This window comes from Candidatus Dormiibacterota bacterium, from assembly GCA_035544955.1.
In the GTDB taxonomy this organism is placed as follows: domain Bacteria; phylum Chloroflexota; class Dormibacteria; order CF-121; family CF-121; genus CF-13.
In genome coordinates this window covers 1-115,343 of record DASZZN010000051.1, presented here as the reverse complement: position 1 = coordinate 115,343, position 115,343 = coordinate 1, and the positions used below count along the sequence as shown (strand labels likewise).

General features: G+C 65.8%; 112 protein-coding genes and 1 tRNA gene (1 of these 113 running past the window's edge). 81 read left to right on the top strand and 32 right to left on the bottom strand.

The window, feature by feature from the left end; genetic code table 11:
• The 11 genes from VHK65_18660 to VHK65_18610 form a co-directional block, all read left to right on the top strand.
• Window positions 1-286, top strand: partial view of a threonine/serine dehydratase gene (locus VHK65_18660; GenBank protein HVS08174.1) — the end only. It extends 665 nt beyond the left edge of the window; only the last 286 of its 951 coding nucleotides appear in the window; its start codon lies off the left edge, out of view; the stop codon is at window positions 284-286.
• Window positions 287-400: 114 nt separating this feature from the next.
• Complete coding sequence (locus VHK65_18655; protein ID HVS08173.1) at window positions 401-832, top strand: hypothetical protein; 432 nt, start codon at window positions 401-403, stop codon at window positions 830-832.
• Between the two features lie 265 nt (window positions 833-1,097).
• Complete coding sequence (locus VHK65_18650; protein HVS08172.1) at window positions 1,098-1,376, top strand: hypothetical protein; 279 nt, start codon at window positions 1,098-1,100, stop codon at window positions 1,374-1,376.
• A gap of 60 nt (window positions 1,377-1,436) precedes the next feature.
• On the top strand, window positions 1,437-3,173 hold the full coding sequence (gene thrS, locus VHK65_18645; GenBank protein ID HVS08171.1) for a threonine--tRNA ligase: 1,737 nt from the start codon (window positions 1,437-1,439) through the stop codon (window positions 3,171-3,173).
• A gap of 142 nt (window positions 3,174-3,315) precedes the next feature.
• Window positions 3,316-3,861 carry a translation initiation factor IF-3 gene (infC, locus tag VHK65_18640; GenBank protein HVS08170.1) on the top strand — a complete coding sequence of 182 codons (546 nt, stop codon included), beginning with the start codon at window positions 3,316-3,318 and terminating at the stop codon, window positions 3,859-3,861.
• An 11-nt stretch (window positions 3,862-3,872) separates the two neighbouring features.
• Complete coding sequence (gene rpmI, locus VHK65_18635; GenBank protein ID HVS08169.1) at window positions 3,873-4,082, top strand: 50S ribosomal protein L35; 210 nt, start codon at window positions 3,873-3,875, stop codon at window positions 4,080-4,082.
• A 1-nt stretch (window position 4,083) separates the two neighbouring features.
• Window positions 4,084-4,443, top strand: coding sequence for a 50S ribosomal protein L20 (rplT, locus tag VHK65_18630; GenBank protein HVS08168.1), 360 nt, complete (start codon window positions 4,084-4,086; stop codon window positions 4,441-4,443).
• Between the two features lie 42 nt (window positions 4,444-4,485).
• A complete protein-coding gene (gene pheS, locus VHK65_18625) occupies window positions 4,486-5,517 on the top strand; it encodes a phenylalanine--tRNA ligase subunit alpha (GenBank protein ID HVS08167.1) in 1,032 nt (343 codons plus the stop codon).
• Window positions 5,517-7,904 carry a phenylalanine--tRNA ligase subunit beta gene (gene pheT / locus VHK65_18620; protein ID HVS08166.1) on the top strand — a complete coding sequence of 796 codons (2,388 nt, stop codon included), beginning with the start codon at window positions 5,517-5,519 and terminating at the stop codon, window positions 7,902-7,904. Before pheS ends, pheT begins: the two co-directional genes overlap by 1 nt.
• Entirely contained in the window at window positions 7,904-8,464 is a 561-nt protein-coding gene (locus VHK65_18615; GenBank protein HVS08165.1) for a CvpA family protein, read from the top strand. The genes pheT and VHK65_18615 overlap by 1 nt, the downstream gene beginning before the upstream one ends.
• Before the next feature lie 45 nt (window positions 8,465-8,509).
• A complete protein-coding gene (locus tag VHK65_18610) occupies window positions 8,510-9,115 on the top strand; it encodes a DNA-3-methyladenine glycosylase (GenBank protein ID HVS08164.1) in 606 nt (201 codons plus the stop codon).
• Here the strand turns inward: VHK65_18610 and VHK65_18605 are convergent.
• Window positions 9,096-11,588, bottom strand: a complete 2,493-nt coding sequence (locus tag VHK65_18605; protein ID HVS08163.1) for a transglycosylase domain-containing protein — start codon at window positions 11,586-11,588, stop codon at window positions 9,096-9,098. The two genes, VHK65_18610 and VHK65_18605, sit on opposite strands and share 20 nt — an antisense overlap.
• A gap of 89 nt (window positions 11,589-11,677) precedes the next feature.
• Here VHK65_18605 and tyrS point away from each other — a divergent pair, with 89 nt between their 5' ends.
• The 26 genes from tyrS to VHK65_18475 all read left to right on the top strand — a co-directional run bounded on the left by tyrS (window position 11,678) and on the right by VHK65_18475 (window position 36,638).
• Entirely contained in the window at window positions 11,678-12,868 is a 1,191-nt protein-coding gene (gene tyrS, locus VHK65_18600; protein ID HVS08162.1) for a tyrosine--tRNA ligase, read from the top strand.
• 18 nt (window positions 12,869-12,886) lie between these two features.
• Window positions 12,887-13,642, top strand: a complete 756-nt coding sequence (locus VHK65_18595; GenBank protein HVS08161.1) for a YebC/PmpR family DNA-binding transcriptional regulator — start codon at window positions 12,887-12,889, stop codon at window positions 13,640-13,642.
• Complete coding sequence (gene ruvC / locus VHK65_18590; protein ID HVS08160.1) at window positions 13,643-14,176, top strand: crossover junction endodeoxyribonuclease RuvC; 534 nt, start codon at window positions 13,643-13,645, stop codon at window positions 14,174-14,176. It begins immediately after the preceding gene.
• Complete coding sequence (gene ruvA, locus VHK65_18585) at window positions 14,173-14,775, top strand: Holliday junction branch migration protein RuvA (GenBank protein ID HVS08159.1); 603 nt, start codon at window positions 14,173-14,175, stop codon at window positions 14,773-14,775. The genes ruvC and ruvA overlap by 4 nt, the downstream gene beginning before the upstream one ends.
• A complete protein-coding gene (gene ruvB, locus VHK65_18580) occupies window positions 14,772-15,794 on the top strand; it encodes a Holliday junction branch migration DNA helicase RuvB (protein ID HVS08158.1) in 1,023 nt (340 codons plus the stop codon). Before ruvA ends, ruvB begins: the two co-directional genes overlap by 4 nt.
• Before the next feature lie 13 nt (window positions 15,795-15,807).
• Complete coding sequence (queA, locus tag VHK65_18575; protein HVS08157.1) at window positions 15,808-16,830, top strand: tRNA preQ1(34) S-adenosylmethionine ribosyltransferase-isomerase QueA; 1,023 nt, start codon at window positions 15,808-15,810, stop codon at window positions 16,828-16,830.
• Window positions 16,827-17,936, top strand: a complete 1,110-nt coding sequence (tgt, locus tag VHK65_18570; protein HVS08156.1) for a tRNA guanosine(34) transglycosylase Tgt — start codon at window positions 16,827-16,829, stop codon at window positions 17,934-17,936. Before queA ends, tgt begins: the two co-directional genes overlap by 4 nt.
• Before the next feature lie 79 nt (window positions 17,937-18,015).
• Window positions 18,016-19,419, top strand: coding sequence for a protein translocase subunit SecD (gene secD / locus VHK65_18565; GenBank protein ID HVS08155.1), 1,404 nt, complete (start codon window positions 18,016-18,018; stop codon window positions 19,417-19,419).
• A gap of 14 nt (window positions 19,420-19,433) precedes the next feature.
• Complete coding sequence (secF, locus tag VHK65_18560; GenBank protein HVS08154.1) at window positions 19,434-20,303, top strand: protein translocase subunit SecF; 870 nt, start codon at window positions 19,434-19,436, stop codon at window positions 20,301-20,303.
• 73 nt (window positions 20,304-20,376) lie between these two features.
• Window positions 20,377-20,862: a ribosome maturation factor RimP gene (rimP, locus tag VHK65_18555; GenBank protein ID HVS08153.1), complete on the top strand. Its 486-nt coding sequence runs from the start codon at window positions 20,377-20,379 to the stop codon at window positions 20,860-20,862.
• The gene (nusA, locus tag VHK65_18550) at window positions 20,862-21,989 is read left to right on the top strand and encodes a transcription termination factor NusA (GenBank protein ID HVS08152.1); all 1,128 of its coding nucleotides are present in this window, start codon (window positions 20,862-20,864) and stop codon (window positions 21,987-21,989) included. Before rimP ends, nusA begins: the two co-directional genes overlap by 1 nt.
• Complete coding sequence (locus VHK65_18545) at window positions 21,949-22,230, top strand: YlxR family protein (GenBank protein HVS08151.1); 282 nt, start codon at window positions 21,949-21,951, stop codon at window positions 22,228-22,230. Before nusA ends, VHK65_18545 begins: the two co-directional genes overlap by 41 nt.
• A 179-nt stretch (window positions 22,231-22,409) precedes the next feature.
• On the top strand, window positions 22,410-24,293 hold the full coding sequence (gene infB, locus VHK65_18540) for a translation initiation factor IF-2 (protein HVS08150.1): 1,884 nt from the start codon (window positions 22,410-22,412) through the stop codon (window positions 24,291-24,293).
• A gap of 40 nt (window positions 24,294-24,333) precedes the next feature.
• Entirely contained in the window at window positions 24,334-25,212 is an 879-nt protein-coding gene (locus VHK65_18535) for an LLM class flavin-dependent oxidoreductase (protein HVS08149.1), read from the top strand.
• Window positions 25,213-25,336: 124 nt separating this feature from the next.
• The gene (locus tag VHK65_18530; GenBank protein HVS08148.1) at window positions 25,337-25,882 is read left to right on the top strand and encodes a class I SAM-dependent methyltransferase; all 546 of its coding nucleotides are present in this window, start codon (window positions 25,337-25,339) and stop codon (window positions 25,880-25,882) included.
• A 58-nt stretch (window positions 25,883-25,940) separates the two neighbouring features.
• Window positions 25,941-26,306 carry a 30S ribosome-binding factor RbfA gene (gene rbfA / locus VHK65_18525; GenBank protein HVS08147.1) on the top strand — a complete coding sequence of 122 codons (366 nt, stop codon included), beginning with the start codon at window positions 25,941-25,943 and terminating at the stop codon, window positions 26,304-26,306.
• A complete protein-coding gene (locus tag VHK65_18520; GenBank protein HVS08146.1) occupies window positions 26,269-27,297 on the top strand; it encodes a DHH family phosphoesterase in 1,029 nt (342 codons plus the stop codon). Before rbfA ends, VHK65_18520 begins: the two co-directional genes overlap by 38 nt.
• Window positions 27,294-28,172, top strand: coding sequence for a tRNA pseudouridine(55) synthase TruB (truB, locus tag VHK65_18515; GenBank protein ID HVS08145.1), 879 nt, complete (start codon window positions 27,294-27,296; stop codon window positions 28,170-28,172). Before VHK65_18520 ends, truB begins: the two co-directional genes overlap by 4 nt.
• Window positions 28,169-29,113, top strand: a complete 945-nt coding sequence (locus VHK65_18510) for a bifunctional riboflavin kinase/FAD synthetase (GenBank protein HVS08144.1) — start codon at window positions 28,169-28,171, stop codon at window positions 29,111-29,113. The genes truB and VHK65_18510 overlap by 4 nt, the downstream gene beginning before the upstream one ends.
• Before the next feature lie 20 nt (window positions 29,114-29,133).
• Window positions 29,134-30,051 (top strand): diacylglycerol kinase family protein, encoded by a 918-nt coding sequence (locus VHK65_18505; protein HVS08143.1) that lies wholly within the window; start codon window positions 29,134-29,136, stop codon window positions 30,049-30,051.
• A gap of 39 nt (window positions 30,052-30,090) precedes the next feature.
• Complete coding sequence (rpsO, locus tag VHK65_18500) at window positions 30,091-30,354, top strand: 30S ribosomal protein S15 (protein HVS08142.1); 264 nt, start codon at window positions 30,091-30,093, stop codon at window positions 30,352-30,354.
• Between the two features lie 180 nt (window positions 30,355-30,534).
• Window positions 30,535-32,772 carry a polyribonucleotide nucleotidyltransferase gene (locus tag VHK65_18495; protein HVS08141.1) on the top strand — a complete coding sequence of 746 codons (2,238 nt, stop codon included), beginning with the start codon at window positions 30,535-30,537 and terminating at the stop codon, window positions 32,770-32,772.
• 147 nt (window positions 32,773-32,919) lie between these two features.
• Entirely contained in the window at window positions 32,920-33,468 is a 549-nt protein-coding gene (locus VHK65_18490; GenBank protein ID HVS08140.1) for a uracil-DNA glycosylase, read from the top strand.
• Entirely contained in the window at window positions 33,461-35,122 is a 1,662-nt protein-coding gene (locus VHK65_18485; GenBank protein HVS08139.1) for a ribonuclease J, read from the top strand. Before VHK65_18490 ends, VHK65_18485 begins: the two co-directional genes overlap by 8 nt.
• A 140-nt stretch (window positions 35,123-35,262) precedes the next feature.
• A complete protein-coding gene (locus VHK65_18480) occupies window positions 35,263-35,463 on the top strand; it encodes a hypothetical protein (protein HVS08138.1) in 201 nt (66 codons plus the stop codon).
• A 65-nt stretch (window positions 35,464-35,528) separates the two neighbouring features.
• The gene (locus VHK65_18475; GenBank protein HVS08137.1) at window positions 35,529-36,638 is read left to right on the top strand and encodes a methyltransferase domain-containing protein; all 1,110 of its coding nucleotides are present in this window, start codon (window positions 35,529-35,531) and stop codon (window positions 36,636-36,638) included.
• Window positions 36,639-36,909: 271 nt separating this feature from the next.
• Here VHK65_18475 and VHK65_18470 read toward each other — a convergent pair whose 3' ends face one another.
• Together VHK65_18470 and VHK65_18465 are read right to left on the bottom strand one after the other, a co-directional pair.
• A complete protein-coding gene (locus VHK65_18470) occupies window positions 36,910-37,485 on the bottom strand; it encodes a trypsin-like peptidase domain-containing protein (protein HVS08136.1) in 576 nt (191 codons plus the stop codon).
• Between the two features lie 267 nt (window positions 37,486-37,752).
• On the bottom strand, window positions 37,753-38,463 hold the full coding sequence (locus VHK65_18465; GenBank protein HVS08135.1) for a hypothetical protein: 711 nt from the start codon (window positions 38,461-38,463) through the stop codon (window positions 37,753-37,755).
• A 144-nt stretch (window positions 38,464-38,607) separates the two neighbouring features.
• Here VHK65_18465 and VHK65_18460 point away from each other — a divergent pair, with 144 nt between their 5' ends.
• Together VHK65_18460 and VHK65_18455 are read left to right on the top strand one after the other, a co-directional pair.
• Window positions 38,608-41,460, top strand: a complete 2,853-nt coding sequence (locus VHK65_18460) for an AAA family ATPase (protein HVS08134.1) — start codon at window positions 38,608-38,610, stop codon at window positions 41,458-41,460.
• A 24-nt stretch (window positions 41,461-41,484) separates the two neighbouring features.
• Complete coding sequence (locus VHK65_18455) at window positions 41,485-42,564, top strand: hypothetical protein (protein HVS08133.1); 1,080 nt, start codon at window positions 41,485-41,487, stop codon at window positions 42,562-42,564.
• Between the two features lie 4 nt (window positions 42,565-42,568).
• On the opposite strand, the gene VHK65_18450 is transcribed toward VHK65_18455, so the two are convergent.
• Window positions 42,569-43,057 (bottom strand): hypothetical protein, encoded by a 489-nt coding sequence (locus tag VHK65_18450; GenBank protein HVS08132.1) that lies wholly within the window; start codon window positions 43,055-43,057, stop codon window positions 42,569-42,571.
• 86 nt (window positions 43,058-43,143) lie between these two features.
• Between VHK65_18450 and VHK65_18445 the strand changes: the two genes are divergently transcribed.
• The 7 genes from VHK65_18445 to rny all read left to right on the top strand — a co-directional run bounded on the left by VHK65_18445 (window position 43,144) and on the right by rny (window position 50,207).
• Window positions 43,144-43,446: a hypothetical protein gene (locus VHK65_18445; protein ID HVS08131.1), complete on the top strand. Its 303-nt coding sequence runs from the start codon at window positions 43,144-43,146 to the stop codon at window positions 43,444-43,446.
• A 136-nt stretch (window positions 43,447-43,582) separates the two neighbouring features.
• The gene (locus tag VHK65_18440) at window positions 43,583-45,889 is read left to right on the top strand and encodes a DNA translocase FtsK (GenBank protein HVS08130.1); all 2,307 of its coding nucleotides are present in this window, start codon (window positions 43,583-43,585) and stop codon (window positions 45,887-45,889) included.
• A 95-nt stretch (window positions 45,890-45,984) separates the two neighbouring features.
• A complete protein-coding gene (locus tag VHK65_18435) occupies window positions 45,985-46,476 on the top strand; it encodes a YajQ family cyclic di-GMP-binding protein (protein ID HVS08129.1) in 492 nt (163 codons plus the stop codon).
• A 3-nt stretch (window positions 46,477-46,479) separates the two neighbouring features.
• On the top strand, window positions 46,480-46,965 hold the full coding sequence (locus tag VHK65_18430; GenBank protein ID HVS08128.1) for a nicotinamide-nucleotide amidohydrolase family protein: 486 nt from the start codon (window positions 46,480-46,482) through the stop codon (window positions 46,963-46,965).
• A gap of 74 nt (window positions 46,966-47,039) precedes the next feature.
• On the top strand, window positions 47,040-48,044 hold the full coding sequence (gene recA, locus VHK65_18425; protein ID HVS08127.1) for a recombinase RecA: 1,005 nt from the start codon (window positions 47,040-47,042) through the stop codon (window positions 48,042-48,044).
• Window positions 48,041-48,580 carry a regulatory protein RecX gene (locus tag VHK65_18420; GenBank protein HVS08126.1) on the top strand — a complete coding sequence of 180 codons (540 nt, stop codon included), beginning with the start codon at window positions 48,041-48,043 and terminating at the stop codon, window positions 48,578-48,580. Before recA ends, VHK65_18420 begins: the two co-directional genes overlap by 4 nt.
• Window positions 48,581-48,674: 94 nt before the next feature.
• Entirely contained in the window at window positions 48,675-50,207 is a 1,533-nt protein-coding gene (gene rny / locus VHK65_18415; GenBank protein ID HVS08125.1) for a ribonuclease Y, read from the top strand.
• A gap of 47 nt (window positions 50,208-50,254) precedes the next feature.
• On the opposite strand, the gene VHK65_18410 is transcribed toward rny, so the two are convergent.
• On the bottom strand, window positions 50,255-51,247 hold the full coding sequence (locus tag VHK65_18410; GenBank protein ID HVS08124.1) for an alpha/beta hydrolase-fold protein: 993 nt from the start codon (window positions 51,245-51,247) through the stop codon (window positions 50,255-50,257).
• A gap of 132 nt (window positions 51,248-51,379) precedes the next feature.
• On the opposite strand from VHK65_18410, the gene VHK65_18405 reads away from it, so the two are divergent.
• Entirely contained in the window at window positions 51,380-51,895 is a 516-nt protein-coding gene (locus tag VHK65_18405) for a hypothetical protein (protein ID HVS08123.1), read from the top strand.
• Here the strand turns inward: VHK65_18405 and VHK65_18400 are convergent.
• Window positions 51,861-52,532 (bottom strand): uracil-DNA glycosylase, encoded by a 672-nt coding sequence (locus VHK65_18400; protein HVS08122.1) that lies wholly within the window; start codon window positions 52,530-52,532, stop codon window positions 51,861-51,863. The two genes, VHK65_18405 and VHK65_18400, sit on opposite strands and share 35 nt — an antisense overlap.
• Between VHK65_18400 and VHK65_18395 the strand changes: the two genes are divergently transcribed.
• From VHK65_18395 to hflX, 7 genes are all read left to right on the top strand, one after another.
• A complete protein-coding gene (locus VHK65_18395) occupies window positions 52,532-53,323 on the top strand; it encodes a TIGR00282 family metallophosphoesterase (GenBank protein HVS08121.1) in 792 nt (263 codons plus the stop codon). The genes VHK65_18400 and VHK65_18395 overlap by 1 nt on opposite strands.
• 187 nt (window positions 53,324-53,510) lie before the next feature.
• Complete coding sequence (locus tag VHK65_18390; GenBank protein ID HVS08120.1) at window positions 53,511-53,771, top strand: stage V sporulation protein S; 261 nt, start codon at window positions 53,511-53,513, stop codon at window positions 53,769-53,771.
• 9 nt (window positions 53,772-53,780) lie between these two features.
• A complete protein-coding gene (gene miaB, locus VHK65_18385; GenBank protein ID HVS08119.1) occupies window positions 53,781-55,160 on the top strand; it encodes a tRNA (N6-isopentenyl adenosine(37)-C2)-methylthiotransferase MiaB in 1,380 nt (459 codons plus the stop codon).
• Window positions 55,161-55,169: 9 nt separating this feature from the next.
• Entirely contained in the window at window positions 55,170-57,719 is a 2,550-nt protein-coding gene (gene mutS, locus VHK65_18380) for a DNA mismatch repair protein MutS (GenBank protein ID HVS08118.1), read from the top strand.
• Window positions 57,706-59,409 carry a DNA mismatch repair endonuclease MutL gene (gene mutL / locus VHK65_18375; GenBank protein ID HVS08117.1) on the top strand — a complete coding sequence of 568 codons (1,704 nt, stop codon included), beginning with the start codon at window positions 57,706-57,708 and terminating at the stop codon, window positions 59,407-59,409. The genes mutS and mutL overlap by 14 nt, the downstream gene beginning before the upstream one ends.
• 14 nt (window positions 59,410-59,423) lie before the next feature.
• The gene (miaA, locus tag VHK65_18370; protein HVS08116.1) at window positions 59,424-60,323 is read left to right on the top strand and encodes a tRNA (adenosine(37)-N6)-dimethylallyltransferase MiaA; all 900 of its coding nucleotides are present in this window, start codon (window positions 59,424-59,426) and stop codon (window positions 60,321-60,323) included.
• Between the two features lie 38 nt (window positions 60,324-60,361).
• On the top strand, window positions 60,362-61,612 hold the full coding sequence (hflX, locus tag VHK65_18365; protein HVS08115.1) for a GTPase HflX: 1,251 nt from the start codon (window positions 60,362-60,364) through the stop codon (window positions 61,610-61,612).
• A 10-nt stretch (window positions 61,613-61,622) separates the two neighbouring features.
• On the opposite strand, the gene lexA is transcribed toward hflX, so the two are convergent.
• On the bottom strand, window positions 61,623-62,258 hold the full coding sequence (gene lexA / locus VHK65_18360; GenBank protein ID HVS08114.1) for a transcriptional repressor LexA: 636 nt from the start codon (window positions 62,256-62,258) through the stop codon (window positions 61,623-61,625).
• 261 nt (window positions 62,259-62,519) lie between these two features.
• Here lexA and VHK65_18355 point away from each other — a divergent pair, with 261 nt between their 5' ends.
• Together VHK65_18355 and VHK65_18350 are read left to right on the top strand one after the other, a co-directional pair.
• A complete protein-coding gene (locus tag VHK65_18355; GenBank protein ID HVS08113.1) occupies window positions 62,520-62,858 on the top strand; it encodes a LysM peptidoglycan-binding domain-containing protein in 339 nt (112 codons plus the stop codon).
• 21 nt (window positions 62,859-62,879) lie between these two features.
• On the top strand, window positions 62,880-63,437 hold the full coding sequence (locus VHK65_18350; protein HVS08112.1) for an NUDIX domain-containing protein: 558 nt from the start codon (window positions 62,880-62,882) through the stop codon (window positions 63,435-63,437).
• Between the two features lie 114 nt (window positions 63,438-63,551).
• Here VHK65_18350 and VHK65_18345 read toward each other — a convergent pair whose 3' ends face one another.
• Both VHK65_18345 and VHK65_18340 read right to left on the bottom strand, forming a co-directional pair.
• On the bottom strand, window positions 63,552-63,791 hold the full coding sequence (locus tag VHK65_18345; GenBank protein HVS08111.1) for a hypothetical protein: 240 nt from the start codon (window positions 63,789-63,791) through the stop codon (window positions 63,552-63,554).
• Entirely contained in the window at window positions 63,788-65,407 is a 1,620-nt protein-coding gene (locus tag VHK65_18340; GenBank protein ID HVS08110.1) for a hypothetical protein, read from the bottom strand. Before VHK65_18340 ends, VHK65_18345 begins: the two co-directional genes overlap by 4 nt.
• A gap of 147 nt (window positions 65,408-65,554) precedes the next feature.
• Here VHK65_18340 and VHK65_18335 point away from each other — a divergent pair, with 147 nt between their 5' ends.
• Together VHK65_18335 and VHK65_18330 are read left to right on the top strand one after the other, a co-directional pair.
• A complete protein-coding gene (locus tag VHK65_18335; protein HVS08109.1) occupies window positions 65,555-66,079 on the top strand; it encodes a hypothetical protein in 525 nt (174 codons plus the stop codon).
• Window positions 66,080-66,087: 8 nt separating this feature from the next.
• Entirely contained in the window at window positions 66,088-66,375 is a 288-nt protein-coding gene (locus VHK65_18330; protein HVS08108.1) for a hypothetical protein, read from the top strand.
• A gap of 222 nt (window positions 66,376-66,597) precedes the next feature.
• On the opposite strand, the gene VHK65_18325 is transcribed toward VHK65_18330, so the two are convergent.
• Window positions 66,598-68,103, bottom strand: a complete 1,506-nt coding sequence (locus VHK65_18325) for a Clp protease N-terminal domain-containing protein (protein ID HVS08107.1) — start codon at window positions 68,101-68,103, stop codon at window positions 66,598-66,600.
• 92 nt (window positions 68,104-68,195) lie between these two features.
• On the opposite strand from VHK65_18325, the gene VHK65_18320 reads away from it, so the two are divergent.
• Window positions 68,196-69,380, top strand: a complete 1,185-nt coding sequence (locus tag VHK65_18320) for an ATP-binding protein (protein ID HVS08106.1) — start codon at window positions 68,196-68,198, stop codon at window positions 69,378-69,380.
• Window positions 69,381-69,465: 85 nt separating this feature from the next.
• Here VHK65_18320 and VHK65_18315 read toward each other — a convergent pair whose 3' ends face one another.
• Entirely contained in the window at window positions 69,466-69,999 is a 534-nt protein-coding gene (locus VHK65_18315) for a PadR family transcriptional regulator (GenBank protein HVS08105.1), read from the bottom strand.
• Window positions 70,000-70,124: 125 nt separating this feature from the next.
• Between VHK65_18315 and VHK65_18310 the strand changes: the two genes are divergently transcribed.
• Window positions 70,125-71,108 carry a tyrosine-type recombinase/integrase gene (locus tag VHK65_18310; protein HVS08104.1) on the top strand — a complete coding sequence of 328 codons (984 nt, stop codon included), beginning with the start codon at window positions 70,125-70,127 and terminating at the stop codon, window positions 71,106-71,108.
• Window positions 71,109-71,129: 21 nt separating this feature from the next.
• Entirely contained in the window at window positions 71,130-73,847 is a 2,718-nt protein-coding gene (gene acnA, locus VHK65_18305) for an aconitate hydratase AcnA (GenBank protein HVS08103.1), read from the top strand.
• 5 nt (window positions 73,848-73,852) lie between these two features.
• Here acnA and VHK65_18300 read toward each other — a convergent pair whose 3' ends face one another.
• Complete coding sequence (locus tag VHK65_18300) at window positions 73,853-74,989, bottom strand: hypothetical protein (protein ID HVS08102.1); 1,137 nt, start codon at window positions 74,987-74,989, stop codon at window positions 73,853-73,855.
• 180 nt (window positions 74,990-75,169) lie between these two features.
• Here VHK65_18300 and VHK65_18295 point away from each other — a divergent pair, with 180 nt between their 5' ends.
• The 4 genes from VHK65_18295 (at window position 75,170) to VHK65_18280 (ending at window position 78,627) form a co-directional block, all read left to right on the top strand.
• On the top strand, window positions 75,170-75,652 hold the full coding sequence (locus VHK65_18295; GenBank protein HVS08101.1) for a TadE/TadG family type IV pilus assembly protein: 483 nt from the start codon (window positions 75,170-75,172) through the stop codon (window positions 75,650-75,652).
• 1 nt (window position 75,653) lies between these two features.
• Entirely contained in the window at window positions 75,654-76,202 is a 549-nt protein-coding gene (locus tag VHK65_18290; protein HVS08100.1) for a TadE/TadG family type IV pilus assembly protein, read from the top strand.
• Complete coding sequence (locus VHK65_18285; protein ID HVS08099.1) at window positions 76,199-78,067, top strand: hypothetical protein; 1,869 nt, start codon at window positions 76,199-76,201, stop codon at window positions 78,065-78,067. Before VHK65_18290 ends, VHK65_18285 begins: the two co-directional genes overlap by 4 nt.
• Window positions 78,068-78,234: 167 nt before the next feature.
• The gene (locus tag VHK65_18280) at window positions 78,235-78,627 is read left to right on the top strand and encodes a VOC family protein (protein HVS08098.1); all 393 of its coding nucleotides are present in this window, start codon (window positions 78,235-78,237) and stop codon (window positions 78,625-78,627) included.
• A 25-nt stretch (window positions 78,628-78,652) separates the two neighbouring features.
• Here the strand turns inward: VHK65_18280 and VHK65_18275 are convergent, their stop codons facing one another.
• From VHK65_18275 to pyrF, 7 genes are all read right to left on the bottom strand, one after another.
• Window positions 78,653-79,078 carry a hypothetical protein gene (locus VHK65_18275; protein ID HVS08097.1) on the bottom strand — a complete coding sequence of 142 codons (426 nt, stop codon included), beginning with the start codon at window positions 79,076-79,078 and terminating at the stop codon, window positions 78,653-78,655.
• A gap of 115 nt (window positions 79,079-79,193) precedes the next feature.
• Window positions 79,194-79,940: a hypothetical protein gene (locus tag VHK65_18270; GenBank protein HVS08096.1), complete on the bottom strand. Its 747-nt coding sequence runs from the start codon at window positions 79,938-79,940 to the stop codon at window positions 79,194-79,196.
• 9 nt (window positions 79,941-79,949) lie between these two features.
• On the bottom strand, window positions 79,950-81,827 hold the full coding sequence (locus VHK65_18265; GenBank protein HVS08095.1) for a SpoIID/LytB domain-containing protein: 1,878 nt from the start codon (window positions 81,825-81,827) through the stop codon (window positions 79,950-79,952).
• Between the two features lie 38 nt (window positions 81,828-81,865).
• Window positions 81,866-82,018 carry a hypothetical protein gene (locus tag VHK65_18260; GenBank protein HVS08094.1) on the bottom strand — a complete coding sequence of 51 codons (153 nt, stop codon included), beginning with the start codon at window positions 82,016-82,018 and terminating at the stop codon, window positions 81,866-81,868.
• A gap of 19 nt (window positions 82,019-82,037) precedes the next feature.
• Window positions 82,038-83,018, bottom strand: coding sequence for a histone deacetylase (locus tag VHK65_18255; GenBank protein HVS08093.1), 981 nt, complete (start codon window positions 83,016-83,018; stop codon window positions 82,038-82,040).
• Entirely contained in the window at window positions 83,015-84,379 is a 1,365-nt protein-coding gene (gene amrA, locus VHK65_18250) for an AmmeMemoRadiSam system protein A (protein HVS08092.1), read from the bottom strand. Before amrA ends, VHK65_18255 begins: the two co-directional genes overlap by 4 nt.
• On the bottom strand, window positions 84,330-85,160 hold the full coding sequence (gene pyrF, locus VHK65_18245) for an orotidine-5'-phosphate decarboxylase (protein ID HVS08091.1): 831 nt from the start codon (window positions 85,158-85,160) through the stop codon (window positions 84,330-84,332). The genes amrA and pyrF overlap by 50 nt, the downstream gene beginning before the upstream one ends.
• A 34-nt stretch (window positions 85,161-85,194) precedes the next feature.
• Between pyrF and VHK65_18240 the strand changes: the two genes are divergently transcribed.
• From VHK65_18240 to VHK65_18225, 4 genes are all read left to right on the top strand, one after another.
• A complete protein-coding gene (locus VHK65_18240) occupies window positions 85,195-89,295 on the top strand; it encodes a multifunctional oxoglutarate decarboxylase/oxoglutarate dehydrogenase thiamine pyrophosphate-binding subunit/dihydrolipoyllysine-residue succinyltransferase subunit (protein ID HVS08090.1) in 4,101 nt (1,366 codons plus the stop codon).
• A gap of 11 nt (window positions 89,296-89,306) precedes the next feature.
• On the top strand, window positions 89,307-89,705 hold the full coding sequence (locus VHK65_18235; protein HVS08089.1) for a hypothetical protein: 399 nt from the start codon (window positions 89,307-89,309) through the stop codon (window positions 89,703-89,705).
• A gap of 134 nt (window positions 89,706-89,839) precedes the next feature.
• Window positions 89,840-90,004, top strand: a complete 165-nt coding sequence (locus VHK65_18230; GenBank protein HVS08088.1) for a hypothetical protein — start codon at window positions 89,840-89,842, stop codon at window positions 90,002-90,004.
• A gap of 10 nt (window positions 90,005-90,014) precedes the next feature.
• The gene (locus tag VHK65_18225) at window positions 90,015-90,410 is read left to right on the top strand and encodes a nuclear transport factor 2 family protein (GenBank protein HVS08087.1); all 396 of its coding nucleotides are present in this window, start codon (window positions 90,015-90,017) and stop codon (window positions 90,408-90,410) included.
• A 298-nt stretch (window positions 90,411-90,708) separates the two neighbouring features.
• On the opposite strand, the gene VHK65_18220 is transcribed toward VHK65_18225, so the two are convergent.
• The 3 genes from VHK65_18220 to der form a co-directional block, all read right to left on the bottom strand.
• A complete protein-coding gene (locus VHK65_18220; protein HVS08086.1) occupies window positions 90,709-90,858 on the bottom strand; it encodes a hypothetical protein in 150 nt (49 codons plus the stop codon).
• 132 nt (window positions 90,859-90,990) lie between these two features.
• A tRNA-Pro gene (locus tag VHK65_18215) sits at window positions 90,991-91,064 on the bottom strand.
• A 14-nt stretch (window positions 91,065-91,078) separates the two neighbouring features.
• Window positions 91,079-92,422 carry a ribosome biogenesis GTPase Der gene (gene der / locus VHK65_18210; GenBank protein HVS08085.1) on the bottom strand — a complete coding sequence of 448 codons (1,344 nt, stop codon included), beginning with the start codon at window positions 92,420-92,422 and terminating at the stop codon, window positions 91,079-91,081.
• A 79-nt stretch (window positions 92,423-92,501) separates the two neighbouring features.
• Here der and VHK65_18205 point away from each other — a divergent pair, with 79 nt between their 5' ends.
• The 5 genes from VHK65_18205 to VHK65_18185 are packed head-to-tail and all read left to right on the top strand — an operon-like array spanning window position 92,502 to window position 99,270.
• The gene (locus VHK65_18205) at window positions 92,502-94,634 is read left to right on the top strand and encodes a glycogen debranching N-terminal domain-containing protein (protein ID HVS08084.1); all 2,133 of its coding nucleotides are present in this window, start codon (window positions 92,502-92,504) and stop codon (window positions 94,632-94,634) included.
• An 8-nt stretch (window positions 94,635-94,642) separates the two neighbouring features.
• Window positions 94,643-95,893: a glycosyltransferase family 4 protein gene (locus VHK65_18200; GenBank protein ID HVS08083.1), complete on the top strand. Its 1,251-nt coding sequence runs from the start codon at window positions 94,643-94,645 to the stop codon at window positions 95,891-95,893.
• Window positions 95,890-97,740, top strand: coding sequence for a glucosyl-3-phosphoglycerate synthase (locus tag VHK65_18195; GenBank protein ID HVS08082.1), 1,851 nt, complete (start codon window positions 95,890-95,892; stop codon window positions 97,738-97,740). Before VHK65_18200 ends, VHK65_18195 begins: the two co-directional genes overlap by 4 nt.
• A gap of 32 nt (window positions 97,741-97,772) precedes the next feature.
• Window positions 97,773-98,678, top strand: coding sequence for a DMT family transporter (locus VHK65_18190; protein ID HVS08081.1), 906 nt, complete (start codon window positions 97,773-97,775; stop codon window positions 98,676-98,678).
• 34 nt (window positions 98,679-98,712) lie between these two features.
• Complete coding sequence (locus VHK65_18185) at window positions 98,713-99,270, top strand: hypothetical protein (GenBank protein ID HVS08080.1); 558 nt, start codon at window positions 98,713-98,715, stop codon at window positions 99,268-99,270.
• On the opposite strand, the gene VHK65_18180 is transcribed toward VHK65_18185, so the two are convergent.
• Genes VHK65_18180 through VHK65_18150 form a run of 7 tightly spaced genes read right to left on the bottom strand, consistent with a single transcriptional unit; the run spans window position 99,267 to window position 107,023 of the window.
• Window positions 99,267-99,704 (bottom strand): M67 family metallopeptidase, encoded by a 438-nt coding sequence (locus tag VHK65_18180; protein HVS08079.1) that lies wholly within the window; start codon window positions 99,702-99,704, stop codon window positions 99,267-99,269. The genes VHK65_18185 and VHK65_18180 overlap by 4 nt on opposite strands.
• The gene (locus tag VHK65_18175) at window positions 99,701-100,642 is read right to left on the bottom strand and encodes a cysteine synthase family protein (protein ID HVS08078.1); all 942 of its coding nucleotides are present in this window, start codon (window positions 100,640-100,642) and stop codon (window positions 99,701-99,703) included. Before VHK65_18175 ends, VHK65_18180 begins: the two co-directional genes overlap by 4 nt.
• Before the next feature lie 45 nt (window positions 100,643-100,687).
• Window positions 100,688-101,116, bottom strand: coding sequence for a nitroreductase/quinone reductase family protein (locus tag VHK65_18170; GenBank protein ID HVS08077.1), 429 nt, complete (start codon window positions 101,114-101,116; stop codon window positions 100,688-100,690).
• Window positions 101,113-102,288 carry an aminotransferase class I/II-fold pyridoxal phosphate-dependent enzyme gene (locus VHK65_18165; GenBank protein HVS08076.1) on the bottom strand — a complete coding sequence of 392 codons (1,176 nt, stop codon included), beginning with the start codon at window positions 102,286-102,288 and terminating at the stop codon, window positions 101,113-101,115. Before VHK65_18165 ends, VHK65_18170 begins: the two co-directional genes overlap by 4 nt.
• A 4-nt stretch (window positions 102,289-102,292) precedes the next feature.
• Window positions 102,293-105,505: an adenylate/guanylate cyclase domain-containing protein gene (locus VHK65_18160; GenBank protein ID HVS08075.1), complete on the bottom strand. Its 3,213-nt coding sequence runs from the start codon at window positions 105,503-105,505 to the stop codon at window positions 102,293-102,295.
• 6 nt (window positions 105,506-105,511) lie between these two features.
• Window positions 105,512-106,042 carry a YetF domain-containing protein gene (locus tag VHK65_18155; protein HVS08074.1) on the bottom strand — a complete coding sequence of 177 codons (531 nt, stop codon included), beginning with the start codon at window positions 106,040-106,042 and terminating at the stop codon, window positions 105,512-105,514.
• 12 nt (window positions 106,043-106,054) lie between these two features.
• On the bottom strand, window positions 106,055-107,023 hold the full coding sequence (locus VHK65_18150; protein HVS08073.1) for a serine hydrolase: 969 nt from the start codon (window positions 107,021-107,023) through the stop codon (window positions 106,055-106,057).
• A 238-nt stretch (window positions 107,024-107,261) separates the two neighbouring features.
• Between VHK65_18150 and VHK65_18145 the strand changes: the two genes are divergently transcribed.
• The gene (locus VHK65_18145) at window positions 107,262-107,597 is read left to right on the top strand and encodes a plasmid stabilization protein (GenBank protein ID HVS08072.1); all 336 of its coding nucleotides are present in this window, start codon (window positions 107,262-107,264) and stop codon (window positions 107,595-107,597) included.
• A 59-nt stretch (window positions 107,598-107,656) separates the two neighbouring features.
• On the opposite strand, the gene VHK65_18140 is transcribed toward VHK65_18145, so the two are convergent.
• The 3 genes from VHK65_18140 to VHK65_18130 all read right to left on the bottom strand — a co-directional run bounded on the left by VHK65_18140 (window position 107,657) and on the right by VHK65_18130 (window position 109,165).
• Window positions 107,657-108,118, bottom strand: coding sequence for a hypothetical protein (locus VHK65_18140; protein HVS08071.1), 462 nt, complete (start codon window positions 108,116-108,118; stop codon window positions 107,657-107,659).
• A 79-nt stretch (window positions 108,119-108,197) separates the two neighbouring features.
• Window positions 108,198-108,512: an AzlD domain-containing protein gene (locus VHK65_18135; GenBank protein ID HVS08070.1), complete on the bottom strand. Its 315-nt coding sequence runs from the start codon at window positions 108,510-108,512 to the stop codon at window positions 108,198-108,200.
• A complete protein-coding gene (locus VHK65_18130; protein ID HVS08069.1) occupies window positions 108,497-109,165 on the bottom strand; it encodes an AzlC family ABC transporter permease in 669 nt (222 codons plus the stop codon). Before VHK65_18130 ends, VHK65_18135 begins: the two co-directional genes overlap by 16 nt.
• Window positions 109,166-109,415: 250 nt before the next feature.
• On the opposite strand from VHK65_18130, the gene VHK65_18125 reads away from it, so the two are divergent.
• From VHK65_18125 to VHK65_18100, 6 genes are all read left to right on the top strand, one after another.
• Window positions 109,416-111,506, top strand: a complete 2,091-nt coding sequence (locus tag VHK65_18125; protein HVS08068.1) for an ATP-binding protein — start codon at window positions 109,416-109,418, stop codon at window positions 111,504-111,506.
• Window positions 111,507-111,555: 49 nt separating this feature from the next.
• Window positions 111,556-111,882 (top strand): hypothetical protein, encoded by a 327-nt coding sequence (locus VHK65_18120; protein HVS08067.1) that lies wholly within the window; start codon window positions 111,556-111,558, stop codon window positions 111,880-111,882.
• Window positions 111,883-111,925: 43 nt separating this feature from the next.
• Window positions 111,926-113,485, top strand: coding sequence for a hypothetical protein (locus VHK65_18115; GenBank protein HVS08066.1), 1,560 nt, complete (start codon window positions 111,926-111,928; stop codon window positions 113,483-113,485).
• A gap of 298 nt (window positions 113,486-113,783) precedes the next feature.
• On the top strand, window positions 113,784-114,278 hold the full coding sequence (locus VHK65_18110) for a hypothetical protein (protein ID HVS08065.1): 495 nt from the start codon (window positions 113,784-113,786) through the stop codon (window positions 114,276-114,278).
• A gap of 41 nt (window positions 114,279-114,319) precedes the next feature.
• Entirely contained in the window at window positions 114,320-115,012 is a 693-nt protein-coding gene (locus VHK65_18105; GenBank protein ID HVS08064.1) for a 1-acyl-sn-glycerol-3-phosphate acyltransferase, read from the top strand.
• Between the two features lie 150 nt (window positions 115,013-115,162).
• Window positions 115,163-115,343 (top strand): hypothetical protein (locus VHK65_18100; protein ID HVS08063.1); only part of this gene is annotated, 181 nt, incomplete at its 3' end.

The following is a 115,343-nucleotide window of genomic DNA, read 5'->3' as shown; positions in this document are numbered from 1 at the left end:
ATCGCGGCTGGACACCGTCGCCGATGGCCTGGCGGCGCCCTACACTCGACCATTTACCCTGGCGCTGATTCAGCGCTACGTCGACGAGGTGCGCACCGTTAGCGACGCGGCGATCATCGAGGCGCTCAAGCTCATCGCCCTCGGCGCCAAGCTGGTCGTGGAGCCCGCCGGGGCAGCCGCGATGGCGGCGTTGCTAGCCGACCGCCCGATCCAGCGGCCGGTTGTCATCATCCTGAGCGGTGGCAACCTCGACGGCCCGCGACTCAGCGCCTGGCTCGCGACATGAAAAAATCCCCGGGCGCTGTACCCGGGGATTTTGAGCGAAGGGCGGTTTGACTGTCTTAACGCAACCGGGACCAATCTCTTACGGGCATGGCGCATGCAATAATTTCGGTCGACGATGAGCATCGCCCCGGACTCGAGCACGGCCGGCCTCCTCATCTTCGAGAACGATCCGCGCCAGGCGATCGCCTATCAAGAGTTGTTTGCCGATAGCGGCTTCCAGGCCCAGGCCGCGCTGCCCGACCAGGACGTGCAGCAGTTGTGCGAACGCGTCAAGCCCGTGACCGTCCTGGTAGACATGGCCATCTGGGAAGCCGACACGGCGTACGTATTCGGCGTGCTCACTGGAGCACAGGGTTTCGAGCGCCCGCTGATCATCGCGCTCTGCATTCTTCCTCACCAGGTGCGGCGTGCCAAGAAGTTCGGTGCCGACGGCATCTGGGTCCGCGGCGTCGACGATGCGGCGTCGCTCCCCCGGCTCGCGGGTGACCTGCTCCAGCAGCGCCGCGAGGGAAAGCTCAAGCCGCGAGCGCCCTCAACGCCGTTGTAATCACCCGCACTAGCCAGCGCCAAAGAGAGCCAAACGTTTTCTTTACACCTCTTCGTCGTCCGTTGACCCGCCGCCGACCTTATCCCCAGCTATTCCTCTGCCCGGTGTTGCGATGTGGATAATCGCGGCCGACACTTGACACACAAGAACGGGCGCGCATAATCAATAACGCGTCAGGGGAGACCGGTCTCGGCAGGGACCGCAAGAAGGGTGGTCTCGGCGGGGAACGCAAGAAGTTGGAGGGAAACGTTTGATCGCTCACGGTTTGAAGCAAACCGCTTCGCTCAAGATCTGCGCTCGTCCGGGATGCGAGGCCTCCGTCAAGAAGGCAACAGCCAAGTACTGCAGCATTCGGTGCTGTGCCATGGACCCGAGCCGGCAAGAGCGCCTTCGACGCCAGGCCCGTCGCGCGCCGATCATTCCCCTGGCGCATCAGCTCCCTCTCATGTTCCAGGTCCATCGGGACATCGAGGCGTCGCTCGATGACCGGACCTTCGGCCGGGAAGACATCCCGGCCGGTCTGCAGCGACTCCGCGCCGTTTAAGCCGGACCGGTCCGTTCCGACTCGCTCCGTATAATCGGCTGCACCTGTGAGGGGTGAGCCATGAGTCAAGATCTGGAAACCCTGCGCCATTCGACCGCGCACGTGATGGCGGCCGCCGTCCTGGACCTCTTTCCCGGCACCGAAATCGGTATCGGTCCGGCCACCGACGAGGGTTTCTACTACGACTTCGCCTTCAAGGATCGGCTCCTCCCCGAGGCTCTGCCACGGATCGAGGCAAGGATGCGCGAGATCATCAAGCAGGCTCCGCCCTTCGTGAAGGAGGAGATCCCGCGAGCGGAGGCGGTCGCGCTCTTCCAGCGGCTGCACCAGCCGCTCAAGGTCGAGCTGATCGCCGACAAGGTCACCGAGGCGACGGCGCGCGTCTATCGGACCGGCGACTTCGTCGACCTCTGTCTGGGTCCGCACGTCGCGAACGCCGGCCAGTTGGGCGCCTTCCGTCTGCTCTCCATCGCCGGCGCGTACTGGAAGGGGAGTGAGAAGAACCAACAGCTCACCCGCATCTACGGCACCGCGTTGCCGACCGAGGCGGAGCTCGAGAAGCACCTGAAGATGCTCGAGGAAGCCGCCAAGCGCGACCACCGCAAGCTGGGCAAGGACCTCGACCTGTTCCTGGTCGACGAAATGGTCGGTCGTGGGCTGCCCCTGTTGACCCCCAGGGGCACGGCCGTCCGCCGCCAGATGGAGGAATTCATTCTGCGGCTGGAACGACGCCAGGGTTACCAGCACGTCAAGACACCGGACATCGCCCGTCTCGAGATCTACAAGATCAGCGGGCACTTCGAACGCTACCGGGAGTCGATGTACGCCCCGTCCGAGATGGAGGACGAGGAGTGGCAGCTCCGGCCGATGAACTGTCCCCATCACATCCGCGTGTTCCAGCGGAAGGCCTACAGCTTCCGGGACCTGCCGGTGCGCCTTGCCGAGCTGGGGACGGTGTACCGCTATGAGAAGTCTGGTGAGGTCTCCGGCCTGATCCGGGTCCGCGCCTTCACCATCAACGACGCCCACATCTTCTGCCGTCCCGATCAGCTCAACGAGGAGTTCGAGCGGGTGATCGAGCTGATCCTGCAGGTGTACCGGGCGTTCGGCATCAAGGACTTTCATTTCCGGCTCTCCCTTCGCGATGACGTCAGCAACAAGTGGATGGGGGACCCCGCCGTATGGGAGCGCGCCCAGGACGCCGCCCGCGAGGCCCTGCGCGCCTCCGGCCATCCGTTCGTCGAAGCGCCAGGGGAGGCCGCCTTCTACGGACCGAAGCTGGACGTCCAGATCAAGGACGCGATAGGTCGCGAATTCTCGCTCTCGACCAATCAGATCGACTTCCTGATGCCGGAGCGCTTCGGCCTGGAGTATGTGACCTCCGAGCAATCCATGGCGCGACCGGTGATGATCCACCGAGCCCCGATCGGCTCGATGGAGCGCTTCATGGCCTACCTGATCGAGACGTACGCCGGCGCCTTCCCCGTCTGGCTGGCTCCGGTGCAGCTCGTCTTCATCCCGATCGCCGACCGGCACCTGGAGGCCGTCGGCAAGCTCGCCGATCGGTTTCGGCAGCGCGACCTGCGAGTCGAGGTGGACGGGCGGAGCGAACGCATGCAAGCAAAGATCCGCGACGCGCAGCTGCAGAAGACTCCTTACATGGCCGTCGTCGGCGACAAGGAGCTGGAAGCGGGCGCCCTCAACATCCGGCGGCGTGAGGGCGGCGAGCAGGAGTCGGTCGGGACCGACGACTTCCTGGCGCGGCTCGAGCGGGAAGCGCAGCTTCCGCTGGAGTGATATACTCGCGCCTGCCAAGAGAGGCTGTCCGAACTCTCACCTCCAGGCCGGTGCCGAAGAGGTCAAGCGGACGAAGATAGCCTCAGGGCTATCTTTTTTGTTTTCGAAGGAGGCTTGATCCACGGCATTTAGGGAACTTCGGATCAACGACCAGATCCGCGCCGCCGAAGTCCGCGTCATCGACGATCGGAACGAACAATTGGGTGTCCTGCCGATCGACCGCGCCAAAGCGCTGGCCATCGAGCGGGAGATGGACCTGGTGGAGGTCGCTCCGCAGGCACAGCCACCGGTGGCTCGGATCATGGATTACGGCAAATTCAAATTCGAGAGCATCAAGAAAGAGAAAGATGGGCGCCGCAAGCACAACGTCATCAAGGTCAAAGAAATGAAACTCCGTCCCAAGATCGGCGAGCATGACTTTCAGACGAAGTTCCATGCTGTCAAGTCCTTCCTCGAAGAGGGGGACAAGGTCAAGTTGACGATCATGTTCCGCGGCCGCGAGATGGTGCACCAGGACATCGGCAAGAAGCTGCTCGACCGGATGGCGCTCGAACTGAAGACCATCAGCACGGTCGAGCGGATGCCGTTGCTCGAAGGGCGAAACATGATCATGATCCTGGCTCCGGCTGGCGCAGCGGCGGCCGCTCAAGCGCCGCCCCCGCCTCAAGCCCAGGCACGGACGAATTAAAGGAGCGATCGATGCCTAAACTTCGCACTCATCGCGCGTCGGCCAAGCGGTTTCGCATGACCAAGACCGGCAAGATCGTGCGGCCGCATGCCCAAAAGAGCCACCTGCTCGGTCACAAGAGCCCGCGCCGGAAGCGGCAGTACAGCAAGCTGCTGGTGTTGACCGGCAAGGATGCTCGGCGCCTGCGCCGCGCGGCCCCCTACATGAAGGACCAGACCTGAGATGCCTCGCGTAAAGCGAAGCGTTCCCGCCCGCCGGCGTCACAAGAAGATCCTCAGCCTCGCCAAGGGCTTCCGCATGACGCACCGCACGCTCTTCCGGCCGGCCAACGAGGCGGTGCTCCATGCGCTCGAGTACGCCTATCGCGACCGCCGCGCGCGGAAGCGCGACATGCGCAAGCTCTGGATTGCCAGGATCAACGCGGCGTCGCGCAGCCAGGGGATGCCATACAACCAGTTCATGCACGGCCTAAAACTCGCCGGCGTCAACATCAATCGCAAGATGCTGGCGGATCTGGCGGTTCGCGATACGGCGTCCTTTAGCGAACTGGTTTCCGTCGCCCGTGGCGGCCCGAAGGCGTGAACTAGCGCCCATTCAGGTGAACGCCCCCAGCGCTCGGTTGAATTGACGCAGGGTGTTGCGGGCGAACTCCAGCAGCTCAGGGCGAGCGCGCGCGACCGCATCGAGGCCGCGACCGACTACAGGGCGCTCGAAGACCTTCGCGTCGGCTTGCTCGGGAAGAAGGGTGAGCTGACCGCGATCCTCAGGCGGCTCGGAAGCCTACCGGCTGCCGACCGGGCCGCCGCCGGGTCGGAGGCGAATCAGCTCAAGGCAGACATCTTTCAGTGGATCAACCAGCGGATGGGCGGGCTCGAGGCGAAACGCCACACCGCTCTGGGCGATACCGAGTGGGTCGACCTGTCGTTTGTGCCGAACCCGGTGCGCCGCGGTCACCTGCATCCCCTGACGCTGATCCTGCGCGAGGTGAAGGCGATCTTTTCCCGGCTCGGCTACGAGGTCGCGCTGGGCCCCCAGGTGGAGGATGAGTTTCACAACTTCGAGGCACTCAACATTCCCGAGGAACATCCCGCGCGCGACACGATGGATAGCTTCTACGTCGAGGCCGACAAGCTGCTGCTCCGTACGCACACGTCACCGGTGCAGATCCGCTACATGCAGAGCCACAAGCCGCCGATCCGGATCATCGCCCCCGGCGCCGTCTACCGCCGTGACGCGACGGATCCCTCGCACGGCGCGCAGTTCTATCAATTCGAGGGTCTCGTCGTGGATCACGATATCCGGCTCTCCGACCTGAAGGGGACGATCGAGTATTTCGCACGCTCGCTCTTCGGTCCCGACCGGCGCATTCGAATCGTGGGTGATCACTTCCCCTTCACCGAGCCGAGCATCGGAGCGGCCGTTTCCTGCGGAATCTGCGGTGGCACGGGCTGTCGCAGCTGTAAGGGCGGCTGGCTGGAGATCCTGGGCGCCGGGATGGTACATCCCCAGGTGCTTCGCAACGGTGGCATCGACCCGGAGCATTACTCCGGCTTCGCCTTTGGCGCCGGGTTGGACCGGCTGGCGATGCTCAAGTACAACGTGACCGACCTTCGCCTGTTCCTCGAGAACGACGTGCGTTTTCTGCGGCAATTCTGATGCTGATTTCACTCAACTGGCTCAAGGAATTCGTGGACATCTCGGTCGATGTCGAGACGTTAGCCGAGCGACTGACCCTCGCCGGAAATGAGGTCGCGGGGATCGCTCAGCAAGAGGTCGACTTCGATGGCGTCATCGTCGCCGAGGTCAAGCGCCTGCGGCCGCTTCCTGGATCGACGAAGAACCAGATCGTAGGCGTGACCACTGGCGCCGCGGTGGTGGAGGTGGTCTCCGGCGCGTGGAATATCGCCGTCGGCGACCGGGTGCCGTATGCGACGCTTGGGTCGCGCCTTGGCGACCGCCGCATCGAAACCAAGACCTTTCTCGGCTTCCCGTCGGCCGGCATGCTCTGCTCCGCGATCGAGCTCGGCCTGGGTGAGGACGCCGCGGGGATCATGGTCCTCGACCCCGGGGCTGTGCCCGGCCAAGATCTCCACGAGCTCTACCCGCGCGACACCATTCTCGAGCTCGAGATCAAGTCGAACCGCCCCGACCTGCTCTGCCATCTGGGCATCGCGAGAGAGGTTGGTGCCATCTTCAATCTCCCGGTGCGCGAGCCGAAGATCGTAAAGGCGCGCACCAACGGGGCGCCAGAGCTGGTCCGCATCGACGCCGCCGACGGTTGCCGCCGGTTCGTCGGCCGACTGATCACCGGAGTGACGGTCGCGCCCTCGCCCCCCTGGATGCAGGCGCGGCTCCGGGCCGCCGGCGTCCGGCCGATCAGCAACGTCGTCGACATCACGAATTACGTGATGCTCGAAACCGGCCAGCCGATGCATGCCTTCGATTACCGGCGTCTCAAGGATGGGCGGATCGTGGTCCGGCGGGCTCGCGACGGTGAGGAACTGGCCGGCCTCGATGGGAAGACGCGGCGGCTGACGTCCGGCGACATGGTCGTGGCCGATACCGAGCGGGCGCAGGGGATCGCCGGCATCATCGGTGGCGCCCCCAGCGCCGTCCAGCCGGGGACGACCGACATCTTCCTCGAGGCCGCCAACTGGGAGCCGCGGTCGATTCGGCGGACGGCACGCGTGCTAGGCCTGCGCACCGAAGCCTCGTCGCGCTTCGAAAAGGGGTTGAGCCCGGCGCTCAGCCTCCCCGCGGTCGAGCGGGCGGCGACCCTGGTCACGGAACTGGCGGGTGGAACGCCGACGACATCGACCGACGTCTATCCCCACCCGCTCAAGCCGATCACGATCGAGGTGGGCGCCGAGCGCATCGAGCGTGTCCTCGGCGTGAGTGTCGAACTCGGGGAGGCTGCCAGTATCCTGCAGCGCCTTCGCTTCAAGGTGGAGAACACCAACCGCGTGTTGCGCGCACAGCCGCCAGAGTTCCGCCTCGACTGCGCGATTCCCGAGGACCTGGTCGAAGAGATTGGCCGCATTTACGGCTACGACCGGGTCCCGAGCACCCTACCCGGAGCTCGCATCCCCGTCCGCGACCTGTACGGGCGAGGGGACGCCGACGAGACCGCGCGCGAGGTGCTTGCCGGTCGCGAGCTCGATGAGGCCGTGACCAGCAGCATGGTCAGCGCGGAGGGGACGCTCGAGATCGCGATGCCCGTGGCAGCTCCAGCCCTGGTGAAGGTCAAGAACCCGATGGCCGAGAACCGCGACGCGCTGCGTCGCAGCCTGCTGCCCGGCCTCCTCGAGGCGCTGGCCTTCAACGCTCGCCAGGACCAGGGAGGCGCACGCCTCTTCGAGCTCGGCTCCGTCTTCTGGAAAAACACGTCGACTGCAGTCGACGAGTCGATGGTGTTGGCCCTCGCGGCCCATGTTCCGGCCGGGGGCGCCGACGCCGCGGTCGCCGAACTACGCGCCATGCAGGCGACGCTCGCGACCCTGCGAGACCGTTTCGCAATGCCATCGACCGACTTCAAACAAGCCGAGTTCGCCGACTCGGATCGGGGGAGGTTTGCCGGTTTCCACCAGGGACGCACCGGTGAGGTCGTCGAGGACAGCGAGCCCATCGGGGTCGTGGGGGAGGTCCACCCGCAGGTCCTGGCCCGGCTTGGCCTTCCCGGCCGGGTGGTGGTGGCGGAGGTTCTCTTCGACCGCTTTTCGGCGGGTGGGCGACAGACGCCGCAAGCCCGGCCGTTGCCGCGTTTTCCGGGGGTCCGGCGGGACCTTACGGTCGTGATTCGGGGCAAGATCGCGGCCAGCGCGGTGCTGCAAGTTATCCGGGAGCTGGGCGGTTACACGTTGCGGGACATCTCTATGGTGAGCGAATACCAGGGGCCCCAGCTGGAGGCTGGTGCCCGCAGCCTGTCATTCCGCCTGCATTACCAGGCCGACGACCGGACCCTCTTAAACGAGGAGGTCGCCGCGGTTCAGCAGCGCATCATCGACGGCCTCAGATCGCGCTTGGGGGCCGAGGTGCGGTCCTGATGGACTTCCTGGACCTGATCATCGTCTGCATCCTGTTTCTGAACATCTCGCTCGGCTGGGCGTTCGGGCTGGTGCGGCGGATCGTCGCCTTTGCCGGACTCTTCGCCGGCGTGGGCGCAGCCACCCTGACGAGCGCGAACACGTCCACCTACATCGCCACCACGTTCGGCATCACCTCGGCCCTCTGGGCCCACGTCATCACCTACACCGTGATCGTGACCCTCGCGATCGTCCTCTTCGAGGTGCTCGGCGCGGTCTATCAGCGCTACCTCGATGCCATGATCGCACCGGCATTCGACCGGGTCACCGGGCTGCTGGCGGGCGCGGTCGTGGGCGCGTTCGAGGTGACCGTCATGCTGATCGTCGGGATTGGCCTGGTCAACGCGAAGCTGCCGGGCGGCTACGCTTACCCGCCGGCGTTCCTGACGGCCCAGGACTGGTTCAACGGTTCACTGCTGGCTCCGCACTTCTACGCCTTCGAGCCACTGACGCGGACGATCTTCTCGCTCGTGCTGCCCAGCAGCATCAGCAGCTACTTCACCCAGCTTCTGAGCCACTAGCGCCGACGCAACCGGCGGCCTGGCCAATCTGCTAATTAAGCCAACGTGGCCCTGACGACCCCGCGCCTGCCGCGCCGGTTCTTTGCCCGCGACCCGGTGGTGCTGGCTCGGGACTTGCTCGGGCGCGTGTTGTTCTACAAGACGCCGGAGGGGTTGCTGGCCGGCCGCATCGTCGAGACCGAGGCGTACACGGGCGACGCCGACGCCGCATCGCACGCGTTCCGCGGTCGCACCCCTCGTAATGCGGTGATGTTCGGCCCGGCCGGCTATGCCTACGTCTACTTCACATACGGGATGCACTACTGCCTCAACGTCACGGCGGAGCTTCCCGGCACCGCTGGCGCCGTGCTCCTTCGGGCCCTGGAGCCCCTTGCCGGAGTCGAGATCATGCGAGCCCGCGGCGATCGGGGGCCGGAAGCGCGGCTGCTGAGCGGCCCCGGAAAGATCGGCCGCGCCTTCGGCCTGACCCTTACGGACGATGGCCGCGACTTCACCCGCGGGCCACTAGGACTCGCTGCCGGTTCGCCCGTGCCCGATCGGGACGTGGCCCGATCACGGCGGATCGGCATTTCGCGAGCCATCGATCTGCCCTATCGTTTCGCGGTGCTCGGCAGCCGCTCGGTGTCGGGCCCTAAGGGAGCGTCACGGTGAGCGTCTGCACCGCCGGGGCGTTGGCGGGGTTGTAGTCGTAGGCCTGCACGCTCAGCGTGTGCGTGCTGCCCGAGGAGCCCCTGATCGCGAAGGTGTAGGGGGCCTGCGTCAACCGGATCGGTTTGCTGGCCCCATCGAGGAAGAAGTCGACTTCCTTGACCGCTTCGTCATCGGTCGCGGTGGCGGTGACCAGCACGCCGCCGTCGGACAGCGGCGCCTGTGCCAGCGTCAGCGTCGGCGACGTGGTCTCCGTAAAGAGCTGGCAGTTCTGCGTGGGCGCCTGCGGGAGGTTCTTGTCCTTCATCTCCTCCGGGTATCCAGGCGGATAGACGATGAAGCTCTTTACCGTCGTGAGGTTGGTCGGAATGTCGGCGGTGGCGAGCAGGCCGTCCGTGGTGCAGACCCGCAGCGGCTGCCACCAGTCGTCGTAGCGGGTGGGCGAGGTGCCGGCAATGAACCAGTCGGCGAGGGTCGTGGGGCAGCTCACGGTGGCCAGCAACCCGCTGGGCAGGCAGATGTTGACGCGCTTGAGCCCGTCCGGCACTGCGAAGTCCCTGACCGGTTTGTTCGCTTCATACGCGTTGAAGATGTCCTTGAAGATCAGCCCGGCGCCCTGCACGCCCCAGACCACGTTGAGGTTGGAGTTGACATTGGCCGGGCAGCCACCGGCACAGGTGTGGCCCATCCAGGCGCCGACGACGACGTCCGGGCTATACCCGATCAACCACGAGTCGCGCCAGTTTTCGGTGGTGCCGGTCTTGGAGGCGAACGGCCGCTTGATGTTCAGCGCCGCGCCGACCGGACGCAGGATGTCGCTGATCATGTAGGCGACCTGCGCCGGGAGCACGCGAACGCCCGCGTCCGGCTTCCACTCCTGCAGCACCTGGCCCTGGCTGTCGACCACCTTGAGGATGACGGTCGGATCGTGGTAGATGCCGCCCGACGCCAGCACGCCATAGGCGTTGAAGTGCTGCATCGGCACGACCTCGGTGGCGCCGATCGCCTGCGCGAGGCCGCGTTCCGGCGTCAGGTTCGAGTTCGTTAGGCCCATCATGCGCGCCGTCTGGAAGACACGGTCGTAACCCAGCTGGTTCAGTAGCTCGATCGCCGGGATGTTGCGCGACTCCACCAGCGCGCGCCGGATCGTGATGACGCCCTCGTCCCGATGGTCCCAGTCGACGAAGGGGTGGCCGTTGATCTTGCCCTGCTTGTCAAGGATCAGGGTCGATGGCGCATAGCCGTTGGCCAGGGCTGTCGCGTAAACGTAGATCTTGAAGGAGGAGCCTGGTTGCCGCCCCTGCCCGTCCGTGATGACGTTGTACTGACCGCCGATCGCCTGGTCGTAATAGTTGGCGCTGCCGACCATGGCGAGCACCTGGCCGGTGTTGGGATCGATCACCTCGGCTGCCCCGTTGTTGACGTTGCGCGCCTTCAGGTCAGGGCGGTTCACATTGTTGGAGACCGCCTGCTCGGCGATCCGCTGCAGGTTGTAGTCGAGCGTGGTCGTGACCCGCAGACCGCCGCCCGCGACGACGGCGTCCCCATATTTCTGACTCAGCTGGCGCAGCACATAGTCGACGAACCAGGGCGCCTTCAGGTCGCGCTGGATACTCCCGTCCTGAAACGTGAGCGTCTCTTTGACCGCCTTGTCGTACTCTGGCTGGCTGATGTAGTGGTCGCGGAGCATGGCGCGCAACGCCACATCCTGGCGACTCATTGCCTGGGCGGCGGTCGCTGGATTGTATGGGTCGAAACTCGAGGGCGCGTTCGGAATACCGGCAAGCATGGCGGCCTGGGCGATGTCCAGATCTTTTGCCGGCTTGGCGAAGTAGGTCTGGGCCGCGGCCTCGATGCCGTAGGCCTCGTGCCCGTAGAAGATCTGGTTGAGGTAGAGGGTCAGGATCTCGTTCTTGGTGAAGCGACGCTCGATCTCGAGGGCTAGGGTCGCTTCGCGGACCTTGCGCTCGATGGAGTTCGCGCTCCCCACGAACATGCGCTTGACGAGCTGCTGGGTGATCGTGCTGGCGCCCTGTTCCACGCGCTGATGGGTGAGGTCGGCGATCGCCGCCGCGACGATGCGGGGAAAGTCGATCCCTTGATGGGTATAGAACTGCCGGTCTTCCAGCGCAATGGTGGCGTCGATCAGGTGTGGGGAGATCGCGGACAGCGGGATCACCGTTCGGATCACGCCGTCGGTGTGCTTGACATAGAGCAGCACGCCGTTACGGTCGTAGATATTGGTCGCCTGCGCGAGTTCCTTCGGGTTGAGTGAGCTGGGGTTCGGCAGGTCGCGGGTATAGGTCTGGTACTTGTCGACCGCCTCGGCACCGCCACCGAGGCTGAGCAGGCCCAGGAGCGTGACCGCCACGATGAGAATCTTGGGCCCATGGCCGCGCCGCCGCCGCTTGATCCGGCTGATGGTGAGCACACGGATAGCGGCGAGCCGGGCAAACCGGTGCTTCTCTGGCGACACCGCGTGTACAACGGTTGAGATCGTTAAAAAAGCACAGGCAATTCCGTCATCCGCGTATATACTCGGCGTCTAGAACGCGTGACGAAACGATGAAGATGCGACAAAACCCTGATCACGGGGCCTATGACGCGGTCAGCGCGGGCGCCGTCGACCTCATCGACCGCGCGCATTTGAAGAACCGCATCGAGCGCGGCGACCGCTTGCGGGTAAAGCTCGGACTCGATCCGACCCGGCCCGACATCCACCTCGGCCACACCGTCGTCCTCCGGGCGCTACGCCGCTACCAGGAGCACGGCCACAAGGCGGTCTTGATCATCGGCGACTGGACGGCTCGGATTGGTGACCCGTCCGGCCAGAACGTGACGCGGCCTCAGTTGACGAAAGAAGAGGTCACGGCGGCCGCGAGGACCTACCTCGACCAGGCCTGGAAGATCCTCGACAAGGGCGAGACGGAGGTCCGCTATCAATCGGAGTGGTTCGACAAGATGCGGCTCGAAGACGTCGTCCAATTGACGAGCCGATACACCGTCGCCCGCATGCTGGCGCGGGATGATTTCGCCAAGCGCACCAAGGAGGGCCGGCCGGTCGGCATGCACGAGTTGCTATATCCGCTGCTGCAGGCTTACGACTCGGTGGCGGTCAAATCGGACCTCGAACTGGGTGGCACCGATCAGACGTTCAACCTGCTGGTCGGTCGGGACATCCAGGAGGCCTATGGCCAGCCTTCGCAGGACATCCAGACGATGCCGCTCCTCGAAGGGCTCGACGGTGTGCAGAAGATGAGCAAGAGTCTGGATAACTACATCGGGATCGACGAACCCCCGGACATCATGTATCGCAAGGCGATGGCCGTGCCTGACAATCTCATCGTGCGTTACCTGCAACTGACAACCAATGCGACCCCGGCCGAGATCGCGAATGAAGCCCGCGCCCTTCGCGAGGGCGAGAATCCGCGCGATGTCAAGCAGCGCTGGGCCGAGCGCCTCGTCCACCAGTTCCACCCGGATGCGTCGCCAGATACCTACCGCCAGGAGGGCGGCGCGTTTCGCAACGCACAGCCCGAGGAGGTGTCCGTGGTGCCGGGTGAGCGGACCATCGCGCAACTGTTCGTCGACGCTGGACTTGCCAGCAGTAAGGGCGAAGCCCGCCGGCTCGTGGGCCAGCACGGTCTCACCATGAACGATCAGCCGGTGGCCTCGGCGGAAGAGAAAGTCACACCCCAGGACGGCTGGGTCTTGCGGCGCGGCTCGCACCGAGTGGTGCGGCTGAAGCTGCGGTAGACTCTCGGCGGGGAGAAGATGTCAGGACATTCAAAGTGGTCGTCGATCAAGCACAAGAAGGCCCTCACCGACGCCAAGAAGGGCCAGCAGTTCACCAAGATGGCGCGAGAGATCAGCCTCGCCGCCCGCGAGGGCGGGGGCAACCCCGACGGCAACTATCGCCTCCGCCTGGCGATGGAGAAGGCCCGCGACGTCAACATGCCGCAGGACAACGTCGTGCGCGCCATCAAACGTGGCACGGGTGAGCTGGGCGGCGCCACGCTCGAGGAACTTCGCTTCGAGGGCTATGGCCCGCATGGCGTGGCGATCATGGTCGATACGCTGACCGACAACCGCAACCGCACCAGCGGTGAAATCCGGAACCTCTTCAGCCGGGCTGGCGGCAATCTGGGCGCCACCGGTAGCGTGGCCTGGATGTTCACACGGCAGGGCCAGATCGTCATCGACGCCAACGGTCGCGACCCGGACGAGATCGGTCTGGAGGCGATCGATATGGGCGCCAGCGACGCGCGCGTCGACGGCAAGGCGGTCGACGTCGTCACCGATCCGGCCAAGCTCGAGCCGGTCCAGCAGGGCCTGAAGAAGAAGGGCTACAAGATCGACTCGGCGGAAGTCACCATGAACGCCTCGCAACTGGTTTTGCTGAATGAGGCGACGGCTCCCTCCATCCTCAAGCTCCTGGACGCGCTCGAAGAGCACGATGATGTGCAGTCGGTGTACTCGAACATGGATGTTCCGGCGGACGTCCTGGAACGCATCAGCGAACGTGTCTAGGTGGTAACCACCAGCGACGGACTCGTGGTCCTGGGCATCGACCCGGGCCTGGCGGACACCGGCTACGGCGCGGTCCGCCGGCAGAACGGACGCCTTTTCCTCATTACCTGCGGGACTGTCAAGACGCCCGCGAACATCTCGGAACCGAAGCGGCTGGGCATTCTCGCCGAGCAGCTTCGCGCACTGATGGCGGAATTGCGCCCCCGGGCCGCGGCCTTCGAAGAACTCTTTTTCAGCAAGAACATCCGCACCGCCATGGCGGTCGGCCAGGCGCGCGGCGTCGCGCTCCTCTCCGCCGTGGAGGCCGGCGCGGATGTTCATGAGTACACGCCCAACCAGGTCAAGCTCTCGGTCACCGGCTACGGGGGCGCCACCAAGGGCCAGATGCTGAAGATGGTCCAGTCGCTGCTTGCCACTCGCGAGCTTCCCCGTTCGGACGATGCAATCGATGCCCTGGCGGTCGCGATCTGCCACCATCACAGCGGCCGCCTTCGGATGATCACCAGCCGTGCTCCCGCTGGGGTCCGCGTTTGATCGCAACCCTCGAGGGCGTCCTGGCCCAGCGAGGTTCCGACTCGGTGATCGTCGACGTCCACGGCGTCGGCTACCTGGTGACCGTGGGCACCCGCACCCTTGCCGAGTTGCCGCGCGCTGGTGAGCGTGTCCGTCTGCACACCTATACGTATGTGCGTGAAGACGCGCTCGGCCTCTTCGGCTTTCTCACCCAGGACGAGCTGACGTTCTTCAAACTGCTGCTCTCGGTCAAGGGAATCGGCCCGAAGGCGGGGCTCGGGATCCTCAGCCGGGCCGAGCTGCGCGTGCTCAAGCGGGCGGTGCTGCAGGAGGATGCGGCCCTGCTTGCCACGGTGCCAGGCATCGGCCCGAAGACCGCCGCCCGGGTCGTCCTCGAGCTCAAGGGGAAACTCAAGGATGAGTTGTATGGCGAGGAGGCGCGGGTACCGGCCGGGTCCGGTGGCGATGCCGTCGCCAAGGCCCTCGAGGTGCTGACCGGCCTGGGCTACACGCCCGCTGAGGCAAAGGAAGCGGTCCGGCAGGCGACCGCCGGCAACGGCGGCAGCCACTCGGTCGAGCAGCTCGTGACCGTTGCCCTCAAAGGACTGGATCGCGGATGACCGACCGCATCATCACCGGCGAGGAACGCACCGAGGACCAGGAGTTCGATCGCAGCCTTCGCCCACGCCACTTGAGCGAGTTCATCGGGCAGGATGGGGTCAAGGCGAACCTGCAAATTCTCATCGCGGCAGCCAAAGGCCGAGACGAGCCGATCGAACACATCATGATCGCCGGGCCACCAGGCTTGGGCAAAACGACGCTGGCGAACATCATGGCGAACGAGATGGGGGTCAGTATTCGGACTACGTCGGGTCCGGCGATCGAGCACCAGGGCGCGCTCGCCTCCATGCTGACCAACCTTGAGGACCGCGACATCTTCTTCATCGATGAGATCCACCGGCTCGCCAGACCGGTCGAGGAGTCGCTCTACCCGGCGATGGAGGACTTCAAGTTCGACTTCGTCAGCGGCAAGGGCGCCGGCGCCCAGTCGATTCGCCTCCAGCTGCCGCGCTTCACCGTGATCGGGGCGACCACCCGGCAGGGCATGCTCTCGGCCCCCCTGCGGGACCGCTTCGGCGCCACTTACGCGCTCTACTTCTATGGGGCCGACGAACTGTTCGCGATCGTCATCCGGTCCGCCGCCTTGCTCAAGGTCACGATCGACGATCCAGGCGCCCGCGTCATCGCCAGCCGGGCTCGCGGGACGCCGCGAGTCGCGAACCGGCTGCTACGGCGCGTTCGTGACTTTGCCCAGGTACGGGCTCAGGGGCGGATTGACGAGCGGATCGCCTTCGACGCCCTGGCCATGCTCGAAGTCGACGAGCTCGGTCTCGACACCATCGACCGGCGGATCCTCCGCACCATCGTCGAGAAGTACGAGGGGGGTCCGGTCGGGCTCGACACCATCGCGGTGTCGGTATCGGAGGATCCGGAAACGGTCGAGGACGTCTATGAGCCCTTCCTGATGCAGCTCGGCTTCCTCGCCCGAACGCCCCGCGGCCGAGTGGCGACCAAGCTCGCCTACGACCATCTCGGCCTGGTCAAGGCGAGCAGCAGCGAGCAGCCTCGACTCTTCTAGTCTCAGTCCCGGGGTGAGGACTGCTGACTTCGACTACGAGCTGCCAGCGGAGCTGATCGCCCAGCAGCCGCCCGACGAGCGGGACGCGGCACGCATGATGGTTCTCGATCAATCGGGTGGCACGCTTGATCGCACCGTCGGGGATCTACCGCGCTACCTGGAGACCGGCGACGTCCTGGTGCTCAACGACAGTCGCGTGCTGCCGGCCCGGCTGATCGGGCGGCGACGCGACGGGGGAGAGGCGGAGGTGCTGCTCCTGCGCCCGCTGCCCGAGGGAACGCACCGCTGGGAAGCGCTGATCCGGCCGGCCCGCCGGCTCGGGGTCGGGTCGCGGGTGAAGTTCGAGAACTCGGCGTTGGCCGTCTCCGTCGAGGGGCGGGACGGGGAGACCGCAACGGTCCGGCTCAATGGCGTCGCCGATCCGCTTGCCGAAGTCCGACGGATCGGCCAGATGCCGACGCCGCCGTACATCAAGGAGCGACTCCGCGACCGCGAGCGTTACCAGACGGTGTACGCGCGCGCGGAAGGGTCAGCGGCCGCGCCCACGGCGGGCCTGCACTTCACGCCCGCGCTTCTGTCGGCGCTCCGCAACCGCGGCGTGGCCATCGCGTTCGTGACGCTGCATGTCGGTCTCGACACCTTCCGGCCGGTGCGGGTCGACGACGCGGTTGAACACCGAATCCATCGCGAGTGGTACCGCATCGACGAAGACACGGCCCGTGCCATCAACGAGGCACGCCGGCTGGGCAAGCGGGTGGTTGCCGTCGGCACCACGTCCGTCCGGGTGCTGGAGAGTGCCGCCCACGACAAGGGCGTCACGGCGGGGGAGGCATGGACCAGCCTGTTCATCCTGCCCGGCTACCGGTTTCGGGTCGTCGACGCAATGCTGACCAACTTTCATCTGCCGAAGAGCACGCTGCTGATGATGGTCAGCGCCTTTGCGGGGCGCGACCGGATCCTGGCGGCCTACGCGCGGGCGATCGAGCGGCGCTACCGCTTCTACAGCTTCGGTGACTGTATGTTGATCAGCCCGTGAGCTTCGAGCTGCTGGCGGAAGAAGGTGGTGCGCGGCGCGGGCGCTTGCACACCTCCCACGGCGTGATCGACACCCCGGCGTTTATGCCGGTCGGCACTCAGGCGACGGTCAAAGCGCTCACGCCCGACGAGGTGCGCGAGTTGGGAGCGCAGGTGCTGCTGGGCAACACCTACCACCTCGCGCTCCGCCCGGGCGCGGATCGGATTGCCCGCCTTGGTGGCCTGCATCGATTCATGGGCTGGGAGGGCGCCATCCTGACCGACAGCGGCGGGTTCCAGGTGTTCAGCCTCGATCACCTGGTGAAGGTGAGCGACGACGGCGCCACGTTCCGCTCGCACCTCAACGGGAGCGAGCAGCGCTTCACGCCCGAGTCGGTCATGGCGATCCAGCGCCAGCTGGGATCGGACATCGCGATGGCGTTCGACCAGCCGGTCTCCTGGCCGGCAGCGAACGCGATGGCCCGGGTGGCCATGGAGCGAACGCACCAATGGGCAGAGCGCTGTCTGACGGCGGAGGCGGCTCCCGGTCAGCTCCGCTTCGGGATCGTCCAGGGTGGGTTCGACGACGAGCTTCGCCGGGAGAGCGCCGCCGTCCTCGGTCAGCTGCCGTTCGACGGCTTCGGCGTCGGCGGGCTGAGTCTGGGGGAACCGAAGATTGTCACCTACCGGTTGCTCTCGTTGCAGACGGCGATCCTGCCGCGCGACCGCCCGCGCTACCTGATGGGCGTGGGCACGCCCGCCGATCTGGTGGAGGCGATCGGTCGGGGCATCGACATGTTCGACTGCGTGCTGCCGACCCGGATCGCCCGCAACGGATCGATCCTGACTCGTGGCGGCCGTATCAACCTTCGCAATCGCCAGTTCATCGAGGACCACGGTGCGCCGGACGACGGTTGCGACTGCTACACGTGTCAGCGCTTTTCACGCGCCTACCTCCGCCACCTCTTCATGGCCGGCGAAATCCTCGGCCACCGGCTGGCGTCAATTCACAACTTGAGGCTGCTGGTGCGACTCGTGGCGCAAATCCGCGAGACGATTGGCACCAGTGGATTGGATCAGGCGATGACGTCGCTGCGTAACCAGTGGGCGCTCGCGCCGCTACCGTGACGACCCCCACCCTGCCCTCCCCCAGACGGGGAGGGAATCTAACGGTTTCTCATCGGGCCTCACCTATACTTTCCCTCGCATGCGCGTCGATCGTCGACTCCTGGCACTGATTGCCGTCGTTGCCGTGATTGCCATCTTCATCGACGGGTTCGCCTACGTCTACCGGCTGGCCACCAACCAGCCCCTGACCGGGCCGATCCGCGGCATTCCGACGCTGTCCATCCCATTCCTGGGCTTCGACCAGCAGATCTTCGTCCACAAGGGCCTCGACCTTCAGGGCGGCACGCATCTCGAGCTCGAGATCACCAATGTGCGTTCCGGGATCACCCAGCAGGCGGCCCGCGACATTGCGGTCTCGATCATCGAGCGCCGCGTCAACAGCAGCGGGTATGCGGAATCGGTCGTACGGCCGGAGGGTCAGAACCGGATCATCGTCGAGTTGCCGGGCGTGGACCTGGAGCAGGCCAAACAGATCCTGGGCAAGACCTCCTACCTGACAATCTGGAAATGGGAGCCCGGGACGCCCGATGCCGCGACCCTGCAGCAGCTGAATCCGACTGATGCTCAGAAGTACTCCGGGTACAAGCCCGTGTACACGGGCATCGACGGCAGCATGATCACCAACGCCAGCCGCTCGACGGATCCCAACACCAACCTCCCCGACGTCACGATCTCGTTCAATGGACCAGGCAGCGACATGTTCTGCGCCTTTACGCGCGACCGCGTCACGCATCCGCAGGGTGACCCGCAGAACAAGCTCGCGATCTTCATCGACAAGAACCTGGTGGAAGACGCGAACGTCATCAGCGAGATCTGCGGCGGCAGCGCCATCATCACCGGCGGCTTCACCGCCGCCAGTGCGCAGGCCCTGGCCATCCAGCTCAACTCTGGAGCCTTGCCCGGCACCGTCTCGCTCGCCTCGGCAACCGAGGTCGGCGCCACCCTCGGCGCCTCGACCGTCAAGCTGAGCTTGCTGGCGGGCGCCTTCGGGCTCACCATCGTCATCCTCTTCATGCTTCTCTATTACCGGCTCCCGGGCGTGGTGGCGAGCATCGCGCTGCTGCTTTACGCGGCGATCGCGCTCGCCATCTTCAAGCTGTTCGGCGTCACGCTGACGCTCGCCGGCCTGACCGGGTTCATCCTCTCGGTCGGAATGGCGGTCGATGCCAACGTCCTGATCTTCGAACGCGTCAAGGAAGAGTTACGGGCGGGCCGGACACTGGGTGCCGCGATGGAGGCCGGCGTGCATCGGGCCTGGCCAGCGATCCGCGACTCCAACATTTCGACGCTGATCACCTGCTTCGTGCTCTATTTCTTCGGTGCTCCCCTCATCAAGGGATTTGCTATCACGCTGGCGATCGGCGTCGCGGTCAGCATGTTCTCCGCTGTTGTCACTACCCAGCAGTTCCTGCAGATCCTCGCCGGACTGCGGCCGGCTCGACGGCTGGCCTTCTACGGCGTCTCGGCGCCCAAGGCCGCCTGAGGGGGATCCGCTAGATGGACATCGTCGGCCGGCGCAACTGGTACTTCCTCCTGTCGCTGGCGATCATCCTGCCCGGGATCATCTCGATGGCACTCTTCGGCTTCCGGTTGGGGATCGACTTCGCCGGCGGCGACCAGTACAACCTGGCCTTCACCCGGCCGGTTCAGGCCTCGGTCGTCCAGAAAGAGATGGACACGTTCAATGTCGAGGCGACGGTGCAGCAGGCCGGGCCCAACGGCGTCCTGATCACGACCAAACCGCTCTCCTCCGCGCAGGAGACGACCATCCGGGCCGACCTCGCCCAGAAATTCCCGCTGGACCCATCCAAGTCGAGCTACGCGCAGGTCGGTCCGACGATCGCCAGGGAGCTGGTCGTGGGATCGGGTGGCCTGATCGCGATCGCCTCCATCCTGATCGTCATCTACCTGAGCTTTCGCTTCAACTACAAGTTCGCCGTCTGCGCCATCCTCGCGCTGCTGCATGACGTCTTCCTCTTGACGGGCATCTACTCGATCCTCGGCAAGGTCTTCAACTTGCCGCTCGGCGAAATCAATACGCTGTTCGTCACGGCCGTGCTCACGGTGATCGGTTTCTCGGTCCATGACACGATCGTCATCTTCGACCGGATCCGCGAGAACCTGCGGCAGGCGAGCCGCCTGACCTTCGAGCAGAACGTCAACCTGAGCATCATCCAGTCGCTCGCCCGATCGCTGAACACCTCGATGACGGTCGTCTTCGTCCTGGTCGCGCTGTTCCTGATCTCGCCGCAAAACATCAAGGGCTTCACGTTGGCGCTACTGATCGGCATCGTCAGCGGCACCTACTCATCGATCTTCAACGCGAGTCCCCTGCTCGTGGTCTGGAGGCGGCTCGACCCACGGTAACGGAGTCCTATACTCAGGAGCAAGTGAATACGAACTGTGCAAAGCGGGGCCGTCGGCCCTTTTTCTTTTCCTGGTGACCCCGCCAACAACGAATCAGCTCGATCAGATCCGGGAATTGATCATGCCGACCCTCAGCTTCCTCGGCTACGAGCTGTACGACCTCGCCGTCGCCGGCAGCGGCGCCTCCACGACCCTGCGAGTGCGCATCGACCGATCCGAAGGCGTGACGCTCGCCGATTGCGAGCGGGTGAGCAAGTCGGTCAGCGCCTTGCTCGACCAGGCCGATCCATTCCCCACCCGCTACGAGCTCGAAGTGTCCTCGCCGGGCGCCGAGCGTCCGTTGCGCAACCTCGACGAGTACCGACGCTTCATCGGCCGGCGCGCGAATGTCCGTTACCGCCTGGGCGACAGCGAGCAGGTTGCCGAAGGACGGCTCACCGCCGTGTCTGACGACATGATCGAGCTGCAACTGGGGGAGGGCAAGCATCTGAGGACGGTCGCAATCCCGCTGGTGGATATCGTCTCCGCCCGGTTGGCGATCGACTTGTCGCGGCGCTGATGCTGAAATCAGACTTCCTCAAGGCGCTCGACCAGGTTCAGGAGGAGAAGGGGATCTCCAAGCAATCACTCCTGAGTCTGATGGAAACCGCGCTGGCCACCGCCTACCGGCGCGCCTTCAATCCGCCGGAGAACATTCGCGTGCATGTCGATCCGGATACGGCCCAGATCGCCATCTTTGGCCGGCGCCGGGTGGTCGAGATGGCGACCGATCCCGCAACGGAGATCAGCCTCGAGGACGCGATCAAGCTGGGCCCGGCCTCGCTCGGCGACCTGATCGACGTCCCGCTGCCGACCGAGGATTTCGCACGCCTGGCGGCGCAAATCAGCAAGCAGGTGGTCTTCCAGCGTTTGCGGGACGCGGAGAAGGACCAGGTGCTCAAGGATGTTCTCGAGCACAAGGGCGAAATGGTGAGCGGCATCGTCGAGCGGGTCGTGGAACGACCCGACGGGCGCACGATTTATATCGAGTTGGGAAAGGCAGAGGCCGTGCTGCCACCTGAAGAGCAGATTCCCGACGAAACGATTCGGGTCGGCCAGCACCTAAAGGTCCTGTTGCTGGAGGAACGCAAGCGAAGCCGCGGGGCGCAGGTCCTGGTGTCGCGGGCGCATAAGGCGTTGGTTCGGCGCCTGCTGGAGTTCGAGATTCCGGAGCTGACGTCGGGTGCGGTCGTCATCCGCGCCCTGGCGCGTGAGCCCGGCGTCCGAACCAAGGTCGCGGTCTCCGCCAACCAGGATGGCATCGATCCGGTGGGCGCCTGCGTCGGCCCGCGTGGCGTGCGCATCCGAAGCGTGGTTGGCGAACTGGGGTCGGAGCGCGTCGACATCATCCCCTGGGCGGACGACCCTGGCCAGCTGGTGGCGAACGCGCTCAGTCCGGCCCAGGTCCTAAACGTGGACATCGACCGGGACTCGCGAACCGCCACCGCCCACGTGCCGGAGAACCAGCTCTCCCTGGCGATCGGCAAGGATGGCCAAAACGCCCGGCTGGCGGCCAAGCTGACCGGGTGGAGGATCGACATCAAGCCGACGGTGGAAGGTGGGGCAGGCCCCCACCCTGACCCTCCCCCGCAAGCGGGGGAGGGAAATGTCCCAGGGACGATGGAGGCTAACGGCGGCGCGTCCTGAGCCGCTTCGCAGCTGCGTCGGCTGCCGCCAGGTCAAGCCCCGGTCGGCCCTGCATCGGCTGGCGATGGTGGATGGGACGCTCGTGGTCGATCCGCGTCGGGTTGCCGGCCGGAGCGCCTACCTTTGCCGCGAGGGGGCCTGCTGGGAGGCGGCGCAGAAGCGACGGGCGCTCGACCGGGCACTCGGCTCCACGGTCACGGCGCAAGATTGGGAGCGGCTTCGGCAGGGAATAATGACCTGAGTCCACCGCCTGGCAGGGGGACTCAGGCTATTATTGCCAGTTGAATTGCAAAGGATAGGTCACTCATAGCTACAACAACTCGCGGTATCAAGGTTCAGCAGCTCGCCCGCGACCTCGGCGTCGAGGCCCGGGATATCCTCGATTTCCTGCGCCCGACCCGCCACGCACCACGCCACGCCATGGCGGTGCTGACGCCGGAACAGGAGTCGTCCGTGCGCACCCAGTTCGCGGCCGGCCAGGCCGCTGAGGCGAAGAAGGCGGTCGCCGAAGGCAAGGTTCAACTGCCCCCGACGCTCTCCGTCAAAGAGCTGGCGGAATACCTGGACGTCAAGACGGTCGACATCATCAAAGAGCTGATGAAGAACGGTGTCATGGCGAACATCAACCAGCAGATCGATTTCGAGACGGCTGCCATCGTCGCCGACAGCTTCGGGGTCCAGGCCAGCCCGATGGCCATGGATTCGGCGATCGCCGAGGAAGTCGTCGGCGAAGGTGAGGCCACCCAGGTCAAGCTGACCACGCGTTCGGAGCTCTTCAGCACCGATGGCGAAGCGGCCGAGAACCTGAAAGTCCGGCCGCCAGTGGTCACCGTCATGGGTCATGTTGACCATGGCAAGACCTCGCTGCTCGACGCCGTGCGCGAGACCAAGGTGGCCGCCGGCGAAGCCGGTGGGATCACCCAGAGCATCGGCGCCTACGTTGTCGAGGAGAAAGGGCGGCGCATCGTCTTCCTCGACACCCCCGGTCACGAAGCGTTCACCGCCATGCGCGCCCGCGGCGCGCAGGTCACGGACGTTGCCGTGCTCGTGGTTGCTGCCGATGACGGCGTCATGCCGCAGACGGTCGAGGCGATCTCGCATATCAAGGCGGCCCAGGTGCCGATCGTGGTGGCGATCAACAAGATCGACAAGGAGGGCGCCAACCCCGATCGGGTCAAGCAGGCCCTCTCCGAGCAGGGTCTCGTGCCCGAAGAGTGGGGTGGGCAAACCGTCATGGTGCCCGTCTCCGCCAAGCAGAAGACTGGGCTCTCTGAGCTGCTCGAGATGATCCTTCTCGTTGCCGACCTTCAGGACCTCAAGGCCAACCCGGCCAAACTGGCCGCCGGCACCGTGATCGACGCCCACCTGGAGAAGGGCCGCGGCCCGGTCGCGACCGTGCTCGTGCAGAGTGGCACGCTTCGGATCGGCGACAACCTCGTGGTCGGGCACATCTTCGGCAAGGTGCGCGCGCTGCTCGATGATCGAGGCAAGAAGATGAAGGAAGCCGGGCCGGCGACGCCGGCCGTTGTCACCGGCCTGCCCGATGTGCCCACCGCGGGCGATATCTTCCAGGTGGTCTCCAGCGAGAAGGTCGCGCGGACCATTGCGGGCCAGCGAGCGGAGCAGTACCGTGTCGCGACCCTGGCGCAGACGCGCCGGGTCACGCTGGCCGACCTGTCGGCGCAGATCGGGAAGGGCGCCGTCAAGGACCTGAACCTTGTCATCAAGGGCGACAGCAATGGCTCGGTGGAGGCGCTCAAGGGCTCGTTGCTCAAGATCCAGGACCCCCAGGTGCAGATCAAGATCGTCTTCGAGGGTGTCGGCACCGTGACGGAGTCGGACATCCTGCTGGCGGCGGTCTCCAACGCGCTCGTCATCGCTTTCAATGTCAAGTCCGACGCGCTCGCCCAGAAAGCGGCCGAGCGGGAGAAGGTCGACATTCGCAGTTACGACGTCGTCTACAACGTCACCAACGACATCGAACGCGCCATCAAGGGGCTGTACGAGCCCACCTTCGTCCAGGTCTGGGAAGGCCGCGCCGAGGTGCTCACGCCGATCAAAATCCCGAAGCTGGGCATCATCGCCGGCTCGCGGGTGCTGGACGGCAAGATCACGAGCGGGTCTCTCGCCAAGATCCTGCGGGACAACAAGCCGATCCACGAAGGCCAGATCGCGGGCCTCAAGCGCTTCAAGGACGACGTCCACGAGGTGCTGTCCGGACTGGAGTGCGGCATCCGGGTCGACGGCTACCAGGACTTCCAGCAGGGCGACGTCATCGAGTCCTACCAGGTCAAACAGGCGTAATCCGACGCGCCCGCTTAAGGTCGGCTTCCAGCTGCCCGAGGTGGAGCGCGAAGTCCGCTGGCCGGAAATCGTCGCCATGACCCGACTCGGCGAGCAGCTGGGCTTCGATTCGGTGTGGGTGGGCGATCACCTGCTCTATCGTGACGAGATCCACGGAGCCAGGGGTCCGTGGGAGGCCTGGACGACGCTGGCCGGCATCGCCGCCGCGACGAGCCGGATCGCGATTGGGCCGTTGGTCGCCTGCACCAGCTTTCACAATCCGGCGATGCTGGCCAAGCTGGCCGCGACCGTCGACGAGATCAGCGGTGGACGTCTCATCCTCGGGTTGGGTGCGGGATGGAACGAGACGGAATATCGGGCGTTCGGCTTTCCCTTTGACCGGCGTGTCGCGCGATTCGCCGAAGCCTTCACCATCATTCGCTCCCTGCTGCGCGAAGGCCGCGTCGACTTCGCGGGAGAGTTCTATTCGGCTCGAGACTGCGAGCTCCTGCCGCGGCCGCGTCCAGGCGGACCACCGCTGATGGTGGGGTCTATTGGCGAGCGGATGCTGGAGCTCACGGTACCGTACGTCGACAGCTGGAATGCGTGGTACAGCTGGACCGGCAATCGACCCGATGGCGTCGCACCGCTGAGGGCGAAGGTCGACGCCGCCTGCACAGTGGCCGGACGTACGCCGAGTGACGTAGAACGTACGGTCGCCGTTCTGGTTCGGTTGCCCGGCGCGGCCGACCAGCCTCGCGAGGCTGATGCCTCGGAGCACGTGACACCGCTCGAAGGGAGCGCTGACGATCTTGCGGACGCCCTGCTTGCCTACGCGCGCGAAGGAATCGGCCACGTGCAGCTGGTCATCGATCCGATCACCGAAGCGTCGATCGAAGCCCTAGCTCCGGTGTTGGAGAGGCTCGACGCCAGAACCTGAGATCGATCCGAAGAGGATCGTTCGCGAGGGCTATGACCGGATCTCGTACGAATATCGCGACGACTTGGGCCGGGGACCATCACAGGACAACCTGGGCGAGCGGGCGTCGCGGCCTGGGTATGAAATGTGGCTAGCCGAAGTCACACCGCTTCTCAAAGACGGCGATCCGGTCCTCGACCTCGGCTGCGGTTGTGGAGTCCCAGCAACCGCGATATTGGCGGAAAGATTCTTGGTGACCGGCGTCGATATCTCGCCGGTCCAGGTCGAGCGGGCTCGTCGGTTGGTACCCGCGGCTCAGTTCCTCTGCCAGGACATGTCTGAGGTTGCGTTCCCGGCCGAGAACTTTAGAGCAATCGTGTCGTTCTTCGCGATCATTCACGTCCCTGTAGAAGAGCAGCCCGGAATCTTTCGGAAGCTGAGTCGCTGGCTCAGATCGGGTGGCTACCTGCTAGCGACAGTGGGGAGCGGTGCCTGGACGGGAACCGAGGAGAACTGGCACGGCGCGCCCATGTACTGGAGCCATGCCGACCGGGAGACCTACCTCGCCTGGGTCAAGGACGCCGGGTTCGAGGTTCTCTGGACGCGGTTCATTCCCGAAGGAACGGGTGGGCATACCCTGCTTTTGGCGAAAAAAGCCCCTACCGGTACCCTGCCCAGAGGGGGAGGCTGATTGAGGGACCGTCGCCGGCGCGGAAGGGAGAGCGATTCGCGGTTCATACAATGAACATATGGGCACTCATAGAGTTGAACGCGTCGCCGCACAACTACGCGAAGAAATCAGTCAGATCATCATCCGCGACCTCAAGGATCCCCGGATCGGGATGGCGACGATCAGTGAGGTGAAGCTCAGTCCTGACCTTCGCAATGCGACGGTCAAGGTGAGCGTCGTCGGCGAGGACGATGCGCGCCAGGCTGCGATCGACGGGTTGGATCACGCGAAAGGTTTCATCCGGCGGGAGCTGGGCTCCCGTCTCTCGAACCTGCGGTTCGCCCCCGACCTGCATTTCCAGCTCGATGAGGGCGTCGCCTATAGCGTCCGAATGAGCCAGCTTTTGCGTGAAGTTCAGCAAGGGGAACCAAACGCCGGCAGCTGAGCTCGCTCCACCGCGCCCCGAGGTGGCCGAGCTGGCGCCTCGGATCTGGCAGGTGATCGACGACGTTCCAGTCGTGACGGCGGTCACGCATAAAGATGCGGACGGCGACACGCTCGGCTCGGCCCTGGCTCTCGCTCTCGCGCTGGAGCCGATCGGGAAGGCCGTGCCCGTGCTCTCCTCGCCGCCCGTGCCGGGTGCCTGGTGGTTCCTCCCCGGCATCGAGCGCGTCAACCAGCAGGCGCCGCCGGCTGGCACCCCTGTCTTCATCTTCGATGCGAGCGATGCGTCGCGTGCCGGCAGCTACGAGCCGGTGGTGACGCAGGCGCGGGTGGTGGTCAACGTCGATCACCATGTCTCGAACACGCGCTTCGGCACCATCAACCTGGTGCTCACCGACGCCGCCTCCACGGGCGAGCTCGTCTACGACCTGCTCAAGGCCTGGAAGATCGACATTCCGCCGGGTGCCGCGTCCTGCCTGTACGCCACGATCCTTTCTGACACCGGCGGCTTCCGACACGACAACACCTCGGCGCAGGCACTGCGCGCCGCGGCCGAGCTGGTGCAGTTCGGCGCAGATCCGGTCGCGATCGCCCGCGGGCTCTTCAAGAGCCGGCCGGCCTCGTCGCTACGGATGCAGGGGCGGATCCTCCAGGGCCTGCATTACGAGTTCGGCGATCGCCTTGTCTGGGGATCGATCAGCCAGGCCGGGCTACGGGATAGTGGCGCGACGACGGACCAGGCCGACAGCGCCATCGACCAGCTCAACACCGTCCGCGGCCAGGAGCTCGCGATCCTTTTCAAAGAGGCAGGCCCGCGTCTGACGAAGGTCAGCATCCGGAGTCGCGACCAGGTCGACGCGGCCGAGCTCGCTGCCCGGTTCGGCGGTGGCGGCCACCGACGGGCCGCGGGGATCGAGCTGCCATTGCCGCTCAAGGAAGCGGAGGCCAAGGTGCTCGCCGAAGTCCGTGCGCGCATGAACGACCTCGGGTGACATCGGGCATCCTGAACGTCAACAAGCCGGCCGGACCGTCGTCGTTCGCCGTCGTCCGCATGCTGCGCCGGCTGCCAGGCGTGCGGAAGGCCGGCCACGGGGGCACGCTCGATCCGGCGGCGGATGGGGTCCTGCCGATCCTGATCAACCACGCCACTCGGTTGGCGGACTTCGTGCACGAGTGGCCCAAGAGCTACATGGCAACCGTGACCTTCGGCTTCACCTCCGACACGGGCGACCGTGAGGGCACGATCACCCCGGTTGGCGATCCAGCTGCCATCAGCCGCGAACGGATCGAGGCGGAGTTGCCGGCGTTCGCCGGCCGGATCGACCAAGTGCCACCCATGTATTCGGCGCTCAAGCAGGGTGGGGAGCCGCTCTATCGCAAAGCCCGGCGAGGCGAGGTGCCCGAGCGGCGCGCGCGGCCGGTGGAGATTTTTTCCATCCGTTTGCTTGACTACGACTCGGCGGCCTCGGTCGGCCGTCTGGAAATCAACTCGGGCCGTGGGATGTACGTACGCAGCCTTGCCCAGGACCTGGGCCAGGCGTTGGGGTGCGGCGCCTACCTCTCGGGCCTCACGCGAACCGCGGTTGGCCCTCTGTTGGTGACCGACGCTGTTCCGATGGCGACGCTGGCTGCTGCGGGGGAGGGGTGGACCCGCTGGCTCCTTCCCATGGACCTGCCGCTGCACGACTGGCCGGCGGTGGCGCTGGACGCCGCAGGCGCCGCAGCGGTTCGTCGGGGGCAGGCGGTTCCCGCCCCGGACACGACAGCCGGCCGCTATCGACTCCTCGGCCCCGACGGCGAGCTGCTCGCCTGGGGCGAGGCAGACGCCACCCGGCGAATCCAGCCGCGCGCGGTCTTCATGGGATGACGGCGGTCACCTTCGGCTTTCCCGCCCCCGGCATGCTCGGGCCGAGCCATGCGACGATCGGCAGCTTCGACGGTATCCACCGCGGCCACCAGGCCCTCTTGAAGCCGCTCATCGCCGGCGCGCGCGCGGCCGGTGCCGCCAGCGTGCTGGTCACGTTCGATCCCCATCCGCGGTGCGTGATCGACCCGGATCATTGCCCGCCGCTCCTCACGACCCTCGAAGAGAAGACCTGGCTGCTGGATCAGCTCGGCCTCGATCACGTGGTCGTAATCCCCTTCACGCTAAAGATCGCCGCCCTGAGTGCCGCGACGTTCATGGAGCGGCTCCTGCGGGGCATCGAACTCCGCCGCATGGTGGTCGGCCAGAATCACCGGTTTGGGCATGGCCAGCGTGGCGATCCCGCGTTCTTACGCCGGCTGGGAGCGAGGCACGGCTTCACCGTCGACATCGCCCCCACGGTGCTGCGCGGACGGGAGCCCATCAGCAGCTCGCGGATCCGGCGCCTGGTCCTGCTCGGCCAGCTTCGGGCCGCCGCCCAATTGCTCGGTCGGGGCTACTTCATACGCTCTAGCGTGGAGCACGGCGTCAAGCGCGGCCGCCAGCTCGGGTTTCCCACTGCCAACATGCGCATCGAACCCAATAAGCTGATCCCCCCGAATGCCATCTACGCGTCTCGGGTCGATATCGCCGGCCAAACGTATGGGGGCGCAACTAGCGTCGGCGTCCGCCCGACGTTCGGCGGGAACACCCTCACGGTCGAGGTCTTCGTCGTCGACTTCGAGGGTAATCTGTACGACAAGCTGATCACGGTCTGGTTCCTGCAGCGGCTCCGCGCGGAGAAACGGTTTGCCACGGTCCCAGCGCTGCAGCAGCAGATGGCCCGCGACGTCGAGAACGCCAGGCGTATCCTCGCGGTCCCGTCTGGGAGACGCCGCACCTGACCGCGCAGAAGCCGCCGCTCGTGATCGTCAACCCCTCGGCGGGTGGCGGACGAGCCCGCGGCTTCTGGCGCCGCTGCGCGACCGCGTGCGCCGGTATGGCTTTCGATGTGGTCGAGACCGCTCGGCGCGGCGATGCTGCCGACTACGCGGCGGCGGCCGGCGATCGACTGGTAGTCGCGGTGGGTGGCGATGGGACCGCTCATGAGGTGGTCAACGGCCTGCTCCGACGCCCGGCGGCCCGGCCACCGCGGGTCGGGTTCCTGCAGCGCGGCACAGGCGCCGACCTGCGCCGCAGTATCCCCAGCCCGCGCCGGCCCGAGGACGTTGCCGCGTGGCTGACCACTGATCGCTGGCGCCCGCTCGATGCCGGTCGCCTCTCCACCTCGACGGGGCGGCGCTACTTCATCAATGTCGCGGACGCGGGGATCGGGGCCGAGGTTGTGCGGCGGGCTGCGCGCGGGCCCGCAGCCCTGGGAGGCACCGTGAATTTCCTGGGAGCCGCGGTCATCAGCCTCGCGCGGCATCAGAATGCACCCGTTCGTCTTCGGCTGGACGAGGGCCCGGTGCTGCAGCGTCGGGTGCGCACCATCGCCGTCGCCAACGGGGCCTACCTCGGCGGCGCGATGCGGATCGCCCCCCAGGCCCAACCGGACGACGGCTGGTTCGACGTCGTGACGATTGGCGATGTCGGCCGCTGGCTGGGGATTCGCAGCCTGCCGATGCTCTATCGGGGAACGCACGGACAGTTGTCCCAGGTCGAATTCGGGCGGGCTCGGCGGGTCGAGATCGAGAGCGAGCAGCCGATCGGGGTGGAGGCGGACGGCGAGCTCGCCGGCATGACCCCTGCAGTCTTCGAGATCGTCCCCGGCGCCCTCCAGGTTATTGATTGGCGACCTTCGGGTATACTCTCGGGTGACTCAGCGCGAATGTCCGACTAGCCAACGGCACTCGGGCGAGCAACTTAGGAGGTACACCGACTGGCAACGAGCATCAAAGCGGGCGTCATCGAGGCGAACCGCCTCAATGACAAGGACACCGGATCGTCCGAAGTCCAGATCGCCATCTTCAGCGAACGGATCAACCACCTCACCGACCACCTCAAGACGCACGCCCACGACCACAATTCGCGGCGCGGGCTGCTCCAGCTGGTCGGCAAACGCCGCCGGCTGCTGAACTACCTGCAGCGCACCGACATCGAGCGCTACCGGGCTGTCGTCGCGAAGCTCGGGCTACGGAGGTGATGGCCTAGAGCCATAGACCCCTTGCCCGGGCGGGGCCACCTCGCAGAGGGTTAGAGATTGGTGTGCGGAGAAAGGGTTCCTTTTCTTCGAACCCCAACCCCTAACCCGCAATACAGGAACCGCCTGGGCCGATTGCCAACTATTTTTTGTGCCGCGATTTCCGCGGCCCCAGGAGGATTCGTGAATACAACACAACTCGAAATTGGTGGGCGGACGCTGACGGTCGAGACCGGTCACGTCGCCCAGCAAGCATCCGGCGCGGTCACCGTGCGGATGGGCGACACCATGCTGCTCGTCACGGCCGTGATGGCCTCGACGCCGCGGGAAGGGATCGACTTCTTCCCGCTCACCTGCGACTACGAAGAGAAGCTCTACGCGGCCGGCAAGATCCCGGGCGGGTTCATCCGCCGCGAGGGACGCCCCAGCGAGCAGGCGATCCTCAACAGCCGCTTGATCGACCGACCGATCCGCCCGCTGTTCCCCAAGGACTTCCGAAACGACGTCCAGATCGTGGCAACCGTGCTCTCCGTGGACCAGGACGCCGACCCGGCAACCATGGCCATCAACGGCGCCTCGCTGGCGCTGTCGATCTCGCCGATCCCCTTCCAGGGCCCGATCGGCGCCGTCCGCATCGGCTTGCTCGACGACCAGCTGGTCGTCGGTCCGCCGATCAACCGCCTGGCCGAAAGCAAGCTCGACCTGGTCGTGGCCGGCACCCGGGAAGCCATCATCATGGTGGAAGCCGGGGCCAAGGAAGTGCCCGAGGAAACCATCGTCGAGGCACTGCGACTGGCGCATCGCGAGATCGTTCGGATCTGCGAGATGCAGGACGCTTTCGCCCGCGAAGTCGGCAAGCCAAAAGTCACCGTTCCGGAAAGCCCCAAGGACCCCGAGGTCGACGAGGCGGTCGACCGCTTCCTCGCCGAGCGGCTGGACCAGGCGCTCTTCAATCCCAACAAGGCGCTGCGCGAGTCCGCACTCGACGATCTGAAGAAGGAGACCGTCACCGAGCTTGGCCCGCAGTTCGCGGACCGGCTGCCGTACCTATCGAAGAGCTTCGAGGCTAAGGTCAAGCAGCGCGTGCGCGGCAAGATCCTCGCCGAGGGCGTACGTCCGGACGGGCGCAAAACGACCGAGATCCGGCCGATCACGTGTGAGGTGGGCATCCTGCCCCGCACCCACGGCTCGGCGCTGTTCACGCGGGGTCAGACCCAGGCGCTCAGCATCGTCACCCTCGGCTCGATCGGTGACAAGCAGAAGCTCGATGGGCTCGGCCTCGAGGAGTTCAAGCGCTTCATGCATCACTACAACTTCCCGCCCTTCAGCGTGGGCGAGGCTCGGCCGCTCCGCTCGCCGGGGCGGCGGGAGATCGGCCACGGTGCGCTTGCCGAGCGGGCGCTTCTGCCGGTCGTGCCGACCGAAGAGGAGTTCCCTTACACGATCCGGCTCGTCACCGAGATCCTCTCGTCCAATGGCTCGACCTCGATGGCGAGCGTATGCGGCTCCAGCCTGGCGATGATGGACGCCGGCGTCCCGACCAAGGGCCAGGTGGCCGGGATCGCGATGGGCTTGATCACCGGTGATGGGAAGGTCGCCGTTCTCAGCGATATCCAGGGTGTCGAGGATGCTCTGGGCGACATGGACTTCAAAGTGGCCGGTACCCGGCAGGGTGTCACCGCCATGCAGATGGACATGAAGATCAAAGGCATCAGCATCGACACCATGGCCGGCGCGATTCAGCAGGCCAAGGAAGGCCGCCTCTTCATCATGGACAAGATGGACGCGGCGCTGAGCCAGCCGCGGGACGCCATGTCGCAGTACGCGCCGCGAATGGTCACCGTCCAGATCCATCCCGACAAGATCCGCGAAGTGATCGGCCCCGGAGGCAAGATGATTCGCAAGATCATCGAAGACTCGGGGGTCACCAGCATCGACATCGAGGACGATGGCCGGGTCGTGATCGGCTCGGTTAACGGCGACTCGGCCGCCAAAGCCGAACAGTTGATCCGCGACCTGACCGGCGAGGTCGAGGTGGGAAAGAACTACCGCGGCAAGGTAGTTCGCATCATGCCCTTCGGTGCCTTCGTCCAGATCATGCCGAACCAGGACGGTCTGGTCCACATCAGCCAGCTGGCTGAGGAGCGCGTCGAGCGGGTCGAGGATGCGGTCAACGTCGGCGACGAGATCGACGTCAAGGTGACCGAGGTCGATCGCCAGGGTCGCGTGAACCTTTCGCGCAAGGCCGTGCTGCAAGAGGCCAAGGGCATCACGAACGGGGACTGGGTCGTGACCGATCGTGATCGGGGCGGCCCGCGTCGCGAAGGCGGCGGCGGTGGCTATCGCCCGGGTGGCGGCGATCGTGGCCCGCGCCGGGACTTCGACCGCGCCGGCGGCCGTGGACGAGACAACCGCAATTAGGCATTAGGCCTGTGGAAAAACTGTATGCCGGGGCTCCCGTCCCGGCATACAATGAGCCCCGGTTTGGATTTCGTCGACCTGCCGAGCCTGAGCGCGGCGGTCCACAATTGCCGGCGTTGCCCGTTAGGTCATTCGCGAACCAAGGCGGTGCCCGGGGTTGGCCCGGCCAAGGCGCGGATCGTGATCGTCGGCGAGGCGCCCGGCCAGAACGAGGACCTGCAGGGCGAGCCGTTCGTCGGGGCGGCGGGCAAGCTGCTCGACCAGTTGCTTCGCGGTATCGGCCTCTCGCGCGGCGACGTCTTCATCACGAACATCCTCAAGTGCCGGCCGCCGGGAAACCGGGATCCGCAGCCCGCCGAAGCGGAGGCCTGCTCGCCCTATCTCGAGCAGCAGCTCCGGCTGATCAAGCCCGAAGTCGTCCTGGTGCTCGGCCGGCACGCGCTGGCGCGCCTCTTGCCGGGATATGAGTCGATCTCGCGCCTTCATGGGAAAGTGGTCACCAGGGACGCGGTGACCTACATCCCGGTCTACCACCCCGCGGCGGCTCTCTACAACAGCTTCCTGATGGGCCCGCTGGAGCAGGACTTCAAGGCCGTGAGGGCGCATCTCGACCAGGCGGAAGAGCGGCGGCAGGCGCTCGCCGTGGCGGCGACGCCGATCCCCAAGCCGGAGGAGCAGCTCACCCTTTTTGGCTAAGCAGCCCAGGTTGCGCGCCATTCCCCTCGGGGGTTTGGGCGAGATCGGTCGCAACATGATGGCACTCGAGTACGACGAGAACATCGTCGTCATCGACGCCGGCCTCATGTTCCCCGAGGAGGAGATGCTCGGCGTCGACCTGGTGCTGCCGGATGTCACCTACCTGCAGGAGCGGAAGGACAAAGTGCTCGCGTTCCTGCTGACCCACGGCCACGAGGACCATGTCGGGTCGCTGCCCTACATCCTGCCCAAGGTTTCGGCACCGATTTACGGCAGCCGCCTCACGCTGGGCTTCATCAAGAACAGGCTGCGCGAGCACAAGCTTGTCGAGCAGGTCGATCTACGCGAGATCAAGGCCGGCGACGTCGTCGAGCTCGGCCCCTTCAAGGTCGAGTTCATCCATGTCGCGCACAGTATCCCGGACACCACCGCGCTCGCCATCCAGACGCCGGTCGGCATGGTGATCCATACGGCCGACTTCAAGATGGACCAGACGCCGGTCGACGGCAAGCCGACAGACATGGCGCGTCTGTCGCACTTCGGGAACCACGGCGTGATGCTGCTGATGTCGGACAGCACCAACGCCGAACGCGACGGCTTCACCCCCTCCGAGCGCACCATCGGGGAGGCCTTCCAGGAGCTGTTCGGGCAGTGTCCCGGCCGGATCATCATCTCGACCTTCGCGTCCAACATCTACCGCATCCAGCAAGCGCTCAACACCGCGGCCCGCTACAAGCGCAAGGTGGCGGTGATCGGCCGCTCCATGGTGAACAACCTGACGATCGCTCAGGAGCTTGGCTACATCCAGATGCCCGGCGACATCCTGATCAAGGTTCAGGACATCAACAAGGAGCCTGATGATCGGCTCGTCATCCTGTCGAGCGGTAGCCAGGGTGAGCCCCTTTCCGCCCTGACTCGGATCGCGGCCCAGGAGCATCCGCAGGTGAAGCTGAAATCGGGTGACACCGTCATCCTCTCGGCGACGCCGATCCCGGGTAACGAGGAACTGGTCTCGCGCACGATCAACAACTGCTACAAGCACGGGGCGCGGGTCTTTTACTCCGCCCGCAACCGCGTCCATGCCTCGGGGCATGCGAGCCGCGAGGAGCTCAAGCTGATGCTGAACCTGGTGCGGCCCAAGTTCTTCATGCCGGTGCACGGAGAGTTCCGCCACCTGGCGCTGCATTCGGAGATCGCCCAGGAAGTCGGCATCAGCAAGGACCATGTGATCGTGACGGACGACGGGAACACCGTCGAGCTGAGCGACAGCCTCCCGCATTTCGGCAACAAGGTCCCGGCGGGCTACGTTTTCGTCGACGGGTTGGGGGTTGGCGATGTCGGTTCTGTAGTCCTACGCGACCGGCACATTCTGTCGCAGGATGGCATTTTCATCGTGATCGTGACCGTCGACAAGGACACCGGCCAGGTGGTCTCCGGTCCCGATCTCATCTCGCGCGGCTTCGTCCATCAACAGACCTCGGATGCCCTGCTCGAGTCGGCCCGGCAGCAGGTGCTCGCCACCATCAATAAGCCGGGGCGCGGCAACCCGGAATGGCAGGTCATCAAAAACTCGATCCGGGACTCGTTGAGCAAGTTCCTCTACGAGCAGATGCGGCGGCGGCCGATGATCATCCCGATCGTCGTCGAAGTCTAAGTCGAGCTCGAGCTCAGCCGCCTTCCAAGGCAAAGCGCCCCGTGTTTCAATATGTGAGTGCCCTACCGTCGGTTGGACGATCGGCAGCTGTGTCATTAATGGGAGCTTGAGAGCCTTATTGCATTCGAGGAGGTAAACGTATGGCTAATACACAAGGCGATGGCGGATCGAACACCGCGGTGGTCGCCATCTTTGCGATCGTCGTAATCGTGTTGGTGCTGGGGTTTCTGTTCCTCGTCCATCCGTTCGGCTTTTTCAGCACGGGGAGCGGCACGACGCAGACGACGGCATCGCCATCGGTAGCGGCATCGGTGCCGGCGTCACCGTCGAAGTCGCCCTAGGTCAGATGATCGATGCCGGGAGAGGGGACAACCCGTGAGAGCCATTTCCGGGGGAGGGTGAGGGCTTGAGTATCACCGCATCGGCGCTCAATAAGCAGGATGAGGCGCAACGCGGCGCACTGGTCGAGCGCCTGTTTCACGGGGGCATCGCCGTGCTGGAGATGCTCAGCATCTACATTGGCGACCGGCTTGGATTGTACCGGGCCATCGCGAAGGACGGTCCGTCGACGGCAGGCGAGCTGGCACGGTCAGCGGGCATTCATGAAAGGTATGCGCGGGAGTGGCTCGAGCAGCAGGCAGTTGCTGGGCTGATCGCGGTCACGACGGACAACACCGACGGCGCCAAACGCGAGTACGGCCTGGCTCCCGGCCACAGCGAGGTGCTGTTGAATCCCGACAGCCTCAACTACCTGCTGCCCATCGCCTGGGCAATTCCCGGAGTGGTCGGCACGCTGCCTGCCCTGCTGACGGCCTACCGCGGAGGCGGTGGGGTCCCCTACATCGACTATGGGCCAGAATTCCGCAACTCCATCGCCTCGCTGAACCGGCCGATGTTCTTGAATCAGCTCGGTGCCGACTGGCTGCCTGCCATGCCTGATGTGGATCGCCGCTTGCGCGCGGAGCCGCCGGCAAAAGTGGCTGACGTCGGTTGCGGAACCGGTTGGTCCAGCATCGCGATCGCGAAAGCCTACCCAAAGGTCCGGGTCGATGGCTTCGATCTCGACGAGCCATCGATCACTGCTGCTCGGGAGAATGCGATGAACGCAGTGGTCGACGACCGCGTAAGGTTCGAGCTCCGCGATGCAGCCGCCCCCGGCAGGGCGGCCTCATACGACCTCGTCACGGCCTTCGAGACCATCCACGACATGTCGAACCCTGTCGCCGCTCTGCGGGCGATGCGCGCGTTGGTCGCGCCTGGCGGCGCGGTGCTGGTAGCCGACGAGCGCGTGGCCGAGGCGTTCACCGCCCCTGGGGACGAGCTCGAGCGCTTCATGTATGGGTGGAGCGTTTTACATTGCCTGCCCGTCGGCAGAGTTGATCCGCCAGCGCTCGGAACCGGCACGGTCATGCGTCCCGAGACGCTGCGTCGCTACGCCGCAGACGCGGGGTTCTCCGGCGTCGAGATCTTGCCCATCAAGCACGATTTCTGGCGCTTCTACCGCTTGCTACAGTAGCCATCTGATGGCACATCGGCGTCCGAGAACCGTTTTTTGGAAGCTGGCGATCGTCGTCGTGGCCACGGTAGTTGGCCTCGTGTCCGCGGGTTGCGGATCGAGCAACTCCGGGTCGGGCACTAGCTCGTCGCCCAACGCCAGCTCGCCTGGCGGTTATTGATCACGCGAGGAGCGAGTTCCGCCGCGGCGTCGTTATCCGCGCCTTGTGGGAGGTTGGGGGAAGGATCTAGTTCCCAGCTCAAGGACGAATACGGGCGCTACTAGCGGTGGACTACTTGCACCCGACCACGGTGCAAACGGTTTGTACCGGGATGGCTAGAGATAGGGCTTCGACACCCGTCCCGAGGAGCTTGGCTGCCGAAACCGCTACGACCGAGCCATGGCTGTCCAGAAGCGGACCCCCGCTGTTGCCGGGGCTTATCGCGGCGGAGAACTGAATGTAGTCGGCACCGTCCAGGCTGCGAAATCCAGAAACTACCCCAAGCGAGACACTGCCGCCCAGGCCGAGGGGCGAGCCGACGGCCATCACGGTGTCGCCGAGCTGTGGCCTCCCAATCGCGACCTGAAGGGCTGGAAACCGTTCGGCAATATGGATGATGGCAAGGTCATCGCCTGGCCGCACCTGCGTGATGCTGCCGTCGATCGTCAGGTCACCCTGCCGCAAGTGGACAGCGGCGTCGCCGGCGTTGAAGGCTTCGGCGACGACGTGGAAGTTGGTCACAACATCCGATCCCCCCACACCTGACCGAGCCACCCATCCCGAGCCCAGCCCGTGGTCAGTCGCTACCGTGAAGATCGACGGCTGAACAGCGCGCGCGATCGCGCCCCAATCGGCTTGTGTGCGCATCTGCGCCTCCAGGGATCGGACCCGGGCTTGTAGCTCGAAGATCGAGCGACGGTCGGCGGATGATCTGCCAGCTTCGACGTGTTGTTCTTGGACGGCTAAGCCAAGGCTCGTCAGGGGCGCACAAAGGAGCAGCAGGCCCCCCAGGCTCACAAGGAAAAGCCTCCTCAAGCGGCATGGCGCCGAGCCGTGAGCATCCGGGTGGAGCACGCGTGTCACCCGGATGCTTGCTCTGTGCGCCTGATTCCGAATCGAGTCCTGCACGTGCGACTAGCTCGAAGCGGTCCCGAGATCGGCCTCGGCCTTGCCGATCGTGAGGAAGGCCGCGTCCAGCTTATGAGCGCCGTCTTTAACTTTGTTGACGTCGTCGTTGTCCGCCCCGGTGATGAATTCCTGGAGCGCTGCGATTGCTGCGCTGAGCCCGTCGCGCAGCTCGCCATCGGCGTTTGACAGCGCTGGCGGCACGTTTGCAGCGGCACGCTGGGTTTGGAACGCCTGTAGGTCGGTCAGAGTTTGCTGGGCTGCAGTTCGGCAGGGTCCGAACGAGGCGCAGGCTGCCATGGTTTGGTAATTGGTCAAAGCCCGTCCGTTGTTGACGGCGACGAACGTGATGTAGTCAGACGTCATCTTCTGCCTCGCGGCATCTGCATGCGCGGCGGTGAGCTGGTCGCGGGTGGTCGTCAGCGTCGCCTGAGTCACAGCGAGTTGATGCTGGGCGGTGTCACGCTGACCAATCGTCGACCACAGGAATCCGGTGAGCGTGCCGGAGACGATCAGGGCGGCCACTCCGATGGCGACGGGCGGAACCCAGCCGCGGCGACGTTGCGCGCGAAGCGGTTTCTCGGAAACCGCGTGATCAGCGGCGCCCTCTGGCGCCACGGCTGGCGTCACCACCTGAACAGCCTCGGGCGGCGAGGCGCCGGCGCCATTCGGTTCGGGTCGTAGTCCCGCGACTTCTTCAATTTCCGTGTCGATCGCCATTGCTCTACCTCCTTGAAAAAGACCTGCCAGCAACGGGTCCACACTACGGACCCTTTCTCTCGGCGTCGTCAGTAGAACTACTGACGGTTAAGCGCCCCAGCGGGAAAGTTACTGAGGGTTTAGGATTGCTGGGGGAGGGAGGGCATGCCCCAGGCACAAATCTGGGAGCGCGACGGGACACTTGGGGCGATCGAGCGACTGCTGTCCGAGGCCCGCGAGGGACGAGGACGGAGCCTCTTTATCGTCGGAGAAGCGGGCCTTGGAAAGACCACGATGATCGACCGAGCCCAGACGGTCGCTCGAGGTCAGTTCCAGGTCAGCATCGGACGCGGCGACGCGGCCGAATCGAGCCTCCCGTTCGGCATCATCGACCAGGCACTCCGGGGACTCGGGTTTCGCAATCCTGATGACACCACCAGCGCCCGACGATCTGCGCTTCAAGCTCGTGCGGCGCGGCTGTACGCCGCCCTCCAGTTCCTCGAGGGACTTCCCTCACCAACGCTGATGCTCCTTGATGACCTCCACTGGGCGGACGATGACTCGCTGGCACTGCTCTCTTATCTCTGCCACAGGATCGGCAATCTGCCAATCGCTCTCATTGGAACCCTTCGACCGTGGCCTGAGACGGCTCTCGATACGGTCCGGCCGCTTGCCAACGACGGTGACGCGATCATGGAACGCTTGTTGCCGCTGAGCGACGCCGGCGCAGTGGAAATGTTGGCAGATCGGGCTCGCGGCAGGATCTCGCGATCCTCGGCCCGGCGCGCCGCCAGACTGGCGGGGGGAAACCCGCTTCTACTCGAGCAGGTGGTCATGAGTGTCCGGCGCGGTGAGAACCTCGCTGGATCCGATGGCCACGTTGCGACCATAAAAAGCGGGCTCCTGCGCGCGCGGTTCACGGGGGTGTCGGCCGGGGAAAAGCGCTACGCGCAGGCGGCGGGCGTTCTGGGAAGCCGGTTCCGCCCCACGATCGCGACGGCGATGGCGGAGCTCCTGCCCGGCGAGGGCGATCTGGCGCTCGAAGGGCTCTATCGCGGAGGGCTGTTCAAAGCCGATGCGCCCGGCTGGGCCCAGTTCGCGCATCCCATGCTCCGGCAAGTCGTGTACGACGAGATCCCGCCACCGATGCGAGGGCGATGGCATGCCCGTGCCTTCCGCCTGCTTCTAGCGGCGGGAGCCGAGCCGTCGGAGGCGGCCGAACACGCGGCCCGTGCGGGTCTAATCGGTGACCCTGACGGCGTGGCGGTCCTGGCGCAGGCAGGTCGAAGCGCCATGCGCGAGGGTGCGATCGCCCGCGCCAGACAACGGTTGTCGGCGGCCGTCGAGGTGGCGGGTACCCGAGCCGCTGCCGACCTGTTGATGGATCTCGGCGAGGTCCAACTCGACAGCGGCGACGGGCGAGGCGCCATCGTGACGTTTCGGCGTGTCCTCGCTGTTCCCGACCTGACTGACCAACTACGCAGCGCCGCCCAGCGCATGCTCGGACGCGCCCTGTTCATCCGGGGCGCCGTCCAGGAAGCTGGCGAAGCCTTCCGAACGGCGGTCGCCGGCGCGCTGCCGTCAGACAAATCGGAAGCCGTTCGGGCACTGCTCGACGAGGCGTTTATCTCATGGCCCAGCGGAGGTCCCGCTATGGCCACGCCCTTGCTGGAACAGGCTCGCGAGCTTGCGATCGGTAGCTCGCCGAGGCTCCGATTTCGTGCCGACACCGCCTGGGCCTTCAGCACATTTGTCGGCGGTGACCCAACCGGGATCGCAGTCATCGACAGCGCTGTTGCCGAAGCATTGGCCAATCCTGAGGCCGACACGACCGACTTCGCCTGGAGTTGGGGAACGCTGGGAACCTACGGAAACCTGGCGAAGTGGACGGAACGGTTCGGCGAGGCGACCCGCGCGTACGAGATCGGGATGGGCGCCGCCGAGCGCATCGGCCTCCCGGTGGCAATCGCGACCGTGGCCGTCATGCATGGCGACACGTGCCTTCGAATGGGCAAGCTCCGGGAGGCGCTTCTACTCGCCGACCGGGCAACGCTGCTCTCGGACCTCGCGCCGGAGCGGGCCTTCTGGGCGGCCATCATCCACGCCTACACACTGAACGAGATGGGCCAGATGGAGGAGTGTGCGGAATGGTGTCGACGGGCGGCTTCGCTTGCCGACCCGAACGAGTACTCGGCGGGTCGCGTGTGGCTCCTGCACATGGTGGCGGTGCTGGCCATGCACGCCAGGCGGACGGCGGACGCCTGCGCCCTGTTCGACCGCCTGCGAGCCCTGGCCACTCAGTTACAAATCCTGGAGCCATGCGTCGTTCCCTGGTCCGGCGACGCTATCACCGCATACCTCTATGGCGGGCGGATCGAAGATGCCCAGACCATTCTGGCGTCACTCGACTCGATGGCCGAACGCCTGCCGTGCCGATTCCCGCGAATCGTTGCGCTTGGGGCCCGGGCCGCGTTGGCGCAAATCGATGGTGACCTTGAGGCTACGAAACACCTGCTCGACGAGTCAATCGTGCTCGCGACGGGAAGTGGGATGCTGCTACTCGAGGCTAGAATTCGGCACCGGCTCGGTGCTCTATTGCGAAAGTCAGGGCAGGATCGGGCGGCCCGACCGCTATTGAAACGGGCCTACGAATTGGCTGAGGGATGCGGGGCTGAGGCGCTGGCGAAGAAGGCGGGCGACGAGCTGAAGCTGGCTCATGGCCGCTTGAAGCATCGAGTGGTCGATCCCGATGCGCTGACGCCCGCGGAGCTTCGGGTCTGTAACCTCGCCGAGCGAGGAGTCAAACCGCAACGGATTGCCGAGCAGCTCGTGGTCAGCCTCAACACGATCGAGACTCACCTTCAGCACATTTATCGCAAGCTCGGGATCAACTCACAGCGAGAGCTGATCGCGCTGGCGCGCCAGCGAGACGCGTCGCCACCTCAGAACGGAAGCGCCACGGCCGTTACGTCTTCGGCGGCCCCTCCGTTACCGAGACATGCACAGGCGAGACGGTAGATCCCATCGAAGAGGGTGGTGGTGGTGGTGGTGCGAGCTCGCGAGCTGGCAAGGACGGAGATGGCGGCGGCAAGGGAGCTGATCCGAGACCGGGGATCAATTCCGGCTACGCGGCGGTTCGAATGGATGATGGTCGGCCTCTGTACCTGGTTGATGGGGGGCGCCTACCTTGACTCCTGGGCTCATCGGCACCTGGCGAGGCTCGAGACCTTCTTTACGCCCTGGCACGCTGTGCTGTATTCAGGGATGTTCGCCATCCTGATCTTCCTCGCCCTGAGCGCGCTCCGAAACCAGGCCCGCGAACATCGCCCTGGTCAGGTGCTGCCGGCGGGCTACGGCCTCTCGCTGCTGGGCTGCGTCCTGTTTGGCATCGGCGGCGTGATTGACATGTTCTGGCATCTCAAGTTCGGCATCGAGGTCAGTCTCGCGGCCCTCATCAGCCCACCACACCTTCTCCTGATGCTGGCGCTTGGGCTGATCGTCACCGGACCATTGCGCGCGGCCTGGCGGCGGCCGGGGACCCAAGCTCCCTTGACGGCGGTGATCTCGGCCAGCCTCCTGCTGTCGATGTTCACTTTTTTCGACCAGTTCGACCAACCGCTGGTCAACACCTGGGCGGTCGCCCAGGCTGCGATCCCCACCACGACTCGTTACCTACAGGAACTTGGCGTCCTGGGGATCATGGTGCAGACGGCCCTGCTGACCGGCGTCGTGCTCTACTTGCTTAGTCGATTCACGCTGCCGTTTGGCAGCATCACGCTCCTTGTCGGGTTGAACGGCGCCCTGTTGGGATCGCTGGAGCAGCACTTCGACCTCATCCCGGTCGCGATCATAGGCGGACTGCTGGCTGACCTGGTGATGATGTGGCTCAGGCCGGGACCTCAGCGGGTTACCGCTCTTCGGATTGCTTCATTCCTTGGCCCAGTCGGCGTGAGCTCGCTCTACCTTCTTTTCCTGGAGCTCACGCGCGGAGTGAGCTGGCCGATCACGCTCTGGCTCGGATCGATCGCCGTGTCAGGAGCAATTGGCGTCCTGCTCAGTTACCTTGCGGTCCATCCCGCTATGCCTCGGCTCGCGGACGCCGAGACGTTACCGATGGCGTAATGGGCTACTCGAGCTCTTCGACCGGGTCGCCGGTGTAGCTGTCGATCTTGCGATTGACTGCGCCCGGAGCCTCGTCGACCACGTGCATGGCCGCGTCCTCGGCGCTGGGATAACCGCCTTCGTCACCCAATTCGGACCGCAGTTCACCGCCATCGTCTTCCGACTCGTCGTCGATGAGCCGAACCTCTTGCGCGTCCGGACGAATGCGATCGGGAACTTCTTCCCGTAGCCGCTCATCCAACGTGTCCTGGTGAAAATAGTCGTCCGGCGCCTGCTTGTAATCGCGCGGCGGAACCTCGCCTTCCTGGGCGTCGCCGGTGATCTCCTTCTGGTGCAGCGCGCCTATCAAGTCGGGTTGACCCTCGGAATCGAGGTCTTCGTCTTCGGATAGGTCCGCGGTACGTGCACGGCCCCGTGGACCGGGTGCCGCGTCGAGATCGGGGATGCCCTGCGTATCGAGGTCGTCGTTGGGGTCTTGATCCTGCTGTGCCATAAGACAGTTATACCCCTGGCGTGAGGCAGCCATGAAATCTTAGATTGACTCCAACGGGCGAGGCTCGGGTCCGACGCTTCCCGCCGGTGCCCGGTCCCTACGGATGGGGAGGGGCCGCGTTCGTCGTCGCATCGCTCGCCAGCCAGGTAGCTGCGTCGCTCTTCCTGTTGTTGATTGTCGTGAACCGCGATGGGCATCTCGTCATCCCGCTGATCATCTGCTTCGTCCTGGCTTTTCCTTTGCTCGGCGCCGCTCTCGTGCTCTGGCGGATCGGCATGAAACGGGCGGGTACGCTCCACCCGAGCTCGATGGCCAAGGAGCGACAGCGCCCCGCATCCTCGGACTACCGCCGAAACACGAAGCGATCATTTTTATCGCACTCAGTCTGATCAGCGCAGCGATTCTTGTGGTGACAGGTCTGTTCTGGATTCCGAACTAGCCGAGCGACTGGGCCTTTTCTTGCCCGTCCGGGCAGGCTAGAATGCAGCCATTCGTCATAGCAGACGTCGCAGCCACCCAGCCAGTGTGAGAACCCGGCGAAAGCGCATCGCGCGCCCGAAGCGCTCCGCCTCGCGGCAGCGTTTTCGTATTAAGGCACCTCGCCTGCCGAAGCTCAAGGTTCCTGAATCCCAGCAGCGCGAGCTAGCCGGGATTGGTTTCCTGCTCCTCGCCGGCCTGCTGGTGCTGGCGGTCGCGCTGCAGGCCAGCGGCTCGGCAATGCATCTGCTCCGCGGAGGGCTGGTGGGCCTTTTCGGGTGGGGGGTGGTCTTCGTGATCCTGGCGGCCCTGGTCGCGGCGGCTGAGCTGCTCATGCCCTGGATCGAGACGATGACCTGGGGCCGCGGCCTCGGCATCGCCCTGCTCCTTGTCGCGTCTCTCGGTCTCCTTCACTTATCAGCCGGCGGTTCCGGGGGATCGGTTGGCCGTGCCGAGGGAGAGGCGCTGCGGAGTCTCGCCGGAACCGCGGGTAGCATCCTGATCCTGGCCGCGGTCTTCCTCGGTGGGCTGGTCCTCGCCTTCGACATCTCGTTCCGCGAAACGATCGGGGCCCTGCGCGAGCACTACCTCGCGAACCGGCCCGAGCCCAAGCCGGTGCTGAAAGGGAAGAAGCTGGCCGAGGTCTGGAATGCACGCAACCAGGTGGTTCGCACAGAGACCGCTGAACCCGTGCTCGTCCCGATCAATGGTGTGGCCTCGCCCACCAGGCCCCCTGCCGCGCCCGCCCCATCTCCATCTCCCGACCTTGAATCCGCCGTGGCGGCCCTGCAAGAGCCAATCGAAGAAGAGCCAGCGCCCACTACTCGCCGAAAGACGGCCGCTGCCGCCGAGCCCGTGTTGACGGTCGTTCCTGGCGGGGACGAGGCGGCGTCGACCCTGGTGGAAGATGAGATCCAGCGAGTCTGGATGAAGCCCGATCTGACCTTGCTGGATACCGTCACCGTCCGCAAGGAACGGCTGCACGACGAGATCAAGGCGAATATCAAGCTGATCGAGTCGACCCTCGCGAGCTTCGACGTCGAGGCGACGGTCATCGGGGTCAACTCCGGTCCCTCCGTTACGCAGTACGAGCTGCAGCCGGGCCACGGCGTCCCCGTCCGGAAGATCACCGCGCTGCAGAACGACCTGGCGCTCGCGCTCTCCGCCGCGATCCGCATCCAGGCGCCGATCCCGGGTAAGCCGGCGCTGGGTATCGAGGTTCCCAACAAGGCCACCAGCCTGGTCACGCTCCGGGAGATCATCCAGACCCCGACCTTCCAGAACGACCAGACATTGTTGTCGCTCGCGATCGGAACGGATGTCTCCGGCAACACCGTGGTCGGCGACCTGACCCGCATGCCCCACCTCCTGATCGCCGGTGCGACCGGCTCGGGCAAGAGCGTCTGCATCAACGCATTGATCGCCGGCATGTTGTTCCAGGCGACACCCGAGGAGCTGAAGTACATCCTGATCGACCCAAAACGCGTCGAGTTCTCCATGTTCCAGGACATGCCCCACCTGCTCGTGCCAGTCGTCACGGAATCGGATCACGCGACCTCAGCCTTGCGCTGGGCGGTCGCCGAGATGGAGACGCGCTACAAGCTGTTCGCCAGCCACACCGTCCGCAACATCGCCGACTTCAACGGCCGGGCGCCGGAAATGGGCCTCAATCCATTGCCCTACATCGTGATCGTCATCGATGAACTGGCCGACCTGATGATGGTGGCCGCGGGCGAGATCGAGGAGTTGATCTGCCGCATCGCCCAGCTGGCGCGTGCCGTCGGTATCCACCTGCTGGTCGCGACGCAGCGACCCTCCGCCGACATCATCACCGGCTTGATCAAGGCCAACATCCCCTCGCGGATCGCCTTCGCGGTGAGCTCCAGTATCGACTCGCGCGTCATTCTTGACGAGACCGGCGCCGAGAAGCTGCTCGGCCGTGGCGACATGCTCTACCTGCCGGTCGAGGCGGGCCGGGCCACCCGCTTACAGGGCGTCTTCGTCTCGGACCGGGAGATGAAGGCGATCATCGACTTCTGGAAGGCCCAGGGAAAACCGCAGTACCAGGAGGAGATCTTCAACGTCGAGGCGACCGTCTCCTGGGTGAAGGAAGGCATGAAGCGTGATCCGCTCTTCGCCAAGGGGGCGCACGTAGTCGCCACCGAAGGCCGCGCCTCGGTATCCCTGCTTCAGCGCAAGCTGAATGTCGGATACACGCGGGCAGCCCGCATCGTCGACCAGCTGGCCGACCAGCGGGTGATCGGTCCCTATGAGGGAAGCAAGTCACGCGAGGTGCTGATGAACCTGCTCGAAGTAGATGAGCTGGTCAAGGACCTCGACGATGCCAACTCGTGACGACGGCCCCCACCCTGCCCTCCCCCGCAAGCGAGGGAGGAAAAAGTTTGCGACAGACAGCTGTCAAATGGCCGGGTTAGCATAGGCCCCAAGTAATGGCTCAGGACTTTTCGTTCGACGTGGTCTCGCAGTTCGACCGGCAGGAGCTGGTCAACGCGGTAAACCAGGCGCAGCGTGAGATCGTGACCCGCTACGACTTCAAGGACACCGGCGCGTCGATCGACCTGGGCGAGAACGAGATCACGCTGAATGGCCCCAGCGAATTCAAGCTGAAGGCTATGATCGATGTGCTGCAGAGCAAGCTGGTCAAGCGTCAGCTCTCACTGAAGATCCTCAAGGCCGGCCCGATCGAGACGGCCGCCAAAGGTAACGTGCGTCAGACGCTCGAGCTGCAGCAGGGCATCGACGATGAGCTGGCGCGCAGCCTGGTCAAGCAGATCAAGCAGGTCTCACCCAAGGTGCAGCCGCGCATCCAGGGCGACACCATCCGGGTGTCGAGCCGCGAGAAGGACCTGCTGCAACAGGTGATCGCGGCCCTCAAAGCGAGCGAGACGCAGGTCCCGCTGCAATTCATCAATTACCGGTGACCCGTGCCGCCCGATCCCGAGGTCTTCGCGCTGGCACAACAAGTAGGGGAGAGGCTTCGCCAGCTCCGCAAGTCGATTGCGGTGGCGGAGTCCTGCACTGGCGGCCTGCTGGGCGCGGCCTTGACGGACGTGCCGGGCAGCTCCGCGTACTTCCGGGGTGGGGTGATCAGCTACGCCGACCAGGTGAAGCGGGAACAACTAGGCGTGTCCGACGCGATGTTGCGCCGGTACGGCGCCGTCAGCGAGGAGACGGCCGCGGCCATGGCGAGCGGCGTTCGGCAGCGGCTGCAGGCCGACATCGGCGTCTCGATCACCGGGGTGGCGGGGCCAGATGCGGAGGGTGCCAAGCCGGTCGGTCTGACCTTTATCGGGATCGCCGCCGCGGTCGCCACGACGAAGCGTTTTCAATGGGCCGGCGACCGCTGGGACAACCGGCGTCGCTCGGTGATCGCCGCCTTGGAGCTGCTGGTCCGGGCTCCGGAGCTTTAGCGTTGACAGTTACACAAATCCGTATTACAGTGGAGCGGACGGGCCAGGCCGACCACGAAGCAAGGGGAATCTAGATGTCAGAAAAAGACCGGGCATTAACAGCGGCGCTCAGCCAGATCGAGCGCAGCTATGGGAAGGGCGCGATCATGAAGTTGGGGGAGGCGGCGGCCCAGCGCAACATCGACGTGATCCCGACCGGATCGCTCACCCTCGACATGGCGCTCGGCGTCGGCGGGATCCCGCGCGGGAGAGTGGTGGAGATCTATGGCCCGGAGTCGTCGGGCAAGACGACGCTGGCGCTGCACGTCATCGCACAATCCCAGAAGCTCGGAGGCGTCGCCGCCTTCATCGACGCCGAACACGCCCTCGACCCGGTTTACGCCGGGCACATCGGCGTCAAGACCGAGGACCTGCTGATCTCTCAACCAGACACCGGCGAGCAGGCGCTCGAGATCGTCGACGTCCTGGTGCGCTCCGGCGCGGTGGACGTGATCGTCGTCGACTCGGTGGCGGCACTCGTGCCGAAGGCGGAGATCGACGGCGAGATGGGGGACAGCCACGTGGCCCTGCAGGCGCGCTTGATGTCGCAGGCCCTTCGCAAGCTGACCGGCGCCATCTCCAAGTCCAGCACCTCGGTGATCTTCATCAACCAGTTGCGGGAGAAGGTCGGCATCATGTTCGGCAATCCCGAGGTGACCACCGGCGGCCGGGCGCTGAAGTTCTACGCGTCGGTCCGGCTCGACATCCGCAAGGTCGACTCGATCAAGAACGGGCTGGACGTCACCGGCAACCGGGTGAAGGTCAAGGTGGTCAAAAACAAGGTCGCCCCGCCCTTCAGGTCGGCCGAATTCGACATCCTCTATAACGAGGGGATCTCGTACTGGGGGAGCGTGCTCGACGCGGCGGTCGACGCCACTCTCGTGGAAAAGGCCGGCTCCTGGTTCTCCTGCAACGGCCAGCGCCTCGGCCAGGGGCGTGAGCAGACGGTTGGCTTCCTCAAGGCCAATCCGAAGTTGGGCGAAGAGCTGATCGCGCAGTTGAAGGGGAAGGCCGCGGAGAAGATCCTCCAGCCGGCATGAGATCCGGCGGCCGGCGCGCGACGCCGACCGCGCGCGAGCCGGAGAGCACCCAGGTCGCCTACACCGAGGCGGTCAAACGCCTGGCCCGCCAGCCACAATCACGAGCGGCGCTGCGCCAGCGCCTGCTCCGGTTGGGCTATGTCGAGGCGGCCGTGGACGCCGCGCTCGACCGGGCCGAGGGGGACGGCTACCTCAACGACCGCGAGTACGCCGCCTCGCTGGTGCGACGCCGGACCAAGGGTCGCGGCCATGCCCTGATCGCCCAGGAGCTCCGCGCCAAGGGAATCGACGAATCGGCGGCCGGACCGGCCCTGGCGACCGTCGACGCTGAGGCCGAGGCCGGGCAGGCGCTCACCCTCGGGCGGAGCGTGCTGGCCACCCGACGACTGGCGGACGCCCAGGCGCTGGCGGCTTATATTGGCCCCCGCCTCAGCCGGCGCGGCTTCAGCAGCGGCCTGGTGTATCGGGTCTGCCGCCTCCTGAGCGATGAGTGGGAGGCCTCCGGCCGGTTTGACAGTCCCCAGAAACGCGACTAAAATGGTCAAGATTCTGTCGCTCTGTAACGACTAGTCCCGCCGCGTTCACGCGCGGTGCGAAGAACCTTCACAAGTCCATAAGCGAGGTGTAACTATGCCCACTCCATTACTCCTGGTCATTGGGGTCGTGGTGGGTGCGCTTGTGGGAGCCCTCGTCGCCTACCTCTGGGTTGGCAATCAGAACCGGCAGCGCGATCTCGTCTCCAACGCGGAACGGGAAAAGCTGCTGTCGGATGCCGAGACCCAGATGAAGGAGATGGTCCTCGAGGCCAAAGAGGAAGCCCACCGCATCCGCCTGAGCCTGGAACAGGAGGTACGCGACGCACGTGCTGAGCTCCAGCGTTCGGAGCGCCGGGTTCAGCAAAAAGAGGAATCGATCGATCGGAAGCTCGAAGATCTCGACCGGAAGGAACAGGGAATCACCGCGAAAGAGTTGGAGATCGGGAGGACCAGGGAACGCGTCAATGACGCTCTCGCCGAGCAAGTCAAAGAGCTCGAGCGGATTTCGGGAATGACGCGGGCCGAAGCGAGGACGACGATCCTCACCAACCTTGAAAAGGAACTCAACCAGGAGATCGCGCAGAAGATTCGCGAAGGCGAGGAGATCGTCAAAGAGGAGAGCGAAAAGCGCGCGCGCAACATCCTGGTAACCGCCATGCAGCGGGTTGCCGCCGAGCAGACCGCGGAGACGTCGGTATCGGTGGTGGCCATTCCGAGCGACGAGATGAAGGGCCGCATCATCGGTCGGGAGGGCCGCAACATTCGAGCCCTCGAACACGCGACCGGCGTCGACCTGATCATCGACGACACGCCGGAGGCGGTCATCCTGAGTGGCTTCGACCCGGTCCGCCGCGAGGTGGCGCGGGTGGCCCTCAACCATCTGCTCGTCGACGGCCGGATCCATCCGGCCCGAATCGAAGAGATGGTCACCAAGGCTCGCAACGATGTCCAGAACCGGATTCGGGAAGAAGGCGAGCAGGCGATGTTCGAGACCGGTGTGACGGGCCTGCATCCGGAGCTGGTCAAACTGCTGGGCACGCTTGCGTTTCGGACCAGCTATGGCCAGAACGTCCTGACCCACAGCAAGGAGGTCTCCTTCCTCTGCGCGATGGCGGCGGCTGAGATCGGCGCCGACGTGGCGCTCGCCCGCGAAGCCGGCCTGCTGCACGACATCGGCAAGGCGATCGACCATGAGGTCGAGGGGTCGCACGCCATCATCGGCGGAGAGCTCCTCAAGCGGCTCGGCCGGCCGGAAACGCTGGTCAACGCCGTCGCCGCCCACCATATGGACGTCGAGCCAACCAGCCTGGAGGCCATCCTGACGGTCGCTTGCGACGCCGTCTCGGCAGCCCGTCCCGGCGCTCGCCGGGAGACGCTGACCACCTACATCAAGCGGCTCGAGAAGCTGGAAAGCATCGCCAACTCGTTCGAAGGCGTCGAGAAATCGTTCGCGATCCAGGCCGGGCGCGAGATCCGCATCATCGTCAAGCCCGACACCATCGACGACAGTCGGGCCCAGATCCTCGCCCGCGATATCGCGAAGCGCATCGAAGGCGAGCTCAGCTATCCGGGCCAGATCAAAGTAACCGTCATCCGCGAAACCCGCATCATCGAATTCGCCAAGTAAGCAAGAGAGGCGACCCGCAGGGGTTGCCTCTCTTTATTTGTTGCCCCTTACTCGCTGGCGCGAGCCGGCGGGTCGCTCAGGGTGCGAAGTTGGACGGCCAGGTGGGCCAGGCCGAGATCGAGGCCAGCGTTCCAGGCAATCATGTCGTGGCCGCCCGGCACGACATCAAATTCGTGCGCGATGCCGAGGCGATCGAGTTCGGCGCTGAACTCGGCCATCCGGTTCTGGAAATAGGGATCGTTCCGACCACCGCTCAGGACGTAATAGATGTCGCCAGCGCCCGACTGCGAGTTGACGAGCGACGCCGGGCTGTTGCGCTCGATAAAGCCAGGGTCTTCACCGAAGACCCCGGGATCGGCCTCGGGATCGTTGGCGGCGATGAATCCGCTGAAGCTCATGGCGGTACTGAAGAGCTCTTGATGATGCAGCGCGAGGTTGAGGGCGCCGAACCCGCCAGACGACGCCCCGCCGACGAACCGCGTGGAGCGGTCGGGCATCGTCCGGTAATTCTGGTCGATGAAACTGACCAGGTCGATGACCTGGTCCTCGACTAGCTCGGTGCCGTCCCACCGGTTGGCCCAGTCCGTATCGCCGGAGCGACTAGAGCCGTCGGGCATCACCACGATCATTTCCGGCGCGCCGGCGGCGATTGCCTGGTCCATCGTCGCCCGCAAGCTAAAGGCCGCCCAATCGCTGGCGCGACCGCCGTCGCCGTGCAGCAGATACAGAACCGGATAGGTTCGGTCGGGCGCCTGCGCATACGACGGGGGGAGATAGATCTCGAAGGGGCGCTGCGTGAGCATCGCCTGGCTGTAGAAGGTCCCCGAAACGATCCGGCTCACCGCGGGCTGGACTGCAGGCGCCGCGACCGGTGCGGCGGGCGGAGTCGACGCGACCGCCGCGCTGCCGTGCGGCGCTGCGGCCGCGACCCGGGCGACGGTGCGCGCGGGGGTACGGGCATGACCGAACACCGGTCCGCGCGCGAAGACCAGGCCGATGGCGAGTAGCCCTGCGAACGCTGCCGGCAGAGCACGCCTCATGGAAGACGCCATTGGAGCTCCCACAGCCACACCAACTCCCATCCTGCGTGGTTTCTGCTGATGAAAATCTGAGAAAACGGTGAAGATTCGGTGAGAGGGGGTCCGCAAGCCCGTCGGATCGCACGCCGTTTCATGCTGGTGAGGCCGCAGGGCCGGGACTGGGCGCCACTTATCGTGCTGGCCGTCGCCGTAAGCGTTGCGTTGATCGGCGCCGGGTTCCTGGGGGGCTATGCCGTCGGATACACGCAGCACAGACCGGTGGCCGACCGGGCGAACGCTAATGCCAGTGCGACGCCCGCGCAACCGGAGCCGAAGCCAACGCCTGCTACGGATGGCTCGCCACAGTGCTCGTTTGCTGACTTTCCGGTCTATCCGGGGTCGGACAATTACCGCATCTCGCCGCCGGTGCAGAATGCCTGGTTCGTGAACCAACTCCCGTCCCAGGTGGCGAGCTACTATGCGCGCGGCGCTTACCAGCGGGTTTGGACCTTTGTCGCAGGTCCCAACGCGACGGTCGCTCCGGACAATCCGGCCCCGGTGTACACGTTCCGTTTCACCCGGGCTCCCGCCTGCCGCGGGGAGTTGACGGTATCCCCCTATTCACGTGATGGGGCTACCGTGTACCAGGCTCTTCCAGACGCTCCCTAAACGGACCGCCGGGTGAACGACCGAGGATTTCGCGGATCCCACTTCGGAACGCGGTCGCGCCCGATTGCGCGGGATGGCGGACGTAGAGCGCTGCTGGGAGCGCCGCGGACGCGATGCGGCCAACGCCAATCAGGACACGAGGGCGCACGATGTCGACCAGACGCTCGACGAAGACCCGGCCCGCGGCGACCTCCTCGCGTGTCGGCCGGCGGTTGGACAGAGGCTTGCCCGGCAGATGCGGATGCGTCGGGACGGTATTCCACAGGATCACGCGTCGCTCAGAGCCGAACTCATCGAGGACGCCGTGGACGATCGTTCCGGAGGGCTCTTTCCACGGTCGTGGGCGGCGGCACGACCGCCGGTAAGGGTCGCCCCAGCGCGACAGATCGAACTCGCTGGTGAAAGCGATGCCGGACCAGCGCATCCCCTGGTAGCCGGCCGCTTCCCCGACGGCGATGACGTCGGCTTCGTGCCGCTCGTCGAGGTAACGCCGCAGGTTGGCGAGCCGGATCGCTGGCGCCCCGGGCAGGTCCTGGTCGCTCGCTTCGCGGAACTGGTTGAAGGTGGCGCCAATCGTCACCGTCGGCAGGTCAGAGAGCAATGCCTCGATCGCGGTCGCCTTGTTACGATCGGCCAATGACTGTGACCGTACTGGCGATCGGCGACATCATCGGCCGGCCCGGACGCGAGGCGGTAGCCAAATTGGTGCCGCAGCTACGCCGAGAGTTTTCCATCGACCTGGTGGTGGCCAATGGCGAGAACGCGGCCGGCGGCTTCGGCCTGACGCCCAAGATCGCCGATGACCTGTTCAGCCTGGGGATCGATGTGCTCACCTCCGGCAATCACATCTGGGACCAGCGCGAGATGATGACCGGCTTCGATGACCATCGACCGATTCTCCGCCCGCACAACTATCCGTCCGGGGCGCCAGGACGGGGCTGGTTCTGTCACGACCTGGGGGAGAAGGGCCAGGTCTTGATCGGGAACGTGCAGGGCCAGCTCTTCATGCCGCCCATCGATTCGGCCTTCAAGGCGGCCGACGAGGTGCTGCACCAGGGGCCCGGGACCAAGCTCCGCTTGATGGACATCCATGCGGAGGCGACCTCGGAGAAGATCGCCATGGGCTGGTACCTCGACGGCCGCGCCAGCTTTGTTTTCGGGACCCACACGCATGTTCCCACCGCGGATACCAAGATCTTTCCGGGCGGCACCGCCTTCGTCAGCGACCTGGGCATGGTCGGCCCCCGGGATTCGGTGATCGGGATGGACAAGGAAGCCAGTCTCCAGCGCTTCCTGACGGGGGTCCCCTACCGCTTCAAAGTGGCCGAAGGACCGGTCCAGTTCAACTCGGTCCTGGTCCGGATCGATGCCCTTTCGGGCAAGGCGGAGGCGATCGAGCGGCTGGATCGAGAGGTGGAGGTTACCTAGCAGCTTGACGACCCCCTAAATGGGGGTTAAGGTGTCGAGGGGCAATCAAACGTTCGGTCATTGCTCGATAGAATAGATGGACACTCTGGAAACCACCACACCGCCATCGCCAGCGAACGGCTCGACAGGGGAGAAGACGCTTTCAGCCAGCCCGGCTGCCGGTGTACCCCGCACGGCGCGCGCCGCGATTGAGATCTTGAAGGTTTCCGCTACCTCGAAGCCGGTTGCCGTCGCCGGGGCGATCGCCGGCGTGGTCCGCAGCCAGAGCCGGGTCGAGGTGCAGGCCATCGGCGCCGGCGCCATCAATCAGGCGGTGAAGGCGATTGCGATCTCGCGTGGCTACGTGGCGGCCGGCGGCTTCGACCTGGTCTGCATCCCCTCGTTCATCGACATCTCTATCGACGGTGAGGAGCGGACCGGGATCCGTCTGCTGGTCGAGTCCCGCTAAACTCGGTCGATGCCTGAATCGGCCGCCCCGCCCCGCCTGCGGATTCCCGGCGCACCTCTAACCTTCGAGCCCCACGCCTTTTCGCGACCACGTCGCCATGGGCACAAACGCCCGCCGTCGGGGCAACGTTTCCATCTCTGGGTGAGCGGCTGTCAGATGAATGAGTCGGACGCGGATTATCTCTCCCAGGGCTTGACGGCCGCCGGCTTCAGCGCCGTCGCCGAGCTGGACCAGGCGGACATCGCGATCCTGGTCACCTGTTCCGTGCGCCAGAACGCCGAGCAAAAGGCCTACGGAAAATTCCGTGAGCTGAAGGCGTGGAAACGGGCTCGTCCCGGTCGCGCCATCGCGATCACCGGCTGCATGGCCAACAAGGAAAAGGACCGCCTCTACGAGCGGCTCCCCGACCTCGACTACCGGTTCGACATGCGCCAGTACGAGGCCTTCATCGAGGACATCCAGGGCGAGTACGAAACCGACCCGGCCCAAACCGGTGGGGCGGTGTTGCAGCATGGCCTGACCGCCTACGTGCCGGTGATCTTCGGCTGCAACGAGGTCTGCAGCTTCTGCATCGTGCCCTTCGTCCGAGGCACCGAGCGCAGCCGCCCGATGGCCGATGTCGTCGATGACGTGCGCCGCTTTGCCGACCAGGGCGTCCGGGAAGTCACACTGCTCGGCCAGACCGTCAACTCCTACCGCGATTCGGAGACCAAGGCCGGACTCGCACCGCTGCTGGCAGCGGTGGAGCGGGTGCCGGGCATCTGGCGGGTGCGCTTCTTGACCTCGCACCCTCGCCACGTGCACGACGACCTTCTCTTCGCCATGCGTGACCTGCCGCGGGTGTGTGAGCACCTGCATCTGCCGTTCCAATCCGGCGACGACGCGATCCTCAAGCAGATGCGCCGTCGCTACACGGTGGAGGAGTACCGGGGGATCATCGCCCACGCTCGCCATGTGATCCCGGGCCTCTCGGTATCGACCGATGTCATCGTCGGCTATCCGGGCGAAACGGAAGAGCAGTTCCAGCGGACGCTGGCCTTGCTCGAGGAGATCAAGTTCGACGTGGTCCACATCCAGGGCTTCTCACCGCGACCGCGCACGACAGCGGCCCGGCACGCGGACGATGTGGCACCACCCGAGAAGAAGCGCCGGATCAACGCTTTGCTCGAGGCGCAACGAAAGATTGCGGAGGAGGCCAACCGGCGCTGGCTAGGGAAGACGGTCGAGGTGCTGGTCGAACGGGTAGAGAACGGGGAAGCCACGGGTCGGAACCGGCAGAACCGGGTGGTCATCGGGGCGGCGCCCCTCGGCGCCGAGCCTGGTACCGTTCGCCGCGTCAGCATCGAGCACGCCACCGCCTGGCAGCTTCGAGGCCAGGTCCTCAACTAGGCCCAACCCCTGAAGCCGGTCCCCGTCCTCGAGCAGTATGAGGCGGTCAAGCGTGGGCACCCTGACGCCATCGTGCTCTTTCGCCTCGGCGATTTCTACGAAACCTTCGGCGAAGATGCCGAGCGGGCCGCGCCGATCTTAGGCATCACCCTGACGTCGCGCGAGCTCGGCAAGGGGCAGCGCTATGCCATGGCCGGCGTGCCCTACCACGCGTACGAGAGCTACGTGGGAAAGCTGCTTCGTGCCGGACTGAAGGTCGCCCTCTGCGACCAAGTCGAGTCGGCGGGCGAGGCGCGCGGGCTGGTGCGGCGCGAGGTCGTCCGGGTGTTGACGCCCGGCACGGTGGTCGAGGACGCCTACCTCGACGGCGGCGGCAGCAACTACGCAGTCGCGGTCTGCCTGCGGTCCCACTACCATGGCATTGCGGCCCTGGACTGCTCAACCGGCGAGCTCGCGTTGCTTCGGGTCGAGCCGAGCGACGACGTGCTTCGCGATGAGCTGGCCCGGCTGCGACCGGCTGAGTTGATCGCCTCGGAAGCCGACCGGTCGCGTCTGCTCCCGCTGCTCGGAGTCACGCCGGTCACCTGGGTCGATCCGCAGGACTTTGATGCTCGCGCGGCCGTCGACCGCCTACTGAACCTGCTCGGCGTCGAAACGCTAGCGGCCTTCGGTTGTGACGAATGGCCTGAAGCGCTGGCAGCCGCCCACGCCCTGCTGCGCCACACCGAGCGATCACACCTGCGATTGGAAGCCGGGCTGCTGCGGCTCCATGCCCAGCATCCACGCGCCTACATGCACCTCGACCCGCCGACCCGACGAAGCCTTGGTCTCAGCGGTGACCGCATCGCGGGGGGCGACGACCTCGTTGGCCTCATGGTCCGTGAAGCGATCACGACCATGGGTGCCCGCGAGCTCCGGCGCTGGCTCGACCAGCCGCTGCGGACGCGAGAGCCACTCGATGACCGGCTCGGCTGGGTGACCCAGCTCGTCGAGGATCCGCTGACCCGCGGCCAGCTGCAAAGTGAGCTGCGCGGTCTGCCGGATTTGGAACGGATCGTCGCCCGAACTGGGCAGGGCCTGGCGACACCGCGCGACTTGCGCGCCCTGCTCAAGGCGCTGCTGGCCTTGCCGGGCGTGCGGCGGATCGCGGCGCGCTGGCCCGATCTGACCGGCCCAACCCCCTCGCCATCAGAAGGCGAGCTCCGCGATCTCCTGGCGACGGCGCTGGTGGACGAGGTACCGGCAACCTTGAAAGACGGAGGGGTCTTCAAGCCCGGGTTCGATGCCGAGCTCGACGGTGTTCGGGATGGATCCAGGGCCGCCCGCGACTGGATCGCCGCCCTGGAACAGACCGAGCGCCAGCGGAGCGGCATCCGGTCGCTAAGGGTGGGCTTCAACCAGGTCTTCGGCTACTACATCGAAGTCAGCCACGCGAACCGGGAACCGATCCCGGGAGAGTACGTGCGCAAGCAAACGCTCGTCAACGGCGAGCGCTATGTCACACCCGAGCTCAAGGAGAAGGAGACGCTGGTCCTCAACGCGAAGAGCGCGACGGTCGCTCGGGAGCAGGTGCTCTTTAGCGAGCTCTGCCGGCGCATCACCGCCGCCGGCAAGGACCTTCTGGATACCGCCGCCTGGCTGGGGCAGCTCGATGCGGTCGCGGCGCTCGGCACCGTGGCGGCGCGTCACCGCTGGGTGCGACCGATCTTGCGCGATGAACCAGGGATCGAGATCGTCGGTGGCCGGCACCCGCTGGTCGAGGCGGCACTCGGGCCCGGGCGCTTCGTACCAAACGACCTTCGGCTCGACACGAGTGATCAGCAGGTTGTTCTGCTGAGCGGGCCGAACATGGCGGGAAAGTCGACCTACTTGCGTCAGGCCGGCATCATCGTGCTGCTGGCGCAGGTGGGCAGCTTCGTTCCGGCGACAAGTGCCGTCATCGGTCTCTGCGACCGGATCTTCACCCGGGTCGGTGCCCACGACGAACTGGCACGCGGGTTGTCCACGTTCATGGTCGAGATGGTGGAGACCGCGCACATCCTCGCCCACGCGACACCCCACAGCCTGCTGATCTTCGACGAGGTCGGCCGCGGCACGAGCACCTACGACGGCGTCAGCATCGCGCAGGCGATCCTCGAGTATCTGCACGACGCCCCGCAGCTGCACTCGCTGACGTTGTTTGCCACTCATTACCACGAGCTCACCGCTCTCGCGCAGCGCCTGCCGCGGCTCCGCAACTTCCGAATGGAGGTGCGCGAAGAGGGTGAGCGCGTTATTTTCCTGCACCAGGTCGTCGAGGGGGGTGCGGACCGCAGCTACGGCATCCAGGTCGCCGAGCTTGCCGGCATCCCACGGCAGGTGGTGGTGCGCGCGCGTCAGGTGCTCTCTGAGCTGGAGGGTCAACGTCCGCTCGAACGGCCGGATGCGAGTGCGCAGCTCAATCTGCCGCTGGATCACCCCGTGGTCGCCGAGCTCAAGCAGCTCGACCTCGAGCGGCTCTCACCGCGGGAGGCGCTGGAAAAGCTCTACGCGTGGCAGGGAGAGCATGTCTCGCACTGAGGCCGGCCTCGAGCCGGGGCGCATCACGATCCTGCCAACGGCTGTCGCCGACGGGATCGCAGCTGGGGAAGTGGTCGATCGACCCGCGGCGGTCGTCAAGGAGCTGGTGGAGAACGGGATCGATGCCGGCGCGGCCCGGATCCAGGTGAGCATCGAGGGTTCCGGGCAGCACGTGATCGAGGTCGTCGACGATGGGATGGGCATGACCCCGGTCGACCTGCCGCTCGCTTTTCGGCGGCATGCCACGAGCAAGCTCCGTTCGCTCGAGGACCTGCGAACCATCGAGACTCTTGGATTCCGTGGCGAGGCTCTGGCAAGCATTGCCGCGGTCGCGCGGGTGGAGGCGGTGAGCCGGCCGCGCGATGGGGGAGAGGGATACCGGGTGATGGTCGAAGGTGGTGCGCAGCTCGCCACGGGTCCGGTCGGGAGTCCGGCGGGGACGCGGATCAGCGTCAGCCGGCTGTTCTTCAACACGCCGGCGCGCCTCAAATTTCTCAAGCAACCCGCGACGGAGACTGCGGTCATCGTGCGCCTCGTCGGTGAGCTGGGCCTGGCGCACCCCTTCGTAGCCATCGCGCTCGCCGTCGACGGGCGGCGCGTGCTAGAAACCGCGGGAAATGGCGATCGGCGCGCCGCCTTTGCCGCCGTGTACGATGCGCCGACTGCCGCCGCGATGCTCGCCGTCGACGATGGAATGGTGCACGGCCTGATCAGTCCACCGGCCCTGCATCGCGCCAGCCGTGAGCACGTTGTGCTCCTCGTGAATGGGCGCCGAATCCACCACCGCAACCTGGCCTTCGCGGTCGAGCAGGCATACCGTGGGCTGCGCGAGCCCAATCGTTTCCCGCTGGCGGTGCTCGACGTGCGCGTCGATCCCGCCGAGGTGGACGTCAACGTCCATCCCACCAAGCGCGAAGTTCGCTTTCGGAATGAGGGCGCCATCTTCGCTGTCGTCGAGCGCGCCTGCTACCGCGCGCTGCGGCAGAGCCCCGTCTATGAGCTGCAATCCGCGACCGGCGGGCCACTGCTCGAGCTGCGTGAGACGGCCGTGCTCTCGAGCGCGCCCGTGACCCCTTACCCCGTTCGCCCAGAAGGGGAGAGGGAGATCGACAGCCCACGGCTGCCGCCAGTGGAGTACATTGGGCAGCTTCTCCGCGGCTACCTCGTCGCGGAAGCACCCGGGGCAGTGGTCCTCGTCGACCAGCATGCCGCCCACGAGCGAGTGCTCTTCGACCGCACCGTCCGTCGGCTCGAGCAGAAGCAGCCCTCGAGCCAGCTCCTGCTGATTCCGCATCTGCTCGACCTCACGCCCGGGCAGGTGGCTGCCTTCCTGGGGCACGAACCGTGGCTCCAAACCCTCGGGTTCGAGGGGGAGCGTTTCGGGCCGCACTCGATCCGGATCCTGGCCGCGCCGGCCGACATGCCGGAAGGCCGGGTCGAGCGCGTCCTGGATCTGTTACTCACCGACCTGCTGGGCGAGCGGACCCCCGACCGCCGGTTGCGCGAGACGGCAGCGCTGCTCGCCTGCCACAGTGCGGTTCGCTTCGGCGACACGATGACGCCCGAATCCGCGCGACAACTGCTGAGCTTGCTGGCGATGACCGACGATCCGATCAGTTGCCCGCACGGACGGCCGACGACGCTGATCCTGCCGGATGACCAGTTGAGGCGGCTGTTCAAACGGCCGTAGCCAGCCTGCGCGTCGTGGCGATCGTCGGGCCGACGGCCAGCGGCAAGACCGAGCTGGCGATCGGCGTGGCCGAACGGCTCAACGGTGAGCTGGTCTCGATGGACTCGCGCCAGGTGTTCCGTCACTGCGACATCGGTACCAACAAACCGACCCGGGCCGAGCTCCGCGGCCTCGCCTTGCACGGCGTCGGCGTCGTCGATCCCGATCAACCATTTACCGTCGCCGACTACCAGCGCGTGGCGGTCCAGGCCATCTCGGAGATCGCGGCTCGGGGACGTCTGCCGGTGCTGCAGGGCGGAACCGGGCTGTATCTGCGGGCCGTTCTCGACGGTTGGAACCTCGGCGACGCCCCGCCGGCCCCGGCCATTCGCGCCGCGCTCGCGCACCGCCTCGACGAGGAGGGCCCGGACGCCATCGATGCCGAGCTCCGGCGGATCGACCCCGCCGCCGCCGACCGCGCGCGGCGCAATCCGCGCCGAATGATTCGCGCGCTCGAGATTCACGCTGTTACGGGCCGGGCGCCGAGCGAGGCGCGCGAGTCGAATCCTCCGCCGTGGTCGACGACGGTCCTCGGCCTAGACGTGCCGCTCGCGGAGATCGACCAGCGGATCGAGGCGCGCGTGCACCGCATGATCGACGAGGGTTGGATCGACGAAATCCGCCGCATTAGTCGTGACTTCCCGACCGCCGACCTACGGCGCCTCGGTCACGGGTACCCGGAGATGGCCGCCTACATCGATGGCGGGCTCACGCTCGAGGCGGCACACGCCTCGACGGTGCGCCAGGTGCGCCAGTATGCCCGCCGCCAGCTGACCTGGTTCCGCGCGGACCCGCGGGTGACCTGGATTCCACCGGATCCGCAGCTCGCGATCGAGCGACTGGGCACCGGTATCATGACGGCAGAGGCGAGTTGATCCGGAATTCCAACGGCAGGCACGAGCGTGCCTATCTGATGTCGCTCGATTACGAGGACCAGGGGCTGGTCGCCGTCGAAGAGCAGATGCTCGAGCTGGGCGAACTGGCGAAGACGGCCGGCGTGGTCGTGGTCGGCACCGATACCCAGCGGCGGCAAAAGCCCGACCCCGCGCTCTTCATCGGCAAGGGCAAGGTCGAGGCGTTGCACGCGATGAAGCACGAGGCCGGATTCGACCTGCTGGTCTTCAACGAAGAGCTCTCCCCGCGTCAGCAGCGCAACCTGGAGAAAAAGCTCGACGTCAAGGTGATCGACCGCACCGAGTTGATCCTCGACATCTTCGCCCAGCGAGCGCGCACCAAGGAGGGCCGGCTGCAGGTCGAGGCGGCGCAGCTGCATCATCTATTGCCGCGCCTGCAAGGGGGTCGCGACCTCTCCGGCCTGGGCGCCGGCGTCGGCACCCGCGGCCCCGGCGAGCAGAAACTCGAGAGCGACCGACGGCGGATTCGCCACCGGATCCGTGAGCTCGACCGCGAGATCAAAGAGATCCGCAAGCAGCGGGCGCTGCGTCGCGAAGGACGCCGGCGCGTCGCGTACCCGGTGGTCGCCATCGTCGGGTACACGAACAGCGGCAAATCGACCTTGCTGCATTCGCTGACCCACGCGCAGGTCCAGGTGGAGGATGCGTTGTTCGTCACCCTCGATCCGACGACCCGCCTGGTGCGCCTGCCCAACCGGCGGGAGGTGCTCTTTACGGACACCGTCGGTTTCATCCAGAAATTACCCACCGACCTGGTGGCCGCCTTCAAGGCGACCCTCGAAGAAGTGCAGCAAGCCGACCTCTTGCTCCACGTGCTCGATGCCACACGCTACAACGGGCGCGACCAGATGGAGGCGGTGCACGAAACGCTCCAGGACCTCGGGGCGCTCGAGAAACCAAAGGTCCTCGCGCTCAACAAGGTGGATCAGTTGAGCGCGTCAGCCGTGGAGCAACTGCTGGCCCAGGACTGGTCGCCGTACCTCGCCGTGGTGCCGATTTCCGCGCTCCACAAAACCGGATTGGCACCGCTGGGCCGCGCGATCGCCCAGGCGCTGCCCGGCGAGATGATCGCGATCGAGGTCCTGCTGCCGTATACCGAGAATGCACGGCAAGCGGAATTCCACGCCCACGGTAACGTCGATACGGTCGACTACCGCGGCGACGGGGTGCTGATGCGGGGCGCCTTACCGCGCCGGCTACTGCCGAAGTTTGATCGCTTCCGCGTGCCGGGCGTGAACCGCAGCGCCTAGCCGGCGGGGCTCAGCGCAGCAGTCGGACGACCGCGACGACCTGGCCTTCGAGCTGGGCGGCCGTGCTATAGATCGGCTCGTAGGCCGCGTTCTCCGGTTGCAGTCGCACCCGGTTGGCCTCGCGGAAGAGCCGCTTGACGGTGGCCGTGGACTCGTTGGTCTGGTCGTCTTCCAGCCGGGCGACGACGATGCTGCCGCTCGGCGCATCCTTACCGGGCCGGACGACGACGAAGTCGCCGGAAAGGATGCCGACGTCTTTCATGCTGTCGCCGTGCACCTCGAGGGCGAAGGCATTATCCGAGCCGACGAGTTCCTGGCTGAGCACCAGGTGGTCTTCGACGTTTTCCTCGGCGAGGATCGGCTGGCCGGCGGCGACCCGCCCGATGAGGGGTACCGCGACCACCTTGCTAAGCTTGGCCTGCATTTCGTCGATATCGACGACTTCGATGGTGCGCGACTTGGTCGGATCCCGCCGGATATAGCCCTTGCGCTCCAGGGTGTTGAGGTGGTTCTGGACCGTCGAACTTGAGGAGAGGCCGACCGCTTCGCCGATTTCGCGAACGGTCGGCGGGTAGCTGCGGATTTTCTGTCGAAACCTGAGGTACTCCAGAATCTCCCGCTGCCTGCTGGTCAACGGTTCGGGCATAACGTCCCCTCCCTTTTGCGCCGATGTCGACGGCCAAGAGCCGATCATCTCGCACCCGGCGCCGTCCCAAGCGGCGCGTCAAGGGTGGGGGGAGAGGAGGGGTTCAGACCGCGATCACAGCATGGTAGCACAGAAATTTTCGGGTCGACATCGGTGGATTTCGCAGCAAATGCGACGTCCGACGACCCGCCGAGAATCTCCAAATCGGGGGCATCCTAGCACATCCGTTCGCCCATTGCAAACACTTGTTCGGATAGGGGATTGACGCGAACACCTGTTCGTGCTAGCGTCTTCAACGAACACATGTTCGTGCAGGACGGTGCCCGACACGCCTACCCACGACCCCAGCGCCGGCGCGGCTGGGGCCGCATCGCGGTGGTGGCCGCCGCGCTGCTGCTGGCCACCGGCCGGCTCGCCTATGGCAGTGGGCCACAGGCCACCGACCGGGTGGTGGTGGCGCCGGGCGACACGGTCTGGAGCATCGCCGCCGCCCACTACCCGGGCGATCCGCGCCCGCATGTCGAGGCCATCCTGCTCGCCAACCGGCTCCAGACGCCTCTGCTGACGCCCGGGCAGTCGCTGCAGCTGCCGCGCGAGTAGCGAGCGAACCCGCAAACTACGATGAGCACATCGCTCGTCAGTCTGGCGTCCCTGCTGCAAGCCTTTAACCCGATCACACCGCAGCTGCGGGTGGCGGCGATCATCGTGCGCCAGAACCAGATCCTGCTTACCGAACACCGCAAGCGGGGCCAGCGCTACTGGGTGCTGCCCGGCGGCCGGCTCGAGGGCCACGAGACGCTCGACGCCGCCCTGGGCCGCGAGCTCAAGGAAGAGCTCGCCCTTGAGTCACATGTCGGGCCGCTGCTGATCGTCTGCGAGAGCCTCGCGCCCGACCGCCACGTCGTCAACCTGATCTTTCAGGCAGAGATAGGGGAGGGGGCCGCGCCGGTGCTCGACTCCCGCGATCCCGTGCTCGCCGGCTGGCAATGGGTGTCGCTGGACCAGCTCCCCCGGCTGGATTTCCGGCCACCCATTGCCGAAGCCGTCCGCGCCGTCATCGCCGAAAAGTTTGCAGGTCCCGTCCCGGGTGCTAGGGGATACGTGGAAACCGGAATCGCGTTAGTCACCTCCGGTTCAGCGCGGGCCCCGCTCGTCCAGTACGGCTGCCAGGATGCCTAGACCTCGCGCCAGATTCAACGACAGTAATTGAATCTTTTACGACGTTGGCGAGAGGGAGTCGATCTCAGGCCGAAGGGGGCCGCCTCACCGCTCAGGACCCGATAGCGATCCCGCTTAGAGATGCGCCTGGATCACCTTCGCCAGGCTCGGCCCGACATCGGGCAGCGCCGAGGTAGCAAAAATGATCGTGACCAGCAGCACCATTAAGAAGGTCGCAATACGCGTGCTGATCATCCGCTCCAGGTAGGCCGGGTCGTCGATCGTCTGCCCCGGCACCACCGTCTGGGCCAGCTGGCGCATCTCGCTGACCAGCCCGTCGGCCTCGCTCGCCGCCCGCACCGTTTGCTTGATCATTGGACTCCCTCCGTAGTGGAATTCACGACGCTGGCGGCCGGCACCGCGGCCGCGAACAGCACGCCGAGCCGCTCCGCGAGCAGCTGCAGCACGAGCACTTCACTGGACGCGTAGGGGCGCGGTAGGCGGCGCGCCAGCTGGAGCGTCCCCTCGACGTCGTCGCAGCGCATCGGCGCGACCGCGATGTGGCGCAGCCCGGCCGGGACGCCGAAGAGGTCTTCTGGCCGGCGTCCCGTCAGCGGCTCGCGCATGGCCCGGCCCTCGAGCAGCGCCTCCGCGGTGCGGGTGCCGGCGAGCGGCAACCAGGTGGGCGCGTGGTCCTGCAGCGGGTCACCCTCGGCGACGATCAGCCGCATGCGGTCGCCGTTGACCCATTCGAGGTGCAGGCTCTCCGAGCGCAGCACGTCCGCGATGCCGGGGCGGATCGCCGCCAGGGCCGCCCGCTGGTCTGCCGCGTACGGCGCCGCGAGGCCCGCCAGCCGGTTCGCCTGCTCCATCGCCTCGGCTTGCTGCCGCTCGTCGTTGCGGGTCTGCAGCCGCAACAAAGTCGCGCCCATTTCGTCGCCCACGGCGCGGATCAACCCCTGGGTTGGCGGGTCCAGCTCGCGCGCGCGGCCGGCGACCGTGATCAGGCCGTTGATCCCGTCCTCGCCGGTGGTCGGTTGGATCAGCGTGCACTCCCCGAAGCTGGTGCCCGGTAGCGGGCCCTTGATGAGCATCGCCTGACCGGGATCGGTGCCCAGCGTCGGGGTAAAGGTGAACCCGGGAAGCTCGCCGTCGGTCAGTCCCGCCCAGCGGACGGCGCGGAACTCGTCGCTGCTCGCATCTTTGACCCAGAAGGCCCAGGCGCAAGTCGGCGCCAGTGCCGGTGCCTGGCCGGCCAGCTCTGCAAAGAGTCCATCCTCATCGCGCGCCCGCGCCAATCCGGAGGCCACCGCCGCTAGCGCGCCCTGTCGCCCGATCGCCGCCTGCGCCCGATCGGCGGTGCTCGTGAGGTACACCACGAGCCACATCGTCATCAGCACCAGGAAGACGTCCATGAGGATCGCCAGGGACGCGGGATGACCGGTGGCCTCGAAGGGCCACAACAGCACGAGGCCGGCGGCGAGGATCCGCGGATCGCGGAAGCGCGCGGCAAGCCGCGCAGCCCCGAAGAAGAGCAGCACATGCGCGTACGGCACATAGGCGGAGGAGAGCGCGCCGAGGGCCATGACGACCGCGAGGTCGGCGACGCCCAGCAGCACCTGGCGTGCCGGAACCGGCCGCCGGATGCGGATCAATTCCACACAAAGAAAGAGGTAGGCGACGGCGGCCAGCCCGGCACTGTAGCGGACCGAGATCGGGATGCTGGGGACGGCGACGACGGCCGCCGCAACGCTGAAGACGGCAACCCAGAGCATCAAGCTGAAGACGGCGTCGCCACGCACCAGCGCGGGCAGAGCCGCGTGCCAGGTCTTCACTTCTCGGGTGAGGGCGACCCCGCTCCAGCCAAGCGTGTCCCGCCAGCTCGGCAAGGGCCGGCGCCATCCTGCCGCCAACGGCTGGACAGTGGGGCGCGAGGATTGCCTGGCTTTGAGACGCGCCAGATCGAGTTCGCCCAGGGGAGCCGTTTCCACCAGCCCCCAGTCTGTGGCGGAAAGGCTGCGGTTACGTCGAAGGGCTGGCCACAACCTGTGGCGAGCGAGCGGCGAAACCTTACAAATGGTGTAACGACGACCCGAGATGAGAGCGGGCTGGCCGGGTTGGCTTTTAAGCTAATTGGGATGGCCCTCTCCCCTCTTCTCCGTGCCTGGACCTCTACCCCGCTCCGCTCCCGCGTCACCGGCGTCGATGCGGACACACTCCGACGCTGGCTGGCGGACCTGCCGCCGCCGGTTGGCTACGGAGTGAGCGTCCGGCCGCTCCGCTACCGGCAGGCTCCCCACCTGGCCGCATTCTGCTGGTACGACGACCGGCTGATCGAGCTGCAGGTGCCCGAACCGTTTCGCACCTGGGACGAGAAGGTCTACTACCGGGCCCGCCGCAAGCCCGGGCGGCGGCTCGCGTTTCGGTGGTTCAGCCGAACGATCCGATTCCGCACGCGGCGCGAGGTGCTGCGCTTCCTCTATTGCCACGAGTTCTATCACTGGTATCTGCGCGAGGTCCGCGGCGGAAAGGGCGCCGCGGAAACCGCCTGCGACCGGTTTGCGCTGGCCTACTTTCGGGCTCGCAATCGGGGCGTGGAATGGACGAGCATCCTGCCGGGCTATGCACTCGTCGCCCGCCGGCCGTTGAAGCCCGCAGCCTAAGGCAAGAAATGGGAGCAACGCTCAAGCGGCCGTCCGCCCTGATCCCGCTGGCAATGTCGATCGCCGCGCTCAGTCTCGTCCTCGGTCACATCGCGATCTACGGCGTGGCGCGCCAGGCGGACGAGGGGGCCGCGGCGCATATCTGGCAGTTGCTGATGGCGGGGCAAATCCCCGTCATCGCGGTCTTCGCCACCAGGTGGTTACCGAGAACGCCAGGACCGGCGCTGCTCGTCCTCGGATTGCAGGCCGTCGCCGTTCTGGCGGCGGCTGCCCCGGTCTTCCTCCTTAACCTCTAGCCCTGAACGAGCTCGATGACGTTATTGTCCGCGTCTCTTACCCAAGCAACCAGCTTGCCACCACCGACGTCCTTGACCGCTTGTTGAACCTGTGCACCGGCGTCCACGAAGGATTGCAGGCTTTCTTGATGTCCGTAACCGGCCAGTAGGGCAGCGGCCTTACTCGCCGACCCGGACTACCTTGGCCGTCTCGACCTCGAGATCCTCAACAGCTGAAGCGCGTCAGCTAGGCGGTGGCTCCAACTCCGCCTTCACCCGAGGTAGGAGCGCGCACTGAGGATCGAGCTCGGTAGCCTGCTCCAGTAAAGTTCTGGCGCGATCGCGGTCACCCTCTCGCCATTTGCCAATGGCGAGGATCGCGGTCACCTCCGCGACGCCCCGTCTGTCCTCGTCGTCGCCTCCATGAGCCTCGAGGATTTCAACACCCTCCCGAGTGCGACCATCCTCAATCAGCGCAAGGGCGAGAGTACTCTGGAAGGCTCTCTTGTCAGATGCGCCGGCTACCGCCTCCTCGGCGAGGACCAGGGATTCTGCGAACAGGCTCCGGTCGCCCATCAGGAGATTGACCCACGCAAGGTTGTTCGCATACGCTGCTCGCTCGAATGGTGTGGTGGCGTTAGGCCGAAGCAACGAGTAGTCAGCACGGGCGTCCGCATATCGAGCGGCCCATATTCGCGACACCGCCCGCTCATTCCACAGCGATAGCAGTGGTTTCGTGAATCTCCCGATCGGCTCTTCCGACAATTCAGGGGTTCGCAACGAGGCGATGACCCGATCGAGCTGCTGCCTGCTGGTACGGCTCCCCAGAATGGCTCCCCCCAACCCTCCTCCTGCCCGCACCGCCTGTACTAATGCAGACGTGTCGACCGCGACACCCGTTTGAGGCGCCAGAAATGTCTTCCTCAGCTCGATGCGCAGTCCGTCCGTCATAGGAGCTGCCGCGCCCGCCTCCGATGCTGGTGCCCGGGTCAGGCGCGCCCGCACCGTCTCGCTCGTGATGCCGAGCTCCGTCAAAACACGCGCACCCAGACTCCCTGTCTGCCCGAGAATTCCCAGCAGCACGTATTCGCTGCCAAAGGACTGCGCCCCAAGTTCGGCCGCTTCGCGCGCGCTTGCTATCAATGCCGACTCGGCCGTGACGCTGAGGTTCTCGAGCGCTAGATCCGCATAACCTAAAAATCGTGAAGAGTCAGAAATTCCCTGAGCCAAGAACTCTGCGACTCGCTTTCGCGTTCGTTCGAGATTCACGCCCGACCGCGCGAGAACGAGCGCACCGTTTCCGTTGGCTTCCAGCAGAATCCCTACAAGGAGGTGCTCGGTCCCAACGTAGCTCCTCCCAGTTCGCTGCTTCTCCTCGAAGGCGTTCTCGATCACGCGCTTGGTCCCCGATGTTGGAACTGCCTGATGCCTGCCAGTTGGGCTCCCCTCCAGCGGTTCCCGGCTCAGCATCTCGCGCGCGGCGTCGATCTCGAGGCCGAATCCAGCCAGAATCTTCGAGGCCAGGCCATCGGCCTCACGGAGCAGACCCAGAAGAAGATGCGAAGTCCCGATGGCAGGCTGTTGCATCCGCTCGGCCTCGTCCTGGGTGAGATTCAGCACCCGCCTCGCGGGCACGGAGAACCACTCGAACGGATACTTCATCCGGTGAGACGTGCGCCTCGCCGACCGCAGACGGGTCTTCAGGACCGTGATCAGCGCAGCCCAGCTCGAACCGCCTTCTTTGCTCACCGCCGCCAATCTAAACGCTGCCGACACCCTGGCCTTGCCTTGAGTTCCTGAACTACGCAAGTCCGCGCAACGGAGTTATACTAACCCGCGTAATGCCAGCACGCGTAAAGGCAGCGACCTCCGCCACCAACCCATTCCGCTTCGGGCGGATCGTCTCCGGCGACGCCTTTACCGACCGGGAGGCCGACCTGATGGTGCTCGAGCGCGAGCTACGCGGCGGTCAGAGCATTCTGATCGAGGCGCCCCGCCGCTTCGGCAAGACCTCGCTCATTCTGGAGGTGAAGCGACGTCTGGAGGCGGGCGGCATCCCGGTCGCCTACCTGGACTGCATGCTGGTCCCCTCTCGCGCCCGGCTAGCGGACCGACTCGCGTCGGCGTACCTGGATGCGTTCAAGAACCCGGCGCAGCGCGCCGAAGACTGGGTCGTCCAGCACCTCAAAGCGTTTCGCGTCCGGCCGACTTTGACGCTCGACAGCGACGGAAAGGCATCGCTGTCGTTCGAGGCCGGCAGCGCCGGCATCCCCAACCTCGATGCGCTCCTCGAGCAGATTTTTCAAGAGCCCGAGGTGATCTCCCGCGAGGGCAAGAAGAAGCGCGTCGTCGTCATCCTCGATGAGTTCCAGGATCTCATGGAATTGGGCGTCACGCTCCTGCGGCAGCTGCGCGCCGTCATCCAGCATCAGCAACATGTGTCGTACGCCCTCCTCGGATCGCGCCAGGCGTTGCTCCGCCGAGCCGTGCACGAGCGCAGCGCGCCGCTGCTGAAGATGGCCCGCCCATATCCCCTCGGCCCGCTGCCGCGCGAAGAATTCGCCAGCTTTTTGATGGGGCGCTTCAAGGCCAGTGGCCGGCCGCTGCCGAAGGACGCCATCTACGCCCTCATCGACTTCACCGGGGCGCATCCCAATGACACCCAGGAGGCGGCGCACTTTCTCTGGGAAGTAGCCCTCCTCCCCCTCTCCACCAAGGAGCTGGTCTCGACGGCCATCTCGCGGGTGCTCGATGCCGAGGCCGCGCAGATGACGGTGCTCTGGCACGACTCGGCTCCGGCTCAGCGCAACCTCCTCGTGGCGCTGGTCGAGTGGGGTGGTCGCAACATTTACCGCGAGGACTACCGGCGCCACGCGAACCTCGGTCCGGCGACCACCGTGCAGCGCGCCATCCAGACCCTGATCGACCGGGAGCTCGTGGACCTGGAGCCGAGCGGCGCCTACGTGATCAAAGAGCGCTTCTTCGAGGAATGGATCCGGCGACGGATCATTCGCGGGGAGCTCTAGTCCCCCACCCTACCCTCCCCCGCGAGCGGGGGAGGGAAAAATTTCCCGCTACCGGGCAGGAAAATGAGGCGGAGGGAGAATCTGCCTAGACTTTCGCCGCGGGTTGCTCGGAGAGAATCGCCTGAATCTCGGCCTTCGCTCGGGCGATGACGTCGCGGATGCGGCGCTGCTGCTCGGGATTCGGCCAGCGGTTGCGGGCCTCGGTCGCCACGGAGCGGCCCAGGTCGCGCATGTCGTTGCGCAGGTCGTGCATCATCCGGTGCGCATTCGGGCCCCACTCGGCGCCCCAGCGCTCCTTCATGCGGCTGAAGACCTCGTCGACCTGCGGACGGCGCTCGGTCATGAACGCGCGACCCGCGTCCGTGATGCTGTAGATCTTGCGGCCGTCCTCCTGGACGGAGCTGACGTAGGCCATGTCCTCGAGCATCTGGAGGGTTGGGTAGACGGCGCCCGGGCTGGGGGCGTAGAACCCGCCGAAGCGCTCCTCGAGGGCCTTGATCAGCTCGTACCCGTGGGCGGGCTTGTCCTTGAGCTGGTCGAGGATGACGTACTTGAGGTCGCCGCGCTCGAACATCTGGCGGCGGAACTGGTCGAAACGGAACTCACGGCGTGACCACATGGGGAAATCCTCCTATTCTTGACGCACTATCACGATATATCGCGATATTAAGCCTACAGCTCGGCAGATGTCAAACGGGAATTGACGGGACGACGGAGTCGAAGCCGTAGAATTCGCGCAGCAGCGTGCCCACCGTCTCCACCACGTCCCCGACGCAGGCACCTCCGGTGGCGAGCGCCCTCGCCGAGCGGGTGCGCGGCTTCCTCGAGGCGTGCGAGATCGATCGCAACCTCAGCCCGCTGACGATCCGCCAGTACGACCACTACCTCAATAACCTGCTCGGCTGGCTCGGCCGGGAGGAGCCGGAGGTCAAGGACCTGCCCGACCTCACGACCGAGGTGGTCCGCCGCTACAAGCTCGCGCTCGCCCGCCACGTCAACGCGCACACCGGTCGTCCCCTGACACGGGCCACCCAGACCTATTTCCTGATCGCGCTCCGCTCGATGCTGCGCTACTGGACCCGGCAGGGCCTGGAGGTGCTCGCGCCAGACCGGATCGAGCTTGGCAAGGCCGCCTCGCGCTCGCTGAAGTTCCTAGACGCGGACCAGCTGCGCCGCCTGCTCGCCGCCCCGGACGTCAACGACCTACGGGGCCTGCGGGACCGCGCGCTGCTCGAGACTTTCTTCAGCACCGGGTTGCGGCTCGCCGAACTGGCGCGCCTGGATCGCGACCACATCAACTTGAAGACCCGCGAATTCGGGGTCATCGGCAAAGGGCGAAAGCCGCGCGTCGTCTTCCTCAGCGATGCCGCGAGCGATGCGCTGGTCCGCTACCTGCAGACGCGCCACGATCGGTGGAAACCGGTGTTCATCCGGATGAAGGGCGCCGTGGACCAGACGCCGGGCGGTGCTGGCATGCGGATGTCGACCCGCTCGATCGAGCGAGCGGTGCAGAAGTACGTGCGGGTCGCCGGGCTGGGGGTGAAGGCGACACCGCACACCTTGCGCCACTCCTTCGCCACCGACCTGCTCTCCAACGGCGCGGACCTGCGCGCCGTCCAGGAGCTACTCGGGCACGCGAATCTCAACACCACGCAGATCTACACCCATGTGACGAATCCCCAGCTGCGCGCCGCGCATCGCAAGTTCCACAGCGGAAATCGCGAGTGACGCTGCTAGCATCAATACGAAATGATTGCCGCCCGACGACGACTCGCCTCCACGACGCTTGATTACTATCCGCTGAGTCGACTCGCGGAGGCAGGCTTCGGCGACCCGACCGGGCTCCCGATCACGGTCAAGATCCTGCTGGAGGGTCTGTTGCGTGTAGAAGAGGCCGGTCGCGTGGACGAGACCAGCCTGCGTGCTCTCAGCCGATGGCCGGAGGCGCCGCCCCCCGGGGCCGAGGTGCCCTATCTCCCCTCTCGGGTGTTGCTCCAGGATTTCACCGGCGTGCCGGCGGTGCTGGACCTGGCCGCGATGCGATCGGCGATGCAGCGTGCTGGCAAGGATGCCGGACGGATCGACCCGCTCGTCCAGGCCGACCTGGTCATCGACCACTCCGTCCAGGTCGACGCCTTCGGGTCGTTGGGATCCTATGCCCGCAACATCGAGCGCGAATACGAGCGGAACGGCGAACGCTACGCCCTCCTGCGCTGGGCCCAGCAGGCGTTTCACAACTTCAGTGTCGTCCCGCCCGGGATGGGCATCTGCCACCAGGTCAACCTCGAACGGCTGAGCCGCGTCGTCCAGGTGCGCAAGGACGCCAAGGGAAGTTACGCGCTGCCCGACACGTTGCTCGGGACCGACTCGCACACGACCATGGTCAACGGGTTGGGCGTGCTCGGCTGGGGCGTGGGCGGCATCGAGGCGGAGGCCGCGCTGCTCGGACAGCCGACCTACCTCCCGACACCGGTGGTCCTCGGTGTGCGCATGACCGGGGCGTTGCGGCCAGGCGCAACCGCGACCGACCTGGTCCTGACGCTGACCGAGATGCTCCGCAAGCACGGCGTGGTGAATAAATTTGTCGAGTTCTGCGGCGCCGGCCTCTCCAGTCTGTCCGTGCCTGACCGCGCGACTCTCTCCAACATGTGCCCGGAGTACGGCGCCACGGCTTCCCTCTTCCCCGTCGACCAGCAGACGCTGCGCTACCTGGAGACGACCGGGCGGGATCGCCAGTTGATCGACCTCGTCGAGCGCTACACGCGCGAGCAGGGCATGTTCCGCACCGACGAGTCCCCGACGCCCGTCTTCGACGAGCTTCTCGACCTCGACCTCAAGGCCGTCGAGCCCAGCGTCGCGGGACCGAAGCGGCCCCAGGATCGCGTGGCACTCCCCAACGTCTGGCAGAGCTTCAAGACCGCCTTCGCGATGGACGATCATCCGGGAAACAACGACCTGGCCCGCTTCGACAACGAGGGCGGTGTCGCGGAGGCCGCGGGCGAGCCTCAGCACGCCACCGCCGTCAAAGCCCGTCCGGCCCAACAGGTGCGCAACGGCTCGGTCGTGATCGCGGCCATCACCAGCTGCACCAACACCTCGAACCCCTCGGTAATGGTGGCCGCCGGCTTGCTGGCCAAACGCGCCGTCGAGCGCGGGCTGCGCGTTTCGCCCACGGTCAAGACCAGCCTGGCCCCGGGATCGCGCGTCGTTACCGACTATCTCAAGGCGGCCGGCTTGATGCCCTACCTGGAGCAGCTCGGCTTCTACCTGGTTGGCTACGGCTGCACGACCTGCATCGGCAACAGCGGTCCCCTCGCCAGCGCCGAGGTCGAGGCCGCCGTCGAGAAGGAGAAACTCAACGTGGTCGCCGTCCTCAGCGGGAACCGCAACTTCGAGGGCCGCATCCATCCGTTGGTCCGCGCCAGCTATCTCGCCTCACCGCCGCTGGTCGTCGCCTATGCGCTCGCCGGGGACATCCGCCGCAACCTGGCCACCGACCCGCTGGGAACCGACACGAACGGCAAGGACGTCTTCCTGCGAGAGCTCTGGCCCTCCGCCGAAGAGGTCAACGAAGCGATCCGGACCTCGCTCAAGGTCGAGATGTTCACCCGGGAATACGAGCGCATCTTCGATGGCGATGAGAACTGGCAACGGATGTCGGCGCCAACCGGACCCTCCTACGAGTGGGATCCGACCTCGACATACGTCCGCGAGCCTCCCTTCTTCGACGGCATCAACGCCAAACCGCTACCGCTGACCGACATCGTCGGGGCACGGGCGCTCGTCATCCTTGGCAACTCGATCACGACCGACCACATCTCGCCCGCGGGAAGCATCCCGCCCGACAGCCCGGCCGGCCGCTACCTGGTCGAGCATGCCGTCGAGCGCAGCGAGTTCAACAGCTACGGGGCCCGGCGCGGCAACCACGAGGTCCTGGTGCGCGGCACGTTCGGCAACATCCGGCTGCGCAATCTGCTCACCTCGCGGGAGGGCTTCTGGACGACGCACCTCCCGGACGCGCAAGAGATGACGATTTTCGAGGCGGCCGAGCGCTACCGCGCCGAGGGCGTGCCTCTGGTCGCATTCGCCGGCAAGGAGTATGGATCGGGAAGCTCGCGCGATTGGGCGGCCAAAGGGCCGCTCCTGCTCGGGATTCGTGCGGTGATCGCCGAAAGCTTCGAGCGCATCCACCGCAGCAACCTGGTTGGGATGGGCATTCTGCCGCTGGAGTTCCTGCCGGGCGAATCGCTACAGTCGCTCGGCCTGAGCGGCAAGGAGGCCTTTGCGATCCGGGGGCTGGCTGCCGGGCTGAAGCCGGGGCAGCGCATCCAGGTCGAGGCCGCCGGCGACTCGGGCGCCCGACAACGGTTCACGGTGGTCTGCCGGCTCGACAACCAAACCGACGTCGAGTACCTGCGCCATGGCGGGGTTCTGCCGATGGTGCTGCGCCAGCTGATGGCGGCCTGACCGAGCTAACTCGACGAAACCGACAGCTGCGATAGGTTATGGACGTCGCTGAACGGTAGGGCAGTCTCGCTCTTGGTCCTGAGACTATAGGCGAGCACCTTTCCCGAGGTCTGCGATGGCCCGCCGAGGCACTCGCTCGAGCACGCCTGCTCCTCGAGGTACCAGAGCGTATCGCCCGTGATGAAGATCGGATGCGAGCGGGCCGCCGCCGTGGTTGCCACCACCTGATTGCTCTGCAGGTCGTAGAGCTGGACGTGCGGCACGCTGCGGTTGTCGATGTCCGTATAGGCCAGCCAGCGATCGTCGGCTGACGCGGCCGGGTCGTACCAGTGGAGGGCGGTGGCCAGCGTGCCGATGCTCGGGACGCCGGCATCCCAGGTGCGCACCCCAAGCGCGTCGCGGTAATACAACCGGTCGGTGTGCCGCGCCCACGTCGCCATGGTCGCGTTGGCGCTGATCCCCGACGGCGGCAGGAACGCGACCGTGTTGTCGGCGGCTCGCAGCACGAGGAACTGGCCGGTCTCGGGCGCCTGGCCCTGATTGCCGACAAAGGTGTCGACCATCAGCAGGTACTTGTCGTCGGGGGCATACTCCAGGCGCACTTCGTCATCGCGGCCGACGCCGCGACCGGGAATGGCGTTGAGGTTGAGCGTGGTTTCCTGGGCCCCGCGGCGGACATGGAGCGACGGCTTGCCCGCGTTGTCGTGCAAGAGATAGGCGAGCATCGCGCCATCGTGGCTGTAGGCGAAGGCCGGGACGTAGCCAGTGACGCTCGCGTCGGTCGATTTCGCCCGCGTGCCGAGCTCGAGGCTGATGATTTTGGTCGATCCCGGACTGGAGTTGTCCAGGTAGGCGACCTTCTGGGGAGAGACAAAGCGGGCTTCCGGGGGAGCCCCGGCGCCCAGCGCCACGAGCTGCTGGGGCGCGCTGCTGGCGGAGTCATAGAGAAAGATCTCGCTCGCGCTGGGCGTGGAAGCCGTGAAGACCACCCGAAATCCGGAAGCCGGCGTTGGCGTCGCCGACAGGGAGGGCGAGTTCGTGGGTGACGAGCTCGTGCCGGTGCCGGGGGAACTGCAGGCGGCGAGAAATCCGACAAGAATGACGGCCGGATGAAGCCGTTGCAACGGCCTGGACACGTTCAAGCTGGGGCCGATTGTAACCCGGTTGACGTCCCCGTACCGCGCCTTCGCGGACGCTTCTCGGACCTGGCACAAACCCGTGCGCATCCTTGCGTTCGCGAATGGCGGCCGGGAGACTTGCGTTGCAGTCTTATGGAAGCCGAAAGGTCTTCAGGGAATCGCACGCGCACCCGCGGTCAAACGATGACCGAGTTCGCGCTCGTCGTCCCGGTCCTGCTGGTGCTGATCATGGGCGTGCTCGACGGCGCCCTGCTGATGTTCAGCGTCGGAACGGCCCGCTATTCGTCCGCGGAAGGGTCGCGGGTCGCCGCCACGCTCGGCAACGTCGCGAATACTGACAGCCAGGTGGTGACCACGATTCGCAACACGGTTAGCGGAACCCAGCTCTTCACGGTCGACGAGGTTGACATCTACAAGCTCGACGCGGACGGGAGTGGCAACCTGACGCAAAATATCGCGAAAACCAACAAGTACAAGCTAGACGGGACGCCGCTCAACTCCATCCCGTGGCCCGCCTCGGGCCGCGACGTGGGGAACGGCACCAGCGACTTCATCGGCGTCACCGTCAACTACACCTACACCTGGAAAGCCGGGTTCTTCGCCCCCCTCGGGCCGCTGAAGACGACGGCCGTGTCCTGGGTCCGGATTGAGCCACAGAGCTACTGACATGAAGGTCCTTTCACGCAGCCCGATGCATCGTAGGCGCGGCCAGTCGCTGGCCGAGATGGCGGTGGTCATCCCCGTGCTTGTCTTTCTTCTGATGGGTGGCTTCGATGCCAGCGTCATGATCTCGGACAAGATCACCGCCGGCTACGGCGTCCGGCAGGGTGCGCGCCTGGCTGCGGAGATCGGCGGGTCGCAGACCACCGGCCTCACCACCGCGGTGGTGGACAACCAGATCGTCCGCAACGTCCTCGCGGTGGCGAAGGGCCTGACGGCGGCAACCCCAACTGAAATCGATATCTACGCGCCGACGCGCGCCGATGGCAGCTATTCGCCTGGCGACCCGCTCGATCAGTACTTCATCTCGGCAGGGGGCGGAGTCTCTCCGGGCACCCAGACGTTTCCTGTTCAGAACCGCCAGCAGACGCCGCCCAACGAGACCTCGATCGGCGTCCGAATCCTCTGGACGTACACGCCTCCGGCCGGGATTTTTCCCAGCAACATGCAGCTCCAGGATTACGCAGTCATGAAGGCGGCCCCATTACTCATATGAAACAAACACCTCAGCGACACAACCAGTCGGCAGGCGTCCTCCGGCGCCTGAAGAAGCAGGGCGGGCAGGCCATTGTGCTGCTCGCGCTGACCGGCACGCTGCTAATCGGCGGCGTCGGCATCGCCGTCGACCTGGCGGTCGGCTACATGTACAGCATCGCCGCCGAGCGCGCGGCGGCAGCCGCCGCGCTGTCGGGCGTCGTCTTCATGCCCGACCAGTTCGCCCCGGCGACGGCGGTCCCCGTCGGCTCGCGCAACGATGCCACGGACCGCGCCGTGGATGAGGCCAAGCGGAACGCCTTCGATCCAGCGGATGCCGCCAATGCCGTCAGGGTGACCCCGGCGGTGGTGTCCGGTCACCCGAACCAGTTGCGGGTCACGGTCGCCCGCAACGCGCCGGTGTTCTTCATGCAACTCTTTGGATTCTCGACCTACCAGGTGGCGCGGACCGCCGTCGCGGCCTACCTCCCGCCCATCTCCCTGGGCCAGCCGGGCAGCCAGATCGGCTCGTCGCTCGGAGACCTGGGTCGCACCCGCTTCGCCTTCATGCGCGAGGAAGGCTGGTCCACCGACCGCAGCCAGGGTGATGCCTACACGCCGAACCCCCTGGGCGGTGGCTATGGGGTGTCGGACGACAAACACCAGATCAGCTTCAGCAACGGCTCGGAGCCGCGCTACGCCACCCTGCGGGACCTGGGCGGCTATAACTACCGGATTACCATTCCGAACGGGGGCTCGGGGGGCAAAGTCCAGGTCTACAACGCCGCCTTTGCGCCCGACGGCACCAACGGCAGCGCAAACTTCTGCGACAACAACAACTCCAACCCGGCGGCACGGACCTGCTCGGTGGGTGGGAACCAATGGTTCCACGAGGACGACGGAGGCCCGTTCGATCCCAATGACCCGACGCGCTACACCGCGATGCGCTACACCCTCTTCCGCGTCAACAACGTGTTCATCCGGGCGAGTGACCAGATGATCTCGCAGATGACCGTCTATCCAATCGACGCGCGCAACTGGAACCAGCCAGCCAATCAATACAAGGCGATGGGCGGACCCACCATCAATCAGACGGTCACGCAGCTCTACGCGGGCGCGACGCCCTCCAATATGCTCATCTACCACAACTGGGTGGATATCGCCACCTACCAGGGTGCTTCCGACAACCAGCTCGTTTCGCTGCAGACGTTCCCGAACTCGTACCTGGTCGGCGGGGTCCTCCAGCCTGGCGAGTACCGGCTGCGCGTGGATGCGCTGGACCACAACGGCACCCTGGCCAATGGACCCCAGACCGGGCACAAGGCGTATGCGGTGCGCGCAGTCAACCCCAACATCAGCACCTGCGCAACCTGCGCCGTTTCAGCCTGGGACGACATGGCCTTCTTCACCCCGTTTGATGCTGGCCCGGGCGGGAGCTTCTCCATGCAGTTGTTTCGGCTCACCCCGGACTATGCCGGGCTGACGGTCAGCGTCGATCTTTGGGACCCCGGTGATATCGCCAGCACCACCGGCTTCGTGCGAATCAATATCAACGATCCGACGGGCAATAACGTCTTCCCGGGTGGCGTCAACGTCTACAACCTTGGCGTGCAGCGTTCGAACCTGGGAAGAGGCAGCTACACCGTCATCTCGAGTGCCGCTGGCGGAAATACCACGGCGACCTTTGTCGCCACGGATACGTCCCGCGGGATATCGGCCAACAGCCAGTGGATCCACGTCGAAATCCCGGTGCCGGGAAACTACAATCCCGCGCCCGGCAACGACTGGTGGAGCATGCAGTACGTGACGGGCGCAAACACGGTGGCGGTGGACACGGTAACGGTGGCGGTCGGCCTCAAGGGCGGTCCGCTGCACCTGCTGCCGTAAGACTTCGCTACGCAGAATCGATGAAGGCCGCCTGACGAGGCGGCCTTCACCACGTTCAGTCTGGACAGTCGGGGCAGTCCGGGCCATCGGGGCCATCGGGCCAGTCAGGCGGCAACAGCAACACCGATACCAATCAGCCCTGACGCGGCCAAGGCCATACTTAACCCATCGAACAGCGCATCACTATGGTGACGCTCGGCGTGAAGGATCTGGCCCGTGCCCGCGCCTTCTACGAGGCGCTTGGCTGGACCGGCGCGCAGCAACCCGACAACGAGGTCGCCTTCTACCAGGCGGGGGGAATGATCTTCGGGCTGTGGGCCGCGCTCGGTGGTCACGGTGCGCCCGGGATCGAGTTGGCGCACAACGTCCGCTCACCCGAGGAGGTCGATGCGCTGCTCGCCGAAGCGAAGCGCGCCGGTGGAACGATCAGGCGCCCGGCCGCACGCGCCGAATGGGGCGGCTACACGGGCGCCTTCGCCGATCCCGAGGGCTACGTGTGGGAGGTCGCCCACAATCCGGACTGGACACTGGCGGATGACGGCTCGGTCCGGCTAGGTTAGCGCACCGACCGCCGCTCCCCGTCCATTAGGCCGGTGGGAATTGAGTGTCGCAGTTGTTATGGCCTCCACAATCAAATCCGAAGGCGTAGCCATAAAAGCTGTGGCCGACGAAGAAGAACAGACGGATGTGCTGGCCAGGCCGGTTGTATGAAGTGCCATCGCCTTCATCTGTCCAGCCATCGGTGGTCAATCGCATCCGATACCACTCTCGGATCGTGTCCGCGGAGGCATCCGTTCTCAGGATCGACGACGTGAAGGCCGGATAGTACGTGCCGAAGAAGGCATCCGTGTGACTGCCCATCGCGCGGTTTCGTACCAGAATAGCTCCGGGGTAAGAGAGTTCAGACTCGGCCTGATGAGTGACCCTGACATAACTGACGAGGTCGCCATCGAAAAGCGTGAGTAAACCGAGCGCAATCAAGCACAACACGGCGACCGGGACGGCAACCACTGACCACCCTAACGCTCTGTAGATACGCTCCCAAATGCGCACACTTCTGGACGAGCTAGGCAAGAGTTGCACCTAACGATTAATGTCGGGCGCCGGGAAGGTCTTGCTAGCCGAGCTAAGGCGCCGGGTGCGTTGAGGTATTGCTGTACTCGACTTCGTAAACCGTCTTTGTGCCGACGGGAATGGGCATGGCGAGGATTGAGGTGAGCGTCGCCGGGTCTGCTACGGCAAGCCGGAGATGTTCGGAGGCGCGGGTGTACTCCTGCGAGGTGTCGGAACTGGTTCCCGCTGATGGACTGAGTTGCCATCCATGGGCGACTAGCCAGTCCCGATACCACGCCAGAACCTGGGCACTGTCGGCTTCAGTCGCGAGGGTTGTTTTGTAGACGTCCCGAGACTCCGGGGGACCGCCCGCGGTGCTCTGTTTACTTTCGAAGGAGTCAACAACCAGGCTCGAGCCTGGATACTGCAGCCGAGCCTCCGCCGGCGCGTTGGCCACCGAACCTGATCCCAACTTCGCGAGCAATTCGCCCGCGATCTGCCCGGTGGCTCCCTTGCCTAGCAGGCCGCGCAGATCGTCGGCGGAGAGCGAGCCTTGCTCGACCCGCCTCGTTACCGTCCAGCCGATTTGTTTGCTGCCCTTCAAGATAGTGACGCGCTTGGTCCCGTCGGGTGGTAGGTCAGCTTTCAGTTCGCTCAGGATCTCCTGCATGGCATCGTCAGTCCTGGGGACGACCGTTGGCGCACTGGTCTTGGCAGCGCCGGGATCCGTCGGCGGCCGGACCACGGTCGGCCGGCGGAGAAACAGAACGAGCAACGCGATGGCGATCGTCACGATGACGATTGGCACCAGGACTTCCATGCCGGCAGGCTACCAGTAGCGCCAGGTGTTCGACGGTGTCGTGCCGAACATCTCGTTCCAGAGTACGTCCGTGCCGGTCAGCGGCGAGCGGTTGAACGCGTGGAGGAAGGCAGAGACGCCAATCCGTTTGACGCCCCGGGTTCCAATCAAGCCAACGGTGTTGAGCCGATCGGAGGCATCGCGGTCGCGCAGGTCAAATCCCTTGAGATGCCCGTACGTGGCAACGTCGGCGCCGCTGAAGTAGACCCGCTCCAGGGCAGCATACGAATAGATGGCCGTGTACCAGGTATGACGCGGCGCCACGATGTCCCAGGGATCCAGCACGCCTCGCAGGTATGGATAGGTCGCGAGCGAGCCACCAAACACGTCCGACACATTCGCGGTGTGCCCGCCGTCGGAAGCCGAGAAGAAGGCTTCGATCACGCGCCCGCCGTACATCAACACCTGACCTGCGGTTTGATCGACCGCCGCATTCTGCGGTCCGCTCTCGGAATCGATCCCGCGATAGACCTGAAACTGCGTGGTGTCGTCGACGTCATACAGGCCGGTGCTTCCCATGTGCGTGAGCGCATAGCACCGAGCCGCCACGATCTGGGCCTTGATCGCCTCCAGCGGCCAGCTCGACGGGACTTCGCCCAGGCCGCGCAGGTAGTCCTCGATGGGCAACACGTTGATGATGTAGAGCAGCCCGCCGCTCGGCTGCGCCACGATGGTTCCGCGATAGGCGTGATACCGACCGGATGGTCCGTAAACGGCCATTCGGGTGCTGGCCGAGGTCGGCACCAGCTTCTGCACACCGCCCGACGCGGCGAATGAGAGCGACTGGCCCGCCCCCACGTTGGTGACGCGGCCACCGGCGATCAGCTGCGCGGGTCCGCTTGGGACGACGCGGTAGGTCGCCGTTCCCCAGAGGACCGCGACGTGGATCGGGGTGTTGCCGGTATCGAGGCTGGCCCCGGTCGCGCCCGTGTAGAAGTGCTGATCGATGAACCGGAAATTGAGTCCAGCCAGCGCCATGCCCTTCGCACCCCACTGTCCAAGCCCCACCCCATGGCCCCAACCGTGACCGCAGAAGCGCACCGACCCTGGCGGTGCCGCGGGCGGGCAGGTCGTTCCATAGGTGGCGCCGGAGCCGCGGAGAGCCGCAAGCGCCGCTTCCGTCTCGTAGTTGTCGAGCGCCGTCTGCAGCGCGCGGCTCTGGCCTTGAAGTCCGGCAAGCCGGATCAGCGTCTGGCGCCGAAGGCTGTCCAGCTCGCTGTCATAACTGGAGACCGCGGCCACCTGGCTGGCGATGGCGTTCGCCCGCGCCTGCAGCGCATCGAGGAGCGGCGCGAGGTCGGCCCGAGCCTGCGCCAGCACTCGCCGCTGCGCCTCCAACGTGTCGCGCTCGGCGCGCAGCTTGCGGGCCAGCTGCAGCTCGCTGACCGAGATCTGTTGCAGATAAATGGTGCGGTTGAGCAGATCGTCGAAACTGCGCGCGGAAAAGACGAACTCGAGCCAGCGCATGCCGCCCAGCGCATAGAGCTTGCGCATGTCCGCCTGGAAAACCCGCAGGTGCTGCTCGTACGTCAGCTGGTCGCGGGTCAGCTGAAACTGCGCGTCAGCGATTTGCGCCTCGATGGCTTGCGCCTGCCCAGCGATCGGTGCCAGGTCGGCGTTGCTCTGCGCCAGCTGCGCTTCGAGGGCCGCCAGCGTTTGCCGCACCTGGCTCTGCTGACCCTCGAGCGCGCTCAACCGCTGATGCTGCCGGGCCTGCTCCTGCTGAACCTGTGCCAAACGGTCCGCGAGCGTGCTGGGATCATCCGCGTGCGCCGGCACGTCGGTGACGAGGAGCAGCAGCGCCACAACGGCGCCGCCGACGGACTGCCTCAAACGCTCGGATGGCACTCCGCGCCCCTCGCGTCGGCCGGCGGGCCGGCGCGCGTTTATGCCGGCGGCGCTCCCGCCGAGCCAGGCATGCCGGGCTCGCGCCGTGGGGTGAAGGCGGCGTCGCTAAACGGCGCGGGGGCGCCCTTAGGCGTCTTTTCCTTCTTTTTCTTCTTTACTTCGCGCTTGCCCTTGTCACGTGACTTCGCCATGGTTCCCTGCCTCCCAGACTTAGTCCGGCGAGCCGCTATTGTACCCTCGATCACCCGCAGTGTCCACGCGACGGTCACGCTCCGTGGCGTTATTGAGCAGGACCTCGAGGCAGACGACCACCGACTCGCCGAGCGCAGGCAAGTTGTAACCACCTTCGAGGGCCCAGACCGACCGCCCACGACAATGCTCGATCGCCCATCCCTTGATCAGCGTGGCGAGCTCGCGGTAGCCGCCGGTCGTGACCTCGAGCCCGGCCAGCGGGTCGTCTTCATGGGCATCGAAGCCGGCCGACACCAGTAGTAGTTCTGGACGGAAGGCTGCGAGTGCCGGACCTATCTTCTTCTCCCAGGCGCCGAGAAAAACCGGATCTCCGCTGCCACTGGCGAGCGGGACGTTGAGGACGTTGCCGTGCGCTCCTCGCTCGCCGGCACTGCCGGTCCCCGGATAGAACGGAAACTGATGAGTCGACGCGTAGAACACCTCGGCGTCGTTTTCGAAACTGTGCTGGGTACCGTTGCCGTGGTGGACATCGAAGTCGAGCACGGCGATGCGGCGAATCCCTTTCGCGCGCGCCGCGATGAGGCCGACGCCGATGTTGTTGATCAGACAGAAGCCCATCGCCTGCGCGTGCTCGGCGTGATGGCCCGGTGGCCGGACGAGCGCAACGGCGTGATCGACCTTTCCGTCCAGCACCCGGTTGACCCCTTCGACCAGGGCGCCGGCTGCGGAGCGCGCGGCCAGCATCGACAGGGGCGTGATGTAGGTGTCAGGGTCGAGAAAGCCGCCACCGGACGACGCCGCGCGATCGAGCATCGCCACATAGCTCGGATCGTGGACGCGATGGATCATCGCCTCTGGTGCCGGCGGGGCCGGTTCCGGCGTAAGGCCGAGGTCCGAGGACTTGATCGCCTCGAGAATGGCGGTGACGCGTTCCGGACGCTCGGGATGGCCTTCGGATCGATGCCCGATTTGCTCAGGGTTGGCGAGAAGGGCTATCACTCGAGGGTACGGGTGCGGAAGCGCTCGAGCTCCAGCGGTGCGTGACGATCGATGCCGGCTTTCTGACACGCGGCGAGGACCTGCTGCTCGGACGTGTCGATCCCTTCGATATCCGGAAGCAGCAGTGCCTGCCGATCGCGGTGGCGAACGATGACCCCGTAGGTGTGCGGGTCGAGCCCCGCGATATCGGTCACGGGCTCGGGCGGATCGAGCAACTGAACCTTGATCGTCAGCGCACTCACCTCGTCGAGCCGCACGGGGTCGAATCGCGGATCACGCACGGCGGACGCGACCGCATACCGAATCAACTCATGGGCCGCGGTTGCCTCGGTCGGCCGCACGCTGCCGACGCAACCACGCAACTCGCCATGCTTCCGAAGCGTCACGAAAACCGCCGATGGTGCCTGGAGCTCGACCGGAATCGGCTCCGGCGGTTGGATCAATTGGCGGGTTCGCAGATAGGTGTCGATGGCATAACGACCCAGCGTCTGAATATCGAGCACCACTTTTTGGGTGTCCGACGCGGTGAATGCAACGACCGGGTAGCCGACACCGAAGGGACCTTCATAGCTGAGGACCTCGGACGTGAGATTTGCTGCGCGCCCCGCGCCGAGCAGGATCGCGAGCGGGCGAAGACCACACTCGCCGGCCTCCTCGACGAGGTCCGGATCCAGCGCCTCGATCTGCTCCCACGCCCGCGCGCGAAGGGCGTCGATCACCAGCCGATCGAAGACCGGCCCTTCCGGGCGGAATCCGTAGGGCGCGTCCGGCGTCAGGCGATGCGACAGATCGCCGGAGGCGATCAGGATGGCGGAGCGGTCCTGGAGTCGATGCTGCAACCAGGCGCCGAATTCGACGAACCTGTGGAGCGGCCAGCCACTGACGCCGAGGAAGATGCAGCGCTTGTTCGCCATCGTGCGCGCCAGCCCGTGCAGCGGAACCACCACGCCATGATCGAGCTCGGTCTGCTCCGCCCACGTCAGCGAGAATCCCGCCCGCTGCCCATCGACGACCAGCGCGGCCGCGAGCGCCACGTCAATCTCCGCCTCGACCCGGATCTGGGGTGCCCGAAAGCGGGACAGGTCGCCGGCGGCGTGGGCCGCTCGACGAACCGGCAGCGACGTCATGCTCGACGGGCTATGCGGCGAGATCACGACCGCGAGCGCGGCATCAACCGCCGACAGGATGCCGTCGAGCTGCCGCATGGCATCAGCGGTCGCCCGGACCCGCTCCGACTGCGCGCCGCCAACTTCGGTCAGCAGGATGGGGGGATGAGCAACGAGGGCGCCGGCGAGGAAGCCGGAGATGGGTTTAGCCTCGGGCCGTCGCGGGCTCCGGCCGGAGAGCGTTGATCGCGTCACGATACTGCCGTGCCGCCGCGTGCGCGGCATCCGCGTAGTCGGCGCCTGCCGACGCGAACAGGATGCCACGTGAGATCGGGATGATCGCCCCTCGCCCATCCGCTCGGAGCGCCGCCTTGAGCGCAGCCGCGAGGTCGGCACCCTGCGCGCCGATACCGGGGACGAGCAACAGGCGGTCCCCCGCGATCTGGCGCACGTCCCGCAGCTCGGCCGGCGCGGTCGCCCCAACGACGAAGGCGACGTTGCCGTGATGGTCCCAGCGGACGCCGGCACGGGCGATATGCCTGTAAAGGGCCTCGCCGTCGCTGCGCAGATGCTGGAACTCCGTCGCCCCCGGGTTCGATGTCCGGCACACGATGAAGACTTCCTTCTCCTTGTGCGCCAGGAAGGGCGCGACCGAGTCATAACCCAGGTAGGGGTGGACGGTGACGGCGTCGGCGCCCCAAGCCTCGAACATCGCGTGCGCGTACGCCTGGGCGGTGCTGCCGACGTCGCCACGCTTGGCATCGAGGATGACCGGGCGGTCTTTGGGCAACGCGGCCAGCGCCTTATCCAGCAACCAGCTGGCCTCCCTCCCCCATAGCTCGTAGAACGCCAGGTTGAGCTTGTAGGAGGAGACCGAATCGCCAACGGCCTCGACGATGGTCTGTACGAATTCGGCGATGCCCGCCGGCGAGCGTTCGATCGATGGCGGCAGCAGGTCGGGTTCGGGGTCAAGGCCGAGGCAGAGGATCGAGCCGGTAGCGTCCTCGCTGGCCTGCAATTTTGACTTAAAGGTCATATTCGGACCCAAGTTTAGTGGGTAGAATTCGACCGTGCCCCAGACGACCATGCAGGTCACCCTTCCGGAGATGGGTGAGTCGGTCACCGAGGGGACCATCGCCAAGTGGCTGAAGCAGCCGGGCGACCAGGTTCGCGAAGGCGAAGGCCTCGTCGAGGTCACCACCGACAAGGTGGATGCCGAGGTCCCCGCGCCCGCGAGCGGGACCCTCGTGAAGATCCTCGCCGAGGCAGGAAAGACCGTTGCCGTGGGATCGGCGCTGGCGGAAATTGCCGTCGGTGCGGAGGGCGACGCGGCCGCGAAGAAGGCCCCCGCGCCAACATCCGCGTCCGACAAGGACCCCACCCTGCCCTCCCCCAAAAGCGGGGAAGGGAAAACGACGGCGGCGACGGCGCCCAATGGTGGCGTGAAAGATGCTGGACCGAAGGCCGAGGTCACAGAGGGCGCCGAGTTGCTGGCGAAGGCAAAGGGCATCGACCTGGCGACCATCAAGGGTAGCGGGCCCGGTGGCTCGATCCGACGTCGCGATGTCGCGGAGGCGATCGAACAGCAGCAAAAAGCCCCTACCCTGCCCGCCCCCGTGGAAAAGGCCCCCGCTGTGCCAGCCCCCGCAAGCGAGGAAGCGAAAGAGGCCCCCACCCTGCCCTCTCCCGTAAGCGGAGGGACACCGGCTGAGGCACCCGCGCCGGCGCAATCGCTGACCGGATCCATCCCGTTGCGCGGTGCAGCCAGCGCATTGGTCAAGTACATGGAGGAAAGCCTCCAGGTGCCGACGGCGACGAGCTTCCGCACCGTGCGGGTGGATGTGCTCGACCAGCGCAGGCGCCAGCTTAGCCAGAGCATGCAGGCCGCTGGGCGCCCCGAGAAGATTTCCTACACGCACCTGATCGCATTTGCAATCACGCGCGCGGTCAAGGACGTCCCATCGATGACGGTGACGTTTGATCGGGTCGATGGCAACCCGGCGCGGGTGGCGCGTGGGGTCCACCTCGGACTCGCGGTCGACGTGCAGCGCCAGGACGGCAGTCGCATGCTGCTGGTGCCCGTGATCCGCGACGCCGATCGCCTCGACTTCGCCGCGTTCCGCGATCAGTACGAAACGCTGGTCTCAAAAGCCCGCATCGGGAAGCTCGTCGCCGACGAGCTGGCCGGCGCCACCATCGTTCTGACCAACCCCGGCGGCATCGGCACGATGGCGTCTGTTCCTCGGCTGATGAAGGGCCAGGGCACGATCGTCGCCACGGGTGCAATCGGATATCCGCCGGAGTTTAGCGCGATCGCCGACAGCGGGCTGCGCCAGCTCGGGGTCTCCAAGGTAATGACGATGACGAGCACGTATGACCACCGGGTCATCCAGGGCGCCGAGTCGGGTGAGTTTCTCCGTCGCATCGATGAGCTGCTCTCGGGCGCCGACGGCTTCTACGAGTCGATCTTCGAGTCGATGCGCTTGGCGCCGCCCGCCGGGATCAGCGAGCCGGCGCGAGCCGTCACCGGAGCGGGGGACGCGGCGGTTGCGGCGCCGACAACCGCGGAAGCCGAGCTGCTGCGGGCGGTGGCCGCTGGGATGGCACTGGTCGCGGCGTACCGGAGTCACGGACACCTCGCCGCTCGGCTGGACCCGTTGGGGAGCGCGCCGCCCGGCGACCCCTCGCTCGATCCCGTGAACCATGGCCTGACGCCGCAGCTGATGGAAGCCGTGCCGGCCGCCGTGCTCCGGGTCCGCGTTCCCGGAGAAAACCTGGCCGAGGTTCTCATGCATCTGCGCGAGACGTACTGCTCCACGATCGCCTACGAGATCGAACACATCTCTAGCCACGAGCAACGCAACTGGCTGCGCGAGCGGATCGAGTCCGGGCGATATCGTCAACCGCTCAGCCCTGAACGCAAGCTGCAATTGCTGGGACGACTCACGAAAGTCGAGGCGATGGACCGTTACTTGCGCAGGGCCTTTCTCGGCCACAAGACGTTTTCAATCGAGGGCCTCGATTCGATGATCGTCATGCTCGAGGAGACGCTGCAGTTGCTGTCCGACAACGGCACCCGCCAGGTGGTGATGGGCATGGCGCACCGCGGCCGCCTTAGCGTGATCGCCCACGTCGTGAACCGCACCTACGAGTCGCTTCTGGTGGAGTTCGAGCAGAGCAAAGATCGGCTGGAGGGCGGCGACGTCACCGGCGATGTCAAGTATCACGCCGAGGCCGAAGGCACCTACGTCACTCCGAACGGCAAGCAGGTCTCGGTCAGTCTGCTCGCCAATCCCAGTCACCTGGAAGCGGTTGACCCCGTCGTCGAGGGCTGGACCCGCGCTGAGCAGACGCGGCGCAAGGGATCCGAGCCCCATTTCGATCGGACCGGCACCGTCCCGATCCTGATCCACGGCGACGCTGCCTTCCCCGCGCAGGGAGTCGTGTCAGAAGTCCTCAACCTGTCAAAGCTCGAGGGCTACACGACCGGCGGCACGCTGCACATCATCGCCAACAACCAGCTGGGCTTCACCACCGACCCCGAGGAGGGGCGCTCGACCCGCTACGCCTCGGACGTGGCCAAGGGCTTCGACCTGCCGATCATCCATGTGAATGCGGATGACATCACCGCCTGCGTGAGCGCGGTTCGCCTCGCGACCGCCTTCCGGCAAAAGTTCGGGCGCGACGTCGTCATCGACCTGATCGGTTACCGGCGCTTCGGTCACAACGAAACCGATGAGCCGGCCTACACCCAGCCGCTCATGTACGACGCGATCAAAGAGCACCAAACGGTACGAGAGATCTTCGCGGCGCAACTGATCGAAGAGGGCCTGCTGACCGCTGATGACGCGCGGGCGCGCGCCGAGGCCGCCGAGGCACGACTCGCCGATGCCCACCAAAACGTCAAGGCCAGCGCGGCTCACGCGCCCCAGGTGAGCCGCCCACCGATGGACGCGAGCCCCGAGCCCGATATCAAGACCGCCCTGCCCGCCGAAGCGCTCGAATCACTCAACCGCCAACTGCTGGCCGTGTCGGACCGCTTCACGGTGCACCCCAAGCTGCTCCGGCAGATGGAGCGGCGCAAGACGCCGCTGGCCGAGCGCGAAATCGACTGGGCGCAGGCGGAGGAGCTCGCCTTTGCCACGCTGATCACGGGCGGCATCCCGGTGCGGCTCACCGGGCAGGACACGGAGCGCGGAACATTTAGTCAGCGACACCTGGTCTTCCACGACGTCCGCACCGGCAAGACGTGGGCGCCCATCCAGCACCTGGTCGGCGCCAGCGCGACCTTCGAGCTGCACAACAGCCCGCTGTCCGAGTACGCCGCCCTCGGCTTCGAGTATGGCTACAGTTCCGATGCCTCCGAGGCGCTCGTCTGCTGGGAAGCGCAATTCGGCGATTTCGGCAATGGCGCGCAGATCATCATCGACCAGTTCATCGTCTCGGGGCTGGCGAAGTGGGGACAGTCGTCGCGACTCACCCTGCTCCTTCCCCATGGGTATGAAGGCGGCGGACCCGAGCATTCGAGCGCGCGGCTGGAGCGCTTCCTCCAGCTGGCCGCCGAGGGCAACATCCGCGTCTTTTATCCCAGCACCCCGGCGAACTACTTCCACGCACTGCGCCGTCAGGCGTTGCACAGCCGGCCGCGGCCGCTGGTCATCATGACCCCCAAGAGCCTGCTGCGACTGCGGCCGTCGTGGTCCAAGCTGGAGGACCTGAGTGTGCACAGCTTCCGCCGCCTGATCGATGACCCGTCGATGGAGCAACATCGCGACGATGTCCGCCGCATCATCCTCTGCACCGGCAAGATTTATTACGACCTGATCGCGAGCCCCTTGCGCGCCGAGGCGCAGGACCTGGCCATCATCCGCATGGAGTTGCTCGAGCCCTTCCGCTCGGACGACGTGCTCTCGGCGATTGCGAAGTACCCAAACGTGCGACAGCTGACCTGGGTCCAGGAGGAGCCGATGAACATGGGCGCCTACTGGCACGTCAAGCGACGCCTCGAGCCCAAGCTGCCTAAGCACCTCACCCTCAACTACGTCGGCCGGCCGGAGCGAGCCAGCCCCAGTGAGGGCTATGCGATTGCCGCCGAGAAGCAGGAAGCGAAGATCGTCCAGGCGGCGCTGGCGTCTAAACCGGACGAGACCCGGGCACCCACTTCGGGATAAAATTCAGCGCAATGCGGCTGTCGCTCGACTGGATGAACCTGTTCGGCGGGCTGACCCCGGCCCAGATCACCTCGGTCATCGTGGTGGCGGTGATCTTCACCGTTGCGGCCGGGCTCGTGCTGCTGGCGCTGATCGCCTTTGGCGTCCGGGCGGGGCTGATGGCCCCGAGCTACAGCACCCGCCTCCCGGAGGCCTCCTCGGCTGAATTGGGCGCCTTCCTCGGTGGGGCCGCCCTCGGGATGATCTCGATCCTGATCATGACCTTCCTCGGCTTCGCCGAGAACGATCTCGACAATCCGCTCTTCCTGCCCTTGGCCGTGGGGCCGATCTTGCTGGGTGGCTTGCTCTTCATCACCGGAGCCGGCCTGGCCTTCCGGACTATTCGGCGCCGCCGTACGAACCCGGCCTAGACCGAAACCACCGAGCGTCCTCCCCCGTTCACCTTCCAGACGGATAGTGGTCTCAAACTTGACAAGCGACATTGTGGCTTCGTATTGTAGTGACAACGACAGTATCACTAACAATAACAAGGAAAGCACAGGCAATGAACGCCCAGGACGGCCGAGCGATGTTCGAACTCCAACTGGAGCTGCACACTCGGGCGATCGGGCGCCGGCCGAACATCAATGCCGACGACGTCATTGATGTGCACGAGTTGCTCGTCGCTCACGACGGGGACCTGAAGAGCCTCTTCGCTCCGCAGGCTTAGACTCGACGGCGTGCCGCTGACCAAAGACACGGTCACCGCCTGGCTGGCAGCCTACGTCCGGGCGTGGGAAACTTACGATCCAGACTCGATCGGTGATCTCTTCACTGAAGACGCGACCTATGCTTACCACCCCTTCGAGGAACCCGTGCGCGGCCGGCTCGCGATCGTCGCCTCCTGGCTCGAGCCCAAGGACGCGCCGGGCACCTACGAGGGACGCTACGAGCCGATCGCCATCGAGGGCGATCTCGCGGTGGCGCATGGACGGAGCCGCTACTTCAAGGATGCTTCCAAAGCTGAGCTCGTCCGTGAGTACGACAACATCTTTCTGATCCAGTTCGACGACCGCGGCCGGTGCCGATCGATCCGCGAGTGGTTCATGGGCCGGCGCGGGCAACCGCCGGCGTAAGACCGGCGCGACGTTGATCCGCGCTCAGGAGCGGTTGGTCAGGATGACAATTAGGACGACAACGCCCAAGATAACGATCGCCCCGAGCCCGAACAACCACATCGGAGCACCCACTGGGCCGTACATGATTCGAAGCTTAGGCCGTCAAAACAAAGTCGGCGAGACAGGATCTGAAACTTTGGCTACCCCTTCTTGGAAAGGCCCCACAAGCGTGCCTCACGTACAGATCGGTAGCAACTAACGGTGCTCGCGAGCAACGCCTCCAGCTTGGCTTTGGCCCCGTCTGGTCGGGAACGCGTCAACGCCGCACCCGCACAATGGCAAACCCAATCACCCAAATCACGGTGGCGATTGCCAGCCAAACCCATAACGCATTGCCGACGCGAGGGTAGAGCAGGATGGTCGCCAGAATGAGCACTACGGCGCTGATGACGATCTGCCGATTCACGCTCCCAAGCTACGCAGCACCGGAAGGGCCGTCAAGGCTTCTGTAAGTTGACCCAAGTCGCGTCCCCGCTTTGCGGCTGAGATCGCCAGCCGTCTTGTTGATGGTGAAGCCGAAACCGTATTCAAAAGAGAGTCGGGGAGACAGGATTTGAACCTGCGGCCCCCTGAACCCCATTCAGGTGCGCTACCAGGCTGCGCCACTCCCCGACGCGGCGCTTATTCTACGTCTCTTCTCCGCGCTTCCTGAAGACCAGTCGAATCGGCGTCCCCTGGAATCCGAAGGCCAAGCGGAGCTGCGTCTCGAGGTAACGCCGGTAGGAGAAGTGGACGAGCTCCGGGTCGTTTACGAAAAAAACAAAGGTGGGCGTGGTGGCCTCGGCCTGCGTGACATAGAGCACCTTGAGCCGCTTCCCCTTGTGCGTAGGGGGTTCGCGCTTGCCTAGATTGGTGCGCAACCAGCGATTGAGCTCGGGCGTGGCAACCCGGCGTTTGCGTTCCTCGACCACCTTGAGGGCGACCTCGAGCGGCTGCGCCACCCGCTGGCCCGTCTTCGCCGACACATATGAGATCGGCGCCCAGGGCGCAAAGCTTAAGGCGTCCTTGATCTTCTTGCGCCAGACCTTCTCCTCTTTCTCTTCGGGAGCGAGGAGGTCCCACTTGTTCAGCACCAGGACGAGTCCGCGGCCCGCCTCGACAACGTAACCGGCGATGTGGGCATCCTGCGCCGTCAATCCCTCCCTCGCGTCGATCACCACGATCCCGATATCGGCGCGTTCCATCGCGCGCAGCCCGCGCAGCAGCGAGTATTGCTCGACGCCCTTTGTCAGGCCAGGCCGCCTGATGCCGGCGGTGTCGACCAGCAAGACACGCTTGCCCTGAAACGTCACCGTCGTGTCGACCGGGTCGCGCGTGGTCCCCGGGACGGGCGTCACCAGGCTTCGTTCGTCGCCGATCAGCGCATTCACCAGCGATGACTTCCCCACGTTCGGTCGCCCCAGGATGGCCACTCGGCCGGCCAGCTTGTCATCGACCAGCTCGGGCGTTGGCGGTGGCAACCGCTCCACTACCGCATCGAGCAGGTCGCCGCTGCCCGTGCCGTGCAACGCTGAGATGACCCAGGGGTCGCCTACCCCGAGCTCATAGAACTCGCTCGCCAGCACCTCCCGGCCCCGGCCGTCGGCCTTGTTGGCGACCACCAGCACCGGGGTTCGCGATTTGCGCAACAGCTCCGCAATGTCGCGATCGATGGCGGTCAGGCCTTCCCTCACATCGAGCACGAACAACACCAGGTCCGCTTCCTCGATGGCGAGCCGGCTCTGTTCCTCCATGCGGCGCCGCAACTCGCGCTGCGCCGGGACCTCGTCACGGTCCTTGCCGAGAACCAGTCCGGCGGTATCGACAATGACGAACTTGCGGCCCTGCCACTCGCTCTCCGCGTACAGCCGGTCCCGCGTGAGTCCGGCCATCGGATCGACGATGGCTCGGCGCTCGCCGAGAATCCGATTGAACAGGGCGGATTTCCCCACGTTCGGGCGCCCGACGATCGCCACTAAAGGCAGCGCCATCAGGTGTGGGTGGGGATTATCAACATTTGGTGTATCTCGGCAGGGGGCTTTGTGAAAACCCGAACCTATAATAGGCACCGTGTCGGACGGCCGGGTGGTTCTGAAAGAGAACCGGATCATGATGGTGTCCGATGAGATGGGCGACATCCCGGCCGGAAACACGAAAGGGCTCGGTCTCTACTTTTCTGATACCCGCTTCCTCTCAGCCTATGAGTTCCGGCTCAACCGGTTACAGCCGATCCTCCTCTCGGCTTCCGTCGACGAGAGCTATGTGGCCACCTTCCAGATGGTCAACCCCGTGCTCCTCCTCGACGAAGGCAAACGCCGGATTCCTCAGCAGAGCCTGAGCATTCGTCGCAGTCGCTTCATCTACGGGGGGCTGCACGAACGGATCGGTGTCCAGAACTGCGGTACCGAGCCGGTCGAGATCGAATGCTCACTCCGGATCGAGGCCGACTTCCGCGACATGTTCGACGTCCGCGGCTACAAGGTGCAGACTCGCGGCACGCTGCGAACTCCCGACATTGGTGAGCGGGGCATTACTTTCACCTACGACGGCCAGGATGGCGTCCTACGGCACACCGATGTGGTCGTCGACCCCACGCCCCGCACGCTTCACGAGGACGGCACGCTCAGCTGGCACTTCCACCTGGAGCCGAAAGATACCGTCACCGTCGTGGTCGACGTCATCCCGGTGATTGGGGAGAGCGAGCCGATGCTGGGCTACCGTTACGATGATGCGCTGCAGGCGCTGCAGGGATCCTACCGCCGCTGGCATGACAACACGACCAGGATCCGTACCGACAATGCCTTCCTGGACCGGGGCCTGCTCCGCCGCAGCCAGATGGACCTGCGGATCCTGCTCGAAGAGTTCGAGAGCGGCATCTTTCCGATGGCGGGCATCCCGTGGTTCTCGGCACCATTCGGGCGCGATGCCCTGATCGCGTCCATCCAGACCCTGATGCTCAATCCGGAAGTCGCCCGGGGAACTTTGCGCTACCTGGCACAGCATCAGGGTCGCAAGGTCGACCCGTCACGCGAGGAGGAGCCCGGCAAGATCCTCCACGAGGCGCGCTACGGCGAGCTGGCGAACCTCAAACTGATCCCGCACACGCCCTACTACGGATCCGTCGACAGCACGCCGCTCTTCCTGGTCACCGCGGTCGAAATGATGGACTGGCTCAACGACCAGGATCTTTTCGTTGAGCTCCTGCCCGCAATCCTGGGCGCCCTCAAATGGGTCGACCTCTACGGTGATCACGACCACGACGGCTTCGTCGAGTACGCCGAGCGCGCCAGCGGCGGCGTGCGCAACCAGGGTTGGAAAGATTCGCACGACTCGCTGCTCTACCCGGACGGACGCCCGGCGGAGTTGCCCGTGGCCCTGGTCGAAGTGCAGGGCTACGTCTACCAGGCGAAGGTCGGGCTGAGCCGGATCCTCGAACGGCTCGGCCAACCGGTGATGGCGGAGCGGCTGGCGCGCGAGGCCGCCGAGCTGAGGCGCAGATTCGAGCTCGCATTCTGGCTCGACCGCGAGCAGTTCTACGCCCAGGGGCTCGATCGACAGAAGGTACCGATTCCGTCGATCACCTCGAACCCGGCGCACGGCCTCTGGGCCGGCATCATCGATCCGGAGCGCGCCGAAATCCTCAAAGATCGGTTGATGGCGCCGGACATGTTCTCCGGCTGGGGCATCCGCACGCTCTCCGCCGACTCGCCACACTACAACCCGATGAGTTATCACAACGGCACCATCTGGCCACACGACAACTCGATCGCAGCCGCTGGCTTGCGCCGCTACCGGCACGCCGACGCGGCGGGCCAGGTGATCGAGGGCATCATGGAAGCCGGCATCCGCATGCCGGACCACCGCTTGCCCGAGTTGTTCTGCGGATTCCGCCGCGACATGCACTACAACAACGGTCCCGCCGAATACCTGGTGTCCTGCAATCCGCAGGCCTGGGGCGCGGGGGCAGCCTTCCACTTGATGCAAACCGCGCTTGGCATCGTCCCCGACACGACCGCCGGCCGCATCTACCTGAACCCCATCCCGTTCGGGCAGGCGCGCAGCATCGAGATCCGCGGGATGCGGGTCGGGAATGGCAAGCTCTCCTTCAAGGTGGATTACAACGGCGGCCGGCCGCACGTTGACGTCATGGAGAAGCCCGACGACCTGGCCGTCATCCTCGATGAACCGCCGCTCATCACGTAATTAGCAACTTGGCCATCGGGGCGCGCGTTGGTCTCCTGCACTACACGTGCCCACCCATCATCGGCGGGGTGGAAACGATCCTCTATGAGCAGGCGACCCGGCTCGCCGCGCGTGGCCACGCCATTACGGTCCTCAGCGGGCGCGGTGGTCCGTTTCCTTCTGCCGCAGGCGGCATCAAGCTGGTCATCATTCCCGAACTCGATTCCAAGTACCCGGAAGTGAGCGCCATTCGCGACGGGCTCGATCGCGGACACGTTCCGCCGGGCTTTGCTCCGCTGCAAGCGACCATCGAGCGCCGGCTGGAACCCGCGATGACGGAACTCGATTCGCTAATCGTTCACAATGCCCTCAGCCTGCACTTCAACCTGCCGCTGACCGCGGCCCTCTGGAAGATCGCGGAACGGGAACATACGCGCATCATCTCCTGGGTCCACGACCTGAGCTGGGTCAACCCCCTCTACCGCCCCTTGATGCAGGACCGCGAGCCCTGGAATCTGCTGCGCCGGCCGCATCCGAAGATCACTTCGATTTTCGTCTCCGGCCAGCGACTCGACGAGTGGCGGGAGTTGACCGGCGTCGACGTCGACGCGAACCAGGTCATCCCGAACGGCATCGACCCGGCGGCGCTGTTCAAGTTGGGCCCAGTCGCGAAAGAGCTCGCCGAGCGCTTCGGCCTCGGCGGTAGCGATGTCGTGTTGCTCGCCCCGGTGCGGATCACCCGACGGAAGAACCTCGAGTGGGCGATCGAGGCCGCCGCTGCCGTTCGGGCATCGGGACGGAGCGTCCAACTGCTGATCACGGGACCTCCAGGCCCGCACAACCCGCTCGCGCTCGAGTATGTACAGGAACTGAAACAACTCACGGAAGTGATGGGGATGGAGGAATCGGTGCGCTTCCTCTTCGAGCAGAAATCAAGCGCGACGGACGGCTACGCCATCGACGCGGCAACACTCTCTGACCTTTATATGCTGTCTGACGTGGTCACACTCCCGAGCTCGAGCGAGGGATTCGGACTTCCCCTGGCGGAAGCGGCGATCTTTCGTGTCCCCGTGGTCTGCACCGACCTGCCCGCCTTTCGCGAGGTCGCGCCCGAGGGCGTGACATTCGTGCCCCTCGCAGACGGACCAGCGGCGTTTGCGGCCGCCGTGCTGCAGGCGCTCGAATCGCCCGTCGCCCGGCTACGCCACCGCGTCATCAACGCGCTCGCCTGGGACCGTATCGTAGCCGAGCGCATCGAACCGCTGCTGTCCAGTACGTGAGCCACTACCGCGTCCTGATCCCGACCACGAATCCGGCGCGGTCGGGCCCGCTGCTCAAGGCGGTCTCGCCCTTCCTCAATGCCGAGGACTCGCGCGGCACCCTGCTGGGAGTCATCGAAATGGCGCCGGAACGCGCGCTGAGCGAAGGCGTGGAGGTGGCGCGGGCGTACCGCGCGCTGCTCTCCCGCATCACGCGCTACGCGGAGCGGGGGCCGGGAGAGCTTCGTGGCCAGGTCCGGATCGCCCATGTTGCGGCGCAAGGGATCCGCGAGGCTGTGCTGGAAACCGACACCAACCTGCTGGTGCTCGAGGCGGGCAGCAGCCAGGAGCGCGACGGCCTCTGGGTGAACGCGGTCGAGGACTTGCTCGTCGACCCACCGTGCGATGTTGCCCTGGTGCGGCCGGAGACCGCGCCGATCAAAAGCGTGCTCGTGCCAGTTCGAGGTGGCCCAAGTGCCGAGCTCGCCTTGCGACTGGCGGCCACCGTGTGTAAGCAAACCGGCGCCGAGCTGTGTGTTCTCCACGTCTACAACCCGCGGATCTCGGACGAGTCACGCCAGCGCGAGGAAAAGGCGTTCCTCAAGCTGTCGAGCGCGGTGGACGTGCCGGTGCGGCGGATTACCCTCTTCTCCACCGCGGTTCGGGAAGCGATCGTGCGCGAGGCGGCGCAGCATCAGCTCGTGGTGCTGGGCGCGACGATGAGTCTGATGCACCGACCGATGGTGCTTGGCGCGCCGGTCGGCCGCTTGCTGCGGCGGCTGCCGGGCAGCGTGATGGTGGTCAAGACGGCGGCGCCGGTGACCGAGCTCAAGGATCCGGATCGTCCCTTCCGTGTCGAGAGCCGCGCCGCGGCGGCGGAGCGCGTCGATCGCTGGTTCGCCGAGAACACCTTCCACAGCCGGGAGTTCGGTGACCTGCGGCGGCTCGTCGACCTGAAGCAGCGGCAGGGCGCGACCATCAGCCTCGGGCTGCCAACGCTCAACGAACAAGCCACCATCGGCAAGGTGATCCGCACCTTCAAGACGGCGCTGATGGACCGGGTCCCGCTGGTCGACGAGATCGTGGTCATCGACTCTGGGTCGACCGATCGCACGGCCGCGATTGCCGAGCGGGCCGGCGTGACGGTCGTGCAGCACAGCGAGATTCTCCCCCGGTACGGCGCCTTCCAGGGAAAAGGCGAAGCCCTCTGGAAGAGCCTCTTCACGCTCAAGGGCGACCTCATCTGCTGGGTCGACACGGACATCAGCAACATCCATCCGAAATTCGTCTACGGCCTCCTCGGGCCACTGCTGAGCGACCCCGGGATCCATTACGTCAAGGGCTTCTACCGCCGTCCGTTGAAATTCGGCACCGAATTCCAGGCCCAGGGCGGCGGACGCGTCACCGAGCTGGCCGCGCGGCCGCTGCTGAACCTGTTCTTTCCGGAGCTCTCGGGCCTGGTGCAGCCGCTCTCGGGTGAGTACGCCGGGCGCCGCCGTGTGCTGGAAAGCGTGCCGTTCTTCACCGGCTATGGGGTGGAGCTCGGATTGCTGCTCGCCATGTCGGAGGCGTACGGACTCCGCTCCATCGCGCAGGTCGACCTCGGCATGCGGGTGCACCGAAATCAGACCTTGTTCGACCTCTCGAAGATGGCCTTCGCGATCATGCAGGTCGGTCTCAAGCACCTCGGTGACAGGCACCGCATTCACCTGCTCGAGGAAGTCAACAAGACGATGAAGCTGATCCACTACGAGGACGAGCGCTACTGGATCGAACAGAAAGAGATCGAGGACCAGGAGCGCCCCCCGATGAACACCGTGCCCGAGTACTTCCTGGCGCGGCATCGGGCCCAACCCATCTCGGAGTAGCCGGTTACGTAGCGACTACGCATAATCGATCGATGCGACGCGGCTACCTCGCGCTCATCACGCTGGCCCTGATCTGGGGCGCCGCGTTCCTCTTCATCAAGCTTGCCGTGCGCGACATGAGCCCGGCGACGCTGGTGCTGGCTCGGGCATTTTTCGGCGCGCTCACCCTCGGCGTGATCTTTGCGGTGCGCCGGCAAACGCCCTTCCCACCCGGGACCCGGTCGCGCCTGCTGCCGTTCCTTACGATGGCCATCGTCGGCAGCCTCGTCCCCTGGGGCGCCATCGCCTTCGGTGAGCAGTCGATCAGCAGCGCGCTGGCCAGCATCCTGAACGCGACCACGCCGTTGTGGACGGCGGTGTTCGCCTACTGGGTCACACCCGCCGAGCGGCCGAGCGGGCTCAATTATCTGGGCGTGGCGATCGGATTCCTCGGCACCGGGATCCTGATCGCTCCCGATCTCATCGGCCAGCCCTTGCGCGCCACCACGATAGGGACACTGGCGGTCGCCGGGGCGGCGTGCAGCTACGCCGTGGCGGCCCTCGTGCAGCGACGACGGCTACGAGGCGTGAGCCCCCTGCAGGTCGGCTTCTGGCAGCTGGCGCTCACCGCTCCCTTGGCCCTCGCCGTGGCGTTGCCCACGATTGGCGCGACCCACCTGCAGGTGGCGTCGATCGCCGCCCTGCTCTTCCTCGGTGTGGGCGCCTCGGGGATCGGTTTCCTTCTCTATTACTTCATGATGAACACGCTCGGTGCCACCCGCGCGACGACCGTGACCTTTCTGCTTCCGATCACCGCGGTCTTCTGGGGTGCCAGCCTGCTCCGCGAGGCGATCACCATCCCGATCGTTGCCGGCATGGTCGTGATCCTGCTGGGGGTCTTCCTGACCAGCCGGCCTCGCCGGCCAGCGGCCGTGACCGCAGACCGCGGGGTGGCCTGAATCTCATCTGGCGAGCGTAGAATCTCGCGTTGACATGCGCCCTCGTGCCCTCGCCTTGATTGCCCTGGTGGTGACGCTCGGCGCCTGTTCCAATCCGATGACCGGCGGGCCGGCGAGCCCGACACCAGCGGCGACCGTGACGCCCTCCCCCACACCGACGCCCATCCCCTCGCCGACCGTTGTCAACGGACAAATCGTGGTCTCCAACCTCGACCCCGACGGGGCCGCGGTGGTCGCCGGGATCCTCTATCCGCCGACCGGGGGCGGCTGCAGCACGAACGGCAAGTACGAGGCCTGCCCGGTCACCGATGGGCTCGCCCAGCGACTCGATTCGAACCCGCTCAAGGCGGCCGAACCGCTCTGCCGCTGCCAGAACACCTACCAGTCGCGAACGATCACCTCGACCCCGCTGCCCGAAGGCAACCCCGGCGCGATCGCGCACGTCGTTCTCGACTTCGGTGGATCGACCGCCAAGCTGGATGTCACGGTGCTGCAGACCGCCACCGGCTGGTATGCGAGCGACACCAGTTGTACCGGACAGGATGCGCAGGCGACCTCCATCTACGCCGCCGCACCGCCGCCCTGCGGCTAGCCCGAGCCCGCGACCTGGTCGACCTGCAGCGGCTCTTCCTGGAATGCCTTGGCGTCGTCCAGACGCCAGGAGCGAGCGTCGCGGAGCACGCCGTTCTGCACGGAGGCCACCAGGTAGCTGTAGAAGGACCAGGCGTGCTCGGCGTCGAATCGGGACGGGACGGGCGGATGGTCGGGGTGGCTATGGGCAAAGCCGATGATCTCCAGGCCACGTGCCTCCGAATCCTTCTGGACGCGCAACTGTTCCAGGGGGTCGAGGGCATACCGGTCCCAGGGCCGGTCGGTGATGATATTGCGCATGCCGCGGAATTCGACGACCTCGTGGTCGGCGCCGTCGACCCTGCCGATCAGCGCCCCGCAGGCTTCATTGGGATAGCCCGATTCGAGATGCCCCCGCATCTGGTCCATCACGGACTGCGGGATTCGCAGCGTCAAAACTTCGAGCGGTAGAGTCCCGAGCTCAAGTAGCGGTCGCCGCCATCCGGGAAAACCATCACAAAGACGCCTTCCGAGGTGCGGCGGGCGACCTCGCGTGCCGCGTAGAGCGCCGCGCCCGACGAGTTCCCGACCAATAAGCCTTCGGAGCGGGCCAGGTCGTGCGCCAGCTCATAGGCGGCTTCCGTCGGCACGCTGATCTTCTCGTCCTGGACACTCGGGTCATAGATGCCGGGAACGATCGAGCTCGGCATGTGCTTGAGACCCTCGAGACCGTGCAACCCGTCCGACGGCTCGGCGGCGATGACCTTGATGGCGCGGTTATGGCGTTTGAGGAATCGACCCACCCCCATCAACGTGCCGCTCGTTCCGATGCCGGCGATGAAGTGGGTGACCTCGCCGTGTGTTTGATCCAGGATCTCCGGGCCGGTGGTATCGAAATGGGCGCGCCAGTTGAAGGGGTTGTTGTACTGGTCCGGCATGAAGTAGACGCCCGGCGCCGATTCCTTGATCCGATGCGCCTCACGGATAGCGCCGTCCGATCCCTCGAGCGCCGGCGTGAAGATCGCTTCCGCGCCGAAGGCCTTGACGATCTCGCGTCGCTCCTCGTTGACGTTGGCGGGCATCACGAGCTTGACCTGGTAGCCCTTCGCCGCCCCGATCAAGGCGTAGGCGATGCCGGTATTCCCCGAAGTCGAGTCGAGGAGCACCTTCTCGACCGTCAGCTCGCCGGTCCGTTCGGCCTCCTCCACCATGCGCAACGCCGGCCGGTCCTTCACCGAGCCGCCGGGGTTGAACCACTCGGCCTTGGCGTAGAAGGTGATGTGCGGAAACTCTTTCTCGAGCAGCCGGATCCTGATCAGGGGGGTGTTGCCGATCCGCTGCAGGATCGATTGATCCGGCAGGTTCTCGAAGACGGAGAGGGCACGATGGGGCATCGAGAGTGATTTTATCGGGCGAGTTCGCCCAGGTCGCCGTTTCGATCAGGAGTTTGCCGGCCGGCTTTCGATCAGGAGGAAGACCGGGTGGTCGGCGGGATCCGGCATCAGTTCGAACTCCTTGGCCACGAAGCCGCCGTATTTCTTCCCATGCTGCTGCACGTAGGCGGCAACCAGCGGACCCCGTTGCGACGATGGGATTTCCGTGGCTTTGAAGTGGATCCTCCGGCCGTGAAACCGCAGGTCGCCCTCGCCAACGGCACGAAGGTTGCGCGCCCAGTTCGTGTTGCCGCCGGGAGCCACCAGGTAGCGCCGGCCCTCGTATTCCAGCGGCAGCACCGGCATCGTGTACTTTCGCCCAGTGGCGCGGCCGCGGATGGTCAGGCTCGGCGCCAACCGCAGCGCGGTCAGCAGCGGGTTCATGACCTTGTTGTTGAAGAAGCCCGACCTGCGGTAGGGAGCCTTTCCGTTCAAGAAAGTGCCTCCTCGAAATCAGCGAGCAAATCGTCCGGGTGCTCGATTCCGACTGAGCACCTTACCAAAGCCTCGCTGATGCCGGCCCGCGTGCGCTCCGCGGCATCGAGCCCCCGATGCGAGGTCGACGCCGGGTGGCTGATTGTCGTGGCGACGTTCCCGAGGCTGGGCATCAGCCGCACCAGCCGCAACCGGCGGATCATCGACTCGAGCGCGGTCTTGCCGCCGGCCAGCTCGAAGGACAGCAGGGCACCCGCCCCGGCCGGCAGGAGGCGCTTAGCCCTGGCGTTGAAGGGGCTGCTCTCCAGCGCGGGATAGTTGACCCGACTGATCGTTCGATGCCGCTCCAGGTACTGCGCCAGGCGGAGCGCGTTGGTTGTGTGCCGCTCCATCCGGACCGCCAGCGTGCGGATGCCGCGCAGCGTCAGCCAGGCGTCGAAGGGCCCGAGCGTCGGTCCGAAGGTGTGAGCGAACGCCCGCGCGGCTTCGATCCAGGTCGGCTTCCCGACAATCACGCCGCCGATCACGTCGGCGTGCCCACTCAGGTTCTTGGTCGCGCTGTAGATCACAACGTCGGCCCCCCAGCGGAAGGGCTGGCTGAGCGCCGACGTGGGGACGGTGTTATCGACCACGAGCAACGCGCCCGCGTCGTGAGCGATCCGGGCGAGCGCCTCGAGGTCCGGCACCCGGATCAGCGGGTTGGTGCAGATCTCGCAGAGCAGCACGCGCGTCCGATCGGTCACCACGCGCCTCACGGCGTCGAGATCCTGAAAGTCGACGATCGTAGTGGTGATGCCGAAGCGCGGCAGGTCATCGCGCAGGAACGTCAGCGTCGTGCCGTAGCAGTCGTGCGCGGCCACCAGGTGATCGGCCGCATTCATTTCACTCATCAGCGCCACTGCGATCGCAGCCATTCCCGAGCCGACCGCCACCGCATCGAGCCTGGTCGTCAGGCCGTTGCTCTCGAGGCTGGCCACTGCCGCTTCGAGTTGTCGATGATTGTCGGTCCCCCACCGGCCATAGCCGCGGTGCTCGGCCATCGCCGTATCGAGGGTCTTCAGGTCCGGGTAGCCGCTCGCCGAGCCGACCGAGATATCGGGCGTGATGGGCGCGTCTTTGCGGTCGATCGCCGGCTCGCCGGCGTGGACGGCAATCGTGTCGGGATGCGGCATCGGGTCAGCCTACCTGACGCCGCTCGTAGCGACCCAGCTGGAGCCGATCGCCCAAACGTTCCAGAACCGCAAGGCCCTTCTCGAGCTCAGCGTGATCGCCTGTGAGGAGCGCACGCTCACAGCGGACGCGTGCCGCATAGGGCACGGCACCCATCGCCTCCCAGAGGTCCAGCGAGCGCGTCAGCATGTCGCGGTCGCGTTCGACCATCCCGAGTCCGCGCCGCACCTGCGCCTCCAGTGGGCGAACGTGTCCCCCTTCCGCAAAAGCGAGGAGCTCCGTCAGCCGCTCGGACCCTGGAGGTTGCCCGGCGTCGAGCAGCAGGTTGAGGCCTCGCTCGGCACGCTCGATGCCGCTGTCGTTCAGTACCAGCTCGCGCACCACGTCCGCGATGGCACCTAGGTCCGCACCCGCGTACGCGAGCCACTGGCGGACCAGACTGTCGGCAGGAAATACCGTGAGGATCGTCTCGAGAATCTCGCGGTACGACTCGGCCAGCCGATCATCCTGACGCGCGCGAGCCACGTCGATCACGGCCATGAAGCCACGAATGGCATAGCCTGCCGGCGGCTTTCGCGCCTCGAGCCACAGCTGGCGGGCGCGCTCACCAATCTGGAGGGCTTCGTCCCACCGGCCGAGCAGTGTCAGTACGTAGGCGCGCCAAACAACCAGTTGGAGGGTCCACGCTGGAACCTGACCGGGCTGGATCTGCGCCAGGCCCTGGGCCGAAACGCGTTCCGCTTCGTCGAGGTCGCCGAGCAGCGCGCTGCTCCAGGTAACCATGCTGTGCGCATCAGTCTTCTCCGCCATGCTCAATCGGTCCTGGAAGGTCAGCCGCTGGCGGGCATATTCGCGGCTTTGCTGCCAGTCGCCAGCCATCTGGGAGGTGCTCGACAGCGCGTCGAGGGCCATGCTTTCGAGATTCGGGTCATCAACGCTGCGGGCGATCGTCACCGCCTTTTCGGCATTTACCCTGGATGCCGCGAGGTCCGCCGCCGTGGGTAGGGTCGTGCTCCCGGTCAGCCAAAACGGATAGAAGGCATCGGCCGCCATGTATCGAGCCAGGATGCGCTCGTCTGTCACCCGCGCCGCCAGCGTCCTGGCCTCCTGCCGAAATTCACGCATGGCATCAAACGAGAGGCGGTCGGTAACGGAACCCTGCGTTCGGGTGTACATGCTCAGGAGACCAGTCATCACCTGCAGCTCCTGTTCCGGCGGCCGGCCCTGCTCGCGCATCAGGCGCAGCGCGGTGAGATACGCCGGGACGGCGACGTCACTCGTCTCATGGATTTCGCCCAGGCGCTGATAGAGATCCGGCAGCTGGCTTGGATCGGCAAGTTCGATGGCGCTCCGCAGGTGGCGTGCGCCTTCGATCGTGGCCGCGGCGGCGGCCGCGACATCGGCAGCGCGGCTCAGCCAGTCGACAGCTTTCTCCCGGGTCCGTTGGGTTTCCGCCTCATCGGGGCGCTGGGCAGTGGCGATCACGGCTGCCTCGCGATAGTGGTAGCCGATCAGCTCCGCGAGCGAATCTTCGCGGTCACCGGCCAGCTCCTCCAGCCAGGCCGCCGCGGCAGCATGGAGCCGTCCGCGCTCAGCGCGGGTCAGCGTCTGATACGCCACCTCGCGGATCAAGATGTGGCGGAAAGCAAAGATATCCGTGCCAGTCGGGCGAACCAGATCCTTCTCGACCAGCTGGTCGATGGTCTGGTTGAATCCCTCGAGCGTTGGTTCGAGGGCGAGTAAACCCGGCGGCCGGAAGGCGCGTCCAAACACGGACCCGAGCTGGATGATCCGTCGCTCTTCAGATGCGAGCTGGTCGAGCCGGGTCAGCACCGTGGCCTGGACCGTATCGGGCAGCTGGTCCGCGCCTGGCCGCCCGGCAATGGACCGAACCAATTCCCCGGCGAAGAAGGGATTGCCTTCGGCGCGCCGAACGACGCGATCAACCATCTCCGCCGAGCATCCCTCGAGCAGCTGATCAACGAGCCGCGCGATATCCCGATCGTTGAGCGGCTCGAGCGAGATCGAGGTGTAGTTCCGTCGCCCTCCGCCCCACGCGGGCCGGCGATCGAGAAGCTCGGGACGGGTCAGCGCGATCATCAGCAGTGGCAGATCGCCGCGCGGCTGCATCACGAACTCGAAGAGGTCGAGCAGGCTGTCGCTCGACCAGTGGAGATCCTCGAAAACCAGCACCAGCGGCGCGCGGCGTGCGGCGATCTCGAAGAAGGTGCGCCAGGCTACCAGCAGCGCCGAGCGGTCGCTCACCTCGGTCTCGCCGGCGCCGACGGTTGCCGCCAGCAGCTCGACCTCGCGATCCAGCGCCTCTAACCCCGACCCGTCGAGCCAGTCGCGAATCGCCTGTCGCACGGTCTGCGGTTTGGCATCGTCCGGGACGCCGATCAAGCGGTACAGCACGCCCCGTAGCGGCCAGTAGGTCAGTCGCTGACCGTACGGCAGACACTGGGCAATCGCCACGGTCGTCCGGGACTCGATGGCGGGAAGCCGCTCGAGGAACTCCTCGAGCAGCCGAGTCTTTCCGACACCGGCCGGGGCGATGATGCTGACCAGATAGGGGCGCTCCTCGTCGAGGGCGCGGCGAGCCACCAGCTCGAGCTGCTGGAGGTCGGCATCGCGGCCGATCAGTGGCGTCCTCTTCGCGACCGGCGGTGGCGCGGCGCGGCCCAGCAGCGAAAGGGCTCGGATCGGTTGCGATTTGCCCCGGATATCGACCGGCATGACTGGTCCAAAGGCAAAGCCCGTCCTGATGCTTCCCACGGTGCGTTCGCCGCAGAGGATGCCCCAGGGCTCTGCGGCCTGCTGCAGCCGCGCGGCAACGTTGACGGCGTCACCACTGAGCGGAAAGTCTCCAGTCGCGCTCTCGCGGGCAGCAACCACCTCGCCGGTATTGATCCCCAAACGTATCGGGAGACGGTCGCCGAGGGCCGGATCAGCGCGCACGCGGTCGCGGAGCGCCAGCGCCGCGGCGAGGGCACGCTGCGGATCGTCGTCGTGGGTGTGCGGGAAGCCAAAGACGGCGACCACGGCATCGCCGATGAACTTCTCGAGGATGCCGCCGTGCTCGGTTACGGTCTCGCGGGCGAGGTCGTAGTAGCGGCGAAGCAGGATCCGGACATCCTCCGGGTCGAGCGCATCGCCCAATGCGGTCGATCCCGCGACGTCGGCGAAGAGGATCGTCACGACGCGACGCTCTTCAGCCACGAACGCCTACCGCTTGAGGAAGCGGACGCGTCGGCGACGGCGAAACCGGTCGCCGCCGCCTTTCGACACGACGCTGATACTGCCGTCGTTTTCGAGGACCGCCATCTTGACGTCGCTCAGCTTGTCCACCCCGTGCTCGCGGATCGCCATCTCGACGTCGGTCTGGCTGAGGCCTTCCTTCTCCAGCGCGACCTTGCTGATCTGGCCATCCTCCACCACGACGGTCGGCGGTGGCTCGATCAGCGCGTCGAACCAGGGCCAGCGGCTTCGCACGAGCGCCACCATGCGGTTGAAGATCAGCAGGACGGCGATGATGATCACGCCGCCGGTGACCGACTGGTCGGGGCCGGTGATCGCCGGCTGCAGCGCGTTCGCCACCAGCAAAACGAGCACCAGGTCGAAGGTCGTGAACTGACCGAGCTCGCGTTTGCCGAAAAGGCGCAGACCGATGAAGAACGCGATGTAGATGAGGAGCGCACGGATGATCAGGTTGGTCCACGGGATGCCGAGCTTGAAGATCTCCCCGAGGTCGCCCATCTCAGGCGAATCTTAGTGGGTTGTTGAATGCCGGAAGCCGAAATCGAGGAGCGTCGCGGCGTCGGTGAAATGCTGCGTGCTCCCGAGCACGACCACGAGGATCGTCCGGCCGTTCCGAGTGGCCGCGGCGGCCAGGCAGTAGCCGGCCGCCTCGGTATAGCCCGGCTTGATCCCGATCGCGCCCGGATAGGTCGACAGCAGCCGATCGATGTTGATCGGATTGAACGCCTTGTGCTGCGGCGTCGAGTAGATCGAGATCTGTTTCGACCCGACGATGGCACGGAGGTCCGGATAGTCGGTCAGCAAGGTCGCGCCCATGACGGCGAGATCGTAGGCCGAGCTGTAATGGTCGGCATCGTCGAGGCCGCTCGGGTTCGCGAAATGGGTGGTGCGCAGGTGCAGCGCCGTGGCTTTCTGGTTCATGAAACTGATGAATGTCGGACGGTCGACGATGCCCATCGCGATCGCTTCCGCGGCGTCGTTCCCGGAGTCGAGCATCATGCCGTCGATCAGCTCGCGCAGCGTCAGCTTCTCCCCGGTGCTAATGCCCATATGGTTGGGCTCGACCTGGGTCGCAGCCTCCGGGACCGTGATCACGGTGTCGAGCGGCACCAGGTCGGCCGCGACCATGGCGGTCATCATCTTCGTCAATGAGGCGTCGGCGTAGCGGGTGGTCTGGTCCTGCTGGTAGAGGATCTGTCCGGTGGCGAGATCGACGACAACGGCCGCCCGGCCCTTGATCGACGGGATGTCGGCGATGGGGTGGGTGCGCAGCCAGCTGGCGCTCAACACCGGCACCTTGACTTGCGGCAGCTGGGTGGGCACGGCCGGCCGCGATGGCGTGGCCGTCGGCGTCGGGCGGGCGCTCGGTGCCGGCCGCGCGGCAACCGCCGGACGCGGAGAGGCGGTGCGGGTCGTGGCCGCGACGGGATGGATGTCGCGGTGCCCCTGCAGCAGCCCGAGCGCGCGGCTGCCGAGCAAAAGGACGACAGCAACGATCGCCAGCCTAATTACGGGTGTCCGCCGGCGCGGAGGAACAACGAGACGCCGCGACGGTCGTCGCCCGCGCGTCCCGAGGCTGTAGCCAGACGTAGGGTAGGACGTTCGCCTCAAGAAGTCGGCCTCATGATGGGCGAGATCGATCGGTGTGTCAAGGAAGTTGCGTGTGCCACTCAGTCCTTGATAGATAAGAAGAAGGACTTACCAGGAGGTGGACGGCATGCCGCAGAACGCATGGAGCCCCAAGCGTGAGCGCCAGTACGAGCACATCAAGGACAGCCTCAAGGATCGGGGCACGAGGGACGACAAGGCGGAAGAGATCGCCGCCCGGACCGTGAACAAGGACCGCGCTCGGGCCGGAGAAGCCACGCAAGCCAGCCGCACGTCGCTCGACGACATCTCATCCGAGCGCCGCGGTGGGCTCCGGTCGCACACCGGCTCGAAAGGTCGGACCTACGCGCAGCTGCGAAACGAGGCCCGGGAGCGAGGCATCAAGGGTCGCTCCCGGATGTCCAAGGCACAGCTTCAGCGCGCCGTCGAGGCCAAGAAGCATTAGGGCGCGCTAGCCCCCACCCTACCCTCCCGCTTGCGGGGGAGGGACTACCACGCCGAGGGTTAGACCGTGGTTGCTGCCGGGCGCCGGCCGATCAACCCGCCGATCGCGCCCGCCCCGGCTCCCACGCCAAGCCCGATGACACTGAGGAAGATCCCCGCCACGATCCCGCCCGCTGTCACGATCGTCTGCGAGCTGACCCCGGTGTTGTTGTTCACCACGCACCCAGCGGCATTGAACGAGGAGAAGATGATGACGAGCGCGATGACCGTGCCAATGGCGGAAATCAGCCCGCCAATCAGCCCGGACATGGTGGCCATGCCGATCGTCGCGCCGGATCGGGTCGTCATGAAACCGGCTGCGCCCATGAGGGCCAGGAAGACAAGAAACGCGAGCAAGCCCAGTGGCGAACTGCGGTGACAGGCGTCGCCGCCACCGGTCACGTTGCCGAGCCAGTTGAAGAGCAGCGTGATCACCGCCGACACGGCGCCAAAGGTCAGCGCATACCGCACCCAGGGTTTCATTACAGTACCTCCAGGGCTTTAGCCCTTCTTCATTTCCCTACCTGTCATCTTGGCCAGAAGCGGCCGCGTTGACAAGGATTCAGTTGAGGTGGAAGAGCGCCCGTAGCAGCGCGGCGACCAGAGCGCCGGCGATGACGCAGACGATAAAGGGGGCTCGCAGCGCGGCCAGCACGGCGGCCAGCAAGACCGCCGGCACCTTGACATCCAGGTGCACCAGTCCGTTTGGGCCGGTGAGCTGGATCGCGACGAGCGCCGCGAGCAGTGCGGGCGCCAGCCCAGCCGTCCGCTCCGTCACCGCGGATGGCAAGTTCGGCAGAAACGGTCCCGTTGCCCGCATGAGGAACGAAAGGCTGGCGAGCCCCAGCACCAGCGCCAGCGCTAGCGGGCCAGCCATAACCCAACCACGGCGGCGCCCGCCAGGGGTACCCCCGGCGGAGTGAAGGGCGCAAGGACCAGAGCGACGACGGCCCCAGCGATCGCGCAGCGCACGGCGTGCCGCCCCGAGAGCAACGGCCAGAGCAACGCGACGAAGGCGGCTGGGAACGCCGCATCGAGCCCGAACCGCTTGGGGTCACCCAGAACCGGGCCGAAGAGCACGCCTATCAGCGTTCCGACGACCCAGACGGCGTAGAGGCAAGCGCCCGTCACCAGCAACGTCCGGCCGTCGGGCCGGCCGGGCGCGCCGGCGCGAACCGACATCGCATAGCTCTCATCGATCGACAGCTGCGCCAGCAACGACCGTACGAGTCGACCGCCAGGCAGCGAGCGCGCCACCGCGATGCCGGTGGCGATGAAACGGAGGTTGAGGAGAGCGCCGGCGAAGATCGCCGCCAGGACACCGCCACCGGCGACAATCACACCGAGGGCCGCGAACTGGGCCGACCCGGCAAAGACCAACGCCGACATCAGCACCACGGACCATGCGGGCAGGTGCGCCGCCACCGCGAGCACACCGAATGAGGCGCCAAAGACGAACACGGCGAGGGCGATGGGAACGGCGGCTTGGAGGATTTCTCTCGTCGACCGGCCGGCTCGCATTCTCGCCATTAAATAAGAAAGATGCCGTCGCACCGGCACCAGCATCTCCGTTAACCCAAGCGGAACGCGTCCTCGGGCTCCTTGAACTCCGAGTCTTCGTAGTCAACGCTGGGAACGCATGCTATCCTCATGCTGATACCTCCCTAGATGGGTTTTGTGACACGAAGGGAACCAGCCTGCGGGGCGCACCCTGGTCGGTCAAGCTGGTGCTTGGCGGGCCGCGTATTGTGATTTCGTCATGTCCGTACGATGGGGAGACATGATCCAGCGAACGCTGCCTTACGCCGCGGCCATCGGTGCTGTTGGCGTTGTGTCGCTCGGGCTCGCGGGCCTGGCCTGGGTGCTGGGCCTCCCGCGAATCGAGACCTTTCTCCTGATTCTTGTTCTGCTGGTGGGTGCCATCGCGTGGCGCCTGGGTCGCGGCCCGGCGATTGCGGCGACCGCGACCGTCGCCGTCGTCGCTGACTACTTCTTCCTCCCGCCGTCGGGAGAATTTGGCGTCCGCAGCCTGAGCGACGTCGTCCGCCTGGTGACGGGCATCCTGGCCGCCGCCGCGGTCATCCAGTTCGTCCACGTCAGCCGCCGCCGGGAGTCGCTGCTGCGGCGACGCAAGGACCTCCTGCAGGACGTCTCACCGCGGATCATCCAGAGCCTCGACGCCGAGGAGGTCCTCAACACGGTGGCCGAGGCCACGCTCCGCGTCATCGATTACCAGCACTTCCGCCTCTACCGCTGGGACGAGTCGTCCGAACGCCTCGTGCTGGTCAAATCGGTGGCTCGGGCCGAGTCCTACGAGCGGCCCGACTGGCATACCGTGAAGCTTTCGCTCGGCGAGGGGATTACGGGGATCGCCGCCCAATCCCGGCGGTCGTTCCTCGTCCCGGATGCCAGCGTGGATTCGCGGATGGTCTATCCGGCCGGGACCACGCGCATCCCGGAGAGCATCATCAGCGTTCCGATGGTGACCGGCAACCGGCTGTTTGGCGTACTCTCGCTGGCCCGGCAAGGGGCGCGATCCCTCAGCGATGACGACCTTCGCCTGATGGAATCGATCGCGGCGCAGACCGCTCTCGCGCTCGCCCATGCCGAACAGTACGCCGAAGCGGAGCAGACGATCAAAGCCCTGGCAATGATCGAGGGGTTCCAGCCGAGCGACGCTGGGCCGCCCGACTGCGAGGTCGACAGTCGTATCCTGCAGGGGTTCGTCGACCTGAGCCAGGCGGACTACGCGACGCTTCGGGTGCTGCAAGCCGACAGGCGTTACCACGTCGCGGCGACCGGCGGCCGGCAGTGGCCCGACAAGGCGGCATCGGCCGGCGGGCCGCTGACCGCGGAGCAGGTGGCCTGGCTGGCGGACCCGCGGGTGACCGCCTACGTGACCGATCCCGAGAGCGACACGAAGCTTCCCGACTGGGCTCGACGGGGCACCCTGGCGCCCGGGGTCAAGGCCAGCATCTTCCTGCCGATGCGCGCCGGGCAGCGATTCGTCGGCTTCGTCGGTTTGTACTGGCGGCGGCCACGGTGGCTGCGGCCTGACCAGCTCCGCCGGCTGCAGCTCGTTGCCTCGCAGGCCGCCATCGCGCTCGATACCCGGCAGGCCCTAGAGCGCGAACGCGGACGCGCCGATGCTCTCGTCGAACTGGAACGCGCCCGGCGTGAGTTCATGCAAATCGCGTCGCACGAGCTCCGCACCCCGCTGACCGTGATCCGCGGCTATGCCTCGATGCTCGAGGAGGGATCGCTGGGCGAGATGCCGCCGGCGGCGCAGCACGCGATCCGGACGCTGATGGATAAATCGAGCGAGATGCGCGGCCAGGTCGAGCGGATGCTGCTGCTGGCCCGGCTGGAGGACGGGGCGGCGGCCCAGCAAATGACGGAGCTCGACCTGCGGACCGTGGTCACGGACGCCGTGGATCGCGTCCGTCCCCAGGTGGCGCTCAAGCAAGGTCGCGTCCACCTCGACCTGGCGCCGTCGCCACTGACGGTGGTCGGGGATCCCGAGCGGCTCGCCACGGCCGTCGACAACCTGCTGCAGAATGCCGTGAAGTTCAGTGCGGGACCGCCGGAGATCGAGGTCACTGGCGACCGGCAGGACGGGCACGTCCGGCTGGTGGTGAAGGATCACGGCATCGGTATCCCCGCCGCCGCGCGCTCCCGGCTGTTCGAGAAGTTCTACCGGGTCAACGACCCGGAGCTCAACAATGTCGTGGGAACCGGGATCGGCCTTTACCTGGTGCGGCAGGTCATCGAGGGCCATGGCGGCCGGGTGGAGGTCGCCAGCCAGCCCGGCGAGGGCTCGTCCTTTGAGATCGAGCTTCCGGTCGCCGTGGAAGGCGCCGAACCGGCCTAAAACCCCCTCAGGACCGCAAGACTGCCGGGTGTTTGAGGTTCCTTCTAATGTGGCGAACCAGCCGGAGCTGCACGGCGACACCTCGGATGCCGCACTCGATATCCCGGCCGACTGGCTGATGCCAGGTCTCGACCTCCAGGCCGTCCGCGAGGCCCAGCGGCCGGATGCCGTCGCGACCCTGACCGCCGATCACCTCACCCTCACGGGCGTCGAACTGGTGGTCGAACGGCGCTGGCTGCGGGAAGCCTATTGGCGCCAGGTCAAGCAGGCGATCACCCGTGGGTACATCTATCGGAGCTCGGCCGTCCAGGTCACCTTGCGTGGCGAACGCCGAGAGCACGAGCGCCGCGGCACCAGCACCCGCAAAGCCAGCTAGGCTCCCTCCCCGCTGCTAGAGTCTGAACTAGCACATGAAGACGGTGATCTCGGCAGATCCACCGGTCAACCAGGCCCCCCCGGAACTGGACGCGACCCGCGACCTGCCCCGCGGTTTCTACGACTTCGTGCTCCCCCTGCATCGGGCGTTCACGCCCCGCCAGCGGGAGCTTGCGGCCAGGCGACGCAGGATCCTCGACGCCGCGCACCAGGGCCAGTTGCCCAACTATCTCCCGGCGTCGGAGGCGACGACCGGCAGCTGGAAGGTCTCGCTGCCGGGTTGGTGCCAGGATCAGCGCAACCAGATGACGGGCCCGGCGGACGACGCCGAGCTCGTCGTCAAGATGCTGAATTCCGGCGCGCCCGGTGTGATGCTCGATCTCGAAGACTCCGTCGCCAATGCTTGGCCGAACATCAACCAGGGCGTGCGCAACATCATCGCCGCCCTGCGGGGGGAACTCACGTATCACGATCGCAAACGCGAGCGCGAGGTCGCGATCAACGAGAGCAAGACCGTCATCCTGACGCGGCCGCGAGGGCTGCATCTCGAGCAGGCCGGTGTAATCAAGGGCGAGCACATGGCCGCGGCGCTCTTCGACGTGGCGATGGTCGCCTACCAGGTCGACCCTGGCCGCTTGAAGCATCCGTTCTCGATCTACATCGCCAAGTCGGAGTCGGCCGACGAGGCGCTCTGGTGGCGGGATCTCTTTCAGGCCATATCGACCGCGCGCGGCTGGCCGTCCGACTACATCAAATGCATGGCCCTGGTCGAGTCGCACCCGCTCGCCTACCAGATGGAGGAATTCGCCTACAACCTGCGCGAGCACATGATGGGACTGAACCTGGGGCGATGGGACTACATGGCTAGCCTGATCGACTTCACGCTGCACGACCCCACCTGGGTCCTCCCCGACCGCAACACCATCCCCCACGATGTCGCGTTCTTCCAGGCCGTGCGCGAGGTGATGCCCGAGGTCTGCCACAAGCGAGGCATGCTGGCGATCGGAGGGATGACCGCCCTCTATCCCAGCCGTGAGGACGCGGAGCTCAACACGCGCGCGCTGAAGGTGCTGGAACAGGACAAGAAAAACGAGGCGAACAGCTTGATGGACGGCGCCTGGACGGGGCATCCCGATCAAAACGAGATCGCGGTCAACCAGTTCCCCTACCCGAACCAGATCGCGGCGCGACGCAAGGACGCCAACATTCATAAGGACCTGCGACCCAGCCCGCAAGGCGTTGGCAAACGGACGCTCGAAGGAACCCGTGCCGCCGTGCGGACTGTCATTCGCTACCGCAACGGCGTGCTGAACGGGAAGGGCGCCAGCCTGCTCGACGGCTACATGGAAGACCTGGCGACCGACCGCATCTATCGTTACATGATCGCCCAGCGCATCCGGCACGAGGTCACGGTCACGGATGTCGACGGTCGTGCGGTTACGCATTCACCCGAGCTGGTGTCGCGGCTCTTCGATGAGGAGCTTGGGCGTCTCAATACACAATGGCCGAAAGCCGAAGCCGGGTCGCCGGCAACCATGAAGCAGGCTCGTGACCTTAGCGAAGGCATGGTGCGCGGCATCCTCGAGGCGCAAGACGGGAGCTGACCGAAAGCGCGTTGACAATGAACGAACCATCCGCAGTCCCGCTGGCCGCGGAGCGGTTCGGCCAGCGTTAGTCCTGTCGCCGAACGCGGCCGGTCGGCTGCTGGAACTTCAACGAGCGGCGGGAAACAGGGCGGTTGGCGAGCTGGTCGCCAGTGGGGCGCTTGCGCTACAACGGCACCCAGACGCGGGGGTCGCTCCGGCCGCGGCCCCTGCCGCGGGGGCGCTCGATGCAAGAGCGAAAGCAATCGTCGACGCTGCCCAGGCCGACACGCCCTCCAAGGACGAGCGAGCCAAGAACGTGGTGTGGAGCATCCTCAAGACTTATTACGCAGACCGTCAGGATCTGATCAAGGACGTGACCTATCCATTGAATGAGGATGGTCTGCTGACCACCACCCCCGCAGCCAGGGCCCCGAAGGGCTCGGAACAAGGCTCGATTGCGGTCAGCGACGATTTCCTGAAGCACACGACCAAAGAGGGCTTCGCCCGGAGGGTGTTGCAGGTAGGACACGAACTCATGCACGTCGAGCAGCATCGGAAAGGAATGGGAGGCCATGGCAAGTCCGCCGAGCGAGAGTTCCTCGCCTTTGCCTGGGAGGGGACGGCCGCAGAGGTGGCGGGTACCGGCCATATGAATCGCGGCACGCGGCTCAGCCTGATCAACGCAGCGATAAAGAATTACCAAGCGTTGGGCGAGGACGATCAAAAGCGCTACAAGGACCAGTACGACGAGGTCGTGAAGAAGAAGGAAGCCCTCGAGGCGAAGAAGAAGAGGGGCCCTGCGGCCCCCTGAGGGTGCGTGCCGTAGCGGGCGTAAGCCGCGTTACTAAGGAAATGGAGCCACCCGCCCAGCCGCCAGCCAACCTTCTTCCGGTGCAGCGGAAGGCCACCCTCGCATATCGTGCGATCCGACTCTGGGCCGTGCCGCTGCTGCACGTGCTGTTTCGCATCAAGGTCGAGTACCGCGAACGGATTCCGACCGACCGGCCCTACGTACTGATCGCGAACCACCTCAACTGGCTGGATTCGTTTGCCATCCTCGCGACCTTCCCCGCCGAGCCCCGAATCCATTTCCTCGGCGACACCACCATGCTCGTGACGCGCAAGGTCCAGTGGGCACTGGTCAAAAGCGTCGGCGGCTACATCCCGGTCAATCGCCAGGCCCGGCCGGATCTGGTGCTCTTCGAGCACGCCAACCGCTGCCTGGAGCGGGGTGGCGTGGTCGCCATCTACCCCGAGGGCCACTACGGGCCGACCGAGGGCCAGATCATGCCATTCAAGAAGGGCTTCGCGCACTTCGCGGTCGAGAACCACGTGCCCGTCGTGCCGGTGGCGCTTTCCGGCACGCAGGATCTCTGGTTACGCAAGACCATCCGGATGATCATCGGATCCCCGATCGAGAGCGCCGGACAGACCGTCGAGTCGATGGTCGCCCTGGCGGAAGCCCGCATGCGCGAGTTGCTGCCGCCCTACCAGGACCCCGGCGGCACCAAGCTCCTCAGGCACCGCCTGACGCACCTTTTCTGAGCTGGTATGCGAACGAAGCCGGCCATATCCCGCGGTGCCCGCGGCGCCGAGGGTTACCCGATGAAGCAGCATCTTCGACGCCGGGACGGGAGGAAGGCGCCGTCCGCGCTTTTCAACACCCTTTTAGCCCTCCCCCGTTGATCGGGATGGATGAAGAACTGGGCCAAACAGCTGTCCGGAGCCGGCATGGTACTGGTCTTCGCGCTGGCGATCGGCGGATTCGTCATGATCCTGCGCGCCCAGCAGCAAAGCCTGGCGTCGACGCTGGCCGCCGCCCATATCCGTTCCGTGAGCCCGCCGGACGGCGCGACCAACGTTCCGGTCAGCGGCG

Excerpts from the sequence above, each read along its gene's own strand:
- VHK65_18655 (HVS08173.1), top strand. The coding sequence starts at position 401 with ATGAGCATCGCCCCGGACTCGAGCACGGCCGGCCTCCTCATCTTCGAG.
- thrS (HVS08171.1), top strand. The coding sequence starts at position 1,437 with ATGAGTCAAGATCTGGAAACCCTGCGCCATTCGACCGCGCACGTGATG.
- rpmI (HVS08169.1), top strand. The coding sequence starts at position 3,873 with ATGCCTAAACTTCGCACTCATCGCGCGTCGGCCAAGCGGTTTCGCATG.
- rplT (HVS08168.1), top strand. The coding sequence starts at position 4,084 with ATGCCTCGCGTAAAGCGAAGCGTTCCCGCCCGCCGGCGTCACAAGAAG.
- pheT (HVS08166.1), top strand. The coding sequence starts at position 5,517 with ATGCTGATTTCACTCAACTGGCTCAAGGAATTCGTGGACATCTCGGTC.
- VHK65_18615 (HVS08165.1), top strand. The coding sequence starts at position 7,904 with ATGGACTTCCTGGACCTGATCATCGTCTGCATCCTGTTTCTGAACATC.
- tyrS (HVS08162.1), top strand. The coding sequence starts at position 11,678 with ATGAAGATGCGACAAAACCCTGATCACGGGGCCTATGACGCGGTCAGC.
- VHK65_18595 (HVS08161.1), top strand. The coding sequence starts at position 12,887 with ATGTCAGGACATTCAAAGTGGTCGTCGATCAAGCACAAGAAGGCCCTC.
- ruvB (HVS08158.1), top strand. The coding sequence starts at position 14,772 with ATGACCGACCGCATCATCACCGGCGAGGAACGCACCGAGGACCAGGAG.
- secD (HVS08155.1), top strand. The coding sequence starts at position 18,016 with ATGCGCGTCGATCGTCGACTCCTGGCACTGATTGCCGTCGTTGCCGTG.
- secF (HVS08154.1), top strand. The coding sequence starts at position 19,434 with ATGGACATCGTCGGCCGGCGCAACTGGTACTTCCTCCTGTCGCTGGCG.
- nusA (HVS08152.1), top strand. The coding sequence starts at position 20,862 with ATGCTGAAATCAGACTTCCTCAAGGCGCTCGACCAGGTTCAGGAGGAG.
- VHK65_18545 (HVS08151.1), top strand. The coding sequence starts at position 21,949 with ATGTCCCAGGGACGATGGAGGCTAACGGCGGCGCGTCCTGAGCCGCTT.
- infB (HVS08150.1), top strand. The coding sequence starts at position 22,410 with ATGGCGGTGCTGACGCCGGAACAGGAGTCGTCCGTGCGCACCCAGTTC.
- VHK65_18530 (HVS08148.1), top strand. The coding sequence starts at position 25,337 with ATGTGGCTAGCCGAAGTCACACCGCTTCTCAAAGACGGCGATCCGGTC.
- rbfA (HVS08147.1), top strand. The coding sequence starts at position 25,941 with ATGGGCACTCATAGAGTTGAACGCGTCGCCGCACAACTACGCGAAGAA.
- VHK65_18510 (HVS08144.1), top strand. The coding sequence starts at position 28,169 with ATGACGGCGGTCACCTTCGGCTTTCCCGCCCCCGGCATGCTCGGGCCG.
- VHK65_18480 (HVS08138.1), top strand. The coding sequence starts at position 35,263 with ATGGCTAATACACAAGGCGATGGCGGATCGAACACCGCGGTGGTCGCC.
- VHK65_18470 (HVS08136.1), bottom strand. The coding sequence starts at position 37,485 with ATGCGCACACAAGCCGATTGGGGCGCGATCGCGCGCGCTGTTCAGCCG.
- VHK65_18465 (HVS08135.1), bottom strand. The coding sequence starts at position 38,463 with ATGGCGATCGACACGGAAATTGAAGAAGTCGCGGGACTACGACCCGAA.
- VHK65_18460 (HVS08134.1), top strand. The coding sequence starts at position 38,608 with ATGCCCCAGGCACAAATCTGGGAGCGCGACGGGACACTTGGGGCGATC.
- VHK65_18450 (HVS08132.1), bottom strand. The coding sequence starts at position 43,057 with ATGGCACAGCAGGATCAAGACCCCAACGACGACCTCGATACGCAGGGC.
- VHK65_18435 (HVS08129.1), top strand. The coding sequence starts at position 45,985 with ATGGCTCAGGACTTTTCGTTCGACGTGGTCTCGCAGTTCGACCGGCAG.
- recA (HVS08127.1), top strand. The coding sequence starts at position 47,040 with ATGTCAGAAAAAGACCGGGCATTAACAGCGGCGCTCAGCCAGATCGAG.
- VHK65_18420 (HVS08126.1), top strand. The coding sequence starts at position 48,041 with ATGAGATCCGGCGGCCGGCGCGCGACGCCGACCGCGCGCGAGCCGGAG.
- rny (HVS08125.1), top strand. The coding sequence starts at position 48,675 with ATGCCCACTCCATTACTCCTGGTCATTGGGGTCGTGGTGGGTGCGCTT.
- VHK65_18410 (HVS08124.1), bottom strand. The coding sequence starts at position 51,247 with ATGAGGCGTGCTCTGCCGGCAGCGTTCGCAGGGCTACTCGCCATCGGC.
- VHK65_18405 (HVS08123.1), top strand. The coding sequence starts at position 51,380 with ATGCTGGTGAGGCCGCAGGGCCGGGACTGGGCGCCACTTATCGTGCTG.
- VHK65_18395 (HVS08121.1), top strand. The coding sequence starts at position 52,532 with ATGACTGTGACCGTACTGGCGATCGGCGACATCATCGGCCGGCCCGGA.
- miaB (HVS08119.1), top strand. The coding sequence starts at position 53,781 with ATGCCTGAATCGGCCGCCCCGCCCCGCCTGCGGATTCCCGGCGCACCT.
- mutL (HVS08117.1), top strand. The coding sequence starts at position 57,706 with ATGTCTCGCACTGAGGCCGGCCTCGAGCCGGGGCGCATCACGATCCTG.
- hflX (HVS08115.1), top strand. The coding sequence starts at position 60,362 with ATGTCGCTCGATTACGAGGACCAGGGGCTGGTCGCCGTCGAAGAGCAG.
- lexA (HVS08114.1), bottom strand. The coding sequence starts at position 62,258 with ATGCCCGAACCGTTGACCAGCAGGCAGCGGGAGATTCTGGAGTACCTC.
- VHK65_18350 (HVS08112.1), top strand. The coding sequence starts at position 62,880 with ATGAGCACATCGCTCGTCAGTCTGGCGTCCCTGCTGCAAGCCTTTAAC.
- VHK65_18345 (HVS08111.1), bottom strand. The coding sequence starts at position 63,791 with ATGATCAAGCAAACGGTGCGGGCGGCGAGCGAGGCCGACGGGCTGGTC.
- VHK65_18335 (HVS08109.1), top strand. The coding sequence starts at position 65,555 with ATGGCCCTCTCCCCTCTTCTCCGTGCCTGGACCTCTACCCCGCTCCGC.
- VHK65_18330 (HVS08108.1), top strand. The coding sequence starts at position 66,088 with ATGGGAGCAACGCTCAAGCGGCCGTCCGCCCTGATCCCGCTGGCAATG.
- VHK65_18320 (HVS08106.1), top strand. The coding sequence starts at position 68,196 with ATGCCAGCACGCGTAAAGGCAGCGACCTCCGCCACCAACCCATTCCGC.
- VHK65_18315 (HVS08105.1), bottom strand. The coding sequence starts at position 69,999 with ATGTGGTCACGCCGTGAGTTCCGTTTCGACCAGTTCCGCCGCCAGATG.
- acnA (HVS08103.1), top strand. The coding sequence starts at position 71,130 with ATGATTGCCGCCCGACGACGACTCGCCTCCACGACGCTTGATTACTAT.
- VHK65_18295 (HVS08101.1), top strand. The coding sequence starts at position 75,170 with ATGACCGAGTTCGCGCTCGTCGTCCCGGTCCTGCTGGTGCTGATCATG.
- VHK65_18290 (HVS08100.1), top strand. The coding sequence starts at position 75,654 with ATGAAGGTCCTTTCACGCAGCCCGATGCATCGTAGGCGCGGCCAGTCG.
- VHK65_18285 (HVS08099.1), top strand. The coding sequence starts at position 76,199 with ATGAAACAAACACCTCAGCGACACAACCAGTCGGCAGGCGTCCTCCGG.
- VHK65_18270 (HVS08096.1), bottom strand. The coding sequence starts at position 79,940 with ATGGAAGTCCTGGTGCCAATCGTCATCGTGACGATCGCCATCGCGTTG.
- VHK65_18260 (HVS08094.1), bottom strand. The coding sequence starts at position 82,018 with ATGGCGAAGTCACGTGACAAGGGCAAGCGCGAAGTAAAGAAGAAAAAG.
- pyrF (HVS08091.1), bottom strand. The coding sequence starts at position 85,160 with ATGACCTTTAAGTCAAAATTGCAGGCCAGCGAGGACGCTACCGGCTCG.
- VHK65_18235 (HVS08089.1), top strand. The coding sequence starts at position 89,307 with ATGCGGCTGTCGCTCGACTGGATGAACCTGTTCGGCGGGCTGACCCCG.
- VHK65_18230 (HVS08088.1), top strand. The coding sequence starts at position 89,840 with ATGAACGCCCAGGACGGCCGAGCGATGTTCGAACTCCAACTGGAGCTG.
- der (HVS08085.1), bottom strand. The coding sequence starts at position 92,422 with ATGGCGCTGCCTTTAGTGGCGATCGTCGGGCGCCCGAACGTGGGGAAA.
- VHK65_18190 (HVS08081.1), top strand. The coding sequence starts at position 97,773 with ATGCGACGCGGCTACCTCGCGCTCATCACGCTGGCCCTGATCTGGGGC.
- VHK65_18185 (HVS08080.1), top strand. The coding sequence starts at position 98,713 with ATGCGCCCTCGTGCCCTCGCCTTGATTGCCCTGGTGGTGACGCTCGGC.
- VHK65_18175 (HVS08078.1), bottom strand. The coding sequence starts at position 100,642 with ATGCCCCATCGTGCCCTCTCCGTCTTCGAGAACCTGCCGGATCAATCG.
- VHK65_18165 (HVS08076.1), bottom strand. The coding sequence starts at position 102,288 with ATGCCGCATCCCGACACGATTGCCGTCCACGCCGGCGAGCCGGCGATC.
- VHK65_18155 (HVS08074.1), bottom strand. The coding sequence starts at position 106,042 with ATGGGCGACCTCGGGGAGATCTTCAAGCTCGGCATCCCGTGGACCAAC.
- VHK65_18145 (HVS08072.1), top strand. The coding sequence starts at position 107,262 with ATGCCGCAGAACGCATGGAGCCCCAAGCGTGAGCGCCAGTACGAGCAC.
- VHK65_18140 (HVS08071.1), bottom strand. The coding sequence starts at position 108,118 with ATGAAACCCTGGGTGCGGTATGCGCTGACCTTTGGCGCCGTGTCGGCG.
- VHK65_18135 (HVS08070.1), bottom strand. The coding sequence starts at position 108,512 with ATGGCTGGCCCGCTAGCGCTGGCGCTGGTGCTGGGGCTCGCCAGCCTT.
- VHK65_18130 (HVS08069.1), bottom strand. The coding sequence starts at position 109,165 with ATGGCGAGAATGCGAGCCGGCCGGTCGACGAGAGAAATCCTCCAAGCC.
- VHK65_18125 (HVS08068.1), top strand. The coding sequence starts at position 109,416 with ATGATCCAGCGAACGCTGCCTTACGCCGCGGCCATCGGTGCTGTTGGC.
- VHK65_18105 (HVS08064.1), top strand. The coding sequence starts at position 114,320 with ATGGAGCCACCCGCCCAGCCGCCAGCCAACCTTCTTCCGGTGCAGCGG.